The following is a 115343-nucleotide window of genomic DNA, read 5'->3' on the forward strand; positions in this document are numbered from 1 at the left end:
TAGCCGTAGAGCGGTAGAAGCTGCAACGCATGCATGCCGAAAAAATGAGCAACGCGCAGATCGCCGTAGCCTGTGCTCCAGTTCACTCCGGGAAGGCCCGGCCCGCCATCGGGTGCGCCCACGGTATGCGCTAGCCGCGAGGCCATCATCCCGCCTTCAAACGCAAAAATAACGAACAGTAGAATCCCGAATCGAATCCCCCACAGGTAAGTAGCAGGTACTCCCGTTGGCTTGGTGATAAAGAAAAGATAGCCGATGTAGCCGGTCCAGGCGGTAAACGTCGTGATGGCGATTCCCATAAACGAGAACAATACGCCGTCTACAACGGAAGTAACGTTGAAGTGAGACAGTTTTCCCTGTGCAGCCTGCCCGATAATGACGGCCAACTCAATGGTCATGACGACAACAACCATCCAGGAGTAAACCGCTACGGTTCTTGGTCGGTTCAGGAGATACAGAAAGCAGGCCATCGTCCAGCAGAAAATCCAGATCGATACGCAGAATTTGGTAGGTTTGATGAAGGCGTTGATGCCCAAAACCTGACGCGTAGTGACAAACGACAATCCGATGCATACCAATCCACCGATCAGGCAGATCAAGCCAAACCAATACAGAATGGCGTTCCGTCCTCTCAGCGTTTGCAGGAGCGTGTTCATTCGATTCCGTTGTTAGTTCAGGTCAACTTTAGCCTGTCCCAATACTCGCAGCAGATTGCCGCCCCATATTTTGGCAATGTCGGCTTCTGAATACTGACGACGCAGCAGTTCAGCCGTTAGATTCTCGATCTGGCTAACATCTTCGAGACCATTGACGCCCCCACCCCCATCGAAATCAGAGCCGATACCCACGTGATCAATTCCAACCAGTTTGACGATGTGATCGATGTGATCGGCAATGTCCGACAGGCTGGCCCGCTCCGACGCGTAGGCTTTCGAAACCGAATCGCTCTGGGCCGCAATGCGCGCTTCCAGCTCCGGCGTTGCTACTTTGCCAACCCGCGCCATACGAATCTTGGTTTTCGCGGCCCGGTGTGCATCGGACGGTTTTTTCAAATAGTCGCTCACAAAGTTGACCTGAACAACGCCCCCTTTTGCCGCAATCGCCCGAATCATGTCGTCGGTCATGTTACGGGGAAAATCGCACAGTGCGCGGCAGTTTGAGTGCGAAGCGATAACGGGCGCTTTCGACAAGGCAAGAGCATCGTAGAAAGTACTGTCCGCTACGTGCGACACATCGATCAGGATACCGAGCCGATTCATTTCGACAACCACTTTCTTACCGAAATCACTTAATCCACCGTACATCGGTCCGTCGGGATCGGTAGACGAATCCCCAATGAGGTTGTTAGCAAAGTGCGTCAGCGTAATATAGCGAGCACCTAAATCATAATACGTTTTCAGCATCGACAGATCGTTACCCACCGGGTAGCCATTCTCCATACCGATAAAAACCGCTCGTTTGCCTGCTTTCTGAATTCGGTAGGCATCAGCCGGTGTTGACGCGAGTTCGGCCAGATTTGGGTATTTTTTCAGCGCCTGGTGAATCAGATCGAACTGATTCAGCGCATTACGCTTCGCTTCCGCGTGGCCTGCGTCCGTGCGGGGCCCCTGTGAGGTGTAGACCGCGAAAAACATCGCGTCCATCCCCCCCGCTTTCATGCGTGGGAAATCGATCTGCGACTGATCTTTTTTGGTATCATGGGTCACACCCACATCGAAACCGGGCCTTTGCATGTTGATGGGCGCGTCGGCATGGGTATCGAGTGTCAGGATACGCTGGTGAATTTTACGCGCTTTTTTCGCTAGTTTATCGTCGTCGATGGGCGGATGAGTGGCGAACGAATTGGCTATCAACAAAGTTGACAAAACAAGTGGAAGCATAACAGTCAGGTTGTAGAAGAGGGCATCACGCATTCGAAAACTACGCATTCGCTGATTCAATGTCAAACTTTCGTCCGAAACCCGCTGTTATCGCACTACCTTTGCCGTTTAGTTATTCCGAATAGCCGTTCTTATGGTAAAGAGCCGTTTATTCAACTGATCGATTATGGCCGTCGTACCCTATAAAGATAAAGATACCTCCAAGCGTGAACAGGTAGCCGAGATGTTTGACAGCATTTCGCCGAAATATGACTTATTGAATCACGTTCTGAGTGGTGGCATTGACATTCTCTGGCGCAAACGAGCGATTCGCGAACTCAAGCGTTACGCGCCCAAAACGATTCTGGACATTGCCACCGGAACCGGTGATTTTGCCCTGGAAGCGCTTGCGCTGAAACCCGAAAAAATAGTTGGCGTCGACATTTCGGAGGGTATGCTGGCCGTCGGACGGGAGAAGATGAAGCAGCGCGGTGTCGACAAGATTATCGAAATGCGGTCGGGCGATTCAGAACGTTTAGCCTTTCAGGACAATGAATTCGATGCTGTCATCGTTTCGTTTGGAGTACGTAACTTTGAGAATCTGCTGAAGGGTTTGACGGACATGCACCGCGTTACCCGCCCCGGTGGCGTTTGCGTTGTGCTTGAATTCTCGAACCCGCGTCAGTTTCCGTTTAAACAACTATACGGTTTTTACTCCCGGACTATTCTACCGCTCATTGGGCGCTTAGTGAGTAAAGATGCCTCGGCTTATACTTATCTGCCCGAATCGGTGCAGGCTTTTCCCGATGGCACTGACTTTCTGCGTATTTATGAAGCGGCAGGATTCACCAATACCAAATGGATACCCCTTACGTTCGGCGTTGCTTCGATTTATATAGGTCACAAACGGTCCAATCCGGCCTAAAGCAGTCTGGTTTACCCTGGTTAGCTAGCTTACCGTTTTGCGGTAGTTTGTTCAGGCAGTCGTGCGCTCGCCTGGCTATTGTTGCGGCACTGCTGTTTGTCGTTAGCTTGCAGGCACAGGCACAGGGCTACAAATACGTCCGCAAGCACTTGGAGCGCTACGATGACAAACCTATTCACTACGGTTTTTTCTTCGCGGCTCCCGTTACCCGGTTTAGCGTTGGTCATAGCCCTTCGTTTCTTACGGCTGACTCTGCTTATCGCATCTACTCACCCAACAAACCCAGTTTTCGGGTTGGTTTCGTCGTGAACGCGTTTCTGGATAACCGTTTTGATCTTCGGCTGACACCCTCCGTATCGCTGTTCAGCCGCGAAGTTCATTACGATTATCCGGGTGGTACATCAAAAACCGAAGTCCGGGAATCGACCTGGGTTGATTTACCCTTGTTGTTAAAGTATAAATCGGAACGGCGCAACAATAGCCGAATGTATCTGCTGGCCGGTGGTGCGTTCAGCATTGAAACGAACGTGCGCCGGAAAGAACTGCAAGGAGCGAGTCGGCTCAGTACAGGTACGATGGATCTGGCGGTAGAATATGGGATTGGCTTCGAGCAATTTTTTGAGTTTTTCAAATTTGCCCCCGAATTACGATTTTCGCACGGCCTTATCAACCTGTATCGCCCTTCAACAAATGCCGCAGGAGTTGGTATCAATCGCCTGACGACACATAGCGTAACGTTGTATTTAAACTTCGAATAAATTTGGTGCTGATTTTCAAGCAACTAAAAAATATTTTAAGTTTTTTTACAGAAACGCTTGCAAATCGACTTAAAACTCTCCTATATTTGCACTCCCAAACGACGACAATCGGGCGGTAAAGAAAAGGGAGTTTAGCTCAGTTGGTTCAGAGCATCTGCCTTACAAGCAGAGGGTCGGGGGTTCGAATCCCTCAACTCCCACAACGAAAAAGCGCTTAGCATCACTGCTAGGCGCTTTTTTTATTTGATGTGATTACTATATTGTCTGTCCTCTTTCTCGTATTGGTACAGTTCTCCTCTTTGTGATTTTCTTTTAAGCGCTATCCCTGTAATAACAATTTGTGGTGCTCACGACCGCCGGCCTGGTAGAACGCTCACTATATAACGCAACGCCCGAACCTGTGAAGATCCGGGCGTTGCGCTGTTGAATTTTCTTAGATAGATGCTTTATGGCCGTACAAGCTTGATCTGCTGACGTTGCGTAGCCGTGCTCACCTCCAGCAAAAGCATGCCCTGCGCGGTGCCCAGGGGCAAACTCACCCGTTCCAACCAGCCCGCCTGCCGAATCGTTTGACCGTGCACCGGCTTGCCCTGCAAGTCAACCAGCTTCAGCTCCACCGACTGACCGCTCACTCCGCTGATCTCGACCTCCGCCGATGGACCCACCACCGGGTTGCCCAGCACCTTCACCGCTAAACCACGACCCTCATCCTGCGAGGCCACACGAGTACTGCCCGTGCCTGTCGGCTCAACACCGTAGAAAATGGTGCCGTTCTGATAAGCCGTGATGCGGGGGTTGAGCGTGTAGCTGCTGTTGTTGATATACGAGTAGTCATCAGGCTGGAAGAAGCTGCTGTAGTTCTCTTTGTAGACCTGCAACTCCAACGGTCCCGAATCGCCCATCGGTGCCAGATTGCCCGCGCCCCCACCGAAGCTGTACTCGATGTAGCCCGTGGCCCCCTGACGCGCCGGACTAATAGGCACATACCGCACAGTCAGATTGCCCTGACCGATGGCCACAAAGTTCTTCTGGAAGACAAGGCCCACGTTATCCTCGGTGGTTAGCCAGTAGCGCAAGGTGATGTTGCTATAGGCGAACGGGTCACGACCCACGTTTTGCAGGATCAGGTAGGGCTTGATGGTGTTGTTACCCAGCTGGCCGTTGTCAGGATCACGCGAAAGCACTTTGAGCGTAGGCGCTACTACCGTGACGGTCGCCGTGGCGGTTGGGCTGGTGCAGCCGTTGCGGGTGCAGGTGGCGGAGAAGGACTGGGTGCCCTGGCTGCTGGTGGAGACGGCCAGCGTGGTGGCGTTGCCCCCGTTCCAGTTGATGGTGCCACCTGTACAACCTGAGACGGTCAGGATCACATTACCTACGTTCTGGGAGATGGTCAGGTTGCTGACGCCTGCCGGGTAGGGATTACCCGCCTGGGTGACCATCACCGGAGCGGTGGGTACCTCCTTGACGGTAACGGTTTGGCTGGCGGAGTTGGTGCAGCTATTGTTGTCGGTGAAGCGATAAACCACCTGGCGATCCCCAATGGAAAGCATGATCGGATTGAAGACTGTCGCTGAGTTGCCGTCAATGGTAAAGCTGCCGCCTGCGGGTGAACCCAGCGGAGCTAGTGTGACTGTGGTAGCGTCCTGGCAGTAAGCGCTGGCCAGACCGGTGATGCTGACGGTTGGCAGTGCATTGATGGTGACATTCTGAGAAGCCGTGTTGCTACAGCCGCTGCTGTTGGTGTAAGAGTATACCACCGTGTGCTGCCCCACTAATAACACTGCCGGGTCTAATATGGCGGCCGTATTGCCATCGATGGTGAACTTGCCCCCCGAAGGATTACCCACGAGCGTAACTGCTGTCGCGTTTTTGCAATAGGCGCTGGCCAGACCCACAATCGTCGGATTAGGTACCGGGTTGATGGTCACCGCTGCCGACGCCACCGCCTTGCACCCACTGCCATCGGTCAGCGTGACCGAGTAGGTACCTGTGCTGCTAACCGTAACCATTGGACCGCTGGTGGGGCTGGTGCCTGTCCAGACGAAGCTAGGATTGACCGCATTGGTTGACGAAGCGGTCAGCGTAACCGTTCCACCGCAGACGGTGGTGGTCGAGGGGCTAATGCTGAGCACCAGAGCGGGTGGCTGGGTAATGGTAGCGATGGCCTGGGCGGTGGCACCGTAGGTATCGGTGACGATGGCGGTGTAGGAACCTGCGCTCAAGCCCGTGATCGTGGCGGTTCCATCGCCAGCGGGGTTACCCGGTTTCCAGTCGATGATGAAGGGAGCCGTGCCACCAGTGATAGATAGGGTAGCCGAGCCATTGGTACCGTTGTTACAAGTTACGTTAGTCCGGGCACTAATGCTGGCCGCTAGCGGGGCGGTGGTAGTAAACTGCTGGGTAGCGCCGTAGCTGGTACCGGCGCTGTTGATGGCGTAGGCGCGGGTGTAGTAGGTGGTACTGGTCGACAGGCCGGTGATCGTTTGCGAGAAGCTACCCGTTGCTGAGCCGATTTGAAGCTTGGTGGCGTTGGCGGTAGTGGGCGGGTTGTTGCTGGCGCTGTAGACGATACCCCGCTCGGTAACGGTAGCGCCCCCGTCGGCCGTCACGTTGCCGCCCAGGATGGCCGAGGTGCTGGCTACACTAGCCGGAGTAGCTGTGGTAACCGTAGGAGCCTGCTGTACTGGAACGTTTTGTACAGTCGCTGTAGCGTACCACAAATCACGCTGAAATTCCGAACACTGGCCACGAACATTCGTTGTGGAGTTATCGAATAACGTTATAATACGTCTGTCTTTTGTCATCAGACCCGAAAAGTAGTTGCCTCCCCGGGCAACATCATTTGGCGTGAAAGCGGTACCCACTGTCCAGTTGCTGCCTGACGTACCTGCCAGCTGATATGCGTAATTAAGCCGAGTGGGACTCCCCCGATCATCGTTATAAACCAAGAACTTATCCCCATTTTCGTTTATTTGCAGCGTGTGCTGCGTATAGGTTTCTCCTTTGGCATTTCCATTGATCTGACTGGTTACAAACGAGCCGGAAACGTTGGTGGTGTAGTAAAGATTGTTTTGGTAATCGGAGTGAACGATGTGTACCTTGTTGTTGGCATCGGTGTCAATTGTGTTGGTTTCAGCCTGCGCCTGATCGGTGTTCCCTTGCGCTAACAGCTGCGGTGATGACCAACTGCCCGTCGTATTAGTAACGTAGTAGAGGCTACCGTCCCTACCTGTTCCATTCGTTTCCCGCCGAAAAGAAAAGTGAGCTTTTGCGTCTCCGTCAACGGCCAGATCGAATTGGCCGATTTCATTTGAGACAGTTCCTCCATTGGAGCTTCCCGATTGAGCAAAGGCATCTTCCCCCACCCAATTACCCCCGATTAGCCGGAAGTACCGAAGCCGGTAGGTCCGGGGTGTGACTGTGGTATTGGACCGGAAGCCGACGTGTGGTTGATTTTGCTTATCTATTTCAATAACTGCATCGTATAGCGATTCATTCGCTGCACTCGCTGGCAGAATATCTACGGGTTGAAAGGACCAGTTGACTCCGTCAGCGCTAGTCCCGTACCAGACCCCGTCGTTGACTGTAGACAAGGCTATTCCCTTGAAAACAACGTGGAAACGACCAGTCTTGTCAATAGCCAGGGACACTTTATCCGCTGCGTCACCAAAGTCGGGTACTTTAACGGACGACGAAGTTCCATTCGCCGTTGTGAATGTGCTCAAGGTAGTCCAGCCAGGATTGTCCCAACGAATAAGCTTGTAGGTGGCACCGGCGCCAGCACCTTTTCGCCAAAAAGCGTAAACTTTATTATCGGCTGGATTAGTGGCAACAGCATTGAAGGGCCAGTTGCATTCTTGGCCCGCATCGACTTTGGCGGCAGTGAACGAGGACGTTTGCGCTGTGGCCATCTGAGCAAGAATGATGCAGACTAGCATGAACAGCCCGGTTGTTAATCGGCTACTCTTTCGTGACCGATTTGAAGAGACAGTAGAAATGAACATAAGCAAGTAAGTGGAAAATGTGGATTTTAGAAAAGAAATTAAACTAGCTAAACCTGCACAAGTAGAAATATGTAAATATTTGATAATAAGTACATTGATAGACGCTTCTACTTACGCAAAAAACTACATATGCGCTGATCAGGAAGAAATGACCTTGTTTAAAAGAATCATATAGCGCTATAGAATATGATCATCAATAGTGCCTCAAAAGTGGGCGTATTTTGCCCAAGCAACTATCGTAAATTGCCCAAAAACACTCCTAATTGTACCAGCGTTTTGAGTTAAGTAAGATTTCAGCGTTTGTTTAATAGTATTCTGCCAGCAGTGCGTCCTATTGCCGGCTTCTGGCTTGTGCTCACTCAGTGGCTATACTTATCGCAAACACAACTCTTCGGCCCTCATACGGTATCTCAACGAATCGATAGGCCCAACACAGCTCAACATAAAGGTTAATATGCAAGTTTGTAGGGAGTGCCGATTAGTGAATACTTGTTTTACTCTTTTAGACTGTAATCCAGTATACAAGCGTTGGCTACATGAACTGTACACCATTCATGACTATATGGAGATTGATTTCAACAAGGTATTTATCAATGACCTCGACTGGAGCTTAGCCACGCAGATTGTCATCCGAACCTTGATCATGTTTACCCTGATCCTGACCTTCTTGCGGCTATCAGGTAAAAAAGGTATTCGTCAGCTGTCGATATTTGAAGTAGCGATTATCATTGGCTTGGGTTCAGCGGCAGGCGATCCAATGTTTAACGAAGAGAACGCTATACTCCCGGCTCTGCTTGTTTTTGCGACTATTCTGCTGTTTTATCGCTCTATCACCTGGCTGGCTGCCCGTAGCGAACGCTTCGAGAGCGTGTTGGAGGGAGAGCCTGTTTACATCATTGAAGACGGCATGTTTGCTTTACTGGAAGCGAGCGATCAGATGTATGCCAAAGACGAATTCTTTTCGGAGATGCGTCAGCAGAACATCGAGCACGTTGGTCAGGTACAAACCGCTTTGCTGGAGACAAATGGTAACGTCAGCTTTTTTTATTATACCGACGATGACGTTAGGCCGGGATTACCGATTCTACCTAAAGTCTACCAGAAGAAAAGCTGTACACTTCCAGAAGCAGGGCTTTATGCGTGTACTACCTGCGGCCACGTAGAACGGATCACGCAGAGTGAACACCATTGCCAGCGGTGTAACAACACAGAATGGGTCAAAGCCATCAGCACCCGTAGAAGAACGTAAGCTGCGGTTGACTCAGGATGCCTATCTCGGAATACGTATTTTTTAAACCGCTTTGCAGTTGGCTAATTCATTGTGACAGTAAACTTCGACACCGAGGTGGTAGCGGGTATCGATTCGGATTTAGCCACGATCGGTTTGGCGGGTGAAGCATCGCCGTTTCCCGAAATACCATCTACTTCGCCCGGCCAGGTACTTTCCTGATAATTTACCGGTGGCACCGTAAGGAACTGCTTTACCTGTTTATAAAATAGCGTAAAAACTTTTGTTCCTGGCCAGCGATCTAAGGCGTAATAAGCACTAACCATTACTGCCAGACAACCGCTAAGCTGCCATATGTACGAATTTACAAACAGAGACATACGCTTTTAATTAAAGAAGTACTTTCTAACCCTGGCTTTTGGATGATGCCTTCACAAATAGCGGTAAGGCATGTAGCCAATAGTTACGAAATGCGTTTTGAACAGTTCTCTTTTAAGACTTTACGATCTTGTGGAGTCACATTAAAGCGTATCGATTGGGATTGAAGCCAGTCCAATCAAAGGCATTTTGCACTGCCTGACAAGCGGATACACGCCCTTAAAAATTGTAGTTACTCCACAACTAGAGCCAAGATCGTGCCGATATGGACTAAATATCCGGAAAGATCGGCATTTATGAACAATAGTTGTACGCCTGGTCAACAAAAACGCTCGGCCGCAAAAGCAACCAAGCGTTATTAATTCCTTCTCAATGTAAACATGCCTTAAATACATGCCTCGACTGTTTTATGTTAATTAAAGATCGATTAAATCTGAAGATCACAGCGTTCCGCATCAGTAGGCAGCATACAACCATTAATTTGGGTAGGCTACCTCAGCAATATACTCTCCTTTTCGTTACTTATTCTCCCTCTTCCATCGTCATTGACTGATGACTTGGCTGTATAACCCACTGTTTATTATCCAGCCAGGCTAAACTAAGCTGGTAGTTCGCCAAGGGTAATTGATCGGCACACATCCAGACGGTACTGGCTTTCCAGTTTGACACCCCCGTCTGCAAGTAGTAGGCCAGCTTCGTCTGGCTTCGGTTAACGGGCCATATAAACGTATGCGTACTTGACTTAACCAATAAGTAAACGTCTCGCGAGTCGAACATAGTACCGTCTGGCAAATCGCTATTGATGGATAAGCAATGAATACGCCGTTCGCCCATTACGAAACTACTATCCTGTACCAGTGGGCCAGCAATCGGTGGCAGCGAAATGGCTTTGCGAGGGTCTGTGTCTAATGGAGATGCCGGAAGTTTATACACTCCTTTCTGTACAGCAGCTTGTAATATGCTGCTGTAAAAATGGTCGTGTTGGTTTGTACTAACGGGCATTGAAATAAGCATCTTGTGCGCACGCCAGTTGTGCGTATCACTCAGCAATAATTGCCTTACGTTTCTTAGCTCACCTAAATTGACCCAGTAAGACAGGCAGTATATGATCAAGGCAATTGCTAATGCCACGCGGCTGGCCAGCAATCGGTATCTTGTTTTGAGCCAGAGTAAGGTAAGCAAATAACCGGTCGCCGTACCCATAGCAGCAAACCACAGAAAACGTGGCAGCAGTAAACTCGGATACCAGCCAAGACTCCGGGCAAACGAAATAGTCAGCAAGGTAAGCACGACGTACAGGTAGCAGGCCGAGAGCACGACAAAAGATCCTGTAATTGGTAGAGAGGAACGAATTTGACGAAGCCAGGCCGAGAAATGCAGAAGAGGTTTCTTAATGGTTAAATGTCGAATTACGGTTTGACTAATCAAAAAACCGACAAAAGCTATTTCACACAAGCCAATAGCCATTAACAGACCGATTGACCGGCTAAATAGCAAGCCTACCGAGCCGGCCATCAGAAAAAATCCGGCTATCACCCGTAAGGGATGTTTTAAATTACTTCCTATTTCGGGAGAGTGAGTTGTATGATGAACGTACACATACAACCCTAGACTTAATGCTGTAAAAATCAGCCAGACAAACAACCGAGTACGGCTTGCGGAAAGCAAAATTATCAGTAGACCAATAGCGAACACGATCAGTCCGTTCCCGTTAGAAAAGACCGAAAGAAAGGCGATTGGTAAACTCAGAAAAAAGGCTTTTTCTGACGAACGACTCATTAAATCAAACGCCAAAAAAGCAAAAAATAAGGCGGGTAGATGCTGCAAGGCACAAATAGCCCATGTAGTAGTGTTTTCGTAAAACTGAGGCTGAAAAAGTAGAAGAACTACCGGCAAAAAGTACATTGGTTTCAGACCACCACGCTGCGCAAGTCGGTATAAATTATACACCGAGCCAACAAACGTTAAGTTACCGACGATAAACAGCGTACGAAAATTCAGGCTTCCTTCAATGTAATAGTCAAGTAGAGCGGTTAGACGAGCGAACAAAATAATATGCTCGCCGTGTGGGTGGAAAAGACGGCTCAAGTAGTCGGTCAACGTCAGTTGCTTTATCTGCGAGTCGATACAATCCACCAGAAACGTGTAGTCATCAATGTAAGGTATATTAACCGCCAACCGGTAGACCATCCAAAGATGTACTAAAATAGGCAAGCTGATCGCTACATACCAAGTATAGTTTTGGCCAGCAACGCTAGTTTTATAAGGATCAGCCAGATGAAACCGATCAGGTACAGCAACCATGTTATAGTGGATAAAAGCGAAATCAGATTCAAAAAGTATTGCGTATTGATAGCTTCATTAATTGATAAATTGGCTTGATAAGAAGTGGCAAAAATCGACTAACTATAACTAGCTTAACAAAACGTATACTAATTGATTAACAAAAAATATATATTATCAATATGTAATCAATCACTGTGTATACAGTAAAAATTTATCTCAGCTTTTCATAACTATTGGGCGTAAATTATTAGCTGCAAAGTACTCAGATTATTAGTATAAAATCGAAAAATAAGTTTTTTAATTTTTATAAATCAGAAAAGCAAAAATATGCACCTATGTACTAATTGGTAAGTATTGAATTCTATGTATTGGTGACGACTATATTTACGTTGTACGCATCATTACAAATTAAAATTGATTGCATACAATGAATAAGAAAAATTTCTATTTCGCCGACTAAAAGGCATAAATTTACTGTATGAATCATAGATACAATAGCATTATATCCACGTATAGTCTTGTGAGAAAAAAAGCGGTGTAGGTATTAATTCAGAAATCAATTTTAAAGCATTAGCGGCAGCACCAGTTTCATAAAACAGCTAATGAAGTTATGGAATTAGGTTCGAAAACCGCAGGGGCGGCTCCGCCAACTCCACAACTTCATTAGTCTAAATGGCCGTTGTCTCAGCTTCGTTACAAACCTGCCCACGGGTCAATAAAGTAAGATCGTTTACTCAGTTGGGTTTCGAGTACCGAAATAGTGCAAGGTAAATTGCTCACCCGGCGCTACGTAAGTTTGTGTCGATTCATGGGCAATTTCAAACTGCTGAATTATTCCTTTCCAGTTTGGCTGACTGGCAAAATTGAATTTATAAGTGTGGAATTTCCCATCGTTAATAGCCTCGAAACGAATCGACTGGTTAGGGCTATTACGTATGCCGTTGGGAAAGCGAACCTTATTTTGATTTGGGAAAGCAGGATCGATACCATCAGGTGCCTGACCGTTTGTAACCCATGTCAGGCGTAGTGGTGCCCGTGCTCCTGTACCGGGAGAACCGCTGTAAGCCATGCGCAGGTACACTTCGTTAAAATCAGTGGCTTTCCAGCTCCCCCAGGGTGATATCAGTTTGGCGTTATAAGCGTTGTTTAAACTTTCTTTGCCAGTCAACGTAGCCTGCCAGTTATCCGTCTTGAATGGCTCTTTCTGATCATAGCCTCCGTCAAAAATAGCCCATCCATTACGCCCGTTGAATTTATTGAAAATAAAATCGGGCTGGTTGAAGCGTTCCTGCGCGTACACGTAATCTCGAATCTCCTGCTCCGTACCAACAATGTACGTGTACTCTTTGTACCACACGTTGTCCGAATCCAGATGCACCATCGGCACATGCGCTACGTAAGTATTTGTATTTCCACCCTCCCAACTTTCGTTTGCACTAATGTTGTCTACACTGTAATTAGCCAAGAAGTAGCCAGGTGAATATAAGCCGATAAACCGATTGACACCTATCTCAACCGCTTGCCAAGGTTCAGTCACACCAAAATGAGGCCCCCTGTATGTTACCGCAGTTACGTTCCCTTTACTCTCGATACCATCCGTAATGGCCGTAGCGTCATATGTAAACGGCTTATCACCATTGTAAAAATGAACCTTCCGCGCACCATTGATCATCATAAACGGCCACTCCTGCGATTCGGGTTCGTAAAACGTTTTATCCGGTCGCTGATGCGTCAGGCGCACTTTGACGTGCACTTTGTTGCCATCGAGACGGACCCATTGTTCGTAATAAAAAGGCAGTTTTCGGGCATCCTTGTGAGCCCATGACAAACTCTGTGATTTCGTGTAAATCCAGCCATTAATGAACCCATGAAACAGGATAGGCGCGGCATTGCCCCCGTCATCACCAGCCTGCAAGGGGTTATACCCAATATTTTTCCAGTTGGGTGAATCATCCGCGAAACTACGCGGCCCCCCGTACGTACCCATGCCTGACTCACGCCCGAGGTCTTTGAAGTTGATTAACTGCTGCTTTGTTACTTTATCGTAAATCTGAATGGCCGCCCCGTAATTTTTGCGAACTTCTAACTGCAACGAATTTGACTCCTGAACAGACGTAGCACCCACCAGCCGATCATTGATGACGGTTTCGTTATAGCCCGTCCAATCCGACTGCGTAGCGGGTACATCATACACAAAAGGTGCAGTGATTGGGGGCAACGTTGGTGCTGGTTTAACCGCTGGGGTCGGTTGTTCGTAGCCCGGTACGTTAATCGTGCAGCCACCAATGTTACTGGCTAGTAGATACGTCATCAGCACTGCCTGCAATCCTGAAAGTAAATAATTCATACGACGTGTTAGGCAGCTTTAACGCATTGCCGTGGCCTATACCCTTCTGTCAAAAAGATTTTATCAAAGCCGGTGGTTGGGTGCATACTTACTGATTGGCCAACTAATCAGGCAGTGTACCCTATTATCCCTACCAACCTCAACTACCAAAGATAAGTCTTAGAATTTAGTTATGCGTTAATAAATTAATGGAAAGAATAGGGTGGCCAGTAAGCTAATGGATAAGAGGAGCAGCCGCATGTGATCATTTTCGTAGACTTGTCGGCAAATCGAAAAAGAAAGAAAAATAATTGGAAAACCGTAGGAAATTGTACGCGTAAAATCACCAGCCATAAGCATCGTAAACGTTGTAACAGCCAGCAGCGGCAGGATCATAGCGAGCAGAATGTATTTTTTATAGTAAATAAGCGTTCCGATCATACTAACGATTAAAAGCCAGAAACTTTCGAAACCACTGTATAACCGAATCCCGAAACTCCTAATGGCCTCCCTCACGTGAAAAAACAGCGACGGGCCACCAATAGACATAGCGATGTGATAGTGCTTAGACAAGTAAACACGAACGGCCATATACACAACACCACCTGCAATAACGGCTAGTGCCTGCGGAGTTGGCTTCTTTACTCTAAACAGTATAGGCTGCTCACGATCTGGTCGGTACAAAGCCAGCCAGTGGTACAAAACTATATATGATGCATTGAAAAGAGTTCGCTCATCCACCCAGGCCGCCAGAAAAATAGCAGACGCAATAAAAAATGGGCGACGAAAAAAAAGAGCAGCGATTAAGAAGGCGTAACCAAACGCATCTCCGTAGGCATAAACGTCCAGATAATAAGCTGCCCCTGCATACAAACCGCTAAAACCTGCTGTGAAATAAAATGCCTGAAGCCGGTCTTGCGTATGTTCATAGACAAGACGTAAAATCATATACATCTGCGCAATACCCAGTGCTACCTGTAGCAGATAAATGGCCAGTATTGAATGGAAAAATGACCATAATACAGGTAAAAATAAACGGAGCCGCATATTAGCTTGGTGAACCGTATCCCAAATTTGCAGCTTTTGCATGAACCAGTCTGTCGTTTGGTATTCAACATCAGTCCAGAAATAGCAACACAGCTTGGGGTCAGGGTGACCATTGACAAGAGCAATAAAATTTTTTAAATAAACAAAGTGCTTTAAATCAAATCCAACATTAAAGAATACAGACCCGAGTAGTAATAACAATAATGCTTTTACTGTCCAGGCGGAGTCCGTTAAAAGCGTTCGTTCAAGATAGAGATGCAACGAATTAATAGGAGGCATGATAAAGTTTGTACTATAGATAAGGGCGCAAACATACTAGTTAAATAGGATCTAATGGATGAAATGATTTTATTTACTAGTGATCTTTTTATTAAAAGAGATAGACTTCTATTGAAGTACACCACGCTTTTATACTTGGTATTAGTGTTTTGTTAAAACGTCAATAACTGATTTGTACTATTTTTATACAGAATTAGCCAAAGGTGTACAGTTTTAGTTACAGATTATTTTCGCGCAAAAAGAATAATACATCAACAAAAATATACGATAAATTTCATTCGTAAATACCAGTTCATCAGAACAACAATTCGTTGATCATCGTACTTTTAGTATCAATCGATACCCTTTTCTGTTAAGTTTATAGCAGAAAGTTTTTTTACTCAATTGTTCTGAACCCTTTCTTTTTCGCTATGACCCTGGCTCCTTTTTATCGTTACGTTTGCTGTGCGCTTATTGGTGTACTGACCCTGAACTGCTCAAGCGACTTTCCGGCTACGGCTCCTTACACCCCACCATCCAATCCATCAGATCCAAACACACCACCGCCCCAATTCCCGCTTCCGCCAACCAAACGATTATATATTTCAAACGATAAAGTGAAATTAGGCATTGACCTCAACATGGGCGGAGCGATTACCTACCTCTCTGAAGCGAGCAGCTCAGAAAATATGATCAATAATTATGATCTGGGCCGTCAGTTACAAACATCACTTTACGCTGGCCCTTATCCTTATTCGGTGAATGGCAAAGATCCAGTCTACGTATGGCGAAATCTGGGATGGAACCCTGTGCAAACGGGCGATTATTTCAACCATCCGGCGCGTATCGTTAGTTATCAACAGAATCAAAACCAGCTGTACGTAAAAACGGTACCGCTTATCTGGCCGATTTTTGACGAACCAGCGGATTGCGTCATGGAGCACTGGATGGAACTGAAAGATAATACGGTTCATGTCAGGAGTCGGACAACGGTTTACCGGACAGATGCCACTCAGTATGAAGCCCGTACCCAGGAGGCTCCCTGCATAAACATGAATGCTCCGTGGTATCGGCTGGTGTCGTACGTAGGCTCGCAACCCTTTACCAACGGTGCCGTGCTGGAGAACACTACGGTTGATAACAACTACCGCTACGGTACCGAAAACTGGGTAGCCATTCTTAACCAGCAGGGACGCGGACTTGGCCTCTACAGAGCCAATGAGTTTCGTTTCGCGGTCAACGATTATTCGATCCCAACACGCGTAGGGGGCGAGTATGCTATTGAAAGCACGTATATGAATAGTAGCCCGTTTGCAGTTATTGATCACAATGGCCTTTATGAGTACGACTACACGTTGGTATTGGGATCGCTGGACGACATCCGGCAGTTTGCTTACAGCCAGCCACGTCCCGCAACGGCTCCGGCTTACCGATTTACGCAGGATCGGCAGGGCTGGTATTATTACAATGCCAAAGACAAAGGATGGCCCATCCAGAACGAACTAAACGTGTATTGGCAACGGGCTGATACGACCAAAGCTAATTTTCGGGTGAGTAGCCCCCTTGTTTTCTGGCGGGCGGGTGATCTTCCCAAAATGTACGTCCGGGCTGCTTTTACTACAAAAGCGACGGTTGCCAGATTGGTCTGGCGTAAGCCGGAGGACATTGATTTCTACGATGTTCCGGAGCGTTACATTGATTTTCCTATAAATGGCGACGGACAAGTTCACACGTACGAACTTTCATTGAGTGGACGAAGCGGCTGGGATGGCGTTATCAATCAGATATGCTTGCTTAACCCACAGAACAATCTGGAGAAAGGATCGATCATGCGGTTACTTAGCGTTACAGCCACTCCCAATCAGTGAGCTAGCCTCACAACAGCGCAGAAAGAACCACGTTAAAGTTCTCAGGAATCGTACAGGCGCTCGGTGCAGAGATGCATTTGAAGCGTCTTTCTTTTACCGTTCGCTTCGATAATATCCTACAAAATCGATCTAAAGATTGACGGCTCTCTCTAACTATGCTATCACAGTTAATTATTAACTATTTTACTAATAGGTTACAAATAGATACAACAGTGTAATTGTAATATTTACATCCATCTACAATCTAGATTATAGAATAGGAATATCATTTATGATTATCTCTTTTTGACTACATTTATAATTGTTTTAGTAAACTCAAAAACATATTTTACTATAAAAGGTAACTTATTAAAGTAATACATCAATCTAATTTTCAAACAAAAGCGTACATCAGGTCAGCAATTGTTGGCTGATGCTGCGACCATTATTGAAAGATTTGGTCGATAGTGATTCAATACCACACCACTGACTCCTTTTTGACAACCCAACGGCCTTACTAAAAGCCATTTAGATACAGGTGTTTATCCAATTAATGATTAACGAGAAGGCTAATTAAATGAAGCATCTTTACTGGGTATTAATTAGTCTCCTTACTGTTTCAGTGGCTTATGCTCAACGTTGTCCTCCGCTGGTTACACCTACCATTAAAATAACCCAGGTCGGATCGCTCAACAAACGGGCAAGCGCGTCATTTTGCCAGGGCGATCAGGTGCAGCTAAACGCAATTACGGGTACAGCCTCCGTTTCGGCGGTTGCGTACCAGTGGCAACGGGATGGTGTAGATATAAATGGCGCTACACGGCCAACGCTGGTCGTAAATCAATCGGGCGCTTACACCATAAGTCTACGGCAACAAGGTGTCTGCCCCGACACTACATTATCAGTCGCGACCACGATCAGCGCGAATCAGTGTGGCAGTGGCGGTCTGTTACCCATCATTGGTGGACAGTTAGAGGACTTCAACGGTAACGCCGAAGAACTGTCGGCGCTGTTGTTAAGAGCCGCTTATTTCACCAGCGCCAAGTCATTCGACAACTTTCCCCCGTCGATCAAAGCGTATGTGTACCGCAAAAAGGATAGTAGCTCAGTAGCAACCGTTATGATGGTTCGGGGCTCTGCCATCGACGGTCAGAACACCCCGTTACCGGCAGCCTGCAACGGCGATTCCTCGAGAATAAACAGCGTCGTATATTTCGGGTCGGTTAATTTTCTACCCTCAGTAAATGACCCGAAAGGCTATTTTGTCACCACCGAACCCGTCTGCTGTCGGGAAGTCAGCAATAACGTGAACGGCACGGGTCCCGTTGTGTACTATCTGGAGTTTGGGGACCGCAGCAAATACAACGTCTCCGCGCTTAAAAGCTCCTTTGGTGGTATTTTCAATGTGCCTTCGCGTATAGAAACCTGCGTCAATCAGCCTGTCCGGATCGACACGCGTGCGTATGCGGGTGTTAATTTCGACAAGATCACGTATTCCCTCACCACTCCTCTGACGGGCAATGCCACCACACCCAGGAAAGAAGTAAACTGGGCGAATGGCTACGGCGCTAACGCGTTTATGGAAAGCAGCAGTCCGTTGCAGGTCAATCCAAAAGGCGAGATTACCGGAACACCAACGAAGGTCGGTACGTATCGCTATGTCGTCAAAGCGGAACTCTACCAAGACTCGTTCAAAGGCTTTGAAATACGCCGTGAACTAGCGCTTCAGGTAAAGGAATGCCCAGCGGTGATAACGCCTAAAGTCATTGTTTCGGCGGTGGATAAGCCAGCGGAATTGGTTAAAAGTGTCATCTGCCAGGATGGAGCCGTTCAACTCAACGCCAAAACGCCGTTGCAGGATGTAGATTACCAATGGTATAAAGACAACGTCGCCATTGAGGGTGCGACAGACTCGGTGCTCGTCGCCCGACAGGCGGGACGGTATACGGTGACCGTTACCAAAGAGATGGCCTGCCCAAGATCGGCCACTTCAGCACCAGTTTCTGTCTCGATCAGTCCAAATCCAACCGTCAATCTAACGATAAATAATGCAGCCGGAGCGTTGTGCAACGGAAATTCGTTTACAATCACGGCTACTTCATCGGCTACCGCAACCGGCACCCTCTTCCGCTGGCAACGCGATACGTCAGTGATTGCGAGTGAAATAGGCTCTTTTTACAAGACCAACTTAGCGGGTGTTTATAGCGTTACGGTTACTGATGCGAACGGATGCACCGGTCACTCCACCCCGTTACCAGTCACGCTGAACGAGCCGCCCGAAGCGTCCATTCTTACAACTGCCACCGGTTTTTGTCCAGGAAATTCGCTTCGTTTACAAGCCAATACGGGCAATGGATTAACGTATCAATGGCAACGGAACGGGACACCCATCAGCGGGGCTACATCGGCGACCTACGAAGCGGGTACCGCTGGCCTGTACAGCGTTCTCGTTGGAAATGTAAATTCCTGTACCACCCTATCGGGACTTAAAACAATTTCAGCGTCAACAGTGCCCACGGTCAAACTTAGCGGGCCTACCCAGCTTTGTCGTGGACTGAATGTCAGGCTAACCGCCATAGCCAGCGAATCATCATTGCAATACACCTGGCTCCAGAACGAAACCGTTATAACCGGTGCTCAGGCCACCACATTGGCCGCAAAAAGCGGAGGAATTTACCAGGTTCAGGTCACAAATGCCAACGGATGCTCAGCCGTATCAGCCAACTGGTCTTTGACGGAAGTAGACAAACCAACGGTTTCGCTGGATTCAATTCTTCCTTTCTGCGGAACGGATAACGCGCCCGTACTACTAACAGGAACGCCAGCGGGGGGAATCTTCAGCGGGAACGGGGTATCGGGCAATCAGTTCTGGCCAGAACAAGCCGGAATAGGCGCGCACGAGGTAACCTACACTGTTACCGGAAATACGGCTTGCCCGGTCATAACTGCGCAACGAACGGTGCTTGTCCGGGCGTTGCCCGCTCTGGATTTACCCACCGACCTAACGATTCAGCCCGGCGCATCGGCTAGCTTACCAGGTCCGGTCAATACGAACTATCGATACAGTTGGAGTCCGTCTGCTGGATTAGATAATGCGTCCATTGCCCGCCCGACTGCTTTTCCTGCTTCCAGCACCTTATACACGCTGACCGTTCGGGATCAGTTTGGTTGTCAATCGGCAGATAGTATGATTGTCTACGTTGAATCGCGCTTGTATATCCCGGATGCATTTACACCAAACGGCGATGGTAACAATGACGTTTGGGTACTGCGCAACATAGAAAAGATCAAGAATGTAGAAGTAACGGTATTTAACCGCTGGGGAACCGTTGTTTTTCATTCAATCGATTACGAAACGCCGTTCGACGGAAAAGACTTACCCAATGGGGCCTATGCTTACGAAATCAACTACGGCGAGCCCAGAAAACGATTGACAGGAACAGTTATGATACTGCGCTAACAAGGGGCAATAATTATCTCACAGGGGCTTATCATCTAAGCAAACGCAGTCAGGTTTATAAACGTGTCTTGTTTACTTCCCCACTGTGCTAGCGTCGATTTTCGATGCCGCGGAGAAACGGCACTAGCATTGACCGTGTCACGCCATCAATTGCGTTAAACAGGATTAGGCCCTTAAATGCAGTCTTTTGCTGTGGTGTCGGTTTCTCAAAACCGACATTGATACAAGCCGCAAAGTGTCGGTTTTGAGAAACCGACACCACAACAAGACCAATATCGCCATGAACCAACTAATTGGGAGTCAGTACTCATCCGCTGTTTTTGTCGTTCAATAAATGGCTACTTATCTCAGACGATACGAGTCCTCTAATCTAACTTATTCACTAACCGTGTCAGCCTCTCCTGACCGATCCACCACGTCAATTAAGTCTCAATCGCTTCTTAGCCATAAGGCGTGTTCAACACGATATATAGCGCATTTTGTGCAGTAGATCAACTGACAATTAACGCCTGTTCCGTTTCAACTGGTCTACTCAACAACAAAAAGTGCTGATTACGGCGTAATCAGCACTTTTTAGATAAGAAAGCTACTATTCTATCGAATAAATCAGTCAGGGAACGGATCTCTATTTTCGGAGTTGATCCAATCGATTATGCAATATTCACCCGAATTGTAAGAACGACCGTCGTTGTACGCATGCGGCTTAATCGAGATCTGACTGACCACACCCTGCCAGGCAGTGTTGCCTGACAAATCAACTATCGCCGTATGCCACTGTCCGTCTGGAATTACGTCAAAAAGAACCGTTTGAATCGGAGCGTCGGCGCTTCCATTGGCAAACCGGACTTTATCCTCATCGACAAACCGGTTATTGTTTGACAAATCAAGCGGACCATCACTTTTCTGACGGTTACGTTGGAATTTCAACGACCATTTTGTCTGATTACCAGAATATTTGTAGCGAATGTAAAACTTGTTGAACTGGCTGGTCTCCCAACATACACCGGGCGACTGCATAACGGCGTGTGCTCCGTTGCTGAGGTATACCTTCCAGCCCTGACGCGACTTTCCGTTGAACGTGTCATCCCAGGTGTGGACATCGTCACCATCGCCCGAGTTTAAGCTCCATCCTTCCCGACCTGGGCGGTTGAACTTGAACTTCGGTGTACGATCAGGGCGGTAAGACTGTGCATAAACGTAAGCCCGCACTTCATCGACGGTACCAACAATCACTTTAGCCGTATGCCGCCAGATTATATTGTTGTCCAGGATTTCGGCAGGTGACGAGGTAATTGAAGCATAGGTTCCTCCCATCGATGGGTTAGCGGCATCGAAACCGCCATCACCCCAGAAACCGTAAGCGGCTTTAATGTTGTCTTTTAGCATCAGGCCGATACCAAACCCATCGGTTCCGCCAACCCATATCCAAGGTTCTGACAGATAAACGCCGTTCGGTCTGCCACCGTTTTTACCAACCCCATTGCGATTGCTCGGCCCTGTCTCAGGTGCAATTGTCGTTACGCCATCGTTGGAGTACGGACGGTCTCCATCATACCATTTGAAAACCCGCAGTCCATTGACATACAAGCAAGGATTTTCCTGCGATTTCGTAACGTGCCGCCCAGCATAACTAGTCCGGTTAAACGTAGACTGATAGTGGAGATCGAGCGCTCGGTCGTCCAGGGTACCCCACTTCTCGAAAATGACCTGGTCACCAACATACAGTCGATTCTGTCCGTAAATAGGTGGTCTCGTTTTCGTGTAGAAACCCGATGATATTCGACCAAACTTCAACAACTGACCGCTATTCATAAAATCGTCCCCAGCCTCGTTCGGATTGAAGCCAAGTCCTCCATCGTAACCCGGTGGGTTCTGACCGTCTACCGGATAGCTGCTACCAGCCGCACCGTCGAATTCGTTGGTGTAGAAAGGCTTCGGCAAAGCATAGAGACACTCGGACAAGCCTTGACCCAGGAAGATTCGTCTTGGTGGACCCGAACGATCTACAACTCTATTTTCATCGCCGTCGTACCGATTCGGGTTGTACAACAGTGTGTGCGTCGAATTATGCTGCTTGTTAAATATCTGATAAACAGCTCCTCCCATCCCTGGCTGCTGCGAATCGGTAGTTTGATTACGCAGCGCAAGTTTGACTCTAATCTTATCGTTTTCAAAAACGGGGAATGCATCATCAGTAGACGACTCACCCGGTGCTGTATAGTCAAAGTTATCGCCCCGGTACGAATACACACCTAGTTCGGGGCATCCCGTTACTCGTAACGTAACCGTATCTTTTTTGGCAACGCAGCCTAACTTCGAAGCAGTAACGGTATAAATGAAATTACCATTCGAATTCGGTACGTTAACCGTAGCCGACTGGCCGTACTGGGCCACTCCGTTACCATTCCACGAATAGTTTACACCATCACAATCAGGACCATTGCAATTAGCTGATAAATTGACGCTTGCGCCACAAGACAGATCGGTACTGCTGGCACTTGCTTTTGGGGTAAAGGCACATTTCGGCAAGTCACAGGAAGTAACATAAACCGTGTTAGACGCTGCACTGCTGCAGCCATTAGCAAAACAGGTAGCCGAGTACTCCCCCGCCGTGCTCACCACCAGACTGCTCCCCGTCACCCCCGTTGACCAGCTCACCGTACCACTACAGCCGCTGGCCGTCAGACTCACACTCGAGCCGTTGCACAGCTGGGCGCTGCCCGACACGCTCACCACCGGAGCCGAGGGCGGAGTGCAGACCGTCTCGCTGCTGGGCTTGATGCAAACCTGATCAAAACAGATGTAACCCTCCTCGGTACCACTGCTCAGACCGATGACGTGGTTGCCCGCCGTCAGCTCGAAGCTGCCCACCAGCTGGTTCTGGAAGCTGCGGCTCAGGTTGCAGTTGACCGTCTGGCTCTTGCCGTCGATGCGCACGATAGCCTTCACCGCCCGCTCAGAGGCCATGTAACGGAAGCTCAGCTGGTAGGTGCCCGCGCTGGTCACGCTGATGCTCTGGTTGCGCACCTCGTACTGGTTGCCCGAGCACACCGCCGTGAACGACACGCAGCTGCTGGTCGACACGACCGGCGTGGTAGGCGTAGTAGTAGGGGTACAAGCCGTCACCGAGACCACGTTCGAGGCTGGGCTGCTGCAGCCGTTGGCTGAGCAGGTGGCCGAGTACTCCCCCGCCGTGCTCACCACCAGACTGCTCCCCGTCACCCCTGTCGACCAGCTCACTGTACCACTACAGCCGCTGGCCGTCAGACTCACACTCGAGCCGTTGCACAGCTGGGCGCTGCCCGACACACTCACCACCGGGGCCGAAGGCGGAGTGCAGACCGTCTCGCTGCTGGGCTTGATGCAAACCTGATCAAAACAGATGTAACCCTCCTCGGTACCACTGCTCAGACCAATGACGTGGTTGCCCGCCGTCAGCTCGAAGCTGCCCACCAGCTGGTTCTGGAAGCTGCGGCTCAGGTTGCAGTTGACCGTCTGGCTCTTGCCGTCGATGCGTACGATAGCCTTCACCGCCCGTTCGGGGGCCATGTAACGAAAGCTCAGCTGGTAGGTACCCGCGCTGCTTACACTGACGCTCTGGTTGCGCACCTCATACTGGTTGCCCGAGCACACCGCCGTGAACGACACGCAACTGCTGGTCGACACAACCGGCGTGGTGGGCGTGGTAGTGGGGGTACAGGCCGTTACCGAGACCACGTTCGAGGCTGGGCTGCTGCAACCGTTGGCCGAGCAGGTGGCCGAGTACTCCCCCGCCGTGCTCACCACCAGACTGCTCCCCGTCACCCCCGTCGACCAGCTCACCGTACCACTGCAACCACTGGCCGTCAGACTCACACTCGAGCCGTTGCACAGCTGAGCGCTGCCCGACACACTCACCACCGGAGCCGAGGGCGGAGTGCAGACCGTCTCGCTGCTGGGCTTGACGCAAACCTGATCAAAACAAATATACCCTTCATCAACCCCGCTACTTAGGCCGATGACGTGACTACCCGCCTTCAGTTCAACGCTGCCCACCAGCTGGTTCTGAAAGCTACGGCTCAGGTTGCAGTTGACCGTCTGGCTCTTGCCATCAATGCGTACGATAGCCTTCACCGCCCGCTCGGGGGCCATGTAGCGGAAACTCAGCTGGTAGGTGCCCGCGCTGGTCACGCTGATGCTCTGGTTGCGCACCTCGTACTGGTTGCCCGAGCACACCGCCGTGAACGACACGCAGCTGCTGGTCGACACGACCGGCGTGGTAGGCGTAGTAGTAGGGGTACAAGCCGTCACCGAGACCACGTTCGAGGCTGGGCTGCTGCAGCCGTTGGCTGAGCAGGTGGCCGAGTACTCCCCCGCCGTGCTCACCACCAGACTGCTCCCCGTCACCCCTGTCGACCAGCTCACTGTACCACTACAGCCGCTGGCCGTCAGATTCACACTCGAGCCGTTGCACAGCTGAGCGCTGCCCGATACACTTACCACCGGGGCCGAGGGCGGAGTGCAGACCGTCTCGCTGCTGGGCTTGATGCAAACCTGATCAAAACAAATATACCCTTCATCAACCCCGCTGCTCAGGCCGATGGTGTGACTACCCGCCTTCAGTTCAACGCTGCCCACCAGCTGGTTTTGAAAATTACGGCTCAGGTTGCAGTTGACCGTCTGGCTCTTGCCATCAATACGCACGATGGCCTTCACCGCCCGCTCGGGGGCCATGTAACGGAAGCTCAGCTGGTAGGTGCCCGCGCTGGTCACGCTGATGCTCTGATTGCGCACCTCGTACTGGTTGCCTGAGCACACCGCCGTGAACGACACGCAACTGCTGGTCGACACAACCGGCGTGGTCGGTGTCGTGGGCGTAGTAGTAGGGGTGCAGGCCGTCACCGAGACCACGTTCGAAGCTGGGCTGCTGCAACCGTTGGCCGAGCAGGTGGCCGAGTACTCCCCCGCCGTGCTCACCACCAGACTGCTCCCCGTCACCCCTGTCGACCAGCTCACTGTACCGCTGCAACCGCTAGCCGTCAGATTCACACTCGAGCCGTTGCACAGCTGGGCGCTGCCCGACACACTCACCACCGGAGCCGAGGGCGGAGTGCAGACCGTCTCGCTACTGGGCTTGATGCAAACCTGATCAAAACAGATATACCCTTCATCAACCCCGCTGCTTAGGCCGATGGTGTGACTACCCGCCGTCAATTCAACGCTGCCCACCAGCTGGTTCTGGAAGTTGCGGCTAAAGCTACAGTTGACCGTCTGGCTCTTGCCGTCGATGCGTACGATAGCCTTCACCGCCCGCTCGGGGGCCATGTAGCGGAAGCTCAGCTGGTAGGTGCCCGCGCTGGCCACGCTAATGGTCTGGTTGCGCACCTCATACTGGTTACCCGAGCACACCGCCGTGAACGACACACAGCTGCTGGTAGCCCGATTGCTCGTGTCAGCAGCAGTCAGAACTGTAAGTTGCCCAGTTGAAACCGCTTCTAGCTTAACAGACTGCGTACTAGATTTCGTAGATAAATTCTGATGGTCACTCCGTAATGTTCTTACAAATCGAAAAGAGTTATCGTCAGTGGCCGAGGTGGACAGCTCTTGTCGAGCAGATGACGGCAGATGCGTATAATTCGTGGATAAGAGAATAGAAATAGTCTTCGCTGAACCAGTTATCAGCTCTATTCCGGGAGGGTTTTTTGTGATTGGAAAACTGTATAAGGGGGGAGAAACCAATAGAAGCAATAAAAGATAAGGTATAATGCGCCTAAGGATACATCCTTTTAGAATGTAGAGAGATAAAGTCATAATAAGTTGGATAAAGATACTTTATAAGTAATTAATACTTAATCAATGCTGTAATATTAGCAAATCTTATGCCTATGATTGACAATTAGTTCTATATGTTTAATAATTTGTTACCAAATATAAATAACTTATAATTAAGTATACATCATTAGATTAGGTTGAGACTGTCTTACATGAGCGGATCGGGCATGGTTAGTCCCTATCGGGGAGGGCACACCTGGAGGCAAGAGGCAGCTTGTTTGCGGGCAACGTGCCAACAGAAGGCTTGGCGGGGTCTTTTTTGCTGCATGAATCTTAACAATAATCCGCTTTACCTGAATGGAGCAGTATGTCAGGCTTGGCCAATGAACAAGAGAACGCTAATTAACCTTGAACGGCAAACTAAAAAGGCTACTAACTTCAGAGATTCTTCATCTATTGAGATAGTATGGCACTAGTTTTGTGCAGGCTTGGCTCATCTCTACATCAACAAGAATAAGCCACAGTGAGTAATCCCTGAAGTGATCTGTTTTTTGCAAGGATAGAACCTCACATTATGTTACTGAAACGACAAAAAGCGCCCAACCTCCTAAGGCTGGGCGCTAAACAGTCCCTGAATTACTGTATATTAAGTAACAATTTTCCTTCCTAGAAACTTGCTGACAGGTTAGCGAAGTAATAACCACCGTTGAAGCCGAACTGGGTTGCGGTGCGACCATATACAAAGCGACCAAAGGAAGAGTTGTCCAATGCTGCTGTACCGTACCGCTCTGGCGTTGGATAGTTAGTTACTTTCAACGGATCAGGATAAACGTCAAACAGGTTGTTAGCCCCTACCGTCAACGTCAAATTTTTCTGAATACGGTAGGAAACATTGAGATCTGTAACCATTCTCGGACTGAAGCTCTGGTCGAGAGCAGGATTGGCAGGATCGTAGGATTCAACCGTACCGAAGCGAGATACCCGAAGAACGGCCCCGAACTTACTGAGACGGTAATTGAATGTAAGCTGAATTTTACTCCGGGGCTGAGCAACCGTCAGCCGGGCACTATCCTGCCGGTTGAACAAAAAGTTACCGAATGTAGCATCCTGCGGGATATTAGCGGGCCGTTTTATATCACCCACGACTTTAGTCTGGTTAAAGTTGGCGGCCAGCGTTACATCCAGCGTACCCGTAGCCAACCGGGGATTTGTGGCGATGACAACATCCAGTCCCCGTGTTTGGGTATTTACAGCATTGGCAAAAAACTGGGCACTGTTCACGTCCGTCTGGCCGGCATTATTCAGGATAGTTGCTACGATCAAGCCTGCCCCGGATGTACCGCGCGAAAACTGGTTGCTATAAATAATTCGGTCACGGATATTGATTTGGTACACATCAACGGTTAGACTGACGTTTGAGAGAGGGCGGGATGTAATACCGACGCTAAAATTTGTTGAGCGTTCGGCACCAAGCGACGGTACACCAAACGCCTGAGCGATGGGACTATCGTTCCGGAATGTGCCCGTCTGCCGTGGTTCCAGCCCCGTTCCGGTCGAGACAAACACGGTACTGATGGCGCTAAAATAACGCTGGTGCAAACTCGGTGCCCGAAATCCATTACTAACAGATCCCCGGAGCGAGAACGCTTCGCTAAAGCGATAGCGAGCAGCCAGCTTACCGGCTACGTTTCCACCGAAATCGCTGTAGTACTCATAACGCCCAGCGGCATTTAACAACAACCGTTCGGTAACATCCGACTCCAGGTCAAGATAAGCGCCGTATACCTGCCGGTGTGCATTAATAGCGTTGGCAGGCTGATAACCTGGAAATACCTGCGCTCCACCGGCCTGACCCGATTGCGGACTGAAGTTCAGATACGAGGCCGCTTCCCCCTGTTTGATCCGGTATTGATCGTTCCGGTAGGTCACCCCAGCGGCCACGTTAAACGATGTCAGCCCCATCTGCTTACCAAAATCTTTGGCAGCACTAATGTCGGCTGTATTCTGATAAAAGCTGAGCGTTCCGGCATAAAAGGAAGTCGGGTTGTTAACCGGTCCAAGGTATGCTAATGATGCGTTATTGGAATTGGTCACGTCGAAGCGAAAGGAGTTTCCGCCGTACACATTACTGATATCCCAACGCCAGCCATTCGTTTCGCCGTTGACACCCACCAGCAATGACTGGTCGTTGATGGTCGATTGAATGTTCGGTAAGAAGCCATTGGGGTAAATAGCGGTAATAACTTGCGTCGTCTGGTATGGGTAGCGGTAAAAGCCACCGGCCAGCCCCCGGCGGTAATTCAAACCACCCGTAGCGTAAAAACTGGCGTTGGAGCCTGAGCCTTTAATTGGTACGCGGGCATTCAGGAAAAAACCGGCGTTATCGACCCGCGCGTTACCAACCTGTAAATTGTCACTCAGATTAAAATTGTTCTGGCGAATTAATGCCTGATCCTGCTGGTACAGACTCTGCCGACGGGCCACATACGCAGCCGCACTTTCACCTGATTGCTGGCCGACGTTCCAGTTGACGTAAACAGGACCCGTGTAGTCACCCGCCCGGTTGGTGGCTCCGCGATGACGAAACTCACCCGTCAGGCTTAGTATACCTTTCTGACCTAGTTTGAAGCCGTGGTTGATGCCTACCTGTGCCACCTGCCCGTCACCTTCGTATTGCTGGCCGAGCTGGGCATTAACGGTTGTGCCGGGTTGTTCTTTCAGGCGCAGGTTAATCACGCCAGCAATCGCATCAGAACCGTATTGTGAGGAAGCGCCATCGCGGAGGACTTCCACCCGCTCAATTGCCGAACTGGGAATAGCGTTGAGATCCGTACCGACCGATCCTCGCCCAATTGTGCCATTGATGTTGATCAGCGCCTGGTTGTGCCGCCGTTTACCATTGAGCAGCACCAGCACCTGGTCAGGTCCTAAACCGCGTAGTGTTGCCGGGTCAATGTGATCGGTACCGTCCGAAACGGTTTGCCGGGACGAGTTAAACGATGGAGCGACAAAATTCAACTGCTGGCTGATATCCACCTGTCCGGTAGCCACCAACTCGCGCGACTGAATAACATCAACAGGCGCTACTGTCTGCGTACTGGATCGCGCCTGCGTTGAGCGGGAGCCTATAACGACAACTTCGTTCAGACTAGCCAGACTTTCGACCAGTCGTATATCGACTGTAGCCGTGGTTCCGGTTGTAACCTGCACTGGTAGCGTCTGGGTTGTATACCCTACAAAGCTGGCTTGGAGCGTATAACTACCCGGTTCGAGCGTCAAGGTATACAACCCGTTAGCATCGGTAACGGCTCCTGTGTTGCGTCCCTGCACCAGAATAGAAACCCCTGGCAGATCAGCCCCTGTGGTCGCATCTGTAACGTGCCCCCGAACGCTTTGCGCGAACGCTGACAATAAGGCAAACAACCAAACGACACTAGTAAGTATCAGTAAGCGATAAATGTAGCAATTCTTCATAGAACGAAACTTCTGTGGTACGAAGCGTACCGACCCGTAATTCTTATTAACTCACTGGTTATATCGATTGGGTGCCGATAAGGTTTAGTTAATTAGTGAATGGTCCGGTGAGAAAGGGCTACAAAACGTCTCGCTAGCGGAGTAGACAAAGACCACCTTAGGGCGGTTGAGAACAACTTGGCAACTTTGATTGACTTACTTCCGCTTATCAACAAATCGAATCACGGGTATCTGCTTATACAGGAATAAACAATGGCCTATAGCCTTGCAATAAACTCTATCTATACCAGAATTAGTAAACCTGTAAGCTTTTGTAATGATCGAATGATTGCTCCATACAATTCCGGGTTGTGACATCTACGTATGGCAGTATTTTACTGAGTATTAACTACGGATTTCCCTAAGTAATCAGCATGATCAACAGCATATTTTATCGAAAATAAAAAACTCACCTGATCCCTAAAAAATACAATTTTAATAACTTACTAATCTGTATTAAAATTTCTCCCATATTTTTTAATGTCAATATTAAAAGCAAATTAAACAAGTTAATATATTGATTTACAACATTATAGCAATGATAACGTTAACATTATAGACAATTCACTAACAGTTTGTCTATTTTTAGACTCATTCGTAAAGTACAAAAATTGATGCGTCAGAAAAACAGTTTTACGGCAAAATTTACCAACAAACGGGAGAAAACAACTACTCATCGAATATAACCCGTTTACCGCCTGTTGAAGAGGCAACTTTGATCCATCAAACGCAACGAGATCAAAGTCATGGCAACTGTTTTTACAACCAGCATCATCCCAAACAACGCTCGGAATTCAACGTCTAAATCACCCGTTCGCATCACCCTAATCGCAGCCTTAGTTTCCTTTCTTTTCAACCTGGTAAGCTGTAGTCCCAAGACCGATGCCGTTGCGCCAGAGAAAGAAACGACTACGTTTACGGCATCAAGCCTTCGGGCTATTGCTCCTGGTGACAGCAACAACACGCTGAAGGCTGTAGCTTCATTCCCAATCGGTGCTTCCATCAATCCACAACTGCTCGCGTCGAACGCACGATATAAAGCAGTACTTCAGGAAAACTACAATAGCATAAGCACAGAGAACTGCGCTAAAATGAATCGGATTCAGCCAAAAGCAGGCCAATTTATCTGGACCGATACGGATGCACTGGTCAACTTCGCTAAACAATCAAACATGAAAGTACATGGCCATACGCTGATCTGGCACGTAGCTGTACCGGATTGGGTTACTAATTTTCAAGGTGATTCGTTAGCTTGGGAGAAGCTCATGAAAACACATATACAGACTGTTGTAGGCCGTTATAAAGGTAAAATCAAATCGTGGGATGTTGTGAACGAGGCTTTCGAGGATGACGGAACCTATCGCAAATCGGTTTGGTACCAACACTTAGGATCGGACTACGTTGCCCGTTGCTTCCAGTATGCCCATGAAGCTGATCCCGAGGCTCTCCTTTTCTACAATGAGTTTGTAAACGGAAGACCTAAAAAGCAGGCGGCAGTTCTTGCATTACTTAATGACTTAAAGAAACGCAATATACCCATCAACGGGATCGGCGTACAAATGCACATTACAATCAACACGCCTGAAGCAAGTATCTTATCGGAAATCCGTCAATATGCCAACACAGGATTGTTGGTTCACCTTTCCGAGTTAGACATTCGCATGAACCCTACGCTTTCAAAAACGTTTGTGGTGACGGATGCGCTTAAAAGTGCTCATGCATTGAAATACAAAACGGTTGCGCAAATCTATAGAAGTGTTGTAACGAGCGGACAACAGTTTGGAATAACCAACTGGAACCTTGGCGATGCTGACAGCTATCTACGCACAGCAAACACCTGCGAAGATCATCCACTTCTTTTTGACGAAACCTACAACAGAAAGTTATCTTATTATGGATTTATACAGGGCTTGAGTGAGTAACAGAATACCTTTTTGCGTTGGATATAGTTTTTAAAGGCTTTCGGTTTATTAACTGAAAGCCTTTTTTGTAAGCGATAGCCAATCAGGTCGTATTCTCATACCCGCTGAGACCTTCTCGTAAGTCAAGTTAGTATAATTGGCTGGCCAGTTGGTTTTGTCTGAAATACGTACCATGAAGCTCTGCATCTTTTTTCTCTCTCTTCTCCTGGTAAGTACTGCGCTGAAACAGGATGTCCCTCCTCGCTTACGGTTGTTTCTGCTCATTGGACAGTCGAACATGGCAGGCCGGGGTACACCGGACGTACCCGATCAACAGCCTGACAACCGCATCTGGATGCTAACAAAGGAGCAAAGCTGGGTGCCCGCCCGCGACCCCATGCATTTTGATAAACCCGCCGTGATCGGTGTTGGCCCAGGTTTCGCTTTCGCCAAACGCTTAACCGAAGCCTTTCCAAATGAGAACATTGGCTTGATCCCTTGCGCGGTTGGCGGCTCAGACATTGATGTCTGGGTACCCAGTGCCTATTACGAACCAACAAAATCCTATCCGTACGATGATGCACTACGACGAGCCCGTGTAGCACTGGCGCAGGGTAATCTGGCGGGAATTCTGTGGCACCAGGGCGAGAGTGATTCAAACCCGGAGAAGGCACCTGAATACGGTCAAAAGCTGGTTGCGCTGATCCAGCGGCTACGGCAGGATTTGAATGCACCGGCTGTCCCGGTTGTCGTGGGTACGTTAGGCGACTTTATTGTCAAGCGGAACAAAGATGCAGTAACCATCAATAAGGCATTGCAGGCGATTCCGGGTCAGGTCGCGAACACGTACTGCGTTGTCTCGGCGGGCCTAACTGACAAAGGCGATTCAACGCATTTCGATACACCCTCGGCCCGAACATTAGGACGACGCTACGCAGAGGTTTTTATTCAGAAGAAACTGTTGCCTAATCCATGAGTTGGGTATTGCGGTACGGTTAGCGCAATCTCTATTGTCAAACAAGCGGGCTGTTAATACGTTTACCGAGTTAAACCAACTCAACGTATGGCAAATCGACTCATCATCGTCACGGGTTTCGGCTCCCATAATCCCTCTAGCTGGACACGCGCTTATCTGAATATCAGCCAGGAAGAAGCCGTAAGGCGCTATAAGGAAACGTTCGAAAGCAAGGATCGTCCGCAGGTCGACATCGTTGAGTTCGAGGATGAAATTGCGCTGTCTATGGGACCTACCAATCAGGTTATCGTGACAGGCTAGGACGAGTAAGAAACGGCTGAGACTGAGAATAGGCACAAAAAAGTGGCCTACGAACGCGCAGGCCACACTTCAGTTACGATGGGCAATGCAAACCTAACTAACTTAATTACTTTCCTTCGCGGTCTTTGTGCGCTTTGTGCTGACGCCGACGCTCCAGTACTTTAGCCCGCTGTTCGGGTGTCATGGCATTCAGACGAGCCTGCATCTGTTCGCGGTGGGCCTGCCGAAACGCTTTACGCTCAGCAGGTGTCATTTGGGCAAGCTTAGCTTTCATTTCGGCTTTCTTTGCTTCCCGCTGTTCGGTTGTCAGCCGGGGCCTGGCACCGGGCGTCTCCGGCTGACTTTGGGCAAACGCACCCACCGACAGAAACAGGGCCACAACGGCCATCAACAATCTGTTTGTGTTCATTAGCTTTCTTGTTTTACCCTTTGACGAAGCTCATTGGCGAAGGTTTAATCAATAGCTTCTTATTTCTTGTTTATAACACACCTCGTTGATTGATAAGCCGCCATTCAGCGAAAAACAGTTCTGTTCATGAACAACCTAAGCCTTTATATTCAAGTCTTTGTTTACATAGCCGCGGGAATCAATCATTTCATCAGCCCCAAAATGTACTTGTCTATTATGCCGCCTTACATTCCGGCGCATAACCTGATGGTCGTATTGAGTGGCATCGCGGAGGTAATCCTCGGCGTTGGCTTGCTATTCCCGGCAACACGTTCGTTATCGGCCTGGGGATTGATCCTGCTACTCATTGCTGTTTTTCCCGCCAACCTTTACATGGCGACCTCTAGCCGGTTTCGGAAATTCCCGGCCTGGTTACGCTGGGCTCGGTTGCCCTTGCAGGGGGTTTTGATCTGGTGGGCCTACCAATACACCTGATTTATTCGAGTACCTGAATCCAGCCTTTACACTGTACTCCCGACGGTGTTGTTAGCAAGTAATAGTAAACGCCATTATCGACGTTGCTACCCCAGTTGTTCTGGTAAGGTGATGCCTCGAAGACACGTCGCCCCCATCGGTTGTAGATCACCAGTTGAGCATTGAACAGGCCACTGTTGAAAACGTCGTTTTTGCCGTCGTTGTTGGGCGTAATGACATTCGGGATGTTGTTTAGATTCTCAACGTTGATCGGCTTCGTTGTACTCAGTGAACAGCCGTTGCGGTAAGCCGTCAGCGTAACTGCGTACTGCCCGGACTGCTCGTATTGATAATTTTCGGGAATAGTCGTCCGGATGGTATCGCCATTCCCTAGTTGCCAGACGTATTGATCAGCGTTTTTCGTATTGTTCACGAACGTTAGCTGGGCCGCCTGACTGCAATTTTCGCCAATCTGAACCGAGAAATCCGGTCGGAACGAGGCATCGCTGCTTACCGTTACATTTCGGCGCGTAGTACAGCCGTACTCGTTGGTCATATCGACGGTATACGTTGTTGTTTGTTTCGGCCGGGCGATGGGGTTGGCAATGGTTGTACTGCTCAATCCATCAGCGGGCGACCAGACATACTGAATAGCGCCACTGGCACGCAGCATGGCAGCCGCATCGGGGCAGATCGTTGTATCAGGGCTAACCCGAAAATTAGCCGGATTGACCGTAATCACCTGTTGAACAGAATCGACCCGTTGGCACGTCAACGGATTATACGCCCGGATCTTGACGGTGTACTGGCCCGCTTTTGTAAAGACGTAACTGGTTTTGGCCGTATCCGTTGAAACGACTTGCCCATCAATAACCCACTGGTATTGCTTACCGCCCGTACTGGTATTCTGAAACGTGAGTGTCAGCGGAGTACAGCCCGTTACGATGCCTTTCTCGGTGCCCCGATATGTATCGAAACCCGCCCGCAACCGATCCACATCGAATTTGAAAGCCAGGTTATTGCAGTTTGAACTGTTGTTTGTTTTCGACCAGGCTTGAGCGGTTGCCGGAAAGCTGGTTCCTCCACAGGCGCAGACGGCGTGGTAGATAACACCTTGCTTGTTAAAGCGTGATGTTCCTCCATCTACGTGATCCCCCCGGCCAACGGCTTCGCTACCCACAAACGTGGCGTACAACAATGATTTGGCACCGCGTTCGAGCAACGCTACCCAGAAATTGCTTCCGTTTGTCGTACGCTTGTAGGCTCCACTCGTGACAGGCAACCCGTTTGTGCTACTGCTGACGTTGTAACCCGTTCGGGCGTTTACCGCTCCACCCCACCCCGACAGATAAATGTTGCCGCATTCGTTGATCAAAAAAGCCGTAGGAGCAATATCCGGCGTAGCTCGTTCTGATCCCACAACGGTAGAAAAAACGGTACTGGACAAGTTGGCGTCGAGTGCGTGGATAAACTGACTGCTACCCGCATTCTGATACGTACCCGTCGTGACGGGATATTTACCTTTCGTTGACCCAAACACGTACGGGTTACCATCGGTGTCAACATCCAGCAAATAAACAATATCGTCGGCTGCCGTACCTAGGTAAGTCAGTCGGGTCAACTGCTGGTTGTCAAACCGGGCTACGAAACCGTCGGCCTGCGTCGTGCTTTCGGGTTTTGATTTGATCGCATCCGCACTGGCGGGCAAGTCGCGGCTGGTGGTTACGCCCCCGACGTACAGCGTTCCGGACGAAGTCAGTTTAAGGCTATGCGCTTTATCGTAACCGCTGCCACCAATCCGCGAACTCCAGCGCAATTGCGACAAGTCAGCACTCAGCCGAAACACAACCCCATCGGCCAGATTAGTACCCGTTACAGGTAAGGCCGGAGCCGGGAAATCCGTTGATTCCGTTACGCTAGCTACGTATACATCATTGTCGGGACCGACGATCACTTCGCCCCGCAGATCGTCGCCGTAGTTGCGAAACGAAATTCCGTCGCTGTTAGGCCCTGTACTTAATCTGGATCCTACCCCATCTTTGCTGGCTCCGCCGACAAACGTACTGGCAACGAGCTGCTTGCCATCTGGACTAAGAATAGAAACAAACAGATCACTGCCGTTGGTAAACTCAATGCTGGTTGTGGTTGCAAAAGAATACGAAGCTGGCGTTCCCAACTGCGTCTTGGTCTGATAAGCGCCCGCTGTCACCGGAAAATCGGTCGAGGATGTAGAGCCCATGACCACCAGATTTCCCTGCCCGTTGACAATCAGGCTATGCGGTACTTCTGCGGCTTTTCCCCCGAGAAACGTTGCGTAGAGTAGCTTACTACCATCCGGACTGAATTTTAGGATAGCCACATCGACAACACCGCTAAACCGCGTTCGAAAGGCGCCGGTTGTAGCCGGAAAATCCGGCCCAAATACAATGCCACCGGAATAAAGATTGCCGTCTGTGTCGTAAGTAGCCGTCATACCCCAGTTGTCAGAATAAGACCCGGAGTAAGTCGAAAAAACCAGTTCGGGGTCAATGGTCAGTGTCTGGCTCTTGTCGTACCCGTTCGGAAACCGAAAACCAACTTTGCGGCTGTTACCGGCTGGACTTTGACCCGCGTCGAGCTGCCAGAACGCAGCCACCTCCGTAGCGCGACCGTTCTGACTGACATACGAATACGGGCGACTCTCGGTAATCGCTTGCAGGCTCGTTTCGACGATTAGTTGCTCCTTGTCTATGCGAAGTTGATTTGCCCCCAAATAAACCAGCTGAATGACTGACGGATCGGCACCGGGCCGCACAATGAATTCGTATTTGAGTGTCTGATAGTAAGCGTACAGCCGCAGATCGATACCCGGATAAAGATCATGGTACAGCACCTCGCTAAAGGCCGCCACGTTGCCTGTCGGATTCTTTCCCGTGAGATAATTTCGAATGGTCGGGGACGGGTGGCTCGTTTCTATTTGACTAGCGGTGTTAGCCCCTTCAAATCGTACCTCCACCGCGTGACCGGGAATCTGATCGCTAATAGGCTGACCAGCCGTTGGTGTATGGTGACTGGACAAAGCCGAGCCATCGTAAAAAACGTAATGCAGGGCGTTGTCTTTCAAGTACAGATAACCACCCGGAATCTCGGCCCGAAAACGGACTTCACTCGCCCACTGTCCACGGTTCTGCACAAAAGCAACCGGCTCAGCTTGAAGCCTGGAAGCAAGTAAACTGATAATAAAAAGTAAAGGGTAAAAACGCCACATAGAGCAAGGGTTGAGCTGTATGTGAATAACGCACTTTTACGGATAAAATGATAGGTTTTGACAGGGCTTATTCTGCCTTTCTTTTGCTTAATACACAAACTATATATGCTTTATCTGGATAGTGCACTCAGCGATTAGTAGAAAAACGAATGTGGCTTGTTTTCTAGAAAATCGACTTCTATGAATTTAAAAATTATGTATGCTGGCTTGTTATTGGCGGCTACAAGTCTTACTTCATCTCCTCTTTTCGCTCAACGTTCCAATGCTCTCGGTCAGTTTGATGGACAATCGGATGTAGGCAAGGTAAAGCGGCCCGGCGCGGCAACCTACGACCCCATAAAGCAGGAATACACCGTTGAGGGTTCAGGCACCAACATCTGGTTTGATCACGACGAGTTTCACTACGTCTGGAAGCGCATGAAGGGCGATTTCATTCTTCAGCTAAACGGCAAATTACTCGGAAAAGGCGTTGATCCACACCGCAAACTCGGCTGGATGGTTCGTTCGACGCTTGATTCAAACTCGGCGCACATCAACGCGGTCGTTCACGGCGACGGCCTTACCTCGCTGCAATTCCGCCGGACCAAAGCCACAACCACGGAAGAACAAAAATCAGCGCTTACGTCGGCGGATGTGGTACAGCTGGCCCGAAAAGGCAACACCTACACCATGTCGGTAGCCCGCAACGGACAGTTGTTCGTAACGGAGCAGGTTAGCGATTTAACGCTGGGCGATGATGTTTACGTGGGCCTGTTCGTGTGTTCGCACAATCCGGATGTTTCGGAAAAAGCCGTTTTCCACAATGTTCGCATCATTGTTCCCGCCCGCGACAATTTTGTGCCCTATCGCGAGTACATCGGCAGTGACCTGGAATTGATGGACGTGTCAACGGGATACCGGAAAGCCGTTTATCATTCACCCGAATCGATTCAGGCTCCGAACTGGTTGCCTAACAACAAAGCGTTGATCTACAACAGCAATGGAAAATTATACCGTTTCGATCTGAAGAAGAAAACCCCGACGGTGATTAATACAGATTTTGCGATCAACAATAACAACGATCACGTTCTATCGTTTGATGGAAAAATGATCGGCATCAGCAACCATGTCAAAGACGAAGGCAACAAATCCATCGTGTACACCTTACCCGTTAGTGGCGGCAAGCCCAAACGAATCACGCCCCTGGGTCATTCGTACCTGCACGGCTGGTCGCCCGATGGCAAGACGTTGATCTACACGGGCCAGCGAAACGATGAGTTCGATATTTATAAGATTTCGTCCGATGGCGGTCCGGAAACGCAGCTTACCACGGCTAAAGGGCTGGACGACGGTTCGGAATACTCGCCCGATGGCAAGTATATTTATTTTAACTCGACCCGGAGCGGTACGATGCAAATCTGGCGCATGAAGGCTGACGGCAGCGACCAGACGCAGATTACCAATGACGAATTCAATAACTGGTTTCCGCACATTTCACCGGATGGAAAATGGATGACAATTCTGTCGTTTGGCAAAGACGTATCGCCCGACGATCACCCATTCTACAAGCACGTCTATTTGCGGTTGCTACCCGTTTCGGGCGACGCCCCCGCAAAAGTCATCGCTTACGTATATGGCGGTCAGGGAACCATCAACACCCCGTCGTGGTCGCCGGACAGTAAGCAAATCGCATTTATCAGCAATTCGGATTCGGTCGATAAAGCAGCAACGGCCAACAAATAAAGAGTAGGCAAATTGGGTCCAACTCTTATTGGTGTAGTAGTAAATCAATTCCAATCTTATGAACGGTTCTCTAAAAATTTCCCGTAGCGAATTTCTTAAAACCAGCGCGCTGGCGATGGCTGCCGCTCTGGCGCCGAGCCTCGACGTACTGGCCAAGCCCGCAAAATCCGTTGGGTTACAGTTATACACCCTTCGTGACCTCTTGCCCAAAGACCTCGAAGGAACGCTGAAAAAAGTGGCCGAGATCGGCTACAAAGAAGTAGAACTGTTTGGCTACTCCGACGGTAAGTTTTTCGGAAAAACGCCGACTGAGTTTTCGGCTCTGCTAAAAAGTCTGGGTTTATCAGCGCCCAGTGGCCATTACACGACTGGCAACACCATGCCCAACGCAAAAGGTACGCTGAAAAACGACTGGAAGCGGGCCGTTGACGATGCCGCTGCACTCGGTCAGAAGTACATGGTTTGCGCGTACCTGTTTCCGCAGGAGCGCACGATGGACGACTACAAACGCCACATCGATTTATTCAACAAATCGGCGGAGGTTTGCAAAGCCAGTGGTATTCAGTTTGCCTACCACAACCACGATTTCGAATTCAAAGAAATGGACGGTCAACTGCCTTACGATATGATTCTGAAAGGCACAGATCCCAACCTGGTAAAAATGGAACTGGACCTGTACTGGGCCAGCTTCGCCGGGCAGGACCCCGTTGCGTTGTTCAAAAAGCATCCGGGCCGGTTCCCGCTCTGGCACGCCAAAGACATGGCCAAAACCAAAGAACGTGAATTTGCCGAAGTAGGCGAAGGGTCTATTAACTTCCAGCGCATTTTCGACGCTAAGAAAATCGCGGGCATGACGCATTACTTTGTGGAACAGGACGTTTGCAAACGGCCACCGCTGGAGTCGATCGCCATCAGCTATCGGAACCTGAGCAAGCTTAGCGTCTAGAACCCACAGGACCAGGTTGTCCCAAACCTACGGACGCCGACCCGTAATCAGTCGGTAATGAACGAACGATACAAGATAAACGTCTAAAGCCGGATACAGTACGGCAAAAGGTTTTTATTTTGTGTCGTTCGTTTTTGTTTTGCCCTAAAACCCGCCCCAATGGCCCGACTTCTTTTTACTTTTTTCACACTACTTTCGCTGTCCATCTCAACGGCCTGGAGCGCACCCGGCGATACGCACATTGCCATCGAAACCCGCCAGACCGCTCTGGTGATCCGGGTGGACAAAGACCAGAATCCGACGATTGTTCACCTTGGCCAACGGCTCAGCCGCCCCGACGAATATGCCAAGCTTCCAGCAAACGGCAAACGGGGCGAAGATTATACCGGTCTGTACAATTCGGCTTATACACCAGCCGGAAGCCGGAATTTGCTGGAACCTGCCATTCAGGTTACTCATGCCGATGGTAATCCGTCGCTCGATTTACGCTACGTACGTCACGAACGTAAATCCGTAGGAGATGGCGTTGTCCTCACGACGGTTTACCTAAAAGATCCGCAGTATCCGTTCGAAGTAACGCTGTTCTACAAAGCCTACGAAAACGAGGATGTCATCGAACAGTGGTCGACAATCCGGCATACCGAGAAGAAAAATGTTACACTTCACAAATATGCCTCCGCGAACCTGTACATTCCCGCTACAAATTATTACCTGACGCATTTTCACGGCGACTGGGCTAAAGAAATGAATCCGACCGAAGAGCCGCTTACCGAAGGAATCAAAATACTCGACACAAAACTCGGTACGCGGGCTGACCTGTTTCAGCCGCCTTCTTTTCTGATTGCGTTGAATCAACCCGCCGAAGAAGACAAAGGCGAGGTGATGGCCGGAACGCTGGCCTGGTCAGGGAACTACCAGATCGCTTTTGAAGTCGATCCGTTGCATAACCTGCGACTCACAGCGGGCATAAACCCGTACGCGTCGGCTTACAACTTAACGCCGGGTAAAGAATTTACGACGCCCGCTTTTTTGTTTACCTACTCGACTACCGGCAAAGGAACCGCCAGCCGGAACCTACACCGCTGGGCGCGTAAATTCCGGATTCCGCAAGGACAGGGTAATCGGCTAACGCTGCTCAACAACTGGGAAGCTACGTATTTCGATTTCAACGAAGAAAAGCTAACGGCGCTGTTCAAAGACGGGAAGAAGCTAGGCGTTAACTTATTTCTGCTCGACGATGGCTGGTTTGGCAATAAATACCCAAGAAACGACGACCATGCTGCGTTAGGCGACTGGCAGGAGAACGTTAAGAAGCTACCGCACGGTCTTGGTCATCTGGTCAAGCAAGCCGAAAGCGCTGGTATTAAGTTCGGCATCTGGCTGGAACCCGAAATGGTAAGTCCCAAAAGCGAACTTTACGAAAAACATCCGGACTGGGTGCTCAAACTCCCTAATCGACAGGAATATTACTTTAGAAATCAGCTCGTTCTGGACCTGACAAATCCCAAGGTACAAGAGTTTGTCTACAGTATCGTCGATGATATCGTGACAAAGAACCCGACGATTAACTACATCAAATGGGATTGCAACGCCGTCATCTACAACGCTTTTTCAGCCACCAACCCCAATCCGTCGCACCTGTACGTGGAATATGTACAGGGATTGTACAAAGTCATGGAACGACTGCGTACCAAGTATCCGACCTTGCCGATGATGCTTTGTTCAGGCGGTGGGGGCCGGGTTGATTACGGTGCCCTGCGTTACTTCACCGAGTTCTGGCCAAGCGATAACACGGACGGTTTGGAACGGGTATTCATCCAATGGAATTACTCGTATTTTTTTCCGTCTATTGCTACGTGCAACCACGTCACCGACTGGGGTAAACAGCCCATCAAATTCCGCACGGACGTGGCGATGATGGGTAAAATTGGTTACGACATCGTTGTTAGCAAGCTGGATGAAAAAGAACTGGAATTTAGTCAGCAAGCCTTAAAAACTTACGACCAAATTAAAAATGTGGTCTGGCAGGGCGATCAATTTCGGCTCGTGTCACCTTATACCAGCGATATAGCTTCGTTGATGTACGTAAGCGACGCAAAAGACAAAGCCGTATGGTTTTCGTATCTGACTCAGAACCGCTACAAAGCAGGCAGCGTAGCGCCTATCCGGTTGAAAGGGCTTGACCCATCCAAAAACTACTCAATCCGGGAGCTAAACGTATATCCAGGCACAAAATCTCCCATCAATGACAGTGCAACTGTTTACTCGGGTAATTACCTGATGACAATCGGCTTCAATCCAAACGTCGATGCACGACGCGCCAGTGTTGTGCTTGAGTTGACAGAAAGCAAATAGACAAACAGAAAAAACGGATACTCTTTATAGACTCAAACAGTTGTAAGTGTCGAGTTTTTATAAAGAGTATCCGTTTTCCGGATAAGTATTTAAACGTAGCTATAAAGCGTCAAACTAAAAGCATGGTATACTGAATCAAAGCACTTTACCTGGCTACGCAAAGCTATTTGGCTTCGTAATAGCCCTTATTCGCTTTCTTAGCTGATACGCGCGGTAGGTTTATGCGTATAGGAATACGATAGCGTTGCCGAACATGTTGCGTATATTCTTCGAGCATCCGGTAGAATTCGTCTTCATTACCAGATTCCGCACCATGGTTTGCTTGTGAATGTTCGGCCATGAGTTCGTAAGTCCTATGAACAGTAATTTTTGACGCAATATAGGAAAAACTAACTAGTTGTAAACGAAATCAGTAGTTAATTAAGCGGAATTTGCTTTAGGTCGAAAATCTTTTGCAGATTCTGGGGCTTCTTTCCTACTTTATTCTTCAACGTCTGGGTTTCCGACCAGTGGTGCTGTAGATGTTGTATACTGGAAACCAGTTGGATATAGCTTTGCGTCTTATCCAGATAACTGGTTGTTCCTAGTTCATAACATCGTTCAATATGATCTCTGTTATGCAGCGCCGAAAGGATAGAGATAGGTATACTCCTATACTCCTCGTTACACTTCAGGAAACGAAGGATATCAAAACCACTAAAGACAGGCATTTCGAGATCCAGAAGAATTAGATCTGGAAGCCGACCATCCAATTGATGCGTCAAATGCGTCAGCAACACACTCCCATTTTCAAATACACGTAAGTTGCACTCTTTGAAGTGTTCAGCAAATATGCATTGTAAGAGGTAGCGATCATCTTCATCATCGTCTACAGCGTAAATTAATGGATTAGAAAAGTTAGACATTAGGCTAAATAACTAGAAGTAAACTTCATGAAAAAACATACGCAATGTAACTACGATCTGTTACCATACAAAGTGATCTTTTATCATATACTTAATTAGGGAAAACTTTTACCATTTCTACTTTCCAATTATACCTAAATATACCCTACCTACCCTAATTTATTTACTGATAACCAGTAGTACAGACATATTAGTTTAGCAAATATTTTCACTCATAACATAAAATAGTTGATTACTATTTACCTTTTCTCCATTAGATCTACAGGTAATAAATTTCTCGCATAATATTATATTTATTTTTAGTTTTAAGTTACCTTTTATTGTCTTTATTTATTATGATAATCCTAAAATTGGATAACATTATCTTAAAAATTCCGTTATTAACAGTTTAATCGTATAGTAAACAAATTTACTGATGCGCTTTTGATTGGAATGACCAGTTAGACCTTGCTACGTTCTTGGCGTTGTAGAAGGTGATGGCTACCATTGTCACATTTTAATGTCACCAAAATCCGCCCTCTAGTTTCGTACTAAAGAATTTAGAGAATATATATTTACTTGCTTTCGTTTTATCTAGTACAATTTTATTTGGGCGGGCTACTATAACGCAATTATATATACTACGCTATTGGTATTACAAGATAAATTAGTTTTCGATTAATATCCAATTCGATAGTAGAATAATTAAACATTTCCCTTTGTTGTATGATAAATAGAGTATGGGTACTATAATGAAGCCAACCGTAGGCAATATAATCAGGCTGTGGTTTGGGGCAGATACCCCAATCCAACACTATAAAATCAAGTTGAATCCTGCTATATGGGCTGCCTGCCAACGCGTTAGTCAGGATTTTAAGGCACCTTCTGGCGCTTTGTCGAAAGATAAATACCGTAAGTCGGACAAGACTTCTTTTGCGAGAGCTGTGCTGGACGAACTAGATCAAACAAGAGAGCCTGAAGAATCTCTGGAGACTACCTACTAGATGCTTCAGGTGCCGTTTGATAAAACAATCGACGCGTACACTACATTCATGTACGCGTCGGGGAAGTGGTGTGCCTGTTGCGGGTGTATCAACGAGTAACTTATTGGGTTTTAATAGGCACTGCATTGCCCTCCCAAGTAGTAGCCAGCACTATCTAACACCAATTATCTATTGCCCTAGAATCAATTACGAATAAGCTTTTTATGCTCTCCTGTTACAGTACATTGTAAAGGATTAGCGTTACGTGGAGGATAAAACTGATCCCGAACGTAGGAAAGATGTACTTCACGTGCATAGCGGATAAAATTGGAATCAGCACCATCAGAAAAGAAAGGTTACTGGCCAAAAATTGCCAGTCGCTGCCGCCATAATAAAATAAGGTCAACAATAGAACCGGCGAAAGCAAGCAGCCCTGGATAATAGCGGCTGTAGCAGCCCAGCCAAATCGGTTAAACTCAGCTTTATTAACGAAATTCGTATAAGCAGACCGCCAGCGGCTATAACTATTGGTTGTATATGCGGGGGACGAATGAGTTAGTGTTGCCATGAGTATTGCGTGTTTAGATTACATTGCAAAACAACCCATCATTATGCTGTGATAATATGATTAAAATCAGCCAAACAACTGATTATTGCGGCTATTGGATTGACAATAAACAATGCTTTTTGATGGTCTGTCATCTATCAGTCCGTTGCTGATTAATCGTCGTATAGCCCAGACTGTACACATCACAAAACGGCATACACTCCCCAGAGTTACACAGGCGAGCGCATGCCGTTTCATGCTCTTATTGTCACATTTTTCCTGTTCTCTTCGCTCACTAATTACGTAAGACGCATTAATTCATTTTGAGTTTAAATGAACCGTCGGTGAGGGTAATCGTATCGGTTTTGCTTTGCCGACTGTAGCCATTTCCCTCCGGATCGATGGCTGAATCGTAACCGGTCGTTTTGGTAATTGCCTTATCTTCCATTTTGTTGATAAGCCGTCCTACTCCACCGAAAACGGTAGCCGTTGCTTTTTCTTTCCAGTACGAACCCGCCAAAGAACAGTTGAAAGTTGCTTCCAGAAAACCGTCCGCACCCATTTTGACCGTAATAGTTTCGTCGTTGTTCTGGGATTTACCTACGTGGTATTCCATGCGGGGCTCACGCGTCTCTTCCACAAATTTGACAACGGCAATACCTTTGTAAGTACCTAGCTCCTGAATCTTTTTCTTATTCTCTCTTGTGTCGGGTCTGTCTGCATCAACGATCAGATAGGTACCTGTTTCAATAATGTCTTTGTTATCATAGCTGCCCAGCCATATTCGTATCGACTTATCAGGCTTGATGCTGTTAGCCGTTACCCACCAGTAATTACCTATTCGCAGACGACGTGGCTGCGTCTGGTATTTTTTGCCGTCGACCTGCACTTCGAATGAATTACTATTAGCCAGTTGCCCAAATGATGTCGTCGTAACGACTGTCAGCATCAGTAAAGAGAAAAGTACGTTCATGGTTCTTTAGTAAGCGTTTATTAATTGTCTACCGTTTCTTGCGTCCTCCATCAACATAGCTGTTTGTCAATACGCTTTGTCGAGGTAAGTATCAGCTTTTGCTGTTGTACAAAGGTCAATTAAGCGGCCTTATTATCGAATTGGTTGTGTCACCAACCGTATATTCTGATGGATGAACCGTTGTAAACGCGCATTAAAGCGCTCCGCTTCATCCGAATTCAGAGTCCATTATCCGCTATTACCTTGCACTCCTTCTAGAAGCTTTAGCCTTTTTAATCAGGATTTTAACTGGATTAAACCTTAGTTATAATTACTTAGTCCTATATACAAATTAGTTCGCTGTAGATTTACTTTGTTTAACCATTCACCTAAACACGACGACGATGACTAATAACAATCAATCATTCGACTTAACCTGCTCTATCACCTGGCTATCCGTATTTGCCATTTCAGTACTTTATTTGATTGGACTTGTCAAGCTCCTGTTTTGAACACAGACTTGTCAGTTGCACAATAATTGCGTTAATCAATAGAAAGTAAGAAGCAGTTTGGTTTAATTGCCCATTCCTGTTAAGATATCAAAAGCAGGATGCCCTAGCTGATTCTACAATCAGTACCTACCGTAATAGAAAAGCCCGGTCGTTAGCCGGGCTTATTTATTGTACCATATGGAACAGTTGATCCACTGTTACTTCTTGTTCTCTGAAAGTTGTCTTTAGTTGGCTAATTCACTCCCACGTACCCGTCAAACAAAATAGTCCGGCATAAGCATACCGGACTATCCGCATTTTCCACATTGTAATGTTAACCTACTAACCTTTCCTAACGTCTACACTTGCAAACCTTGGATAAGCTATAGACGAGAAAACAGAAACAAGTCACTAAAAATACAAAAAATGAATACTAATCATACAAGGGCAGTTCAAGAGATTCTGAACATTACTTAGCCGATCAGCTAAAAAAACTATGATTCTACTACATGTCCTACAAAGCCTGCCCCATTGTCTAAGATTAGACCACCACGCCTGAAACCAAGGCCACAGGCTTCCCCCGCGAAAAAGACACCAGCCTGATACGTAGACCCCTCTGAATCCTGAGGAAAAGCAACGTACTCCTGATAGATCTTAGGGTAATCCCCGTATTCACCATCAACAGCGTGCCGTTCACTGCCATCGGCATTCAGAATCCGGACGTTGGCACCTTCGCGGCCAAACAACACTTTCTCAACGCACGATTTCCCCGCAAGCGGTTTAGTATCTGTTTCGAGGAGGAGAGGGTGATTGGGGTAAAGCTCCCAGAGAACTTTCAGAATGTACTTTGATTGAAACAACAACGTATAAGCCGGGTTCAGGACAATCGCCAGCCGCTTGCGAACCAACTCGGTCAGAATCGCTACCAACTCGGGTTCGTCTTCGGCGATGGCTTCCCACGGAACCAGCTTAAACCAGAAATCAAGCTTTTCAAACTGGCTGTTCTTTGGGTTCTGCCAGAAGATTCCTTCTTCGGCTGAAAAATCAACATTGTCAATAAAATCGAACTCAATCTCAAAACCCGCTTCACGAGCGGCTTCGCCGATCAGCGATACGTTGGCATCATCTTCCGGAAAATCGCGCATAGCCGATAACAGCAACGTTGGCTGCAAATCAGGATTCAGCGCCAGCAATTCCTCAAACTGACTCGTTAGCGTTTCAAAAACAGCATTGAACTGATGACTCTCATCGAGGCCATTGGCGCGTAGATGCGCATACTGTACGACGGCTGTTTCGGGCAGGCAAGTAGCGGTATCCGCGTTGAATTCGATGAGTTTAATGGGTTTTCCGTCGATGCCGCCCGCCAAGTCAAAGCGACCGTATAGATGGATGTTCCGGTCATCGTCCCAGGATAGTTTGATCAGATCGATGAGATTAGCCGGAATACCCAGTTCCACAAATCGGTTGTTATCGATGACGTGTTGCCCGGCGGCCACGAACATATCAAACAATTCGTTGGCCGCTTCGTAATACGCGTCGGCTTCAGCAGGACTCACCAGTACCACTTCATTTGTCAGGTAAGGCAGTGTATCCTGACCAAGCATCCAATCCCAGCCCAGATTCCGAAGTTGTACAGCAGGCGAAGTGGTAAGTGGTTTAAGTGAAATCATAAAGAATAAAGTAAGTTGGCCTAAAAGAATGCTTTCTACGTGCAAAAGAACGACTCTATGACCCGCCTGCACGTTATTTTTGTTGGACTGCTGTTTACGCTGACGACCGGTAAAATGCAAGCGCAATCTGCCGTAAAATCAACACCCGTACCGGTCATCTTCGACACGGATATGGGTCCTGACTACGACGATGTAGGCGCCATTGCGATTCTACACGCTCTTGCCGATAGCGGTCAGGCGCGAATTTTAGCAACCATCGCCAGTACCAACTATTCAACTGTCACATCTGTTCTGAGCGTGCTCAATACGTACTTTGGCCGACCTACCATTCCCATTGGCGTTCCCAAAGGCGAAGCGGTTAGCGACAAGGATTCACAAAACTGGTCAGATACACTGGTAGCCCGTTATCCGCATACCGTTCGCTCCAACAAAGAGGTGATGGATGCCGTTGCGCTTTACCGCCAGATTCTGGCCAAACAACCCGATCAGAGTGTAACGGTTATCACGGTTGGTTTTCTAACCAATCTGGCAAATCTGCTTAACTCAAAACCCGATCAGTATTCTAAACTTTCGGGAAAAGAACTGGTGTCAAAGAAGGTTAAAAAGGTCGTCAGTATGGCGGGCAAGTTTCCCAATGGGCGCGAATACAATGTGTACAGGGACGCCCCATCGTCAAAGATCGTGTTTGAAAACTGGCCAACGCCGATGCTGTTAAGCGGCTTCGAAATTGGCGAACAAATTCATAGCGGCTTACCCTTAACGCAAAATAGCCAGATCAGAAACAGTCCGGTAAAAGATGTATTCACGATCAGTCTGCCCAAAGCCAAAGAAGATCACGCAGGTCGCATGAGCTGGGATCAGACGGCTGTGCTCGTTGGCATCAAAGGCTACGCGCCTTATTACACGGTCGAATCGGGACGGCTAACGATGAACGCGGATGGCTCCAACGGCTGGGACAAAACCGGCAAAGGTCATCAATACCTAGTGGTAAAAATGCCAGTGGCTCAGGTGGAAAAACTTATTAACGAGTTGATGCAGCACCAGCCTTCCAGGCAATAAACGAGAACGAGTCCGTCCGGTTCAACGTTATAAAAACGCTATGACCTCTCGCTCCTCTCAACCGCTTCTGTTGTTCGACGGTGTTTGCAACCTCTGCAATGCCGCAGTCACGTTCGTACTGGATCGTGACTCAACAAACCGCTTTCAATTTGCGTCACTACAATCGCAGACGGGTCAGGAAATCCTCCGTCAGCTTGGCCGCCCGACGGATCAGTTTTCGTCATTTGTCCTGTGGGAAAATGGGCGTTTTTACGAGCAATCGACGGCGGCTTTGCGAGTAGCCTGCCATCTGTCGGGTGGCTGGCCATTGCTGTACAGCTTTATCATTGTACCTAAGGGTATACGCGACGCTGTTTACGACTTCGTTGCCCGCAACCGTTATCGTTGGTTCGGCCAGCGCGACGCCTGCATGCTGCCCACCCCCGAATTAAAAGCCCGATTTCTGACGTAATTTTTGTCAACGAATCACTTTATACGCGGGTAGCGGCTTTGCGTTCAGCCGCCAATCCCGCCTGCGCGACAAACGAACGCAGTAAAGTCTGATACGCCCGAATTTGTTCACGACAGTATTCATCGTCCCACCCTAGCTCGTCTGCCATTAACTGGGCAACCTGGGGAGTAATCTGCGCGGTTAGGGTCCAGTCCGACAGTTCGAGCCGCCAACGACGGGCCAACACATCGCGGAGGGTTACCGCCATTTCCTGCCGGATTTGGTAAATAACCTCAGCGCTGATAAATGGCCGGTGTTCGGTCAGTTTTTCCCGCAGAACAGGCCGTTCAACGGTCAAGCGGGCAACCTGTTCGGCACGGTCACCGTACGTTTGCATCAAGTGCTGGCAAATATCAGTCGGCAGATCGAAGCGCTGCTGCAAAAGCTGCCAATCCTCGAAACGATATGTTGCGCCACCCACCAGATAATGCCTTTCCGTCGTGCTTTTAGCCGAACTTCCCAATCGCTCCGCTACCCGGTCTATCGCATCCTGCGCCATGACCCGATAGGTTGTCCATTTGCCACCGAGCAGACTCAGCAAACCGGATTCCGAATCGTGCTCCACTTCATGGTCACGTAAGAGCGTTTTGGTATCGGTTCGACTACTAAGTATAAGCGGTCGAATACCGCCGAAACCGGCTTGCACCTGATTTTTATCCGGCGTTTTAGCCAGATACGGCCGTAACGTATCAAGCAAATAATCGATCTCAGCGGGCTCTAGTACGGGTTCCTGGTTCAGATCGGTATAATCGTCGTCGGTTGTACCTACGAAAACTTTATCACCGAACGGAATGGCAAAGACAACCCGACCATCCGCCGTTTTGGGAATCAGCATCGCACAATCGCTCCGCAAAATCTCGCGGGGCAACACCATATGCACCCCTTTGCTGGGACGTATGCGCCGGTCGAGGGTGGGGTTCGCCAGTAGCCGGATTTCGTCCGCGTAGGGTCCGGTACAGTTTAGAAATACCTTCGCTCGGATTGAGAACGTTTCGTCCGTCAGCTGATCCTGCACATGAGCGGTAGTGATCGACCCGTTCTCCTGCTTGAAACCCGTTACGGCTAAATAGTTGACAACGGCTGCACCCGCTTCGTCAGCGGAATGAGCTAGCGCCAGTGCATAACGAGCATCGTTGAACTGACCATCGTAGTACAGTACCGCGCTGTGCATCTGGTTGGTCAGCGTCGGCATTTTGGTCAGCGCATCCGCTTTATTCAGCCACCGTCCTTTGGGAAAGCTGTCATGACCGGCAAAAAAAGCGTAAAGATTGAGGCCAATGGACATGTACATGCCTTCGAACCAGCTAAACACCGGCGTCAGCAAGGCCAACGGATGGGCCAGATGGGGCGCGTTACGAATCACCGTTCGGCGTTCAGCCAAGCCGTGTCGTACCTGTTTGAGCTGAGCCAGATCGAGCTTTTTGATGGCTTGCTCCAGATAGCGAACACCCCCGTGAATAAGCTTCGTTGAGCGCGACGATGTTTCCCCGGAAATATCACCCCGATCAATCAAAGCGACCCGATAACCGCGCAGGGCAGCGTCAAGAGCGGCTCCGGCTCCACTGGCTCCGGCTCCAATTATACAAACATCAAATAACTCTTGCTGCAACCGCTTTCGATTATCGTTCCGATTCATAAACCAAAGATAGACAGATTTATTACGCTTACTGGTTAACAGACTGTTAAGTTACCAACGGGTACTGACAAGCCTTATTTATCGCAAAAGCGCAAAGACTACTACGTAAACAAATTCTCCGCAAGCTTCGTGCCTTCGGTTTGCCCAAAACAGCGTCAAGCTTCGGTGTAATCGAGATCTTTACCAAACGTTTCCTCCATCGTCGTCAGCGCCCAGTAGGCAAGCCCGAAACAAACAACGGCGACAACCGCACTCGCTCCAATTACGCCCAGTTGAGGTTTCATAGCCTGAAAAGCAGGAATACTTAGTAGAGTGGTCGCCCGAACATTGTTAGCGACGGAGGTCGTCGCTGTGGCGCGCAGATTCGTGCCAAAACTTTCGGCCGTAATGGTAAGAAACATGGCGATGTAGCCAATGCTAAAGCCCAGGCAGGCACAGACTGCATAAAACGTACCCGCCGAGGAGATACCGCCGAACAAATAGACAAGCACGAAAACCGCAGTTAGCCCCATCATTAACCCAATGGCTTTCTTCCGCGAACGAAGCTGTTGGCTCAACACTCCGCTGGCTAAATCGCCAACAACGGTACCGATGTACGTGAACATGACACACCGGCCCGGCTGAATGGCTTCTGCAATCCCCAGCGCTTTACCGAATTCATTGCCGAACGTGGCCAAAATACCAATGACAAGGTAGGTTGGCAGTGCGATGCCCATACACCGCAAATAGCGTAAAACACGATTTCGCTCCTGAAATAACGCCCAGAAGTTACCCCGCGAAACAGTAGTTCCCTGAACTTTCCTAAACATCCCCGACTCCAGGACGCTCACGCGCAGAGCCAGCAGCCCCAACCCTAACCCTCCGCCAACAAAATACGTCGTGCGCCAGTCGAACAGCGTGACGGTGAAATAAGCGACTACCGCGCCGAACAACCCGACACTCGCGACCATCGACGAACCATAGCCGCGTAGTTCTTTGGGAAGAATTTCGCTTACCAGGGTAATCCCAGCCCCTAGTTCACCTGCTAAGCCCAGCCCCGCGATGAACCGGAGCCACGCGTAAAGCTCAGGATTTTGCACTACGCCACAAGCCAGATTGGCTAGTGAATAGGTAATAATCGATCCAAACAGCACCGATAACCGGCCCCGCTTATCGCCCAGCACACCCCATAAGATACCGCCAAGCAACAGACCAGCCTGTTGGTAATTCAGAATTTTGCCGCCAATCAGCGAGATATCCGCTTCCGAAAGGCCAAGGTCTTTCAGACTCGGCACCCGAACAATGTTGAACAGCAGTAAATCATAGACATCCACGAAATAGCCTAGCGAAGCAACGATAACGGGTAAGCTAAATAAGGGACGGAGCGAAACAGAAGAGGAGGAAACAGGAGTCGGTTGCATGCCGGTTGAGAATAGCCACCAGCAAGTTAGGAAGTAATTAGTTTCCAACGAAAAAGGCATAGCGCAATGCACCATGCCTTTTCTATTCCTAACTTTTATAAGCCCCTACTTAGTTCATCGAGACCAGCCGCGTTGACAGCTGTTGTTCGATTGATGGTGTAGACAAATTGAATATGCGCTCTTCAACCTGATTGCCATCCGAGATCCGGAACGTGTATTTACCATCGCCAACTTGGCTTAGATCGAACTGCTGACGATAGCAGTTTTTCTTACCGACTTTTGCGGGCAAGTATTCGCGGTAGAGCACCTGCCCTTTTTCGTTGACCAGTTCGACATTGATTTTATTAGCGGCCTTATATTTCTCCAGACAAAGCCACACTTTCGATTCGGCATTAGCGGGAAAAATAGCGAGCGCAAATCCTTTTTGTTCGGGTTGATCTCCTGGATTTCGGCCGAACGATGGAGCAGAAACGCTTAAAACAAAGGCGAATACACTGGCAATGAGGTTGAATGAGGTTTTCATTGTGTTGAACGATTACGTTTAGAACCTTTAGCTGTCAACACAATGATGCAGTTCCGAACCGCTACCGCTCCGCTTCGTGAGCAACGGCTTATTCGAATGATAAACGGTCAGCAAGCCGTTTTAGAAGCCCTAACCAGGTACTCAAAGCACGAAGTGGGGAGATTTTGAAAACGATACACAGGACGAATAGACTATTCTACAAAATCCAGGTCTTTACCAAACGTTTCTTCCATCTGGCTTAGTGACCAGAAAGTCAGGCCGTACACAACGATCCCTACCAGAGCAGCGGCTGCCACCGCCCCAAAGGAAGGTTTTAGGGACTGAAAAATTAGCGTCATCGGGATAAGCGTTCCACGCACGACACTGGGTACCGAAGTCGTGGCCGTATTGCGGATGTTAGTGCCGTACAGCTCGGCTACCATCGTTAAAAACATAGCAATATACCCCGTGAAAAAACCTGCCAGCAAACAGATGGTGTATATACCTCCGGCGGTCTTGATACCACCAAACAAATAAATACCGCTTAGCAGCGCACTGAAGATAATCAGCCCTGTAATGGCTTTCAGTCTGGATCGTAACCACTGGCTGACTGGCCCGCATATCAAATCACCCGCAGCGAAGCCAACGTAAATAAGCATCACGCAGCGGCCAGGCTTCACCCCCTCGGCAATATCCAGTGCTTGCCCGAGTTCGTTGGCAAACGTGGCCAGAATACCCACCACAAACCAGGTCGGCATCCCCACAGCTACGCAGCGTAAATATTTAATTGTCTGTCGCCAACTACTGAAGAAATAAAGAAAATTACCCCGGCTAACGTTCTTATGCTCAACGTTCAGCCGGCTGAACAAACCCGACTCGAATACACTGACCCGCATCAGCAGCAAAACGAGTCCCATGCCGCCACCAACCCAGAACGCGGATCGCCAGTTAAAATACTCGACGGTCAAGTAAGCCGCTCCGGCACCTAAATAGCCGATGCCGGCCACCAGTGATGACCCGTAACTCCTAATTTCTTTGGGCAGAATCTCCGCTACCAGCACCATAGCCGCGCCGATCTCCCCCGACAAACCAATACCAGCCACGAACCGCAGCAACGCGTAGGTATTTACGTCGTTCACAAAGCCACAGGCAATGTTGGTTAGCGAATAGGTAAGTATGCTACCGAACAGTACCGACATCCGCCCCCGTTTATCACCGAGCACGCCCCACAGAAAACCACCAATCACCAGCCCCGCTTGCTGACAATTCAGGACAAACGTTCCCGCTTTCGACACATCGGCCTCTGACAAGCCGAGCGATTGCAAACTGGGTACGCGAACGATACTGAATATAACCATATCGTACACATCTACGAAGAAGCCAAGTGCCGACACAATCACGGGCAAGGCAAACAACGGACGCAATGATACGCGGGAAGGCGTGGTTGAGAGGGTTTGCATAAGTTCGTGGCAGAGCGGAAGCTATAGAAATAGAGGAACTGAGCTGATTTCCATTTAGTGGTGATGGTGAATGCTTAATCCCGTATGACCGCAACGCTTGCCGGTTTTATGGTTGCTTTTTTGGTGTCAGGCTCTTAAACCTGACACCAAAAAAGCAACCGACAGCACTCCGGTTTTCATTCAGCGGATGACAACCCACGGTTGATCAGCAAGCCCTAGTTATCACAGTGCACAAATTATTCTTCCAGATAATCCAGATCTTTACCGTGGGTTTCGGGTATGGTCAGGATGGCGTAAAATCCGATGATAAAGCTAATTAACCCTACAACCGCTCCGGCGTTGATTACATCAAGCGACGGTTTGAGCGCCTGATACGTCAGCGTCATCGGAATAACCAGACCACGCACCATATTCGGCACGGTCGTAGCCGCCGTAGCCCGCAGATTAGTTCCAAACTGCTCAGCTCCGATGGTCACAAACATCGCCCAGTAGCCAATGCCAAAGCCCATTGCCAGGCAAAGCGCATACAGCACCGTTGCACTCTTGATGCCAAGAAACAAGTAAACGAGTCCAAAAATCAGTGCAATGGCCATCAGGAAAGAAACCGCTTTTTTACGTGATGCCAACTCCTGACTGATGAATCCACTCGCCAGATCACCAACGGCCAGCCCAACGTAACACCACATAATGGCCAGTCCCGGCTGAATTTCTTCGGTTATGCCCATTGCTCTACCAAACTCGTTGCTAAACGTAGCCAGAATACCAATCACAAACCAGGTTGGTAAGCCGATTCCAATGCATCGGAGGTAGCGCCCTAACCGGTTGGCATTGGTAAAAAAGGAAAAAAAGTCGCCCCGGCTGATGTCTTTTTGTTCGGACACGTCTTTGAACATTCCCGATTCGACTACACCAACGCGCAACAACAGCAAACCAATACCGAGTCCGCCACCGACGAAGAACGCCATCTGCCAGTCGAAATATTTCACCGTAAAATACGCGACCACGGCTCCCGAAAGGCCAATACCTGCGACGAGCGACGTACCGATAGCTCGCTTTTCCTTGGGCAAAATCTCACTCACGAGCGTAATGCCCGCTCCCAATTCCCCGGCAAGACCAATCCCGGCGACGAAGCGCATCAACGCATAATACGTGACCGGGTCCATAAACGTAACGTTCTTGATAAAACCGCAGGCAATGTTGGCAATTGAGTACGTAATGATCGATCCGAATAGCACCGATAATCGTCCCCGTTTATCGCCTAATACGCCCCAGAGAATTCCCCCCAGTAGCAGTCCGCCCATTTGCCAGTTAAGAATGCTGGCTCCAACGGTTGAGATCTGATCGGGCGTAAGGCCCAGGTCTTGCAAGCTCGGCACGCGAACGATGCCAAAGAGCAGCAAATCATAAATATCGACGAAATAGCCCAGAGCGGCTACGATAACCGGCAGGCTAAACAATCCGGCTTCGGTAGACTTAACGGGATCACCGGACGATTTTGGAGACAGAGTAGGAACAGCCATACGGCAGAATAGACGAGTGAAATCAGAACAATTCTGCAATAATACGAAATGACCAAAGAAGATTAGGAATAGGGTCGTCTTTATTGGCTTCTTAGCATTCAAAATAGTCTGAACGGCAGTAGTCAGGGCAGAACCTACCTATTCGTCTCTTTTCAGATCCTTATCCAAGCTCCCTGGTCCGTCAACGGGCGGCTGGATATCCCCGTTAGAAAACGGAATAGGTACCGACTCATAAGTGGGCGAAACCGACGGCACGGTATATTGTGGTTTATGTAGCTTTTCGTACAGGGCATACGCCGTTCCCAGCGACCACACTTTTAGAACAACACGGCCAAAAACTAAAGCTTGCTGCACCATAAACATAAGCAGAATCGTTAGCCATCCGCTCATGGTGACGGCATCGTCGATCAGGAAGTAAACGCCAAACAGCCCCGCTCCGATCAGGATAAATACCCAGTACGGCCCAAACGTTTTACCCACATTGCGAAGAACGAACCGCCCCGCCCGCCGACAGGTCCGAAAAACCCGCTGCTCGTCCTCCCGAAACAGCATGACTTTCGCGTAATCGCCGATGCACAGCGCCAGCGTAGCGGTTAATGCGAACAGAATAAAAAACGTCAGACCAACCCAGAATAATCCCCGCTCGGTAAGCGTATCTTCCAGCGCGATGTGCATAAGCGTTCCGAGAACGAGCCAGATACCGCCCCCAACAATAACAGACAATAAAGTAACGCCAAACAGCCGCAAAAAACGCCCAACATACTTACTACAACCTTGCCAAAATGTGCCGACATCGAACCGCTCCCCTACCTGCGCGAATCGAAGTAAAATTCCACCGGCGACAAACACGCTCAGAAAGATATACAGCGCGCCCAGCCAGCGACCAACGCTGAACAACGGACTGATTACCCGACCACTACGGTGCATAAAGTCCGAGTAAACCGTATAATCGAATCCATTGAGCAGATCTAGAAACGCCAGCGAGTTTTGATCTTCAACCTTCAGCGTGTTGTAGAACGGCAAAGCTACCAGCAGGCCAAGCACCAGCGTGATTCCATAAAGAAGCCACAGGAGTCGCTGCGAGCCCAGCGTTTGACGAAGCGTAACAGCCAGCGTGTTCATCGTTATGAACGGGTTGAAAGATCGTCAAAATGCGTTGGTTCCTGCACTTGCAAAGTAGCCGGTTGCTGAGCAGAATCGTTTTTCCCAAGCAGCGGGTGTTCGGTTCTGATTTTTTCCTGCAATTTTAAAAAGCCGTCGATCAGTGCTTCCGGACGGGGCGGGCAACCGGGTACGTACACATCTACCGGGATGATCCGATCTACGCCCTTTACGACGTGGTAACCATGTTGCCAGTAAGGCCCACCGCAGTTGGAACACGATCCCATCGAAATGACGTAGCGTGGTTCGGGCATCTGCTCGTACAGTCGCCGGATGCGGTCGGCCATTTTATACGTCACCGTTCCCGACACAATCATAATGTCGGACTGGCGGGGGGAAGGGCGCGGAAAAATGCCAAAACGGTCGAGATCGTAATTGGCGGCAAAAGCCTGCATCATTTCGATGGCGCAGCAGGCCAGACCAAAGCTCATGGGCCAGAGCGATTTCTCCCGCGACCAGTTAAGCAGGTCCTCCGAATGCATCATAATGACACTCGCTTCGCCCGATTTATTTGATTGTGAAGTAGCTGACATTGTCTTACGTCAATTCTTTGATCAGTCGTTCGGCAAGTAAACGCTTACTCACCGAGTTACTTGTTGACTCTACCGGGCAACGGATTTAGCGCGTTCTGCTGATAATGAATACTGAATGGTTCCAGCTGCCGCTGTAAGTTAATCGCGGGATTCGAGGAATCAAGCGGTCGGATCACGCGTCTCGACAAATTAACGAGGACACCGCTTAGAATCAAACCTGTGGTAGCCCCTCCTACCGAAGCCATCGTAAGCGTGACAATGTAGGTGATGGGGTTGCCGGTCCGCTTTCTCTGCAATGACTCATTAGCCACCAAACCCGCTACCGCAGAACCCATGATAGCGCCCGTAATCCGCCAGGCTGCTTTGTTGGTCCGCCGGACAACTACTTTACGAATCGCCGTCAGTGGAATCCACTCATCTTGTTGATAATACCTTGAGCTTGTGTACGCGATACGAAGATGGGTGTCCGTCACTTCGTCCAGGATGCCACGAAGGCGAATACCCTCTTTGGTGACAACTCGAACGCGGTATTCCTTAACAGCCGGTTTCTGGGCCACCGCCGGGAACGCCAGCGTTAGGCCTGTAATCAGGATCAGATAACGGAGCCGGAGTAGCGTCAACGTTTATAACGATCATTTACTTTCTGATACAAATTGGCGGGCACTTTCGTTTCGATTGTCGGAATTTTAGGCTGTGGTTTCACCCAGTCCAGGTACCCTTTGGCCCACACATACGCCAATCCAAGGGCGAGAATAACGACAAACAAGGTAGCCTCAGCCAGTGCAAACCACCCCCAAAGTCCGCCGGTAGCTTTGATCAGTGACGCCTGACCGAAAACAGTAGACCAAGGAAACAGGAATACCAACTCTACATCGAACAGCACGAATATCAAGGCTACGACGTAGAACCGGATATTAAACTGAACATTGGCGTTGCCAACCGGCTCTTCTCCCGACTCGTAGGTACTGTTTTTCTCAACATTCGGACGATTCGGGCGCAACAGGCTCGCACCAAACAGGACGATGCCGATGAAAGCGAACGCAGCCAGAATAAACAACAACAGGACACCGAAGTCGGAGAGCATAGCGTGCTGGTAGTTTTCGGTTTACAGATTACAACGTACCGTCCTCGAACGGCTTAGACCGCCGTAAACGACGAACTTACTTCTTCTTTTTCTTTGGATACAGGTTGTAGACCAGCGACGCCTGAAACACCCGGTTCTGATAGGTTGCCGTTGCTTCGGGCGACACGTTCGTCACACCGTAGATATAGCGAACATGGAGACTAAACTTGTCAAGCATGTCCAGAAAATCGTAGTGCGCTCCCAGAACCACGCCAAGATCGTTGTTTCTTCCTGGCCCATTTGCTGAACCGGAGTTAAGTGCATAGCTAAATTCAGGACCCGCCTGTATAGTCAGCCCTTCCGTCGGAATGTAGCCAAACAGCAACGGTACACTTACGTACGTGTATGTGTTGTTGATAGTTTGTCGTGTTCCGTCTGCCTGCACGGCCTGAAATGCGCCCCCTTTGATATTAAGCAGGGCTTCAGGCTGCAAAACAAGCCGGTGATACCGGTAGCGATACATGACGCCGATGTGCGGGTCCAGATTCTGCTTGGGTATGTTAGCACTGGTACCCGAAAGGCGTAAACGCGTCAGGCTACCACCTACTTTTAGCCCAAAATGGCCACCAACGGGGTTATTACTTTGCGCCCGTACCAAGAAAGACGAGCTAATTAAAAACGTAAGAAGTATTAGTCGGGAAACCTGCATACAAACTGAAGGAAGTGGACCTTCCCATAACGGCTGATTATCCGAAAACGTCGGACCGCCGACAAAATTGGCAAAAAAAGTTAAGATATCCCCCTAATTGCCAGCGTGGACTTTAATTCAGACGCGGATCAACCGGATAATGCGCAATGGATTTGAATTCGCCCCCCATCCGCTTGAGCACTCCCCGCCAAAACTGATCAGCAGGCGTTTCGAACAGGAAGGTAGCATCGGCCCGAGTTACGATCCACGCTTTCTGATCCATTTCGCTCGCCAGTTGCCCGGCATCCCAGCCCGAGTAGCCGATAAAAAACCGAATATCGCGTTCGGTAAGCGTACCGACATTGACGGCTTGTTTAACCTGATCAAAATCCCCGCTCCAGAATAATCCGTTGGTTACACGGATGGAGCCATCAATCAAATCCGGGCGACGATGGATAAAGTGAAGCGTATTTTGCTGCACAGGCCCCCCAATAAATAATCCCGACGAAGAATACACATCGTCAATGACATCGCTTAGCTGTAAATCCGTCGTCTGATTTAAAATTAAACCAAACGTACCAGCTGGACTATGTTCACAGACCAGCACGACGCTACGGTCAAAGTTCGTGTCGCCCATAAACGGTTCGGCAATCAATAAGCTGCCATTTGTGACGGGTAGCGTATTGGTATTCATGTTTTTCAAAACGTTAAAGAGTGGTAGGTTAAAAACGTTATAGACTAGACGATGTTACCAAAATGATGCCGAAAATTAGCTTTCTGACCTGCAAGTATTTTTTTTACGGATAGGAAATATACATGAACATACGAATTATACTCATGATTGAAAAGTCAGCCGCACCTTTCGTCCCGAAATTCGCTCCAACAACGGCTTAAGTATCCGGTCTGCATTTTGGCGCGTCTGATCTAAAATTCCTCCGCTCAGCGCCGACTGGCGAATCTGCCGCTCGGCTTCTTTGTAGGCGTCACTGACCAGCTGCGATTGGTCGAGAAACGAAAAGCGTGTATCGTACACCCGCGAGCGGTCGTGATTAATTTTCCAACTGCACAGTTCGGGTTTAGGCAATTGTATGATAATGGAATCACCCGCTGTCTGAATATCCTCCGCTTTGATTCTAGTCAGATCAACGCAGCCCGTAGCCTGCCCTTCAACGATCAACACAGCATTGGCATTTGGGAGAAACGTGTTGACCTGCTCGTGTTCAACGATATCCTTAAAGGTGTAGCTCACTAATTCCAGCTTGCCCAGCGCCGTTACCTCTTTCAGAACAGCCCGCTGGGTCGTCACATCGCCCCGCCGAAAACGACTCATCATATCACTTCCCCGAATCTGTTCCCAGATAGCGATCAGGCCAGCGACCAGAATGGCAATGAGAAATAACCGAAGCAACGTATTCAACAATCGAGACATAGATCAGAGCGTAAAAGCGCGTGCCGTACGAGCAACTCGCATCAATTTACCTGCCAGTATGCCGCCTAAGAACAGCAAAACTCCCAAATCAATAACGATTTGGGAGTTTTATCAGTATTCGTGGGGTCGATCAATGTTTGTACTCGTCCACGGATTGTTTTTCCAGATCGAACAAATCGTTCAGCACATCAATCAACGTTTCGGCTTCTCCCCGCTTGCAGGCAGCCTTGAGTTGAAGAACAGGCAGCTTAATGATTTTTTGCATGATACCCCGCGTGATCTTGTCTACTTTTTCGGACTCGTCGGGCGTCAGATGCTTCAAGTGCCGGGCGATTTCGTCTTTGCGAATCTGCTCCAGCGCATTTTTCAATTTATTGATGGTTGGCGACACAACCATTTCCTTTGTCCAGTCCCCAAATTCGGCAACGGCCTGCCCGATAATGGCTTCGACCTGCGGAATTGCCGCCAACCGCTGATTCAGCGCTTCGTCGGCCCGGTTCCGGATGTGGTCAATGTTATAAGCCAGTACACCCGGAATCTGCTCGACAGCAGCGTCTACGCTACGGGGTACGGATAGATCAATGAAATACTTGTACGTTAAAACGTTCAGCCCTTGTAAAAATGCTGGCGTAATAAGCGGCTCATCGCGCATAACGGACGAGATAATGACATCAGCCCGGCTAATTTCGTCCATCAGGTTCGCAAAATCCGCCACTCGGAACCCGTATTTCTGGGCCAGCGCTTCGGCTTTCGCCTGAGTCCGGTTGCAAAGAGTGATGTTCTTCATGTTTCTGGATTCCAGATTCATACAAACATCAGCACCGATTTCACCTAACCCGATGACTAACACGTTAGGGTTCTGGTTTTCGCCGACCAGTTCGTCAATCAAATCAACGGCTGCGTAGGAAACCGAAGCGGCTCCATCGCGAAAAGCCGTCTCCTGAGCAACCCGCTTGTTGGTGAAGAAGATGGTATGCATCAGACGGTGCAGGAACGGCCCTGCCATGTCAAGATCAGCCGACCATTGGTACGATTGCTTTACCTGATTTGGAATCTGCATATCGCCAACTACCTGCGAGTGCAGCCCTACGCATACCTCAAACAAATGCAGAACGGCATCCGAATGCGCAGCGTAAAACTGGAAATAAGGCAAATACTGATCCGTATCCGTTAAGCCTTTCTCAATCAGCAACAGCCGGGCGATTTCAGCGTTAAGATCCTGCTCAAACGCGTAATACACTTCCGTACGGTTGCAAGTCGAGACAACAAGCAAATCGGATAATCCGAAAAAATCGCGCAGCCGAAGCATTAGCCGCTTTGCTTCTTCTTCGTTAAGTGCAATTAGCTCCCGCACCCATAAAGGAGCCGTTTTGTGGGATAAACTAATTGATTTGAAAGTATCTAACATTGTCGCGAATCACACTAATGGCGTTAGCCAGCACAAAATTACAGTACAATTACCGGACATGGAAATAGACTGTACAATCGGTCACTCTATTTAGAATACGTCCAAATAGCAGACGATTTTCTTTGCTGAATCCTATTCTCTTCTAACAAGTATCGGCGTTCAGACGTTCGCATTTACACCATTAAACTGCTTTTAACGTTTACAATTGGACGCCCTGCTTAATTAATCAATCGATACGAACAAATAAGTTGGATGGTTGCTTACTGATCATGTATTCGTGCGGTGTACTGGTGATTGCTTTTCAGGTAGCTTTGACATTATAATCCGACTGGCGGGATAAAAACATGCTGAAATCATTCGATATCTATAATCAGAATAATATTCTTAAAATTATCGTCGCTCTCAACCTCCTGTTGGTTGGGACGGGGTCGCTGTTGTATACCAATCGGCTTATTACCAAGCTGGAAAATCGCGAAGAACATTACATCCAGCTCTACGCAAAGACAATTGCCTACCTGGTCGATCCCAAGCACTTTGATTCGGGTGACCTCACGTTTGTAACAAGTGAAATCCTGGAGGCAAATAACACGGTCCCGGCCATTTACGTTGACCCCAATAACCAGATAGCAAAACCACTAAATATCACCTTCCCCGACGGTTTGTCGGACAATGAGAAGGAGCAGTTTTTAAGGGACAAGATCGCGGACATGCGCAAACGCCACACGCCTTTGGTCGTCGATATTGGTAACGGTGTGCGGGGATTGGTTTATTACGATAATTCGAAGCTGCTTCGACAACTGACTTACTTTCCGTATGCCTTGCTGACGATCTTAACGGCGCTGGGCTTTTTAGCTTACTTAGCTTTTAGTTCGTCACGTCGAGCGGAGCAAAACCGCGTCTGGGTAGGCTTGGCGAAAGAAACGGCTCACCAGCTGGGCACGCCTATGTCGTCGCTGATGGCCTGGGTTGAGTATATGCGGTCGGACCCGGATCAATACGACGAATCGGTTACGGATGAGATTGAAAAAGATGTTCGGCGGCTCGAAACCATTACGTCGCGTTTTTCCAGCATCGGTTCGATCCCGACATTAAAAGAAGAAAACATTACGGATGTAGTCGAGCAGTTTACGGACTATCTGTCGAAGCGTATTTCAACGAAGGTCAAAATGAGTTTGACCAACCAGCTCCCTGCTGGACAAACTGTGGACATCAACAAGCTACTCTTCGAGTGGGTCATCGAAAATATCTGCAAAAACGCCGTCGATGCCATGAAAGGAGTAGGTGAACTCCGGTTGAATATGCTGTCGCTGCCCCATCAGCAAATAGCGATTGATATTACCGATACGGGTAAAGGTATTCCTAAAGCCAGCATGCAGAAAGTTTTCACGCCCGGTTTCAGCACTAAAAAACGGGGCTGGGGCTTGGGTCTTACCCTGGCGAAACGAATTGTAGAGGAATATCACAACGGACGGCTTTTTGTCAAAAGTTCGGAAGTGGGCAAGGGCACAACATTCCGAATTGTTCTGAACGCCGATAAACAACAGAAGGCCGTGGAACCACAGCCTTCGGCTAAAGAAGCATAACCGGAAACCGGTTTCTAGTCCGGATACGGTAGGCTGATGGTGTCGGTTTCAATGACATTACTTGCATTTAAGCTCCGGTCACGGATTCGGATCTGAAACTTGGTTGGGTACATTCGATTGACATTACCGTACGGAAATAGCTGGCTGAAATCGAGCGTACCTTCAATGGCTCCTTTAGGCTTTCCTTTCGTCAGATCAGGAAAAAACAAAAAGTTGTTTACCGGTGTACGAGCCTCTACGTATTGCCGATTGACCAGCCGGAATGTGCGAATTTCGTAGTTACCCCAACCGCCGTTCTGCGCGTAATTGAGCGAATCGGCTTTAGCTAGCGGTATGTCATTACCCATGTTACCATCGCCGTCTTTAAAACCGATTGTGATCACCACCGAGTCACGTCTGGGTTGACCAACTCCCTGACCAGCTGCTACCGGGTATCTGAAAACACCTTTGAAGTCAATCGAAGGGGCATCAGGATAATCTGGCTCGTTGAAACACGACGACAGGGTCAGGACGATTGTCAGCACCAGAAGACAGGGTTGAATTAGTTGCCGTTGCATACTGTTGTACTCGTAATATCAATAATCGTTTTCGTTTTGTCTTTTTTATCAATGCTTTCGCCCGAGGCTGTTTCGGCACGGCAAGCGCTTCGCCAACAGCTTTTATCGACCGACTTACGCCCGTCGGATCAACATCAGTTCGAGCAACTCGCTCTGGCCGTCTTTCGGTACCAGGCTGTGCACAACCCTATTTATCGGAATTACTTAGCGCACCTCGCCGTTCGTCCTGATCAGATTTTCGAACTGCGTCGGGTGCCGTTCATGCCTATTGGTTTTTTCAAAAAGCACACGATCCTCAGCGGTTTTCCAGCGAATGCTCAACCACTGTCAGATACGCTAACCTTTGCCAGCAGCGGAACAACGGGCGAGCAAACCAGTCGTCATTATGTGCCGGACCCGGATCTGTACAATGCTGTCAGCACCCGCATTTTTGAGCAAACGTACGGACCGCTCAGTAACTTTCACATAGTGGCATTACTGCCATCCTACCTTGAACGAAATAACTCGTCGCTGGTGTATATGGTTCAGCGATTTATCGCGCAAACGGGTTCCGAAAAATCCGGTTTTTTCCTGCACAACCACGACGAATTGACCGAACAGCTCCGGCAACTTACGCAAGAACCGGATCAGAAAAAAATTCTGCTGATCGGCGTTACGTTTGGTTTGCTCGATTGGGCTGAGTCGGGTGAGGATTTGTCGTTTCTGGGAGGCAACCCAAACCTGATTGTTATGGAAACGGGCGGTATGAAAGGGCGTCGTCAGGAGTTGCTGCGTGAAGAAGTCCACACTATACTAACCGACCAGCTCGGAATTCAGCGCGTTCACTCCGAATACGGCATGACCGAACTGCTATCACAGGCTTACTCGTCGGGAAGCGGAGTATTCGAACCAAGCCCTACCCTACGCATACTGCTACGCGACATCAACGATCCCTTCTTGATCTATCCCGATGATTACAAACGGACCGGCGGCATTAACGTTATTGATCTGGCTAATCTGGACTCCTGCGCATTCATCGAGACACAGGACTTAGGGCAGTACGTGGGAAGCGAGAGGAATTTCCAGGTAATTGGCCGATTCGACAATTCGGATGTGCGGGGCTGCAACCTGATGGTTCTATAACGGGGCCACCGGACTGGTAGCCCCGTCACTATTAAGCGTATGCTTTTACGTCTTCCTGCGTAATTTCATCACCGCACATGATCACCAGCCGCTCAATGACGTTGCGCAACTCGCGAACGTTACCCGTCCAGGGCAGCGACTCCAGATAAGTCATGGCATCGGGCGTAAGCTCTTTGGGGGCAGAGCCGTATTCCGTGGCAATGTCGTGCAGAAACTTATCCGTTAGTAAAGGAACATCAGAACGACGTTCGGCCAGTGGCGGTACGTGAATAACGATCACACTCAACCGGTGAAATAAGTCTTCGCGGAAGTTACCATTGGCAATCTCCTGCCGAAGATCTTTGTTGGTAGCTGCCATTACGCGTACATTGACTTTGATTTCTTTGTCTCCGCCAACGCGCGTGATTTTGTTTTCCTGCAACGCCCGCAGCACCTTCGCCTGCGCCGACAGGCTCATATCGCCGATCTCATCGAGGAAAAGCGTTCCCCCGTCGGCCTGCTCGAACTTACCGATTCGCCGGGCAGTCGCTCCGGTAAAAGCACCTTTTTCGTGTCCGAAGAGTTCGGTTTCGATCAGTTCACCGGGAATTGCTGCGCAGTTCACTTCGACGAGTGGCTGAGCCGAACGGCTTCCTTTTTCGTGAATTTGCTTGGCAACCATCTCTTTACCCGATCCATTCGGCCCGGTAATAAGTACGCGGGCTTCGGTTGCCGCTACCCGATTGATTGTTTCCTTGACGCGCCGGATGGGTGCCGAGTCACCAACAATTTCATTGAGTTTGTAAATTCGTTTTTTAAGCGTTTTTGTCTCCTGTACCAATTTAGACCGTTCGATGGCATTACGAACCGTAATGAGTAAACGGTTGAGATCGGGTGGTTTGGTAATGAAGTCAAACGCCCCCCGCTTGGTTGCTTCAACCGCATTTTCTACGTTTCCGTAGGCCGAAATCATGATGAACTGAGTGCCTTTACTGGCTTCGTGGGCTTTCATAAGTAATTCCAGCCCGTCCATTTTAGGCATACGAATATCGCACAACGCTACATCATAGTTCGTACGTGTAATCATATCCAAGCCCTCTTCGCCGTCTTTGGCTTCGTCTACTTCGTAGCCTTCGTATTCTAAAATATCGCGCAAAGCAGCCCGAATGCTCTTCTCGTCATCGACGATAATCAACTTAGCCATCCGTATGGGTATAGTTTGTGTTGTGCCGGAGCACGAAAACGAAAATAGCAATTTTGTCTTAACAACTACAAAGCTACGTAATAAAGGATTTGTAGTACATGGTTACAAAGTATCTAAGGACTAAGTAATTACTCACCGGGTTTGTATATCGTTATCCAATTTATTCAAGGGTGCACCAAACGATTAACGAATTGTTGAGCAATCACGCATCCAACGCCGTAGGGTAGTTTCAACGCGGTAATGGCAGGCCAATTACCTGAGCCACATTGGTACGCGCATCAACCGGACGCATTCGAAACGAATAGGTATAGGTCTTGTTTGCCGGCAACTGGTATTCCGAATGAACGCGTGGACTCCAACTATCGTCTCCCCCCAAACCCATCTGTGCCATATCCACATTGACTACCGTTACATTACCCCGCTCTACTTCCTGCGTTTCGGGCTGTTTTGCTTTCAGTAACGCCTGATCGGTGTAGTCCCGCGCATTGATGTTCAGCAACGCAGGGGTCGTTAGATCACTCATGATCAGCAAACCAACGCCCGAGCCGTCTGTCAGTTCGGCCCAGCGAACGTCGGTCTTATTGCCGTTCTCCTGCGCCATGGTATACGGAAAAAACTGGTCAGCTACTTTACTTTCGTATAATCCAACTTTGGCAGCATCTTTCCGGTCGGCATAACTCTCGAAAGGTCCACGTCCGTACCATTTGAGGTTATTCAGGGTTGCCGGCAACTGAAACTGCATGCCTATCCGGGCCAAGGGCGGAAGCGTTCCCGAAGGTTTGTAGCTGGTTGTGATCTGCACGTCGCCCGTTCCGTAAACAAGGTACTCGGTCTCCTGCGTTAGAGTACCGTCTTTAGCCGTCAATTCATTTGTGCAGCTAACGCGCACCAGCTGTGGCCGGATTTCTACCTTGACATCAACCGAGTGTGCTTTGATCGTGTCCAGACCTGCCTGACGCCAGCGGGCCGCGAACGAACGGTCTCCACCTCCTTCATCGTTATCGGTCGGTACCCGCCATAAGCTTGGCTGAGGTTCTTTTGTGATCAGGTTCTTGTTTCTGAACAGCCACTGGGTCAACGCACCACTCGTTTTGTCGAACACCACGGTAAAGTCTTTTCCCCGAACGGTTACGGCCTTCGGCGACTGTACCACCTTGAGCGCCGGAATCCGGTTCATCCCTACAACTGGCTGTACCGCAGGCTTGGCTATTATCGGAAACTGAGCCGACGCCACCTCATGGCCCGCCGGAGCCCAACTGGTTGCTTGCTTAAGCCGGATAGTTACGTTCAGGAAGTATTCGCTCACCAGCGATGCGCCAGGAGCAGGAACAGCACGGGCATTGCCAGTGACCTGCCGCATATCGACAACTTCGCTGATGTGTACCGGCAACGTTATTACCTGTGTCTGACCGGGCTTAGCGACAAGATTATTTTCACCACCCCGCTGAATAACCTCGCCATTCCGAATAACTTCCCACTCTAATCGGAACGGTTCGAGCGACTGAAAATCGTAGGTATTGCGCACGTTTACTTTAACGGAACCATCGGTCTGAATTTGACTGACCGACAAAGCCGCTGGCGTCGTTAGTTTCACGTATTGGTAGACGAGCTTTACTTCGTTGATCTCCGGTTGCGGCTGGCGGTCAGGGTTGACCAACCCATCTCCGGCATTGGCTCCGTCGATGTAATTGATGTGATCCGTAAATTCCTTTCCCGCTTTGTTTTTTAGCCGCAACCCCTGATCAACCCAATCCCAGATAAACCCACCCTGCATCCGGGGATACTTGTCAATGGCCGCCCAGTACTCTTTCAAATTACCGACGCTGTTGCCCATCGCGTGCGCGTATTCGCAGACAATAACAGGTCGCGACGGATCTTTTTCCATCAATTTAACCATATCCTCCACAGTCGGATACATCGTCGAAATGATGTCGAAGCTGGTCAGCGATGTGCCCGTGTAGGGTTTACGACCTTCGTAATGAATAGGTCGCGTTGGGTCGATCAGCCGGATAATATCGGCCATGTCGCGAAAGTTTTGCCCCATGTCGCTTTCGTTACCCAACGACCAGATGACGATGGATGGGTGATTTTTGTCGCGCTCGACCATGGCCCGCCCCCGTGCTACGAACGCATCACGCCATTCGGGTTTGTCAGCAGGGGATTGCCCTTTTGACCATAAATCGTGGCTTTCGATGTTCGCTTCATCAATAACGTACAAACCATACTCGTCGCAGAGGTCATACCAGTCCGTTACGTTCGGATAATGTGATGCGCGTACAGCATTGATGTTGTGCTGTTTCATAAGCTTGATATCCTGAATCATGGACTCACGGCCAATCACCCGCCCGGTGGTGGGGTCGAACTCGTGCCGGTTAACGCCTTTGTACGTAACGGGTTTACCGTTTACCAGCAACTGCCCGCCGGTCAAGGTCATTTCCCGGAAGCCAACGCGCTGACTAATGGCTTCCACGGCTTTTCCATCCGATCCCATTAGCTGAACCGTCAATGTGTACAGCGTTGGTGATTCGGCGCTCCAGAGCGCGGGCGCTTTTATTTCTTTACTCAGCCGAACCATCGACTCCTGCCCGGTATTCGTTGCACTCTCTGAATTGAGGGTTTCCGAAAAAACAAGAGCTCGCTTGGGATCGTACAGCGTAACTTTCAATTGGTAAGGCACTTGCGTTGTCGAAAACGAGCGCACGTTAGCCGTTATTTTCAGAGTGGCATCACGATACTGGTTGTCCAGATCCGTTGTTACGGCTAGGTCGCGCAGGTAGGTCGTGGGCGTTGCGTACAGGAATACATCGCGGAAAATCCCTGAAATTCGCCAGAAATCCTGATCTTCCAGATAACTCCCATCCGACCAGTTGATCACTTCTACGGCCAGCAGATTTTCTCCCGTTTTGAGCTTATCGGTAACCAGAAATTCGGCCGGTGTCATGCTATCTTCGTGGTAGCCGACCGGCTGTCCATTCAGAAAAACCCGACAGGTCGATTGAACGCCCGCAAAATGCAGAAACACAGCCCGATCCTGAAAAGTAGCCGGGACGGTAAACCGCAGGCGATACAAACCAACGGCGTTCGTATCCGATGTTATACGCGGTGGCGTAACGGGAAACGGGTGTTTGATATTCGTAAAAATGGGACGGTCGTAGGGTCTACCTTCGCGCGCACCCACTACTTGCCAGTTGGAAGGAACCGGCAGATTATCCCAACTTTTGTCGTCCGTACTGGGTTGGTAAAAATCACCGGGAACCTGATTGGGATGCTTCAACCAGCGAAACTTCCAGGTGCCATTGAGCAACTTGACGTACGGTGACGTACGCCAGTCGGTTGAGGTTAACGCTTGCTGCTCGGTAGCGAAGGGTACCAGGGTCGCGTGGGGTTTCTCGGTATTTTGACTGATTACCGCTGGGTTCTCCCAATCAGGAAGCGTCTGGGCGTAAGTCGAAGCGGTTAAGTTGACTAAAAAAAGAGAGACTAGTAAGCGTTTATGCATACGCAGCACGTTTAAGAGAAAGGATATTTGCAGAAAAGACGCTAGAATAACCCGCAGGTTTCTACGACCGACAAAATTCTCCACAAATTAACTGCCTTACCACCTGAAACTTATGATTTTTCGCCGTTTACTGCTTTGTTTTCTGTTCACTCTTCCGTTTATCGCATCGGCTCAGTCGCGCCGACGCGCTCAATTAACCAATCCGCAGGCAAACGGTCCTGTTCCGGTTGTACCCGCTCCGCAGACGCGCCTGCTGGAAGGGATGGTTCTGAACAGTTCGATCCTGAACCGGGGCGTTAAGTTCTCTATTTATCTTCCCCCCGATTATTACACATCGAACCGACGCTATCCGGTCGTCTACCTGTTGCACGGCTACGGCGATGACGAAACTGGCTGGATACAATTTGGTGAAGCCGACCGTATCGTCGATGCGGGTATCCGGTCGGGCGAACTACCGGCCATGATTATCGTGATGCCCGACGCAGGCGCTACTTTTTACGTGAACGATTACCAGAACAAGGTTCGCTACGAGGATATGTTTGTGCAGGAGTTTATTCCGCACATCGACTCCATGTTTCGGACCCGTACCCAGCGCGAATTTCGGGCCATCTCCGGCTTATCGATGGGTGGTTTCGGGTCGCTAACCTTGTCCATGCACCATCCCGAGCTGTTCAGTGCCTGTGCCGCGATGAGCGCCGGAATTCGCACTGACGAAAGCTTTGTCGCCATTCCTGACGAACGGTACAACACGGTTTTTGCACCCATATTCAGTGGTCCAGCCAAAGGCGAAGATCGGCTAACGGTCACCTGGAAGCGCAACAGCCCGATCAATCTGGCGAAATCAGCACCGGAAGGGGACCTAACCAAAGTGCGCTGGTACATTGATTGTGGCGACGACGATGCCCTGACGGTTGGGAACGCCATGTTGCACCTTGCCTTGCTGGATCGCAAAATTCCGCATGAATACCGCGTCCGCGATGGTGCGCATACGTGGAGTTATTGGCGCTCTGGTCTGCCAGATGCCTTAAAATTCGTTGGCGCAGGTTTTCACCGGTAGACAACGTTACTGCTTCTGAATAGGGACGACGGCTTCGGTTTCGTCCCAGACCAACTGCATAGTTGCGCCATCCGGTTTTTTCATAAAATCGATGTAAAACTGCTCAGCTGTTGGCTTGTGAGATTGTGCGTCAATGGGTACCCGCAACACGTCTTTCGTTTGATCGTAGTTGGTGCCCCATTGGCCTGTTTCGCTATTAAAAATAGCGGTCCACTTTTCTTGTTCAGGAATGGTCCATAACGAATAGCTTCCGGCTTTCAACGGTTTTCCGGCAATCACCACATCCTGATCAAACCGAATCACGGTGGCTTCATTGGCACCGGTACGCCATACTTTCCCGTACGGTACGAGTCCACCAAAAATTACCCGGCCTTTCTTGTAAGGTCGGCAATAGTTTACAGTGATTGTAAGGCCGTCGTTGTTGAATTGAGCTACGGCTTCGGGACTGCTCGATTTTGTTAAGGTTCGTAGTACAAAAAAGCCGATAAGCAGGATAGCCGCAATACTGGCAAGAATAATAAGAACGCGTCGCATGACTGTGTGGGATAAAATACTGGGAGCCTGCAAGATACAAAGTTCTTGCAGGCTCCCAGCCATCATATAACTATATTACTTGCTGTTGCACGGATTGACCAGCGGGATTCAACCGGCCACTAACCCAATGCTATTCGGACTATTAAGCCATTTCTTTCTTTAGCTTGTCGCGTAACTGAAACAACTCATCACGCAGACGGGCCGCTTCCAGGAAGTCGAGATCTTTGGCGGCACGTTCCATCTTGGCCTGGGTTTCGTTGATCACTTTTTCCAGGTCGCCCTTGCCCATGTACTGCACCACAGGATCGGCAGCAATCCGAATTTCTTCCGGCTCGACGTAGAAATGTTTCGCTTTCGAATCGGCCACTTTAGTTTGTCCCATGATTGCCTCGCGGGATTTCAGCACCGTCGTCGGCGTAATGCCGTTATCCGCGTTGTACTCCATCTGAATCGCCCGACGACGGGTAGTTTCGTCAATGGCTTTCTGCATGGAGCCGGTGATGGTGTCGGCATACATGATCACTTTGCCGTTTGCGTTTCGGGCCGCCCGTCCTATAGTCTGAATCAGCGACCGGATGTCACGCAGGAAACCTTCTTTGTCGGCATCCATAATCGCTACCAGCGACACTTCCGGCAAATCGAGCCCTTCGCGCAGCAGGTTTACCCCAACCAGTACGTCGAAATTACCCAACCGCAAATCCCGCAGAATCTCGACCCGGTCCAGCGTTTTCACCTCCGAGTGAATGTACCGCGTTTTGATACCGACCCGATCCAGGTATTTGGTCAGCTCTTCGGCCATGCGCTTGGTCAAAGTCGTCACCAGAACACGTTCACCGTTTTTGATCCGGCCATCGATGGATTCGAGCAGATCATCAATTTGGTTAAGGCTAGGCCGCACTTCGATTTCCGGATCGAGTAGCCCCGTTGGCCGGATGAGCTGTTCGACAACCACACCCTCGCTCTTCCGCAATTCGTAATCGGAAGGCGTAGCCGACACGTAAATCGTCTGTCCCGACAAATCTTCAAACTCCTGGAACGTGAGCGGTCGGTTATCCATCGCCGAGGGCAGCCGGAATCCGTAATCGACCAGCGCCGTTTTCCGCGAACGGTCACCCCCCCACATAGCCCGAATCTGAGGGATTGTGACGTGACTTTCGTCAACAACCAGCAGGTAATCGTCCGGGAAATAATCGAGCAGACAGAACGGGCGCTGACCCGGTTGCCGCCGGTCAAAATACCGCGAGTAGTTTTCAATACCCGAACAGTAGCCCAGCTCCCGCATCATTTCCAGATCGAACTCGGTGCGCTCTTTGATGCGCGTCGCTTCCTGCTCCCGAAAATCGGACTCGAAATAACGAATCTGCGACACCAGATCGTCCTGAATCTCATACATGGCGCTGTTCAGCGTATCACGACCCGTCACGAATAGATTAGCCGGAAAGATCGTTACGATGCGTTCTTCCGAGATTTTCTTACCCGTCGAAGGGTCGATCCGCTGAATGGTTTCGATTTCGTCACCGAAGAAAATAACCCGGTAGGCAAAATCGGCGTAGGCAACGAACAGGTCGACCGTGTCGCCTTTTACGCGGAAATTCCCCCGCTGAAAATCACCTTCGGTCCGGCTGTAAAGAATGCCGACAAGCTGGTGCAAAAACTGGTTGCGGCTCATCTGCTCACCCACGCCAATGCGCACCACATTCCGTTTGAACTCTTCGGGGTTACCCATGCCGTAAATACACGACACCGACGCGACCACGATCACATCGCGCCGACCGCTCATCAGGGCCGACGTTGCCGCCAGCCGTAGCTTGTCGATCTCTTCGTTGATCGCCAAGTCTTTTTCGATGTACGTGTTGGTCGTAGCGATATAGGCTTCCGGTTGATAATAATCGTAGTAGCTGATAAAATATTCGACGGCGTTTTCGGGAAAAAACTGTTTGAACTCACCGTAGAGCTGGGCGGCCAGCGTTTTATTATGGCTAAGAATCAGCGTTGGGCGGTTGGTCTGCGCGATCAGATTGGCGACCGTAAACGTCTTTCCGGAACCCGTTACCCCAAGCAACACCTGCGACGCTTCACCTTCTCTTACACCCTTGACCAATTGTTCGATGGCCTTCGGCTGATCGCCAGTGGGTTGAAATTCTGAGGTTAGTTTAAAGTTCATTAGTCGAGCTGATAATCTGGCTAAGATACAAAATTCAGGACTGGATTACAAGGAGGCTCTTCAAACAACGGCTTTACGATAGATACGATTCAGCGGTAGTGAGCGGTTACGAATCCTCCCCTCACGAATTCCTTTTCTATAACACAATTTTGGCCACTCTTGTCCCGTCCAACAGACGCCAGATTAGCGCGCAAAGCAATAAAACTCACTAAAATAGAAGCAGTTTGGCGAGCCCGTCACGCAAAAACAGCCCTCGACTGGGGACGATTTGGCTCGGCACGGGTTGATAGAATGTGGTAGCATGAATTGAAACGCTTTTCTGACTGCCATTCCGTTCCGGCCAAACGTATTACTCTAGTTCTACAGTAAATTGTCTCTATCTGTTTTGACGAACCAACCGCAACTTCCATCCCCTGATCAACTTTTCGGTGATCTGTTTCACGACGTACAGTTGAAACCCGTTTTTATCGATTCCAAAACGTTTGTCGATAGCGTTCCCAAGTTTCCTCCCGCCGACATTCTGTCCTGGTACGAGACGGAAAAAGTAAAGTCCGGTTTTGACTTGGAAGCTTTCGTGCGCGCCAACTTTCTTGTTCCCGACCAAACAGCCAGCAATTACGTTAGCGATACGACGCTATCTACCGCCGAACACATCAATCGCTTGTGGGAACGACTCACTCGACCTGCCGATACCGCCGTGGAAGGTAGTTCCCGTGTTCCTCTACCGCATCCTTACATTGTACCGGGTGGCCGCTTCCGGGAGATTTTTTATTGGGACACATACTTCACAATGCTGGGTTTGCAGGAGGCTGGACGCGCGGAGTTGATCCGAGGAATGATCGATAATTTCGCGTTTCTGATCGACACATTCGGCTATATTCCCAATGGCAACCGGACGTATTTTTTGAGTCGCTCGCAGCCGCCTTTTTTTGCGCTGATGGTACAATTACTCGCCGAGATTGACGGGGAAGACGCGCTACGTCGCTACCGACCACAACTTCAGCAGGAGTACAACTTCTGGATGACGGGTCGGGCAGAACTCACCGCTGACCAATCCGTTCATCAGCGGGTAGTCAGAATCGATGATCAAACGGTCCTCAACCGTTACTGGGACACCCTAACGACACCTCGTCCCGAAGCCTACCGGGTAGAGTTTGAATTGGGGAACGAAGCCCGGCGGCTTGGCGTCGATGCCGAGGCTATGCATCAGCACGTCCGGGCCGCCTGTGAGTCGGGCTGGGACTTTACAAGCCGGTGGTTAGCCGATGGAAAAACGATGCCTTCCATTCATACTACCGACATTATACCTGTCGATTTAAACTGCCTGCTTTATTTTCTGGAAACCGTATTGCACGATAACAGCGCCCAAAGCAGCACCTCGGAGCCTTTCAATGGAGAACTAGCTCAACAGCGGCAACAGGCCATTCAGCGCTTGTTCTGGAATGAAGAGACAGGTTTTTTTCATGATTACGACATTGTTGCTCAGCAGCAAACCCCATCTATCACTTTGGCGGGTGTATTTCCTCTCTTTTTTAAACTAGCTACTCCCGAACAGGCCCGCCGGATTCATGACCGCCTGAAAGCCGATTTTCTGCAAGCGGGCGGCTGGGTAACAACGTTGAATCAGACCGGCCAGCAGTGGGATTGGCCGAATGGTTGGGCACCCTTGCAGTGGATCGTCTACCAGAGTTTACTGAATTATGGCTTCGTCGAAACAGCCCAGGAAGGCCGTAACCGCTGGCTGGCTTTGAACGATAAAGTGTTTAAAGCGACTGGTAAGATGACCGAGAAATACAACGTCGTGGATGCCTCGTTGACAACGGGCGGGGGAAAATATCCGAACCAGGATGGCTTCGGCTGGACGAATGGCGTATACCTTGCATTAGCGAAAGACGTCCATACCCGTTCGTGATCGTCCGCCCTTACAACCGCTGATTGACATTCTCAACGGTTCGTACCAAACTATTTGCAACCCTGTTCAGCGTCTGCTAGTTTAGGGTACACAAACGTTATTAATCTATGACCCCGCTTCGTAAACACACCGTTCTTAAACGCGTTAAAGACATTACACTCAGCGCAACACTTAGCCTGGCCCTGCTCAACGGTTCGGCTTTACTGCAAAGCTGCGGTAACAATCGGAGCGATGAGAATGAAACCGAACAAACCGAAACGAGCTTCCGACGCGGTGTCCGAACATACATTACGGAAACAGCGCCGGGCAATTTCAAGATCACGGACGAAGAGCAGGCTGACCCAGACAAGGCTGGCGCGATTGTCAACTACTACGATGGTCACCGCGATACGCTAAGCGTCGAAGCGGCTAAACGCTTGGTTGAATCCGATCAGTCGACCCGTACCTACCTCCAAAATCCTGGTGCCTATAGTGCTCACCACAGCAACGGTCTGGCCAATGCCTTGCTTTGGGGAGGATTGGGCTATATGCTGGGCCGTTCGACCGCTCCGCAGTACCGGGCCGACGAACGGCGCTACGGGTCCGGATTTTATACGACTCCGGGTCAGTACGAACGCTCCCAACAGATTCGGGAGAATGTACGAACCTCACGCGTGGTGCGTACGACACGACCATCGGGAGGGCGGAGCGGTTTCTTCGGTGGGCGCAGTCGCGGCTTCTCGTCCTAACTCGGTAGCTGTCAAACCAGTTGCTCAAATGTTCCTTGTTCGCTGGCCTTTCTCCGTACAGAGGATGTACAAGCAAGGCGACTTTTTGCCTATATTTACGGCCGAACCGAATTAGTTACTATGTCGGCTACCAATCCTTCTGCCGTCTATTTTCGTGGTTTTAACGGAGTTCGTTTTCTGGCAGCCTCGTCGGTGGTGTTCCATCATATCGAGCAATTTAAAACGATCTTCGGCTATACCGATACATTTACCAAGACTGACGAACACCCGGTTGTTTACCAGGCCGGGCGTTTGGGTGTTGCTTTGTTTTTCGTGCTAAGCGGCTTTCTGATCACGTATTTATTACTGGCAGAAAAGCAGTCATCGGGCCGGATTCATATCAAAAACTTCTATATCCGACGTGTACTGCGGATATGGCCGCTTTATTTCTGGGTTATCGGATTAAGCTTTTTTGTCTTTCCGCATATTCCCGCGCTGCATATCCCCGGTATCTCCGAATATGCCTACGACCATTTCTGGCCTAAACTGGCCCTCTTTAGTATCGTCATGCCCAACATTGCCCTGACGCTGTACCACGAAATGCCGCTTTGCTCGCATACCTGGTCCATCGGGGTCGAAGAACAGTTTTACCTCATCTGGCCGTGGCTGATCGGTAGTCTGCGTCCGCGCCGGACCTTGTTGGTTTTGGCCAGTGTCGCTCTTGTTCTGGCAGGTGGCTTTTTCTGGTTGCGGTACGGTCCCGGCTCGACGGCTCCACAGGCGGGTACAACGATGTTGCTGATTTCCGATTTTCTGGCTCACTTCCGCATCGGCACGATGGCTATCGGTGGTATTGGTGCGTATCTGGTTTTCAAGAAACATCCGATTCTGAATTTCCTGTATCAGAAACCCGTCCAGTGGCTGGTGTATGCGGTGCTGGCAACCATGCTGGCGATGGGCGTTCGGATTCCCGGATTAAACTACGAAGGTTACGCGCTGTTCTTTGTGTTTCTGCTGATGAACCTGGCCGCAAACCCAAATTCGGTGATCAACCTCGAAAACCGGCTTTGCAACTTTATGGGTAAGATTTCGTACGGGCTGTACATGTACCATCCTATCGCGATTGTCCTGTGCCTGTACGTTATCCGGCAGTTTATGCCGTACAGCTTCGGTTTCTCCGTCCTACTTTACGTGACCAGCTACGCCTTGACAACGTTGGTAGCCTGGCTCTCGTACGAGTATTTCGAGAAACAGTTCCTAAAGCTGAAAGACCGTTTTGCTCCCGGTGACAAACCCGTTGTCAAGCCACAAACGGCACGCGTTTAGCCCCTATCGTCACTTGTTAGTTCGATCAAATCATAGCGGTATAGCATAGCCCCGGTTGTGGTGGTGTCGGTTTTGAGAAACCGACACCACAGTATGTGGGTGAGCCCCCACCGACTTCAACTCGATCCACAGTATTCTCTTAAATCGCGGGGCGTTTGTTGAACCAAGGTCGGGCTTGCTCCAACTGACCCGCTAATCGAAACAACGTTGCTTCGTCGCCGAGTTTGGCGGCAAACATGACGCCGATGGGCAGACCGTCGGGCGACCAGTGTAACGGTATAGACATAGATGGTTGACCGGTCATGTTCGTGATTACCGTAAAGGAAATGTACCCTAATGACCGCTCGGCCAGATCCTCCACGGTTTTGCTCCCGTTCAGGTATTTCAACGCACCCAGCGAATCGACTAGTTTGAGCAATCGTTGCTCCGAAGCCGTGTTCTGAAACGTGCCGATCGTAATGGGTGGTCGTGGCAGCGTTGGCGTCAGGAACAAATCATAGGTTTCGTGCAGCTTACCCATGTTTCTATTAAGCGAATTCCAGCGCCGTTTCTGAAAAGCAACATCAGCCGCTGAGAACCCTTCGGCTAGCCGGGCCTGTGCCCACGTGTTCAACTCGACATCGTCGCGCCGGACAGGACGACCCAGAAAATGACCCAGTTCGCGCAAAGTAGCCGCCGTTTCGCTCAATACGTTGACAAAAAAAGCTTCGGTCACGATTGTTTTCTCGTAGGGCAACGGCACCTCCTCTACCGTGTGGCCCAGACTTTCCAGCAGCCGAGCCGTTTCCCGGACCGCTTTTACACATTCGGGATCAACGGGCTGCGACTCGATAAGGGTTTGCGTTGAAAAGGCAATACGGAGCTTGCCCGGTTCCCGGCCTACTTCTTCCGTAAAGGGGCGTTCGGGCGGAGCAATACCGTACGGGTCACCGGCGAGTGGTCCGGCAACCACATCCAGCAGTCCGGCGCTATCCCGGACGCTACGGGTCACGGCATGACCTGCTACTGCGCCATTCCACAACTCCCCGAAGCGAGGTCCAAGCGTGACCCGCCCCCGCGAAGGTTTCAGCCCAAACAAACCACAGCATGCAGCCGGAATCCGAATCGAGCCCCCCCCGTCCGAAGCCGTAGCCGCCGGTACAATGCCAGCGGCTACGGCTGCCGCCGAACCACCACTCGACCCACCCGGCGAATGCGTCAGCTTCCACGGATTTTTTGCCGGACCGTACAGTTTTGATTCGGTGTAGGGCGTCAGGCCAAACTCGGGTGTATTTGTCTTTCCGAAAAAGACCAGCCCTGATGCTTTCAGGCGTCGAACCGCTTCGCTGTCGATCGCCGAAACATAAGTCTGGTACCCCCGACAGCCCATTTTCATGGGTGTTCCGGCCCAGTCGAACTCTAAGTCTTTCAACAAAAAAGGTACACCTCGAAAAGGACCGGACTTAGGTAAGTGGGAAGCCATTTCACGCCCTTTCTCGTACAAAGGCGTTACGATAGCGTTGAGTTGCGGGTTCACGGCTTCAGCGCGGGCAATGGCCGTTTGAAGCAATTCGGTGGGTGTGACATCGCCGTTTCGAACGAGTTCGGCCAAAGCCGTTGCATCACGTTGAACGTACTCGTCAAAGGAAAGCGCCTGCGTCGATGAGGTCTGCATGGTCCGGTTGATTACGCTTGTTTCGCAATAACATCGTCACCCGCCCCTTCTGATAGCATATCCCCCGACGATGGCGCGGTCAACCAACCATTGAACCAGCGGTCGCGCTGCTGTCGGGCCGTTGCGTCGTTGAGTTCCAGCAAACGAATTCCCCCGACGGTATCGGGCGTTGATTCTTCATACAGGACCGTTAAGCCAACCCAGGCCAGGTATTCGTTTAGTTTTGTTTCAAGCGGCTGATTGCCGAAAATACACAAGTCGTAGTACCAATCCAGTGATTCGCCCACGACGGTTTCGGTAATGGTTCGGTAATCATCCAGCGTATAGCCGACGAACGGCTTGCCGAACTGCTGCCACATCATCCGCATCACATCGTCCAGCGAACGGGCATGATCGGTCCGCTGGCGAATGTGCAGATCCAGAATCAAAGCCGCAATGGCTCCTTTGTGATAAACCGACACTTTACGGTCCGGTACGCCTTTGTCGTAGCCATCCAGCCACAAATCCCACGAGGACTCGACCAATGACTGAAACGCCCGTCCGTTCGCTTCGAAGTGGCGTTTGAACAGAACCTGCAATTCTTTGAGGTACGCTTCATCGTTGAAAACGCCCGACTGCCGGAGCATCAGATCGCCGTAGTAAGTCGTGACCCCTTCGGCCACAAAGCAGGTGGGAAAGTAATTTTCTTTCGTAAAATCGTAGGGTAACAGCTCGGTAGGCCGAATCCGAATGATGTTCCAGGCATGAAACAACTCGTGCGAAGATACCCCCAGCAGATCAACGTACAAGCCTTCGCCTTCGTCGTTCGGGCCGAGCACCAATACCGTTGAATTGCGGTGTTCAACACCATGATAATAGGGCACCGGCAATACCAGCGTCAGGAAATGGTACTCCTGTTCGGGAAATTCACCGTACAGCGCCAATTGCTTTTCCGAGAAGCGGCTGAAATCGTCTATAATCCGTTCGGCATCGAACGTGTAGTCGCCATCGCTCCGCCGACCGCCCTGAATCCAGACATGAAACGAAACGCCACTGACTTCGTACTGAACGTGCTGTATAACAGGGGCAGCGATTAGGGGACAGTCTACCAATTCGTAAAAATCCGCTGCACGAAGCGTCTTTTCGTCGACCTGCGCTAGTCCACAAGCAATTGTCCAGCCGTCAGGAATCGCCAGTTCGAGCGTACAAGGCTCATCAATGCGCCCCTCCGCGTACAAACAAAGATTGACGGGGTTGACGTACAGCAGCGAATCGCTTATAAAACTGCTGCCCGCGTTGAGCAAGTTAGGTGTCGATAACAGCGAATAGTAGTTGTACCGTATGGTCAGTTCTGTAGCTCCATTTGTATGGACCAGCCAGCGGTCTTTGGTCGTTTTCCGAAACGGTAACGGCTGCCCGGTCTTATCAACAATCTCAAACCGCTGAATATTTTTGGCAAATTGCTGCAATTCGTATCGTCCGGGTCGCCAGGCAGGCAGTTGCAACTCCACTTCAGACTGGTTCTGGATTCCGGTTAGATGAGCGTCAACGGCAATATAATGAGGCAAAATTGGATCAGCAGAAAAACGATAATGCATAGGCACGAGCAGAAAGGGTGACTGAGTAACTAACTCGCTTAAAGATAAAACGTTTTTCAGAAAAGGGGCTTGGTAAACTGCGTCTATTCTCCTATCTTTGCGGACTCATTTGGAAAACAAGGGTTTTAGGAAGATATATCATGAAAAGAACGTACCAACCATCGAACCGGAAGCGGAAAAACAAGCACGGCTTCCGCGAGCGGATGTCAACCGCTAATGGCCGCAAAGTGTTGGCCGCACGCCGGGCCAAAGGCCGTCACAAACTGACCGTTTCGGACGAGAAAAAAGGCGAACGCTTTAAGATCTAATCGTTTTACTTAGCTGTTATTTGGTTTTCGGTCCGTAGTGCGACAACCGCTCGGATTTCTGAAAACTACGAACGTTTTATGCAGCAAACCTTTACCAAATCGGAGCGGCTTTGCAGCAAAAAAATATTGGGTGAACTGTTTAAGAAAGGTAGTGCGACCAGCGCCCAGACGGCGCGGACGTTCTACCTTTTTCCGTTTCGGATGCTTTATCTGCCGCACCCCGAACCCCATAACCAGGACGGGCCTCTCCTGCCCGCCATTGTCATTACGGTAAGCAAACGAAACTTCAAACGCGCTGTTGACCGCAACCTCATCCGTCGGCGCGTTCGCGAAGCGTACCGCCTGAACAAGCACCTTATTCCCCCTGGTCAGTCCTCTCCTGCCTACATTGCGTTTCTTTATACCGCCAAACAGATTATTTCGTTTGAAGAAATAGAAAAAGGTATGAAATTAGCTCTGAAAAAAATGTAATTTCGGTAGTTACTCCGTTGTAGTACGTACGCGGGCACTTTGTCCAAATCAGACTCACCTATTCCTTTACCTATTAGGTACTTATTTTTCAGACTCACGGCTTGAACCGGTTCTGTATTGCCAACTAGTTATGAAAAAACACTGGAAAACCCTTGCTCTGGCCGGTGCGCTGGCCGGAAGTGTGTCGCTGGTAGCGATGAAAACCGACGACCGGTTCTTTGAGATCGCCCGCAACCTCGACATCTACGCAACCTTGTTCAAAGAACTGAACATGTATTACGTTGATGAAATAAATCCGAATCGCATGGTGAAAACCAGCATCGACGGTATGCTGAAAGCCCTCGATCCGTACACCAACTTTTTTGCCGAAGACGAAATCGAGGATTACATGACCATGACCACCGGCCGGTACAATGGCATTGGCGCTCTGATTGGTCAGCGGCAGAATAAAAGCATTGTCCTGATGGTGTACGAAGGCACCCCCGCCGAAAAAGCGGGTCTTCAAATCGGCGACGAGATTCTAAAAATTGACGGCATCAGCATCGCCAATCGCAAAGACGCCGATCCGGGCAAACTGCTCAAAGGACAGAACAACACCAGCGTCAAACTAACGATTCAGCGTTACGGTCAGAAATCGCCACAAGACCTGACCGTTAACCGCGACGTGGTAAAAATGACGAACGTGCCTTACTACGGCATGATCTCGGAAGACGTTGGCTACATCGACCTGAAGGATTTTACGGCTACGGCTTCGCGTGAAGTCCGGACGGCGTTTCAGGAATTGAAAGGCAAAGGCATGAAAAAGCTCGTGCTCGACGTACGCGAGAATCCGGGCGGGTTACTGAATATGGCGATCGACATCTGCAATATTTTCATTCCGAAAGATTCAGAGGTGGTAACGACCAAAGGAAAAGTAACGGAGTGGAACAAGACGTATACCGCGCTCAACCCACCGCTCGACCTTGAGGTTCCGATCATTGTACTGACCAACAGCCGCAGTGCATCAGCCGCTGAAATTGTATCGGGTGTCATTCAGGACTACGACCGGGGCGTATTGGTTGGTCAGCGCACTTATGGTAAAGGCTTGGTGCAGACCACCCGCGAGTTGTCGTTCAACACCAAACTCAAGATCACGACCGCCAAATATTATATTCCGAGTGGTCGCTGCATCCAGGCCATCGATTACAGCCATCGCAACCCCGACGGCAGCGTTGGTAAAATTCCGGATTCGCTCAAAACTGCGTTCAAAACCAAAGCTGGACGTGTGGTGTACGATGGCGGGGGTGTCTTACCCGATGTCGTAGTCGAAGCGCAGACGCCGACGCCCATCGCGCTTAGTTTGACCAACAAAGGGCTGATCTTCGATTATGCCGTTAAATACCGGCACGAGCATCCGAGCATCAAACCCGCCCGCGAGTTTCACCTGACCGACGCCGAGTACGCAGACTTTGTGAAGTGGGCTAGCGACAAAGAGTACGATTACACCACGCAGGTTGAGAAAGACCTTGGTACGCTCGAAGCATCGGCCAAAAAAGAAAAATATTTCGATCAGATTCAGGACCAGCTGAAAGCGTTGAAAACAAAGGTGTCGCACAGCAAAGATGCAGATATGATGACGTTCAAAACCGAACTCCGGACGTTGCTGGAGCAGGAAATTGCGGGTCATTACTACCTTCAGAAAGGGCTGAAAGAAGCGTCGTTTGCTACCGATCCTGAACTAAAGGCCGCCCTTGCGCTCTTTAAAGATATGAGTCGTTACACGGCAACGCTGAAAGGAACCAAATAACCGTATCCGGATTACCGGCGTGATGCTAGTTGACAATTGATTCTGGTCAGTTGTCAGCTAGCATTCATCATTTATCATTCTATGCTTATTTTATCGCTTGATACATCGACAGCAGCCTGTAGCGTTGCTTTGCACAAAGACGGCACGTTGCTAGGGTGTTACGAACTATTCACCGAACGTACGTCGGCGGCCATGCTGACAACGCTGATCGACAATGTGGTAGCACAGGCCGGGTTTAGTTTATCGCAGCTCGACGCGGTGGCCGTGGCGAAAGGTCCTGGTTCCTACACTGGGTTACGCATTGGAGTCTCAACCGCCAAAGGACTTTGCTTCGCACTCGACAAACCTCTGTTGGCAATTAACACGTTAGCGGGCATGGCCGAACAGTTGCGTGCGTACTATTCAAGTGATTACCTACTTTGCCCGATGATTGATGCGCGTCGGATGGAAGTGTATTGCGCACTGTTTTCGACCTCAGGGCAGGAAGTAGCACCAACCTCGGCGCACATCATTGATGAACAGTCGTTTCAGGATTGGCTAACCAAAAGTCCGGTTGTCTTTTTTGGCGACGGGGCCGCTAAATGCCAAGCACTGCTCGGTCAAAATTCGAATGCCTTATTTCCCGAAGAACTTGTTGTTCCGTCGGCCCGAACAATCGGGAAATTAGCCACAGAAGCGTTTGCAGCTGGAGCATTCGAAGATATCAATACGTTCGAACCTTTCTACCTGAAAGACTTCATGACAACGCAGCCCAAAAAAGCGGTTCTTTAAGCGTATGGTTTTTCAGATTACAGCAAGGTTGATTCTATTCGAAGCAACCTTGCTGTAATCTGAGGTTTTTCTCCTTATTTCGCCCCGACAACCGTCCCTTTTCCGCTCTCGTGCAGATTATCGTTGACATTGGCAATACCGACGCTGTCTTCGGACTTTATAACCAAACACATTGGCAACACATCTGGCGAACTCCCGCCCGGCACGACGAGTCAGCGGAATCGTATGAGGCTCGGCTGCGGCTGTGGTTGCTCGAAGCCAATGTTCCATTGAGTAGCGTCCAGCTTACGGTTCTTAGTAGCGTTGTACCTACGCTGACGCCCACGATGCGATCAATGCTAGGCGAGCTGTTTGGCTTCGAACCGATTGTGGTGGGCCCGGGCATCTACCCGTTGCTCCCCCTCGAAATTCTGAGGCCGCACGAAATTGGTGCCGATCTGGTAGCGAATGCCCTGGCGGCTTACACACGTTACCAACGAAATTGCGTTGTCGTTGACTTTGGTACAGCGCTGACCTTCACAACCGTTTCAGGCGAAGGAAAAATTATTGGGGTTGCTATTGCGCCGGGGCTCAAGACAGCCATTCGTTCGTTATTTGCCAATACGGCACAGCTACCGGAAGTTCCCATCGAAGTACCCGAATCGGCGCTGGGTACGAGTACGACCCATGCTATCCAGGCAGGTGTTGTATTGGGTTACGAGGGTCTCGTTCGTTCGCTTTTGGACCGGATTCGTGCAGAGTTGGATGGTGACTGCCTGGCGGTTGCCACGGGGGGGCTATCGGGTCGAATTCCTTCCCTGCGAGATGCCTTTACCGATATTGTGCCGTCATTAACCCTCGATGGCGTTCGTCTAATTGGTGAAACGGTGACCGAATCTACTAAGTAGTATTATAACCATCATAAGGAAACCAACGAGGCAGCGGTCACAATCGATGCCTTGTTGGTTTTTGGCTTTCAAATGCAAAAAACCCCCACACCGCTTCCAATTTTTTTTGTTACGTCGCAGATTTTCAAATTCTGACAAATAACCACATATCCTTCTGATTTATAGACGTTAATCTATATAAAATTCAACAATAGTTCAGAGAGTTAAAATATCTTATACATACAAATATTCAATTTAATAACAAATAAGTACCATTACATAAGTACTATCAGTAAACCACCGCCCACACATGCATTTTCAGGTTCACTAGCCATTAGGTAAGCACACATAATCCGGATCTGAAAGCAGTGAACATGAAAAAATATGTCCTCCTGGCGATCGTTTGGCTCATTGCTGTTGAGACCCAAGCTATCGCTAAAAATACGTGGAATCGTGGTGAGCTATCGCTCATCAATGGTACGGTTTTAACAGGCGATCTAAGCTATAACTGGCGCGCCGAGATTGTGCAGTATCGGGACGGAAATACCATAAAGGCATTCTCTGCTTTACAGGTACGCGAATTCAAATATTTTGACGTTGACCAGAACACGCTACGCAAATTCATTGTGGCCGATCAACCTGATAAGTCAAGTCGTCATCGCTTATTTCTGGAAGAGTTTGGTGTTGGGTCGATGATGATTTACCGGCAGCTCCGTCATGCCCGCGATCCAATCCACATTGGCAATCCGATGAATACCTCCATCGATGACAAATCGCCCAAAAGCCTTGATCGCTACGTTTATTACATTTACGAAGGCGATCAAATGACTAGTTTGACTGATTTTAACACCGAGCTATGGCCACGCATGAAGGCAGAGTTTGACGATGAACTTACTCATTACTCGGCAACGATACAGGCCAATTTTTCCAGCACTTTAACCCGCTTACTACTCATTGCTCAGTATAATCAATTGAAGGCCCGCGCTAACCAGTTGACTATCTCCCATTCTGATTTGCAGCCAACTAGCCTCGACTAATTTTTCGACATATAGTACAAAAAAAGCACCTATCTGTAAGGTGCTTTTTTTGTACTATTTTAAGCTTAAGAAGCCCGGCTAAAAAAATACGGGGCCACACGATAAATGGCTAGCCCTGAATCGATTTAAGCAAAAAACTAAATAATCCAATAAGGTCCTTTTTTTCGTCTGTCAATTCTATTCTGTCTACGCATAGTGTAAAAGGCAGGAATAGGACAATTTTAGCGCTGACAACTAGATACTTACCGCTTGGTTAACTTACCAGAAGAGTTCACCCGTTTCCGGCTTAAAAATAAGCGTGAGAACCGACAACTCTTTTGTTCAATTAGCCAACAGCGGTTATGAAAAACGTATACTCATTTGCAGTAATAGTACTTATTAGCTTTTTCTCTTCAGGGACTGTTGTCTCAGCTCGACCAGATGCTGTTTGGCGTAAAGGACAATTAACACTTATCAGTAAAGTCGTGCTTGATGGCGATTTGTCCTACAACTGGTCTACCGAAGTAGTTTCCTTACGTCAGGTCGATGGCCGCGTTCGGGCGTTTTCGGCGCATCAGGTTCAAAAGTTTAGCTGGTTTGATTACGACGAGCATAAACAGCGTACTTTCCTTGCCTTGTCAGCAGCACTCAGCAATCAACCCGAACCCGCTTTTTTTGAAGTTTGTACGGATGGTGCCTTGTCGGTAGTTCGTCGGCTGCGTCGCCCGCATGGTCTGTTTAAGCATGCATTTAGCCATCCGGCTTATTATCACGATCAACCCACCCTCGCCCAGAATTTCGACCATTTTGATTACTTTGTGTACGATGCTGGCCGTCTGCGGGAGTTCAGTAAATTTTATATAGACATCTACGAGCCACTTATGACCACATACCAGCAGGAATTACGGACTTACACAACGACTCGCAACATCAATGAACGTTCCCTGCTTGGTCGGCTGGTACTCGTAGATCGTTACAACTATTTGGTACAGCAAGATCCCAAAACAGCCTCAGCCAGAGAAAGACAGTACGTAGAGGAATAAGCTGCGTTAGTTATCCGTAGACGCTTCGGGCTCGTCTTTAGTACTATCTTTCGACCGTTTTTTTCGTTTCCGAAGCGCATCATTTAGCAGGAATTCAATCTGTCCATTCACGCTCCGGAATTCCTCCTGGGCCCAGCCCTCCAGCTCCTTCAGGGTTTCGGGATGAATTCGCAACACGAAAGCTTTTTTTTCTACAGCCATAAAAGCAAGCGGTTCAGCAGCGGAAGCCAATCAGAGACTGGCTTCCGCTGCTGACTATTTTTTCTCATCTAGGCGTATAACGTCCCTGCGTTTACCACGGGGCTTACTGATTTTTCACCGCACAACACAACGAGCAGGTTGCTCACCATGGCGGCTTTACGCTCTTCATCCAGCTCAACTACCCCTTTTTCTGCCAACCGGGTCAACGCCATTTCGACCATACCAACCGCTCCTTCGACAATCTGCTTCCGGGCGGAGACGACCGCTGTAGCCTGCTGCCGTTGAAGCATGGCGCCCGCAATTTCGGGCGCATAAGCGAGGTGACTGATGCGCGCTTCCATTACCCGCACCCCCGCCTGATTCAGTCGCTCATCCAACTCCTGTTCCAGAAATTTATTGATCTGACCGGTATTGTCGCGCAGCGTCACCGTCTCGTGCTCGTCTTCAATGTTGTCGTAGGCGTGTGAACTAGCCAAAAACCGGACAGCCGCTTCGGATTGAACCTGAACAAAATTCACGTAATTATCAACGTCAAACAAAGCTCTGGCTGTATCGGACACCTGCCAGACGACTACAGCCGCAATTTCGATAGGGTTCCCCATCTTATCGTTTACTTTCAGGGTTTGTCCGTTCAGGTTGCGCGCTCGTAAACTGATCTTGCGTTTACTGTATAGTGGATTCACCCATTGCAAACCTGTTTTCTTGATTGTCCCGACATAATCGCCGAAGAAAGTAGCCGCCAGCCCTTCGTTCGGATAAATGATGATAATTCCTTTCAGAATAAAAAAGCCAACGATTACCAGCACAATCGACGGAAGGGGGCCATACTCCCTTCCCACCAGGTAAAGCAGAAGTCCAGCCAGGGCCAGACATAACAAACCGATTAACAAAAACAGATAACCAGACGCAGACGTAAGCTTTTTCTCTTGCATAATTGTAAGCAATAAGGTCAGGAAGTGATATCATTTTGATAACACAATAGTAGCACCTCTGTTCTTAACGACCAGTAGTTTTTGTACGAACGGCTGGGATCAAGGATAAGCTTCTCTTAATGACATACAACTAAAGAGTCCGGTTAGAAGCATACAGGCTATGCTTCTAACCGGACTTTCACCGTTTTTTCGGAATGTATGCTTTTTAATTCTGTACGTCCAGCACCTGAAGCGTTTCGCGCGTAACCCCAATCCGATACACGGGGGTTTCCTTGTAGCGAGAGGCAATAATAAACTGGGTGTCTAGCATATGCGGAGCAAACAGATCGTGTAACAACTGCGGGTTGTTGTTATCTTTCGACAAATGCGCCATCAAGACATGGCTCATAAAAGCGGGCTTGTGCGCTTTAAAAAGATCCAGCGCCTGTTGATTCGATAAATGGCCTTTGTCGCCCCGCACCCGATGCTTGAGGTAGTACGGATAACTGCCCCGCTCCAGCAAGTCATCGTCGTAGTTCGCTTCTAGGAACGCAGCGTGGCATTGGCTAAAATGACGAATAACGTGTTCGCAGGGCGCGCCGATATCGGTAAATACCCCAACCTTGGTGTCCTGGTAGGCAATCAAAAAGCTGTGCGGGTCCGAAGCGTCATGCTGCTTGGGAAAGGCCGTAATACAGAGTTCGCCAATCCAGACGGGTTCGTATCCGCGCAAGGGCTTGACCGGAAACGACTGTACGGGTAACCGTGCGCTGGTTAATGTACCGGGTGTAATAAAAACGGGTAGCTGGTATTTCTTAGCCAGCTGGGCAATGCCGCGAATATGATCCGAATGCTCATGGGAGACAAAAATAGCTTTTACCGTTTCCATCGACAGACCCAATCGCTCCATCCGGCGTTCGGTCTCCCGGCACGAGATGCCAGCGTCAATCAAAACAGCCTCCTGCTCGTTGCCAACGTAGTAGCAGTTGCCGTTGCTACCTGAATTTAAGGAGGTAATAAACAATTCCATATGAATGCAAGGTAACGACTTTTCAGGAATTGATTTCCGTACAATAGCCGTTGCGTAAAGCTTATTGAACAGCCGGTTTAATCAGGCGCGCAACGCCATTAATGAACCAGCCCTTTCTCATTCCAGACTAACAGTCGATGGCTAATGACTAGTTCGTTTTGGGCCGGTCGAAATACTGTCGCATAAACAGCAGCTGGTACTGAACGGCGTTGTTCCAATAGGGCCAGTTGTGACCACCAGGCCGGGCAATGTAATCGTGAGGAATATTCCGTTCAAGTAGCTTATCGTGCAGGTTGTTGTTGACCCGGAAAAAGAAATCTTCGGTGCCACAGTCGATTATCAGCGCTAGTGCATTGGGTGTCAGCAAATGAAGCAGGTTGATAACCGTATTTTGCTCCCAGCGCTCCGGAAACTGGGCGTACGTTCCCAGCCGCTTCGCCATGTCCCAGTTATTCGGAAAAGGCCGGATGTCTACGCCACCACTCATGCTGCCCGCAGCGCCAAAAACATCCTGATGCCGAAAGGCGAGATAAAGCGCTCCGTGCCCCCCCATACTCAAGCCCGTAATGGCCCGCCCCGACCGATTCCGAATCGTTTTATAGTGACTATCCACCCACTTCACCAATTCATCGGCGACGTAGGTTTCGTATTTGAACGAAGGATCAGCTGGGCTGTCGAGGTACCAGCTGCCGAAATTGCCGTCGGGACACACGATAATCACATGGTGCAGGTCAGCCGCATTTTGCATGGCGGGCGCTTTTTTGGCCCAGTCGCTGTAATTTCCGCTGTAGCCATGCAACAAGTACACCACCGGCAATTCTTTATCACTGGCGTAGGTATTGGGCGTCATGACAACCGCCTTGATCGATTTCTTCATCGAAGCGCTGTACGTCTCCACCGTATCTATTTTGGCCGCGCAAGCCAGCTGTTTTCCTACTACTAAAAATCCGAAGGTCAATAAAATACGCAGGTAAAGCATTCAAGTAAGGTTTATAAACGAGGAGCTAAGTTAGGTCAGCGCGCATTATAGTTCATATCTGTAAGGCTTTAAAAGTTCGACAAGTGCTTACCGTTATTTTAAGAAAGGAATTGAAATAAGGGCAAAAGCTACTATTCGATCTTATGTCTGTAAACGCCAATCCTTTTCACTATTTTTGCGCCCTAAAATACTGGTTCGTTCATTAAATTGACCGACCGACTCATTGATAATCATGCTACTGAGCGAACAAGAGATAAACCGCCGACAAAAACGCGAAGAACTGATGCGGATGGGCATCGACCCCTATCCCGCTGAACTATTCGACGTAACAGCGACCATTGCTGATATTCGGTCCGCTTTCCAGACCGGTCCTGAAACCGAAGTAACCCCCGAAATGGACCTCTCCGGCGACGAACGCTGGGGAAATGTCCAACTGGCTGGACGATTGATGGGCTTCCGTATTATGGGTAGCGCATCCTTTGCCGAGATTCAGGACTCGACCGGACGGCTTCAATTCTATTTCCGGCGCGACGACCTTTGCCCGGACGACGATAAAACGCTGTACAACACGGTATTTAAAAAACTGCTCGACATCGGCGACATCGTCGGCGTACGGGGGCACGTTTTCTCGACCAAAACCGGTGAGTTGTCCGTATACGTGAAGGAGTTTAAGGTACTCAACAAAGCGCTGAGACCTTTGCCGGTTGTCAAGGAAGTGGTGAACGAGAAAGGCGAAAAGGAAGTCTACGATGCCTTTACCGACCCCGAACAACGGTATCGCCAGCGGTACGTAGACCTGATCGTGAATCCGCAAGTGCGCGATGTTTTCGTGAAGCGCACGAAACTGGTCAATTCCATCCGTCAGTTTCTAAGCCAGCGGGGCTATCTGGAAGTCGAAACCCCTATTCTTCAGCCAATTCACGGTGGCGCAACGGCCCGCCCGTTCCGTACGCATCACAACACGCTCGACATGACGCTGTACATGCGGATTGCTAACGAGTTGTACCTGAAACGGCTCATCGTTGGTGGCTACGACGGTGTTTTCGAGTTTGCGAAAGATTTCCGGAACGAAGGTATGGACCGTACCCACAATCCGGAATTTACGCAGGTTGAATTCTACGTCGCCTACAAAGATTACCTGTGGATGATGGATACCATCGAAGAGATGGTCGAAAAAGTAGCACTGGACGTTGCTGGTACGACGAAAGTAACGGTGGGCGAAAACGTTATCGATTTCAAACGTCCCTGGAAACGCCTGACCATGTTCGAAGCCATTCAGGAATACACCGGCGTCGATGTGTCGGCAATGGAAGAGGATGAACTTCGGCAAGTAGCCGAAAGTCGCGGCATCAAAGTGGACAGCACGATGGGTAAATCGAAGCTGATCGACGAGTTGTTCGGTGAAGCCTGCGAGCCAAACATGATCCAGCCGACGTTCATTACCGACTATCCGGTCGAAATGTCTCCGCTTACCAAAAAGCACCGCAGCAAACCGGGTCTGGTAGAGCGTTTCGAAGCCATCTGTAATGGTAAAGAGATTGCAAATGCGTATTCGGAGCTAAACGACCCGCTCGATCAACGCGAGCGTTTTGAAGAACAGCTCCGGCTGGCCGAACGTGGTGATGAGGAAGCGATGGCACTGGACGAAGATTTTCTGCGCGCCCTTGAATATGGTATGCCACCAACGGCGGGCGTCGGTTTGGGTATCGACCGTCTGACGATGATCATGACCAACCAGCCTTCTATTCAGGATGTGCTGTTTTTCCCGCAGATGCGCCCCGAGAAAAAACTTGAACAATCCGACGAAAGCGAATTTGTAGCAGCCGGGGTTCCGGCGGAGTGGGTTCCAGCCGTTCAAAAGCTTGGCTTCCTTACAGTTGAGCAACTCCGTACGGCCAATACAAACAAACTTTTCAACGACCTGGGTGGCGTACGCAAAAAGCTTAAGATGGAAGTACCGATGCCCGCCATCGCTGACGTACGCAGCTGGACGGGCCAATAGACGGCCGGATCAACCAATTGAAAAACCCCACTTGGACGTCAAGTGGGGTTTGTTATTTCGTGGTCAGACGTAGCGATTTAGTACTCTGACTCTAATTTCTTCACTTTCACAGCGTTGAGGCCTTTTTTGCCATCAACAACTTCAAATTGAACCCGATCCTTTTCACGGATGGTGATACCGTTCAGACCAGTGATGTGGACGAAGATGTCCCGATTGGAATCGTCCTCAACGATAAACCCGTAACCTTTGCTTTCGTTGAAAAACTTTACTACACCTGTTTGCATAAAACTAACAAAAATTAAACTAATTAAACATACAAAGGGAAAAAGTAACAAAGGACGCGAAACAGGTACCAAAGCATACATCAGGCAGAACACTTGGCTGAAACTCAACGGTCTTTGTTGACAATAACGGGACATTAGTTAAAAGATAACTACTGCCCCCGCTACAACACAAAGTAAATAAATTTGTTCCAAATCCAATGCAAATGCGCGCTTTTTTTAGGTAGTTCTACGATCTTTATTGCGCTTTTCTGTGTAAACGGCAAACATTGTATAGCTTTTGTTTGTTAGCTTTGTTCGATCAGTGATACGGGAAAATCGTAACAAGGCACATACGTTACTAGAAGAAGTATGGATAAGCTCAGGTATTTCGTCGAAAAGCAGGCGTTTGGCGTTTGCACGTTACTGGGAGAGAAGATGAACATCTCGGCCAGCAGCATCCGGCTGTACTTTATCTACACCTCATTTCTGACCCTGGGGTCACCCGTCGTTTTGTATCTTATCCTGGCGTTCTGGATGGAGATGAGCAAGCACCTGCGCCGACACGCTCACCCGACCATCTGGGAGTTATAAGTCACGCAGTTCTCTAAACGTCTTCTTCCCTTTTACGAAGTATTGCCAGACAATACTATACGGGTACAACGCAACAGCCTGTTTCTGTTGTTGTCGTAAGGCTTTACGCTGGCGTCGTAGATAAGGCAAGTGACCGTAAAAGGCAAAATGCGCCCGTATGATGGCCTGCACGTCGCGCCACTGACCAACTTTCAGAAAAAGCAAGGACGATACGCCGTCCAGCACCAGCCGCAACAGGATTTTACCCCACAACCAGCCATCGGCGGGCCAGTTCTTGTACAGCATAAACAAGCTGTTCCGGTAGTTAAGATACGTTTTGTGCGGATTCGACTTGGGTAGTGTCCCCCCTCCAACGTGGTAGACCGTCGATTGCCCGCAGGCCCACACCTCGTACTCCAGCCGTTGCAGCCGCCAGCACAGATCAATTTCTTCCATGTGGGCGAAAAAGGTAGTATCGAAGCCACCAGCCTGGTGAAACAAGTCGGCCCGAACAAACAGACATGCCCCCGTTGCCCAAAACACTTGTTGATTATCGTTGTACTGCCCTTGGTCGGTTTCAAACGTGGCAAAGACACGCCCCCGGCAAAAGACATAGCCAAGCTTGTCAACGAATCCACCCGCTGCGCCCGCATGCTCGAACGTATCCCGCTGGCTGTACGACAGGATTTTGGGTTGACAGGCGGCAATCTTCGGGTTGGATTCTAGCAACGATAACACCGGCGCAATCCAGCCGGGCGTCACTTCAATATCAGAGTTGGGTAGAACGTAGTAGCGAGCCCCGCCGTGATGGGTTCGGATGTATTCCAGCGCCATGTTATACCCACCGGCATAGCCACCGTTGTGGGCTAACTTAATGAGCCGAACAGCAGGAAAATTGTCCTGAACGAATGCGACGGAACCGTCTGTCGAAGCACTGTCGGCCACGTAAACCGGATGACCTTCGGCGTATGCGAGCACCGTCGGCAGAAACTTGGCGAGGAACGATTGACCGTTATAATTTAAAATAACAATTGCGAGGGTATCCACGGAACTCGTTTGTGGTTTGTCGTTCGTAGCTGCGTGATAAACCAACTACGAACGACAAATTTACAAACACTTTCCTACATTAAGCCGTCCAAATTGAGGCCCGGAATATTTGGCAACAACCCTTCGGTAGCCTGACGCAGGTGCTCCCGCGCTTTGGTTTCTATATTACTCATCGCTTTATTGGTGGCGGCAACGATCAGATCCTGCAACATTTCCCGATCTTCCGGTTTGATCAGATCAGGATCAATGTCAATTGTCAGAATATGTTTCAGACCATTAACCGTCACTTTAACCAGGCCCGCTCCCGACTCGCCGGTTTCCGTAACGTTACTAAGCGTCTGTTGCGCGTCCTGCATCCGGGATTGAACTTCCTTCATTTTCCCGAACATGTCCATCATGTTCATACTGTATCTTTTTATTTCTTTTGATCGGCTGTAAAGCTAGCGTTTAAACGACTCTGGCAAAAATAGGCTATCAGGCCTATCTCCTATTACCGCAATCGGGTCGTGTTTGTTTTCGTAGCACGCCGATCTCACCAAATCCAGGGCAAAAAGCGTTAAAACACGGACGGCCATCCTTACCTGCTCACCTACTCTGAATATTGTTTACGACTTATAGCCAGGACAGTATCGTTCCGTATAGCGGTAGCGAAGTAGCTTTCGATGGTTACCGAAATGGCAATATGATTAATACCTACTGTGTGGCCTAATATCTTGGAAGACAGTCACATACCCTATCTAAAAAGCCGTTCGTGCAATCACGGTTGTTCGTATGGCTAGCATGGATTTGGGCAAATTACAGATATCCCGTTATCTTCGATGGCGAATAGTCTCTACAAATGAAAGTAAGAAAAGCAGTTATCACCGCAGCAGCGCGCGGAGAACGGTTATATCCGGTAGCCGATACGATACAGAAGGCCATGCTCCCCGTTATCGATATCGATGGTTTGCACAAGCCAGTCATTCAAGCCATTGCCGAAGAGGCTTTTCTAAGCGGCATTGAAGAAATTTGCGTCGTCTGCGCCCCCGGCGATGGAGAACGCTACATCAATGCCTTCACGTCGTTGCGCGACAATCTGGTTAAGTCATTCAAGAACGTAGACTGGGCTCGTGAGGAAGCCGAAAAAATCGATAACCTCATCAGTCGTACACAGTTCATCGAACAGCAGGAACCGCTGGGCTACGGCCATGCCGTTCATTGTGCTAAAGACTTTGTGAACAACGAGCCATTCCTGTTGCTGTTAGGTGACTATCTGTACATTTCTAACCTCACCAGCAAACGGTGCGCTTCCCAACTGATCGAGTTGGCTACGCAGGAAAACTGTTCGGTGTCTGCCGTCAATCCTACAATCGAACACCTGATTGGTCGGTACGGCACGCTAACGGGCAAGCACGTTCCCAACATGCCCGGCGTTTATCAGATCGAAAAAATTATTGAAAAGCCGTCCCTGAGCGTGGCCGAACTGGAACTGCAAACACCCGGTCTGCGCGTGGGTTATTACCTCTGCTTCTTCGGGATGCACGTCTTTACGCCGACGGTTTTCGATATTCTTCAGAAACAGATCGCGCAGGGAAGCACCAATGTTCTGCTTACGCCTACGTTACAGGAACTGGCCGAAACCGAAAAATACCTGGCGCTTGAAGTACAGGGTAACCGCTATGATCTGAGCGGACGCCAGGGTCTGCTACGGGCGCAAATGGCTTTAGGACTGGCGGGTGTCGCTCACGACGAAACACTAACGTCGATGGTAGAGCTTCTGGCCGAAACCAATACGCGTAAGGCAAAACTGGTTCAGTAGCCGTTGACCGCCAATTTCCATCTCCAACAAGCCAAGGCGTCTACCCGCTTATAAAAGAAGGCCACATGAATGTTTTCATCGAAACAATAACCTCCACTGATCCCACTACACGAAACCGATCCTTTTTTGAGTTAAGCCGCAATTTATCCGCCAATAATCTACTAAACGCCCTGCGTGAACTGGACGACTTTCGAAAGTCCACGCCGAACTTATACGATAAAGTTAGAGCGATTCTCTTTTTATACGCTGGTTTCCGCTTTTTCCTGATGGAAGCCAAAGAGACGCCCAGTATTGGCAAAATCCCCTACGCGGGTTTCGAGGATTTATTGGCTCGCCGGTTTGAGCAGGCAATTGCGACATTCTTGCAGGATCTGGATCGGCAAGGTCCCAGCGCTCCATTGTTCAGTGCGCTGGCGGATAGCTACCATCATCTGTCTTTCCAGATTCTAGCCGATCAGGTTCGGAAAAGCGTTCGCTCGAGCAAAGGCAATCAGTGGATGTTCCGCGTTGGCCATCAGGACGAACACCCCATCCGTATTCATCCCAAGTTGCTCCAACGGGCGGAAAATTCTCTTTTCTATCCTGTTCTGCACGAGCAAACCTCCGTTCGGATGGATTTGACGCACAGCGGCTGGTCGGATATTTTCTTTCTGGGAATGGATTACCCCGAAGGGGCTCGAGTCATCAATATTTCCATTGACCTCGGCGTATTCGGGCGCGACAAAGATATTCGTCCGCCCCTGCATTGCTACGTCCGGGTTATTTCGGAGCCGGTTCTGCGCCTGACCAGCGTTGACCTGAACACAACGAAAGACGTTCACGATCTGGCCGACCTGTTCAACTTCGGAAACGATTACCTCAGTCTGGTGAAAGCCGGGGTTATCGCGTCGGGTCTGATTCCGCCCTCGTTCGAAGGAACAAATCAGTCGCTGGCTGCTATTCTGGCCCGGATTGTCGCTCCCGGTATGGGGATCGAACTCGTCACGAAAGTCAACGACATTCCGAAAGGATCACGGTTTGCGGTTTCGACCAATTTGTTGGGTTCCATCATTAGTTTGCTGATGCGGGCGACCGGACAAACCCGCAATCTGGAAGGTGGTCTGGAAGAAAGTGAACGCCGACTGGTCGCATCACGCGCCATTCTAGGCGAGTGGATTGGTGGTTCGGGGGGCGGCTGGCAGGACTCCGGCGGTGTTTGGCCAGGCATCAAAGCCATTCAGGGTACGTTCGCGCAGGAAGGCGATCCCGAATTTGGTATCAGCCGGGGTACGTTGCTCCCTCGTCACCGCGTCTTGCAGGGCGACGATGTGCATCCCGACATTGAGCAAAAAATTATGAACTCGCTGGTGCTGATGCACGGCGGTATGGCGTCCAACGTCGGCCCGATTCTAGAAATGGTTTCCGAGAAATACCTGCTCCGGGGCGATAAAGAATGGGCCGCCCGTCAGCAAACAAACCAGATTTTCGATAACATCCTGGGTGCTATCAAGGAAGGCGACATTAAGAAGCTAGGTGCCAACACCGCCCGCAATTGGGAGTATCCCATCAAGACGATTATTCCCTGGGCGTCTACGTACTTTACCGAGCAGCTCATCGCCAAAGCCAAAAAGCAATTCGGCGATGACTATTATGGCTTCCTGATGCTTGGCGGTATGTCGGGTGGTGGTATGGGGATGTTTGTTAATCCCGATCACTACGAAGACTACAAAATGCGGGTGCTGGACATTCTTCGGACAACCAAGAATGAACTCTCCGATTCGCTACCTTTTGCGGTGGAGCCCGTGGTTTACAACTGGACGATCAACAAAAAAGGCACCTGGTCTACCCTGCATGAAGGTAATGATGCCCTGATGCCGGAACAGTATTACGGTATTCACGTGTCGGAACTGGTGCGCAAAGATCCTAGCTCAATTCCGTACGTCCGCCGGGCCGAAATCGATTATTTTACGACCTACTGCGAGCAGAATAATCAGGCGTATCCGCTGTTGCGTACCATCGTCAGTAATCTGTTTAAGGTTTCGGACCCTACCTCACAGGGTAATCGTAGCGCCGAAAACGAGAAAGCTGACCGGATTAAGAAAGAAAACGGTTTCGACTTCATTCAGCACGAAGAGATTCGGGAGGAATTGCAAAAAGGCCGAATTGGATTGGCGCGGAACCGCCTGCCCGTTGAAACCTTAATTGAGGATGTTCTCCCCGAAGAAATTGCCCAGCTTGATGCGTTAACGGCTTCGGCCAGCGCGGGTGAAGAAGCCATCCGATCCGGGAAGGTAGCCGTACTGAGCCTAGGGGCGGGCATAGGAAGCCGCTGGACAAAAGGAGCCGGTGTGATTAAAACCATCAATCCGTTTGTCGAGATTGAGGGGGTACACCGAAGCTTTCTGGAAATTCACATGGCCAAATCGCGGAAAGTGGCCGAGCGGTATGGCGCTACGATTCCTCATGTCGTGGCAACCAGCTATCTGACCCACGAACCGATTCGAAAAAAACTGGAACAGACCCGTAACTTCGGTTATCCGGGTCCTACCTTCCTGTCGCCGGGACGTTCCATCGGCCAACGGTTTGTACCGACCGAGCGCGATCTGCGGTTTATGTGGGAAGAGATGCCCCAGGAAACGCTCGATGAGAACAAGCAAAAAGTGCGGGACGCGGTGCGGCAAGCGATGATCGGCTGGGCTAAGTCGAAAGGCGAAGGCTCCGATTACGTCGATAACATCGCTGGCCAACGGTTTTCTCCGCTGGGTCACTGGTATGAGCTGTCGAACCTATTGCGGAATGGTACGCTGGCGAAGCTCCTTGCCGACCACCCGCAGGTAGAAACGCTGATGCTTCATAATATTGATACACTCGGTGCGGACGTTGATCCGGTGGCGCTGGGGTATCACCTCGAATCAGGCAACGTACTCTCGTTTGAGGTTGTCCCGCGTCGGATCGAAGACCGTGGGGGTGGACTGGCTCGGGTCAATGGCCATATCCGCCTACTCGAAGGCTTGGCTCAGCCCCGCGAAGAAGACGAGTTGAATCTGAGCTACTACAATTCAAATACGACCTGGATTCAGATTGATCCGCTGCTTCAACTGTTTGGATTGACACGCGAGGATCTACAGGCAGGCGATGAAGCGCAACTTGCCAAAGCGGTACGTAGCGTTGCGCACCGCATTCCTACGTATGTCACCATCAAGGATGTGAAATACCGCTGGGGACACGGGCAGGAAGACATTTATCCCGTGGCGCAGATCGAAAAACTGTGGAGCGACATGTCGGCACTGACCGATGTTAAGTGTGGCTATATTGTAGTGCCCAGATTCCGGGGACAGCAGTTAAAAGATCCCGCTCAATTGGATTCGTGGGTTACTGACGGTAGTAAAGACTACGTTAGCTCCCTGTGTACGTTCACCGAAGTTCAGTCGTAACAGTCAAAAGTTTCGATAGGGCGTAACCCGTATAAGCGGCTTTGAACAGAAGTCACGCATACGGGTTATGCCCGCTTTATTTTCCTCAGGCGTTTCTAGCCTGCAATGTGCCTTTGTTTTTCTGGGCAAAGCAATTATCCAAGTACCGGGCCTGCACCACAGAGCCGTTTAAAGCCATCACTTTTCACGTTCTTTGCAGCTTACCAACGTACATTGCGCGTGAAGGAACGTGTATCCCGGCATTTTCGTCTCTTTTTCAAATCCGAATCATCAAGTGGCAGTGTCCTTTTTGGCTGTGTTATCGCGTCGTTAGCACTGGCCAATTCGCCGTTGGGTAGTGCATTTGAGAGGATTCTGGCGCAGGAAATTGGCTTTACTACAACGCACCTGGCGCTTAGGCACCCCATTCTGCTCTGGATCAACGACGGTCTGATGGCTGTTTTCTTTTTGATGGTCGGCCTCGAAATCAAGCGGGAAGTAGTACAGGGCGAACTGGCTTCGTTCAGAAAAGCCGCCTTGCCCGTTTTAGCTGCGCTAGGCGGGGTTACTGTTCCGGCTATGATTTATCTATTAATCAATTCCGGCACTACTACAGCGGGCGGCTGGGGTATTCCCATGGCTACCGATATTGCTTTTGCCTTGGCTATTATCCGATTGCTGGGCAACAAAGTCCCGGCTTCGTTAAAAATCTTTCTGTCGGCGCTGGCTATTGCCGACGACCTGGCGGCTATTCTGGTAATCGCTATTTTTTATTCTGCCGATGTCCATGGTTTGTACCTGGTCTATGCAGGAGGTATTCTGTTGCTATTGCTGACGTTTAATCGTCTGGGTTTAACAAATCTTGCCTTTTATCTGCTACCGGGCATGGTGATGTGGTACTTCATTCATCATTCGGGTATTCACGCTACGATCGCTGGCGTAGCTACGGCTTTTACCATACCAATTACACAGCAAGCAGCCAAATCTCCCCTGGAAAAGCTGGAACGTGCGCTGCTAAGACCAGTCAACTTTTTTATTATTCCTCTCTTCGCGCTGGCAAATACCACTATTCGTTTCGAACAGGGTATGATCGAGGGCCTTACGACACCGTTGGGAATAGGCGTTGTACTGGGTTTACTGATCGGAAAACCGTTGGGCATTTTTTTATTCTCCTTTCTATCGGTGAGAACAAACCTGTGCGAACTACCCACAGGAGCGCATTGGAAACACCTTGCAGGAGTAGGAATCCTGGGTGGTATTGGATTTACTATGTCGATTTTTATAACGTTTCTGTCCTTCGCCGACCAGCCTCAATTGCAGACAGCCGCCAAATTTGCCGTGCTTACTGGCTCCGTTTTATCGGGCGGCATAGGCTATTTTTCCTTGCTGGTGATATCAAAAAAATAAACTTGCTGAGCATAATCCTTAGTTTATTATACTCACCGGTCAACAACTTTTTTCTTGATAATTAGTTACTTACACCAGAAGTGAATTCTTAACAAATCTTAAAAATAGCTCTTCGTTTAGCGGCAACAAACCAAAATTCGATTTCTTACGTTAGGCTTTTAATAGGTTTTTAATCCCGTTTTAATGTTAACACTTTTGTAAGTATGGCGGTTAGTACACACCTACAGCCCCCACCAACGCCCCTCCAGCGTTTGTACAGGCTATTAGGAACCGAACGAAAAGATATTGTCTACACTCTTTTGTTTGCAATCATTACCGGCCTCATCGGCCTTACCTTACCTCTTGGCATTCAAGCTGTCTTCAATCTGGCGTCAAGTGGTATGTTATTCAGCTCCATTTATGTCCTGATTGGTTTAGTAATCGTAGGCGTGCTGGCCGGAGGAATCCTTACCATCGTTCAGCTAACACTGGTCGAAATTATTCAACAGCGTATATTCGTCAAAGCGGCTTTTGAGGTTACCTACCGTTTACCCCGTATCAAACCGGAGGCTATGGATGATTACTACCCGCCCGAGCTAATGAACCGCTTTTTCGACGTTGTGACTCTCCAGAAAGGTATGTCGAAGGTATTGATCGATATGCCAGCGGCTGCGGTGCAGATTCTGTTCGGGATTCTTCTGCTTTCGTTTTACCATCCCGTTTTTATTGGTTTTGGCTTCGTTACCATCCTGATTTTGTACGCCGTCATCCGGTTGTTTGGGCCAGAAGGTACGCGAACCAGCATCAAAGAATCGAGTGATAAATACAAGGTAGTGGACTGGCTGGAGAAGTATTCGCTACACCTGGCCGAACATGGCGAATTCAACAACGAGGAAAAACCCATCGATCAGATCGACAAGCGACTCGCTAATTACATTCACCACCGTAATGATCATTTCCGCGTATTAAAGCGCTTTTATTATAGCTCTGTCGCCTTCCGGACCCTTGTTACGGGCGGTTTGCTGATCCTGGGTACATCGTTGGTTGTTAGCCGCCAGATGTCTTTGGGACAGTTTGTGGCGTCCGAGTTAGTTATTGTCCTTGTTACCGGAGCCGTTGACAAGCTGACGTCCAGCATTGATACGGTATTTGACATGCTGGCGGGTGTTGAAAAAATTGGTATGATTACCGACTTACCTTTAGAAACTGACGCAACAACACATGCTTAACATATCTAATCAGCAGATAGATGAGCAGATGTTTGCTGAGCATCCGCTCAAAACCTTACAGGATTTACCAAAGCCTAAAGGTGGCCGCAGACTAGGCCGCTGGATGTTGTTCTTTTTATTTATCACGTTTATCGTTCTGCTGCTACCCTGGCGTCAGAATGTCGACGGTACAGGAACCGTTACGGCGTTGACACCACAGGACCGACCCCAATCGTTACAAAACGCCATTGCTGGCCGGATCGAACGATGGAAGGCTCAGGAGGGCCAGTACGTCAAAAAAGGTGATACCATTCTGGTTATTTCGGAGATAAAAGACGAGTATTTCGATCCGAATCTTCCGCAGCGGCTACGGGAACAATTAGCGGCTAAACAAGGCTCCCGCATTGCTACCGATGCCAAGATCGACGCACTCGACGGGCAGATGCGGGCACTAGGAGTTGGGGTAAAGGCCGATCTGGCCGCTGCTCGCAACAAGGTACGGCAAAGCCAGTTACAGGTTCGCATTGATAGTGCTGACTTAGTAGCAATCCAGCGCAATTACCAAATTGCCGTTTCCCGGCTTGAACGCTACGAAAAAGGCTATCAGGATGGTTTATTTTCGCTTACCGATCTGGAATCACGACGGATTACCCTTCAGCAGGATTACGCCAAAGTGATCATGCAGGAAAATAAGCTCAACGTAACCCGCCAGTCGCTGACCAACGCTCGAATCAACCTGGATCTGATTCAGGCGAAATACGAGCAGGAGATCGCCAAAACTATGTCGGATCGTAGTTCAGCCGTTTCGAGTCAGGCCAGCGCTAACAACGAGATCGCCGTTATGCGGAATAAGATCAGTAACGTGGCCGTTCGCCGTGGTTTGTACATCATTCGGGCTCCTCAAAACGGCTACATCGTGCGGGCGCTCAAAGCGGGTATCGGCGAAACAATCAAAGAAGGCGAATCGATTGCTACACTACAGCCAGATAAGCCAACCATTGCGGTCGAATTGTACGTGCGGGCAATGGATGTTCCACTTATTCAGCGGGGTCGTATGGTCCGGCTACAATTTGACGGATGGCCCGCTATTCAGTTTTCGGGCTGGCCGGCAGTAGCAGTCGGTACGTTCGGCGGTAAAGTGGTTGTTATCGACGCAGTCAGCAGTAACAACGGCAAGTACCGATTGCTGGTCAGACCGGAGCAGTTACCCAACGACCAGCCCTGGCCTTCGCAGCTCCGCGTTGGTTCGGGTGTTATTGGCTGGGTGATGCTCGATAACGTACCAGTATGGTATGAGATCTGGCGTCAGCTCAACGGCTTTCCGCCAAACCTGAAGCAAGAACCAGAAAAGACCGAAAAACTATGAGATCACTCATTTTGCTTTTCGGGTTCTGGGGGCTACTCCTCTGGACAGGACCGGTGTTTGGGCAAACGCCCGCGCCGGTCTCTCCCATTACTCGTGAGCCTGTAATTCCGGTATCGTCCAACGCTTTGTCCAGAACGGCAATCAGCGCGTCGGGTTCGACATCGTTAGCAGCAGCTACCACCCCTGACTCGCTGATTGTTTTTACAGCCGATGAGTTTTACCAGGCGGTTTTGCAGCATAACCCTATCGTTAAACAGGCAGCATTGCTGGGTCTGGAAGCACAGGCGCAGGTTCAACAGGCGCGTGGCGCTTTCGACCCAAGAATTTTTTCGGATTATAGCCGTAAGCATTTTGGCAATACCCTCTACTACGACAAATGGCAGTCGGGTTTACTGGTTCCGGTGTTGCCGGGCGGTCTTGACCTCAAATTGGGCTACGACCGAAACACCGGCGACTATCTAAACCCGGAAAACGTGGTGCCACCCACGGGTCTGCTGGCCCTGGGCGTAAAGGTCCCGGTTTCGCAGGGTCTGTTTATCGACGCCCGCCGGAATGCACTTCGGCAGGCTCGGCTAGCGGTCAACCTTGCCGAAGCGGATCGTATTTCACTGATCAACAAAACATTGCTGGATGCAGCCAAAGCGTACTGGGACTGGTATCTAGCCTATCAGCAGTTTCGTTGGGTTGAGCGAGGATACCAATTGGCCCAAACACGCTTTGTAGCCGTTCGGCAACGGGCGTTGATTGGTGATGCCGCAGCCATTGATACGACCGAAGCCCTAATTACAGCCCAGGACAGACAGGTTCAGCTGCAACAGGCCGGTGTCGATTTACAAAACAGCCGGTTAATGCTGAGTACGTTTTTGTGGAGTAGTCGGGATAGTGCGGTGCCCCAACCCGTTGATCTACCGCTTGCCGTTATTCCGCAGGCCGCTCCGCCCGATCAGGCGAGTCAGCTACAGATTCAGGATTTGCTTAGCCGGGCCGCTCAGCAGCATCCGGATTTGATCAAGCTAGCGAACAAGCAGCAGCAGTTGACAATTGAAGAGCGATACCGTCGGGCATTGCTATTGCCCAAGGTAAGTCTGGAAGCTAGTCTTCTTAGCCGTGGTCCTCTTCCGGAAGGCAATGGCGACGGCTCTACGTACTACGGCGTTCAACCGAGCAACCATAAAATTGGCGTCGATCTGGCGTTTCCGTTGTTCCTGCGCGCTGAACGGGGTAAACTCCGGCAGGTACAGCTTAAGAACCAGCAAACGGGACTTGAACGGCAGCAGACAGGACGGGATATTGTAAACGAAGTACAGAGCTACTGGAATGACCTCGTCACACTGGAACAGCAGATTGCTACGCAGCAGCAGACAATGAGGAATCAGCAAGTTCTGGTCCGCGCCGAAGTCGAAAAATTTCAGATGGGCGAGAGTTCTTTGTTTCTGGTCAACAGCCGGGAATCAAAGCTTATTGATCTGCAAATAAAGCTGGAAGAACTACGCTCCAAACACCAGAAAGCCCTCGCGAACCTATGGTACGCAGCAGGCTCCAATGTTGGGGTCCGGTAAACGCTTTATGTAGGGGCGGTACAGTTGATTATCTTCTTTTCCCGTTGGCTAGACAACTTTACAGTCAGCCAACGGGATTTTTTTGTTGTTTATGAGATCAAGCCAAAACTAACTGATCAGTCAGCGAGTATCCTCACCTAAAGAACTACCACCAGTCTATCGAATTCCTAAACTAATTGATTACACTGTCGTTATAAGCCTTGTTCTGTTCGCCTGTTTGACACTGCCTTATCTGACAGATAACTCGTTCGATTAACCAAATCAGGGCATACCCGAGCGAGAATCCATCTAGAAAAGCAAGTAGGTTGACGGGCCAAACCAAATCAATGACAGCAAATTCATGAATACCATCAAAACAAAAGCGTACGGGGCGAAAGCATCGCTCATTGATCGAATGAGCACCTTGTCGCGCATGGACATCGAGCGCGTGGCACCCCAATCGGACGAGGTACTGATTGATGTTTTATACTGTGGCGTCTGCCACTCTGACTTGCACCAGGTGCGCAACGATTGGAGCAACACGGTTTATCCCTGCATTCCAGGTCATGAGGTCGTTGGTCGGGTGACGGAAGCGGGTAGCGGGGTTACCAAATTCAAAGTAGGCGATATAGTGGGCGTCGGCTGTATGATCGACTCCTGCGGAAAATGCTCTTCCTGCACCGAAGGCGAAGAACAATATTGCGAAGGACCAGTAAGCTGGACGGCCACCTACAACGGTTATATGAAACCCGATGGCAGTGGATACAATACGTTCGGTGGCTACTCAACCGACATTGTCGTCAAAGAGTCATTTGTACTTAGTATTCCTGATTCGCTCGATGTCAAAGCCGTGGCTCCAATCATGTGCGCGGGTGTAACGACTTACTCTCCCCTGCGGCATTGGCAGGTGAAAGAGGGTAGTAAAGTAGGTGTAGCGGGTTTGGGCGGCCTGGGACACATGGCGGTTAAGCTGGCGAAAGCTATGGGTGCGGAAGTAACAGTATTGACCACCGACAAAGATAAACGCGAGGCTGCCGAAGCGCTGGGCGCTCACCAGGTTATTCTTTCTGACGATAAAGAAGCAATGACCGCAAATGAGTTATCGCTCGACTTGATCCTGATCACGATCCCCGACAAGTTCGACGTTAATCCATACGTAAGCTTGCTCAAGCGGGACGGCAGCATCGTAACCGTTGGGCTGTTAGGACCGTACAAAAGCCCGACCAACAACATGGAGATCGCTATGCACCGTCGGTCGGTATCGGGTTCGTTGATTGGTAGTATCAAAGAAACTCAGGAGGTACTCGATTTCTGCGCCGAGCATTCAATTCTGCCCGATGTCGAGATGATCCCGATGCAGGATATCAACAAAGCATACGAACGGATGATGGACGAAGAAGTCCGTTTCCGGTACGTTATCGATATGGACTCCTTGAAGAACGAAAACTAATCCGATCACTGTTCGCATCGTCAGTCACTGACTGCTGACACGATGCTCAACACTTACTCAACGAATTAAAACGTATGGCTACTTCTTTTTTGCGGTCCTTCCAGATTGGCCTGATTGCCGGGATGCGCGCTATGTCGGCTCCGGCCTTATTGAGTCACAAGCTTGAACGGACAATACCAACCAAACAACCCCAAAAACCGATTCATTATCTGGCCCAACCGCCGGTATCGCTGACGCTGAAAGTACTGGCGGGCGCAGAAATCATGGGGGATAAAATTCCGCATGGCCCGAACCGAACATCACCCCCTCAGTTTATCGCCCGCGTTGCCTCGGGAGCCACCTGTGGCGCTTTCGTCAGCGAAGTTGAAGGGGAATCGGCTCCGCTGGGGGCTGTGGCCGGCGGATTGGGAGCCGTAGTAAGCACGTTGCTGTTTTTCCAGATGCGCCGGTGGCTCGACCACGACCTGGGCTTACCCGACGCCGTTGGGGCAGTTGCTGAAGATGCGTTGGCGGTAGGGCTTGGCTGGCAAGTTGTCAATGGCATTCAACCCAAAATGAAACCGACCACCTAGCAGACTTGTGGCTTTTTATAAAAACGAGCGTGGACGATACAGAGCGTCCACGCTCGTTTCGTTTATAAAAGCGCTGGCCTATTCCGCAAAGTCGCCTAACTTGCCTGCATGATACGCACACTTAAGCAATGTAGTCTTGCCGGACTTTCTCTGATCTGGCTTATGAGCAGTTGTCAGTCCGCCGATGGCCCCTGCGATGCCACGGCGGTTACCATCAGCGCTCCGCAAAGCGAAACGACTGCCCTTAAACAATATATCGATTCAAACCATATCAAGGCTACTGCGGATAAGCGAGGTTTTTACTATACCATCCAGTCGCCGGGGAGCGGAGCCAAGCCAACCGTATGCGACAACGTAACAGTCAACTACAAAGGCCAGCTTACCAACGGTAGTACGTTCGACAGTGGTGATGACGTTAGTTTTGGCTTGAATCAACTGATTGTCGGCTGGCAGGAAGGGATTCCCTTGGTAGCACCCGGTGGCAGCCTTACCCTGTATCTACCTCCCAGTTTAGCCTATGGCTCTCAGGAGCAATCGGGTATTCCAGCGAATTCAATCCTGATCTTCAAAATTGACCTAATCAAAATTAACTAAGGACGGGCGCTGTCGGTTATGGCTAGCCGACAGCCTAAAGACATTGTTCCTGGTCAACCCATTCCAAGTCGCTGTACGCGTTACCGGGCAGCCGACCAAACAAATCGTCGCTCTTGGGTGGGGTCCCAGTTGTTCAGGCTCACGCCAAGTCGGTTGACCAATGCGGCTTCGAGTAACAAGCTAAACGCTACGTGATACGTAGTCAGTGCATCACCACTATTTTTGGCAATTACCTGAATAACGATCTGACCGTTGGGATTATAGCAGAAGGCTTTTAGCAAAAAATAGAAATCATCATTGGGTTTGTCTTCGCCTAGTTCGAAAACGGCGTAATCGTAGAAGTGCCGGGGAAAATCGATCAGCTGCCGACCGAATTCCTTGAAGCCGTCAATGGCGTATAAAGGCACGGTAACCTTACAGCTACCGCTATCGATTGACAGCTCGAAGTAATCGCACTCTGCTTCGTCATTACTGAAGTTTGACACAATAAATTCGGCTGCCATCACTTCCGGTCCTTTAGCGAATCAAAAGCAGCGCGCCTGTCTTGAGCGTTTTATGATCGGTATCGTCAATAACTTCGACCTGATACATGTATTGCCCCGCAGCGGCTTGCTGCCCATTGATGGTTCCATCCCAACCCTTTGTCCGATCCGTTGTGCTGTAAATGACCTCGCCCCATCGACTATAAATCGTTAGCCGGAATCGGTCGAAATAAAGCCCTTTCACCATGAACGTGTCGTTGTTTCCATCGCCGTTGGGAGTAAAGGCGTCGGGTACAAAAATCTTAGGATCGCGCCGTAACGTGAAGAAATTAGAATAGCTGGGCACTCCACCACTGGATAGCGCAATGACCCGGTACCGTTGCGTTTGTATAGACGGATCGTTGGGGTCAGGCTCGTAGTGTGCATTGCCGCCCATGACGATTTCTTTTTTGGTATTGTTAACCGAATCGACAATCTCAAGCGTATAGCTGTACACATCGCCGGGCGCAAACGGCGATGCCGTTGTCCAGTCTACACCCGTTGCTGACTTTGACGACAAAAAGACCGTACAAACAGGAGCCGACGGGGGTGATGTCTGCCCGCACTTGTTTTGATAAGTAAGTTGATAGCAATATGACCCCGCCGATGCATCAGCCGAAACATCTTTGAACGTATTTTTATCGGTTGTTCCAACCACCTGGAATGGACCCGATGGGCTACTAGCTCGCCCAACTGTCATGGTGTAATTAGCAGTTGGCGTAAAATATGGGCTCTGCGCGATTATAAAGGGGTGATTATCCTCAACCGAAACAATAACGGTTTCAAATTTGTCTAACGCTTCTTCATTAATACCATTAACACAAGACTGCGCTGACGTGATAATCGTTGGGCCAACGGTGGTTTCAAGCCGGTAACAGTATTGAACCCCACACTCGATTTGACTCTTATCGGAATAGGTTGTTGTGTTTTGGTTTACCACATTACCGGCTGGCGAATTATTCCGTAAAATTCGGTAGAACTTAAAAGAGTTCGACGCGGAGGTAGAACCGGAGTAAGGTTGCCAGCTCAGGTCGTTTTGTTTGCTGGCGGCTTTTGTATTGAGCACCAGGCTACAGACCTGCTCGGAGGGAGCACTCGTCGAGTTACTACAGGCATCCTGATAAATCAGTTGAAAACACTGAACCTGCTTCGTATCCGCTTGTACAGTAAAGGCTCCGGCTGTCCCACTCTGGGGCGTGGTCACAAATACGCCGGAAGCATCTTTCTGCTGAAGCAGAATGTTTACGCCGGGAGTCGCCTGATACTTCAGTGATATAGTATTGTCATTGACGGTTGTCAGCGCCGTAATAACTGGCTGCGTTGTAGCAGAAAGCGGAGTAACGGGAAAGCTTGTTAATGGTGATCCACATGTGACCGGGGGATTGTAAAGCCCCTGTACGGTTACTGTATAGGTTACGTTATTATTATACGTATGCGTTGGCTTCGCAACGAGTTCAGCACGAGTTTTCCGCTCTCGTACGCCGTCACCCCAATATACTTCGTACCGGTCGTACTGACCTAAGGTTGTTTCATCAGGGACTAGCGTGGCTTTCCGTCCTAAGCAAGGAATAACTGTAAACTTAACCGGCTCAACAGGCAACACCGTTACTTCTTGGCAGTAAACGGTTGCTGTACCTGCTCCTCCTCCACTACCGACCTGTAAAATGGTGTATGAACCAGGCTTTCCGTACGTAGATGTTGGAAGTGTTGTAGACACATTACTACCATTACCCTTGTAGTCATATTCATAGCCTACAGTCGAAGGCAATACATTAGGACTTATACTAACGATTCTGACAAGTTCGCCAGCACAAATTTTTGTTCTTTCTAATGTGAATCCACCCTCGGCTGCTCCACGTCTGTCAAGACAGTAGTTCTGCCCACTGGCGGTCCAAGCGATAATTAGAAAGAGGCTGGTCCAAAACGTAGCCAGCCAATCGGCTTTTCCCCTAACTCCAATCGGCCACATTCGTAAAACTCGCACAAGGGTAAAGATTTTTGTCAATGATATCTGCAAAATGGTTTCTAACGCTAGTAACGTTATAATGTACATTTTCGCGTCTGGCGAAACGTATCTTTCTCAAAAACAGTTTGGATGTTAAAAGTACATAGTTTTTAGCATTTGACCCGTCGAAAGCGCTAAACTTGTCATCCAAATGCTAGTTCCGACTACACGCATCGACCAAACCAATGAGCAATAATAATACCAACGTCACCACAAACGAATCGCTGGACCAGCCCCAATCGGATGCCATTCGACTGGATCGTATCGAAGATGCTATCGCTGACATCAAAGCGGGTAAAATTGTACTGGTGGTAGACGACGAAGACCGTGAAAACGAAGGCGATATGATCTGCGCGGCTGAGATGATCACGCCCGAAATGGTCAACTTCATGATTCGCGAAGCACGCGGCCTCATGTGTGCTCCACTGACTCAGGAGCGTTGCGAAGAGCTTGGCCTGGAAATGATGGTGACCAGTAACACGTCTGTTCACACGACGCCGTTTACCGTATCCGTTGATTTGCTGGGTAGTGGGTGTACGACCGGTATTTCGGCCTCCGACCGCGCCAAAACCATCCGGGCGCTGGTTGATCCGGATACCAAACCGGATGATCTGGGACGACCGGGGCATATTTTCCCGTTGCGTTCGGTGGAAGGCGGAGTTATTCGCCGGGCTGGTCATACCGAAGCTGCCGTTGATCTGGCGCGCCTGGCCGGACTGTCGCCGGTAGGTGTCCTCATTGAAGTTCTCAACGAAGATGGTACGATGGCTCGCCTGCCGCAACTGCGCGTAATGGCCGACCGATTCGGCATGAAACTGATTAGCATCCAGGATCTGATCGAGTATCGGTTACGGACCGAAACACTGATTCGTCGCGAGATCGGCGTAGACTTACCGACCGAGTGGGGTCATTTTGATCTGATCGCTTACAAGCAAAGCAACACTGGCGACACACACTTGGCGCTGGTAAAAGGTAGCTGGGAACCCAACGAACCGGTATTGGTGCGCGTTCACTCATCCTGCGTTACGGGTGATATTTTTGGCTCCTGCCGTTGTGACTGTGGTCCGCAACTCCACGCGGCTATGAAAATGGTCGAAGCCGAAGGCAAAGGCATCGTTGTGTACATGTTTCAGGAAGGCCGGGGTATCGGATTGCTTAATAAGCTGAAAGCATATAAGCTTCAGGAAATGGGGCGCGACACCGTTGAAGCCAATCTGGATCTGGGTCTGCCAATGGATTCCCGCGACTACGGCATCGGCGCACAGATCTTACGCGATTTGGGCGTTCGGAAGCTACGGCTAATCTCGAATAACCCCAAAAAACGGGCGGGTTTGATGGGCTACGGCCTGGAAATTATGGACACCGTACCGATCGAGATTCCGGCAAATCCTCATAACGAGCGCTACCTACGTACCAAACGGGATAAAATGGGTCATACAATCATGAATGAACCCGTGAACGAAGAGCAGCCTTTGTAGTTTTAATTCGGGTCTATTATCGCTAACAAATTACCAGCGGTGATAGACCCGAATCGCTTACCGGCCATAGAACCCTCCATTGTCGTAGAAGCTCCGGCGACGGCTCAATTTCAGCTCCTGAAGTATCGAAGAGCGTACGCGCAAGTCGAACGAATAGTTGCCCGACCGAATGTTACTACCCGAATAAGGTGTCCAGTTAAACGCCATTTCCCAGCAGTGAAGATCGCGGTTAATACCGATGGTCGTTAGCGTTGGGCTGTTAAACTGGAAATCATATCCCGTATTGAACGTAATCTTCCACTTAGGCGTCAGGCTCAAATCACCCGTCAGCGTCAGCGCCTGAACAATCTGTGAAATCTCAGGGGTTAGCTTCGTTAATCCAAAGGTGTAGCTAACATTAAGCGACCAGGGAATTGTAAAATCGACGTACAGATCCGGGTTATTGTTGATTGCCTTCATTGTCGCGTCAGTCGCATTAGGACTGGATTTCTTTTTGTCCGCCTGTTTGGGAGCCAGCCGCGTACTGATGTACGCTTGCAGATTCGTTAGGCGCGCCAGTCCCTGCCCCGCCTGAAATGCGTACAATTTCGGCACCCGCTCGTATTGCTGATTGTCATAGCCAAGCGTCCGTAGCAGAAGTTGCGAATACGTATTCCCCGGAATGGCAGAGGCCCCTGAGGTAGCCGCGAGCAGCGCATAGTAAGCCGCTCCACCGTAGGGCCGGGTTGCGTATGGATCGAATGAAGAAGAAAAGTTAAAGCTAACGTTCTTGAAAATCTGCGTATTGGCACTAACCGTAATCGGTGACAAGTTATAATCGGGAGCCAGCAGGTTGTAGCTCCCGTTAACGCTGATATTATCAAAAATCGGAATCTTCTTGAAATCCTGTCCGGTGGAGTCGCCACGGGTACGCACTTTCATTTCGAGCTGGTTCACAACCCCAAACGTTATAAACGCTGACTGCGTACTGGCACTGGAACCACTACCACCAAGACCCCGGAACACCGATAACGTCCGGCGGTATTCGGCCAAAGTGGTCAAGCTTCCCTGAGCAGGTAGTGTCTGAAATAAACCAAACGCGGGATTGGTAAAATCAGGAACGTAGCTGAACGAAATCGACGGAGCGACGGTATGCCGAATGGCTTCAATCCGTTTTCCACGAATGAAATACGTCCCGTAGAAGCGGGTGTTCATACTGACGTTGGCCGAGAAATTGTAGGACGGGAAAATACCGCGTAATGTGTCGATCCGAACCTTATTCCGATCTGATAAGTATAGACCGGTGGTCGGGTCTATAGCTAGGGTATTGTCATACCCTAGGTACGTGTAATTAAGCTTCTTCGTATAAATACTTCCCTGCAACGAAAAGCCCGGTGTAAGGTTGATATAGCGCAGCAGTTTGAAGTTCGGCAACGAAATCGGAATACTATAATTGGCCTGTATGGTCCGATTTTCCCAGATTCGGTTCAGGTTAGCCATGTTGAACGCAATCAGGTTTGGGTCAGTAACCACCTCTCCGTTACGAATAGCGGTTGCCCGCGCAATACTATCCAGCACCCGCTGAACGGTACTGATCGCCGTTAGGTTGGTAAGAACCGGAAAGCCTAATCCACTCGTGTCAACCTGCGTCCGGATCGTGTTGCTAATGCCGATTGAGCCGCTAACGTCCAATCCTACCCGGAAGCTCTCGTACCAGCGGCCCGTTCCTCCTTTAAGCGCAAACGGTGCAATCTGGTTAATACCAAAGTTAAAGTCGGACGATATATCCGTTTTACCGTTTTCTTTTACGTTAGTTACTCGGTTGAGCTGACCGAACTGCTGGTTTACCCGGATGTTGGCCCCCGCCCGCGCGTATTGCCCAAATTGGCGGCTGTACTGAATAGACGATCCGGCTACGTTAGAAATGTAGGCATTCGTACCGGTGCTGGAGTTGAACTGATTAAAGCTGTTACTACTGACGTTAACATTCGCCGAGAAACTGCCCCGCCCACGCGGTACGGGCGAATGCGACCAGCTAAACGCAAAGTCATTACGGGGTGCTTGCTGTGACAAGTCCACGCGGTCGCCAGAGCGGTTTCGGTTGAATTGAATGTTCAGCCCACCACTATACCGATAGCGTTTGTTGTAAGCAGATGATAAACCCACCCCCCAGCTACCGCGTGAATAAATCTGTCCTTTGAATTGCAGACCCAGGTTTTCGTTCACGGCCCAGTAATAACCGCCATCGCGCAGGTAGTAGCCTCGTCCGTTAGGTTCCTCACCGTACTGCGGCACAATGATCCCCGACACGCCAATGTCTTTTTTCTTCGGGAATGGGAAGAAACCAAACGGAAGCCCAATCGGCAACGGTACCTGACTGATAGCCAGATTGAAAGGTCCCGCCACAACCTGCTTATTGTGTACAACTTTCAGTTTACTGGCATTGATGTGGAAGTGCGGAGTCGCCAGATTACAGGTCGTGTAAATCGCTTTACCGATGTACAAGTTATCCTCGGCATCTTTCTTCACGTTCTGCCCACGGATATTCCCTTCCCCCTGCTGGGTAATAACCCCCTGGATTTTTCCTTTTTTGGACTTAAAATTATAGCGGATCTCTTTGGTATCGTATTTACCCTCCCCATCCTGAAAAACAGGGCGACCAATCCATTTCTGAGACGTTGAATCGTACCGGCCTTTGGCGTACACTTCATTGGTCAGGTAGTTCAGGCGAATGTAATCCGCTTTCAGTGAGATCTCCCCATACACGACGCTGGCATCACCAAACAATTCGACCGTCTGCCCGTCTGCCGCATAAATAGTGGAGTCTTTCGACTGGTATTTAACCGTCGTCGCGAACGAGTCGGCGTTCTGAAGCGAGTCAGTTCGGGCGGTATCGTTGCTGGCAACTCGTGCAGAGTCTGAACCAACCACTGTCCGGCTTTCGGGACGAACGGTGTTGGGCGATACGATACCCGGCACCAGCTTCCCTCTGCCAGCCGGAGCCGTCTGCGAACGCGGAGTGGTTGTAACGGCGGTTGCTGTTCTTGACGCGGGCGTAGTCGTTGCGCTGGTTGGCGTTCCCGCAGCTGGATTGTTGGCCCGCGATGCCGGGGTGTTACCCGACGGTGTTCCCGATGGCGAATCCGCTACCCGTTGCGCCGGAACGTCGGAGGTTGGCATACCGCCTTTGCCCGGCTGTTGGGGCAGCGGCTTTGCCTGAACGGCTGGCGCTGTTTTTGCAGACGATGGCCGTAGGGTATCTTTTCGGGCAGCTACGCGACTTTGCTGACGGATTTTTAACGAATCTTGTTTTGTTTTGGCCGTTCGAGCAGCGCGCGGACTCGTCTTGGGCGATGCCGTACTCGAACGCGGTTTCGTAGTCTGCGTAGAAATAGGTGTCGACGGATCGGGGCCGAGCCGGTTAGGAACCGAATAGGGATCATTAAGCTCCCGTTCCAGATCGCTCATCGGCTGAGCGGTCTTGGTTGCCGTGCCTGTCGAAGGGCGCGTCGATTTAACCGCCGGGGCGGCTATGGTTTGTCCGTTGGGCGTGCTAACGCTGGGTACAGAATCCTTGGCCGAACGCGAACGTGTCGGCTGGCTCTGCCCCAGGACGTTGATTGTCAGAAACGTCCCAATCAGACAGATTATGACTCGTATAAGCGGGGACCGTAAAATAAAGTGTGCTTTTTTGAGTTTTATCAAAAAAATTATATTTGCCATAATGGTGCTAAACCCATGGCTTACAAAGGTATTCACGAACAGTTATCCCGCTATTGCCTTGAAACGTTTTTGGCCGTTAAAAATTATTAAATCAACACGTGTTCGGTTCACTCGTCCGACTCCCGGAAAAGTGACAACACTTCTGTTGGGAACATTACCGCTACTGGCACTAACCGTACTTCCCGCTCCCGATGCTGTTTTTCAGGACCAGAAGCAAGATACCGTTCGCCGGAACGACGCACAAGAACCCGACGTTACTAACGACGCACCGAACCAGCTTCGTACAGTGGTGCTGGATGCTGGACACGGCGGTAAAGATCCCGGCTGTCTTGGACGAAAAACGCGTGAGTCACGCGTTGTATTGAAGCT

The 115343-nt window shown here is 49.6% G+C and carries 86 protein-coding genes and 1 tRNA gene (2 of these 87 running past the window's edge); 41 read left to right on the forward strand and 46 right to left on the reverse strand.

Annotation, left to right across the window (positions count from 1 at the left end):
- Together M0L20_RS05515 and M0L20_RS05520 are read right to left on the reverse strand one after the other, a co-directional pair.
- Positions 1–656, reverse strand: partial view of a hypothetical protein gene (locus M0L20_RS05515; RefSeq protein ID WP_248476026.1) — the 5' portion only. 121 nt of this gene lie to the left of the window's left edge; the window shows 656 of its 777 coding nt (coding positions 1–656); it begins with the start codon at positions 654–656; its stop codon lies beyond the left edge, outside the window.
- Between the two features lie 12 nt (positions 657–668).
- Positions 669–1880, reverse strand: a complete 1212-nt coding sequence (locus tag M0L20_RS05520; protein WP_232562887.1) for a dipeptidase — start codon at positions 1878–1880, stop codon at positions 669–671.
- Positions 1881–2046: 166 nt separating this feature from the next.
- Between M0L20_RS05520 and ubiE the strand changes: the two genes are divergently transcribed.
- From ubiE to M0L20_RS05535, 3 genes are all read left to right on the forward strand, one after another.
- The gene (ubiE, locus tag M0L20_RS05525) at positions 2047–2784 is read left to right on the forward strand and encodes a bifunctional demethylmenaquinone methyltransferase/2-methoxy-6-polyprenyl-1,4-benzoquinol methylase UbiE (RefSeq protein WP_232559857.1); all 738 of its coding nucleotides are present in this window, start codon (positions 2047–2049) and stop codon (positions 2782–2784) included.
- Positions 2718–3542, forward strand: a complete 825-nt coding sequence (porT, locus tag M0L20_RS05530) for a type IX secretion/gliding motility protein PorT/SprT (protein WP_248476027.1) — start codon at positions 2718–2720, stop codon at positions 3540–3542. The genes ubiE and porT overlap by 67 nt, the downstream gene beginning before the upstream one ends.
- 125 nt (positions 3543–3667) lie before the next feature.
- Positions 3668–3742 (forward strand) — tRNA-Val (locus tag M0L20_RS05535).
- A gap of 246 nt (positions 3743–3988) precedes the next feature.
- Here the strand turns inward: M0L20_RS05535 and M0L20_RS05540 are convergent.
- Positions 3989–7480, reverse strand: coding sequence for a cellulose binding domain-containing protein (locus tag M0L20_RS05540; protein ID WP_248476028.1), 3492 nt, complete (start codon positions 7478–7480; stop codon positions 3989–3991).
- Between the two features lie 628 nt (positions 7481–8108).
- Here M0L20_RS05540 and M0L20_RS05545 point away from each other — a divergent pair.
- A complete protein-coding gene (locus M0L20_RS05545; RefSeq protein WP_248476029.1) occupies positions 8109–8795 on the forward strand; it encodes a DUF421 domain-containing protein in 687 nt (228 codons plus the stop codon).
- 62 nt (positions 8796–8857) lie between these two features.
- On the opposite strand, the gene M0L20_RS05550 is transcribed toward M0L20_RS05545, so the two are convergent.
- The 4 genes from M0L20_RS05550 to M0L20_RS05565 form a co-directional block, all read right to left on the reverse strand.
- The gene (locus M0L20_RS05550; protein ID WP_248476030.1) at positions 8858–9154 is read right to left on the reverse strand and encodes a hypothetical protein; all 297 of its coding nucleotides are present in this window, start codon (positions 9152–9154) and stop codon (positions 8858–8860) included.
- Between the two features lie 520 nt (positions 9155–9674).
- Positions 9675–11342, reverse strand: coding sequence for a hypothetical protein (locus M0L20_RS05555; protein ID WP_248476031.1), 1668 nt, complete (start codon positions 11340–11342; stop codon positions 9675–9677).
- Positions 11343–12168: 826 nt separating this feature from the next.
- Positions 12169–13785: a hypothetical protein gene (locus tag M0L20_RS05560; RefSeq protein ID WP_248476032.1), complete on the reverse strand. Its 1617-nt coding sequence runs from the start codon at positions 13783–13785 to the stop codon at positions 12169–12171.
- Between the two features lie 177 nt (positions 13786–13962).
- On the reverse strand, positions 13963–14853 hold the full coding sequence (locus M0L20_RS05565) for a hypothetical protein (protein WP_248476033.1): 891 nt from the start codon (positions 14851–14853) through the stop codon (positions 13963–13965).
- A gap of 647 nt (positions 14854–15500) precedes the next feature.
- On the opposite strand from M0L20_RS05565, the gene M0L20_RS05570 reads away from it, so the two are divergent.
- Both M0L20_RS05570 and M0L20_RS05575 read left to right on the forward strand, forming a co-directional pair.
- A complete protein-coding gene (locus M0L20_RS05570; protein WP_248476034.1) occupies positions 15501–16937 on the forward strand; it encodes a hypothetical protein in 1437 nt (478 codons plus the stop codon).
- A gap of 556 nt (positions 16938–17493) precedes the next feature.
- Positions 17494–20376 (forward strand): T9SS type B sorting domain-containing protein, encoded by a 2883-nt coding sequence (locus M0L20_RS05575; RefSeq protein ID WP_248476035.1) that lies wholly within the window; start codon positions 17494–17496, stop codon positions 20374–20376.
- A 606-nt stretch (positions 20377–20982) separates the two neighbouring features.
- On the opposite strand, the gene M0L20_RS05580 is transcribed toward M0L20_RS05575, so the two are convergent.
- Positions 20983–25779, reverse strand: a complete 4797-nt coding sequence (locus M0L20_RS05580) for a carbohydrate-binding protein (protein WP_248476036.1) — start codon at positions 25777–25779, stop codon at positions 20983–20985.
- A 1014-nt stretch (positions 25780–26793) separates the two neighbouring features.
- Complete coding sequence (locus tag M0L20_RS05585) at positions 26794–29601, reverse strand: TonB-dependent receptor (protein ID WP_248476037.1); 2808 nt, start codon at positions 29599–29601, stop codon at positions 26794–26796.
- 785 nt (positions 29602–30386) lie between these two features.
- Here M0L20_RS05585 and M0L20_RS05590 point away from each other — a divergent pair.
- From M0L20_RS05590 to M0L20_RS05600, 3 genes are all read left to right on the forward strand, one after another.
- Positions 30387–31562, forward strand: a complete 1176-nt coding sequence (locus M0L20_RS05590) for an endo-1,4-beta-xylanase (RefSeq protein ID WP_248476038.1) — start codon at positions 30387–30389, stop codon at positions 31560–31562.
- Positions 31563–31734: 172 nt separating this feature from the next.
- On the forward strand, positions 31735–32517 hold the full coding sequence (locus M0L20_RS05595) for a sialate O-acetylesterase (protein WP_248476039.1): 783 nt from the start codon (positions 31735–31737) through the stop codon (positions 32515–32517).
- Positions 32518–32604: 87 nt separating this feature from the next.
- Positions 32605–32817 (forward strand): hypothetical protein, encoded by a 213-nt coding sequence (locus M0L20_RS05600; RefSeq protein ID WP_248476040.1) that lies wholly within the window; start codon positions 32605–32607, stop codon positions 32815–32817.
- Between the two features lie 106 nt (positions 32818–32923).
- Here M0L20_RS05600 and M0L20_RS05605 read toward each other — a convergent pair whose 3' ends face one another.
- Complete coding sequence (locus M0L20_RS05605; protein WP_232559873.1) at positions 32924–33226, reverse strand: hypothetical protein; 303 nt, start codon at positions 33224–33226, stop codon at positions 32924–32926.
- Positions 33227–33352: 126 nt separating this feature from the next.
- Between M0L20_RS05605 and M0L20_RS05610 the strand changes: the two genes are divergently transcribed.
- Entirely contained in the window at positions 33353–33700 is a 348-nt protein-coding gene (locus M0L20_RS05610) for a DoxX family protein (protein WP_248476041.1), read from the forward strand.
- Between the two features lies 1 nt (position 33701).
- On the opposite strand, the gene M0L20_RS05615 is transcribed toward M0L20_RS05610, so the two are convergent.
- Positions 33702–36926 carry a DUF7948 domain-containing protein gene (locus M0L20_RS05615; protein WP_248476042.1) on the reverse strand — a complete coding sequence of 1075 codons (3225 nt, stop codon included), beginning with the start codon at positions 36924–36926 and terminating at the stop codon, positions 33702–33704.
- Positions 36927–37106: 180 nt separating this feature from the next.
- Here M0L20_RS05615 and M0L20_RS05620 point away from each other — a divergent pair, with 180 nt between their 5' ends.
- The 3 genes from M0L20_RS05620 to M0L20_RS05630 all read left to right on the forward strand — a co-directional run bounded on the left by M0L20_RS05620 (position 37107) and on the right by M0L20_RS05630 (position 41949).
- Entirely contained in the window at positions 37107–38648 is a 1542-nt protein-coding gene (locus M0L20_RS05620) for a TolB family protein (RefSeq protein WP_248476043.1), read from the forward strand.
- A 58-nt stretch (positions 38649–38706) separates the two neighbouring features.
- On the forward strand, positions 38707–39594 hold the full coding sequence (locus M0L20_RS05625) for a sugar phosphate isomerase/epimerase family protein (protein WP_248476044.1): 888 nt from the start codon (positions 38707–38709) through the stop codon (positions 39592–39594).
- Between the two features lie 159 nt (positions 39595–39753).
- Positions 39754–41949 carry an alpha-galactosidase gene (locus M0L20_RS05630; RefSeq protein WP_248476045.1) on the forward strand — a complete coding sequence of 732 codons (2196 nt, stop codon included), beginning with the start codon at positions 39754–39756 and terminating at the stop codon, positions 41947–41949.
- A gap of 163 nt (positions 41950–42112) precedes the next feature.
- Here the strand turns inward: M0L20_RS05630 and M0L20_RS05635 are convergent, their stop codons facing one another.
- The 5 genes from M0L20_RS05635 to M0L20_RS05655 all read right to left on the reverse strand — a co-directional run bounded on the left by M0L20_RS05635 (position 42113) and on the right by M0L20_RS05655 (position 47476).
- The gene (locus tag M0L20_RS05635) at positions 42113–42289 is read right to left on the reverse strand and encodes a hypothetical protein (RefSeq protein WP_232559879.1); all 177 of its coding nucleotides are present in this window, start codon (positions 42287–42289) and stop codon (positions 42113–42115) included.
- A gap of 76 nt (positions 42290–42365) precedes the next feature.
- Positions 42366–42854, reverse strand: a complete 489-nt coding sequence (locus M0L20_RS05640) for a response regulator (RefSeq protein ID WP_232559880.1) — start codon at positions 42852–42854, stop codon at positions 42366–42368.
- 1197 nt (positions 42855–44051) lie between these two features.
- The gene (locus tag M0L20_RS05645; RefSeq protein WP_248476046.1) at positions 44052–44384 is read right to left on the reverse strand and encodes a hypothetical protein; all 333 of its coding nucleotides are present in this window, start codon (positions 44382–44384) and stop codon (positions 44052–44054) included.
- 292 nt (positions 44385–44676) lie between these two features.
- Entirely contained in the window at positions 44677–45336 is a 660-nt protein-coding gene (locus M0L20_RS05650) for a hypothetical protein (protein ID WP_232559882.1), read from the reverse strand.
- Positions 45337–46300: 964 nt separating this feature from the next.
- On the reverse strand, positions 46301–47476 hold the full coding sequence (locus M0L20_RS05655; protein ID WP_248476047.1) for a glutathionylspermidine synthase family protein: 1176 nt from the start codon (positions 47474–47476) through the stop codon (positions 46301–46303).
- Between the two features lie 57 nt (positions 47477–47533).
- On the opposite strand from M0L20_RS05655, the gene M0L20_RS05660 reads away from it, so the two are divergent.
- Positions 47534–48535, forward strand: a complete 1002-nt coding sequence (locus M0L20_RS05660; RefSeq protein ID WP_248476048.1) for a nucleoside hydrolase — start codon at positions 47534–47536, stop codon at positions 48533–48535.
- A 40-nt stretch (positions 48536–48575) separates the two neighbouring features.
- A complete protein-coding gene (locus M0L20_RS05665) occupies positions 48576–48986 on the forward strand; it encodes a thiol-disulfide oxidoreductase DCC family protein (RefSeq protein WP_248476049.1) in 411 nt (136 codons plus the stop codon).
- A 19-nt stretch (positions 48987–49005) separates the two neighbouring features.
- Here the strand turns inward: M0L20_RS05665 and M0L20_RS05670 are convergent, their stop codons facing one another.
- The 13 genes from M0L20_RS05670 to hemA form a co-directional block, all read right to left on the reverse strand.
- Positions 49006–50661 carry a glycerol-3-phosphate dehydrogenase/oxidase gene (locus M0L20_RS05670; protein WP_248476050.1) on the reverse strand — a complete coding sequence of 552 codons (1656 nt, stop codon included), beginning with the start codon at positions 50659–50661 and terminating at the stop codon, positions 49006–49008.
- Positions 50662–50816: 155 nt separating this feature from the next.
- The gene (locus tag M0L20_RS05675) at positions 50817–52061 is read right to left on the reverse strand and encodes an MFS transporter (protein WP_248476051.1); all 1245 of its coding nucleotides are present in this window, start codon (positions 52059–52061) and stop codon (positions 50817–50819) included.
- Positions 52062–52170: 109 nt separating this feature from the next.
- A complete protein-coding gene (locus tag M0L20_RS05680; RefSeq protein WP_248476052.1) occupies positions 52171–52584 on the reverse strand; it encodes a T9SS type A sorting domain-containing protein in 414 nt (137 codons plus the stop codon).
- A 191-nt stretch (positions 52585–52775) separates the two neighbouring features.
- A complete protein-coding gene (locus M0L20_RS05685; protein ID WP_248476053.1) occupies positions 52776–54023 on the reverse strand; it encodes an MFS transporter in 1248 nt (415 codons plus the stop codon).
- A 236-nt stretch (positions 54024–54259) separates the two neighbouring features.
- Positions 54260–55543: an MFS transporter gene (locus M0L20_RS05690; protein WP_232559890.1), complete on the reverse strand. Its 1284-nt coding sequence runs from the start codon at positions 55541–55543 to the stop codon at positions 54260–54262.
- 138 nt (positions 55544–55681) lie between these two features.
- The gene (locus M0L20_RS05695; RefSeq protein WP_248476054.1) at positions 55682–56665 is read right to left on the reverse strand and encodes a hypothetical protein; all 984 of its coding nucleotides are present in this window, start codon (positions 56663–56665) and stop codon (positions 55682–55684) included.
- 2 nt (positions 56666–56667) lie between these two features.
- Entirely contained in the window at positions 56668–57237 is a 570-nt protein-coding gene (locus M0L20_RS05700) for an NADH-quinone oxidoreductase subunit B (RefSeq protein ID WP_262923852.1), read from the reverse strand.
- Between the two features lie 56 nt (positions 57238–57293).
- A complete protein-coding gene (locus M0L20_RS05705) occupies positions 57294–57857 on the reverse strand; it encodes a hypothetical protein (RefSeq protein ID WP_248476055.1) in 564 nt (187 codons plus the stop codon).
- Entirely contained in the window at positions 57854–58321 is a 468-nt protein-coding gene (locus M0L20_RS05710) for an NADH-quinone oxidoreductase subunit A (RefSeq protein WP_248476056.1), read from the reverse strand. The genes M0L20_RS05705 and M0L20_RS05710 overlap by 4 nt, the downstream gene beginning before the upstream one ends.
- 76 nt (positions 58322–58397) lie before the next feature.
- A complete protein-coding gene (locus M0L20_RS05715; RefSeq protein ID WP_232559894.1) occupies positions 58398–59009 on the reverse strand; it encodes a porin family protein in 612 nt (203 codons plus the stop codon).
- A 112-nt stretch (positions 59010–59121) separates the two neighbouring features.
- Positions 59122–59682: a YqgE/AlgH family protein gene (locus M0L20_RS05720; protein WP_232559895.1), complete on the reverse strand. Its 561-nt coding sequence runs from the start codon at positions 59680–59682 to the stop codon at positions 59122–59124.
- 141 nt (positions 59683–59823) lie between these two features.
- Positions 59824–60417 carry a DUF4230 domain-containing protein gene (locus M0L20_RS05725; protein WP_232559896.1) on the reverse strand — a complete coding sequence of 198 codons (594 nt, stop codon included), beginning with the start codon at positions 60415–60417 and terminating at the stop codon, positions 59824–59826.
- A 130-nt stretch (positions 60418–60547) separates the two neighbouring features.
- Positions 60548–61825 (reverse strand): glutamyl-tRNA reductase, encoded by a 1278-nt coding sequence (hemA, locus tag M0L20_RS05730; protein WP_232559897.1) that lies wholly within the window; start codon positions 61823–61825, stop codon positions 60548–60550.
- 344 nt (positions 61826–62169) lie between these two features.
- Here hemA and M0L20_RS05735 point away from each other — a divergent pair, with 344 nt between their 5' ends.
- Positions 62170–63408, forward strand: a complete 1239-nt coding sequence (locus tag M0L20_RS05735) for a sensor histidine kinase (RefSeq protein ID WP_232559898.1) — start codon at positions 62170–62172, stop codon at positions 63406–63408.
- A gap of 14 nt (positions 63409–63422) precedes the next feature.
- Here the strand turns inward: M0L20_RS05735 and M0L20_RS05740 are convergent, their stop codons facing one another.
- Positions 63423–63965, reverse strand: a complete 543-nt coding sequence (locus tag M0L20_RS05740) for a hypothetical protein (RefSeq protein WP_248476057.1) — start codon at positions 63963–63965, stop codon at positions 63423–63425.
- 51 nt (positions 63966–64016) lie between these two features.
- On the opposite strand from M0L20_RS05740, the gene M0L20_RS05745 reads away from it, so the two are divergent.
- Positions 64017–65087 (forward strand): LuxE/PaaK family acyltransferase, encoded by a 1071-nt coding sequence (locus M0L20_RS05745; RefSeq protein WP_248476058.1) that lies wholly within the window; start codon positions 64017–64019, stop codon positions 65085–65087.
- 31 nt (positions 65088–65118) lie between these two features.
- Here M0L20_RS05745 and M0L20_RS05750 read toward each other — a convergent pair whose 3' ends face one another.
- Complete coding sequence (locus tag M0L20_RS05750; protein ID WP_232559901.1) at positions 65119–66270, reverse strand: sigma-54-dependent transcriptional regulator; 1152 nt, start codon at positions 66268–66270, stop codon at positions 65119–65121.
- A 229-nt stretch (positions 66271–66499) separates the two neighbouring features.
- The gene (lacZ, locus tag M0L20_RS05755; RefSeq protein WP_248476059.1) at positions 66500–69769 is read right to left on the reverse strand and encodes a beta-galactosidase, LacZ type; all 3270 of its coding nucleotides are present in this window, start codon (positions 69767–69769) and stop codon (positions 66500–66502) included.
- A 112-nt stretch (positions 69770–69881) separates the two neighbouring features.
- Between lacZ and M0L20_RS05760 the strand changes: the two genes are divergently transcribed.
- On the forward strand, positions 69882–70826 hold the full coding sequence (locus M0L20_RS05760) for an alpha/beta hydrolase (protein ID WP_248476060.1): 945 nt from the start codon (positions 69882–69884) through the stop codon (positions 70824–70826).
- 6 nt (positions 70827–70832) lie between these two features.
- On the opposite strand, the gene M0L20_RS05765 is transcribed toward M0L20_RS05760, so the two are convergent.
- Entirely contained in the window at positions 70833–71360 is a 528-nt protein-coding gene (locus M0L20_RS05765) for a DUF2911 domain-containing protein (protein WP_248476061.1), read from the reverse strand.
- A gap of 142 nt (positions 71361–71502) precedes the next feature.
- Positions 71503–73524, reverse strand: a complete 2022-nt coding sequence (gene uvrB, locus M0L20_RS05770) for an excinuclease ABC subunit UvrB (protein WP_232559905.1) — start codon at positions 73522–73524, stop codon at positions 71503–71505.
- Positions 73525–73909: 385 nt separating this feature from the next.
- Between uvrB and treF the strand changes: the two genes are divergently transcribed.
- The 3 genes from treF to M0L20_RS05785 all read left to right on the forward strand — a co-directional run bounded on the left by treF (position 73910) and on the right by M0L20_RS05785 (position 77469).
- Positions 73910–75436 carry an alpha,alpha-trehalase TreF gene (gene treF, locus M0L20_RS05775; RefSeq protein WP_248476062.1) on the forward strand — a complete coding sequence of 509 codons (1527 nt, stop codon included), beginning with the start codon at positions 73910–73912 and terminating at the stop codon, positions 75434–75436.
- A 107-nt stretch (positions 75437–75543) separates the two neighbouring features.
- A complete protein-coding gene (locus M0L20_RS05780; RefSeq protein ID WP_232559907.1) occupies positions 75544–76164 on the forward strand; it encodes a Cj0371 family chemotaxis-regulating polar lipoprotein in 621 nt (206 codons plus the stop codon).
- Between the two features lie 120 nt (positions 76165–76284).
- A complete protein-coding gene (locus tag M0L20_RS05785) occupies positions 76285–77469 on the forward strand; it encodes an acyltransferase family protein (protein WP_248476063.1) in 1185 nt (394 codons plus the stop codon).
- A gap of 139 nt (positions 77470–77608) precedes the next feature.
- On the opposite strand, the gene M0L20_RS05790 is transcribed toward M0L20_RS05785, so the two are convergent.
- Both M0L20_RS05790 and M0L20_RS05795 read right to left on the reverse strand, forming a co-directional pair.
- Positions 77609–79123, reverse strand: coding sequence for an amidase (locus tag M0L20_RS05790; protein WP_248476064.1), 1515 nt, complete (start codon positions 79121–79123; stop codon positions 77609–77611).
- A gap of 11 nt (positions 79124–79134) precedes the next feature.
- On the reverse strand, positions 79135–80700 hold the full coding sequence (locus M0L20_RS05795; RefSeq protein WP_248476065.1) for a M61 family metallopeptidase: 1566 nt from the start codon (positions 80698–80700) through the stop codon (positions 79135–79137).
- A gap of 140 nt (positions 80701–80840) precedes the next feature.
- Here M0L20_RS05795 and rpmH point away from each other — a divergent pair, with 140 nt between their 5' ends.
- From rpmH to M0L20_RS05830, 7 genes are all read left to right on the forward strand, one after another.
- Positions 80841–81008: a 50S ribosomal protein L34 gene (rpmH, locus tag M0L20_RS05800; protein WP_162385660.1), complete on the forward strand. Its 168-nt coding sequence runs from the start codon at positions 80841–80843 to the stop codon at positions 81006–81008.
- A gap of 78 nt (positions 81009–81086) precedes the next feature.
- The gene (gene rnpA, locus M0L20_RS05805; RefSeq protein ID WP_248476067.1) at positions 81087–81479 is read left to right on the forward strand and encodes a ribonuclease P protein component; all 393 of its coding nucleotides are present in this window, start codon (positions 81087–81089) and stop codon (positions 81477–81479) included.
- 130 nt (positions 81480–81609) lie between these two features.
- Positions 81610–83265 (forward strand): S41 family peptidase, encoded by a 1656-nt coding sequence (locus M0L20_RS05810; protein ID WP_248476068.1) that lies wholly within the window; start codon positions 81610–81612, stop codon positions 83263–83265.
- 81 nt (positions 83266–83346) lie between these two features.
- Complete coding sequence (tsaB, locus tag M0L20_RS05815; protein WP_248476069.1) at positions 83347–84036, forward strand: tRNA (adenosine(37)-N6)-threonylcarbamoyltransferase complex dimerization subunit type 1 TsaB; 690 nt, start codon at positions 83347–83349, stop codon at positions 84034–84036.
- Positions 84037–84146: 110 nt separating this feature from the next.
- Positions 84147–84923 carry a type III pantothenate kinase gene (locus M0L20_RS05820; protein ID WP_248476070.1) on the forward strand — a complete coding sequence of 259 codons (777 nt, stop codon included), beginning with the start codon at positions 84147–84149 and terminating at the stop codon, positions 84921–84923.
- 353 nt (positions 84924–85276) lie between these two features.
- Entirely contained in the window at positions 85277–85939 is a 663-nt protein-coding gene (locus M0L20_RS05825) for a hypothetical protein (RefSeq protein WP_248476071.1), read from the forward strand.
- Positions 85940–86403: 464 nt separating this feature from the next.
- Positions 86404–86961, forward strand: coding sequence for a hypothetical protein (locus M0L20_RS05830; RefSeq protein WP_248476072.1), 558 nt, complete (start codon positions 86404–86406; stop codon positions 86959–86961).
- A 6-nt stretch (positions 86962–86967) separates the two neighbouring features.
- Here the strand turns inward: M0L20_RS05830 and M0L20_RS05835 are convergent, their stop codons facing one another.
- From M0L20_RS05835 to M0L20_RS05850, 4 genes are all read right to left on the reverse strand, one after another.
- Positions 86968–87162: a type II toxin-antitoxin system antitoxin gene (locus M0L20_RS05835; protein ID WP_232559917.1), complete on the reverse strand. Its 195-nt coding sequence runs from the start codon at positions 87160–87162 to the stop codon at positions 86968–86970.
- A gap of 68 nt (positions 87163–87230) precedes the next feature.
- The gene (locus M0L20_RS05840; protein ID WP_248476073.1) at positions 87231–88094 is read right to left on the reverse strand and encodes an SPFH domain-containing protein; all 864 of its coding nucleotides are present in this window, start codon (positions 88092–88094) and stop codon (positions 87231–87233) included.
- A gap of 205 nt (positions 88095–88299) precedes the next feature.
- Positions 88300–89103: an MBL fold metallo-hydrolase gene (locus tag M0L20_RS05845; protein WP_248476074.1), complete on the reverse strand. Its 804-nt coding sequence runs from the start codon at positions 89101–89103 to the stop codon at positions 88300–88302.
- 148 nt (positions 89104–89251) lie between these two features.
- Positions 89252–90082 (reverse strand): alpha/beta hydrolase, encoded by an 831-nt coding sequence (locus M0L20_RS05850; RefSeq protein WP_232559920.1) that lies wholly within the window; start codon positions 90080–90082, stop codon positions 89252–89254.
- A 232-nt stretch (positions 90083–90314) separates the two neighbouring features.
- Between M0L20_RS05850 and lysS the strand changes: the two genes are divergently transcribed.
- The gene (gene lysS, locus M0L20_RS05855) at positions 90315–92084 is read left to right on the forward strand and encodes a lysine--tRNA ligase (RefSeq protein ID WP_248476075.1); all 1770 of its coding nucleotides are present in this window, start codon (positions 90315–90317) and stop codon (positions 92082–92084) included.
- A 77-nt stretch (positions 92085–92161) separates the two neighbouring features.
- Here the strand turns inward: lysS and M0L20_RS05860 are convergent, their stop codons facing one another.
- Positions 92162–92368 carry a cold-shock protein gene (locus M0L20_RS05860; protein ID WP_232559922.1) on the reverse strand — a complete coding sequence of 69 codons (207 nt, stop codon included), beginning with the start codon at positions 92366–92368 and terminating at the stop codon, positions 92162–92164.
- Between the two features lie 348 nt (positions 92369–92716).
- Here M0L20_RS05860 and M0L20_RS05865 point away from each other — a divergent pair, with 348 nt between their 5' ends.
- Positions 92717–92938, forward strand: a complete 222-nt coding sequence (locus M0L20_RS05865; protein WP_232559923.1) for a PspC domain-containing protein — start codon at positions 92717–92719, stop codon at positions 92936–92938.
- Here M0L20_RS05865 and M0L20_RS05870 read toward each other — a convergent pair.
- Positions 92933–93964: a glycosyltransferase family 2 protein gene (locus tag M0L20_RS05870; RefSeq protein ID WP_248476077.1), complete on the reverse strand. Its 1032-nt coding sequence runs from the start codon at positions 93962–93964 to the stop codon at positions 92933–92935. The genes M0L20_RS05865 and M0L20_RS05870 overlap by 6 nt on opposite strands.
- A 74-nt stretch (positions 93965–94038) precedes the next feature.
- Positions 94039–94368 carry a YbaB/EbfC family nucleoid-associated protein gene (locus M0L20_RS05875; RefSeq protein ID WP_232559925.1) on the reverse strand — a complete coding sequence of 110 codons (330 nt, stop codon included), beginning with the start codon at positions 94366–94368 and terminating at the stop codon, positions 94039–94041.
- A 434-nt stretch (positions 94369–94802) separates the two neighbouring features.
- Between M0L20_RS05875 and M0L20_RS05880 the strand changes: the two genes are divergently transcribed.
- The 9 genes from M0L20_RS05880 to M0L20_RS05920 all read left to right on the forward strand — a co-directional run bounded on the left by M0L20_RS05880 (position 94803) and on the right by M0L20_RS05920 (position 107268).
- Positions 94803–95762, forward strand: coding sequence for a UTP--glucose-1-phosphate uridylyltransferase (locus M0L20_RS05880; protein WP_248476078.1), 960 nt, complete (start codon positions 94803–94805; stop codon positions 95760–95762).
- Between the two features lie 65 nt (positions 95763–95827).
- A complete protein-coding gene (locus M0L20_RS05885; RefSeq protein WP_248476079.1) occupies positions 95828–99175 on the forward strand; it encodes a UTP--glucose-1-phosphate uridylyltransferase in 3348 nt (1115 codons plus the stop codon).
- A gap of 219 nt (positions 99176–99394) precedes the next feature.
- Positions 99395–100561, forward strand: coding sequence for a Na+/H+ antiporter NhaA (nhaA, locus tag M0L20_RS05890; RefSeq protein ID WP_248476080.1), 1167 nt, complete (start codon positions 99395–99397; stop codon positions 100559–100561).
- A 203-nt stretch (positions 100562–100764) separates the two neighbouring features.
- Positions 100765–101769, forward strand: a complete 1005-nt coding sequence (locus M0L20_RS05895; RefSeq protein ID WP_248476081.1) for an ABC transporter transmembrane domain-containing protein — start codon at positions 100765–100767, stop codon at positions 101767–101769.
- Positions 101762–103114, forward strand: coding sequence for an HlyD family secretion protein (locus M0L20_RS05900; RefSeq protein ID WP_248476082.1), 1353 nt, complete (start codon positions 101762–101764; stop codon positions 103112–103114). The genes M0L20_RS05895 and M0L20_RS05900 overlap by 8 nt, the downstream gene beginning before the upstream one ends.
- Positions 103111–104673 (forward strand): TolC family protein, encoded by a 1563-nt coding sequence (locus M0L20_RS05905; RefSeq protein WP_232559931.1) that lies wholly within the window; start codon positions 103111–103113, stop codon positions 104671–104673. The genes M0L20_RS05900 and M0L20_RS05905 overlap by 4 nt, the downstream gene beginning before the upstream one ends.
- Before the next feature lie 340 nt (positions 104674–105013).
- Positions 105014–106102 (forward strand): NAD(P)-dependent alcohol dehydrogenase, encoded by a 1089-nt coding sequence (locus M0L20_RS05910; protein WP_290428919.1) that lies wholly within the window; start codon positions 105014–105016, stop codon positions 106100–106102.
- Between the two features lie 74 nt (positions 106103–106176).
- On the forward strand, positions 106177–106674 hold the full coding sequence (locus M0L20_RS05915; protein ID WP_248476083.1) for a DUF4126 family protein: 498 nt from the start codon (positions 106177–106179) through the stop codon (positions 106672–106674).
- A gap of 108 nt (positions 106675–106782) precedes the next feature.
- Positions 106783–107268 (forward strand): FKBP-type peptidyl-prolyl cis-trans isomerase, encoded by a 486-nt coding sequence (locus M0L20_RS05920; RefSeq protein WP_248476084.1) that lies wholly within the window; start codon positions 106783–106785, stop codon positions 107266–107268.
- Between the two features lie 80 nt (positions 107269–107348).
- On the opposite strand, the gene M0L20_RS05925 is transcribed toward M0L20_RS05920, so the two are convergent.
- Both M0L20_RS05925 and M0L20_RS05930 read right to left on the reverse strand, forming a co-directional pair.
- Positions 107349–107771 (reverse strand): hypothetical protein, encoded by a 423-nt coding sequence (locus M0L20_RS05925; RefSeq protein WP_248476085.1) that lies wholly within the window; start codon positions 107769–107771, stop codon positions 107349–107351.
- Between the two features lie 13 nt (positions 107772–107784).
- Positions 107785–109506, reverse strand: coding sequence for a T9SS type B sorting domain-containing protein (locus tag M0L20_RS05930; RefSeq protein WP_248476086.1), 1722 nt, complete (start codon positions 109504–109506; stop codon positions 107785–107787).
- A 473-nt stretch (positions 109507–109979) separates the two neighbouring features.
- Here M0L20_RS05930 and M0L20_RS05935 point away from each other — a divergent pair, with 473 nt between their 5' ends.
- Positions 109980–111272 (forward strand): bifunctional 3,4-dihydroxy-2-butanone-4-phosphate synthase/GTP cyclohydrolase II, encoded by a 1293-nt coding sequence (locus tag M0L20_RS05935; protein ID WP_248476087.1) that lies wholly within the window; start codon positions 109980–109982, stop codon positions 111270–111272.
- A 57-nt stretch (positions 111273–111329) separates the two neighbouring features.
- Here M0L20_RS05935 and M0L20_RS05940 read toward each other — a convergent pair whose 3' ends face one another.
- A complete protein-coding gene (locus tag M0L20_RS05940) occupies positions 111330–114974 on the reverse strand; it encodes a putative LPS assembly protein LptD (protein WP_248476088.1) in 3645 nt (1214 codons plus the stop codon).
- Between the two features lie 130 nt (positions 114975–115104).
- Here M0L20_RS05940 and M0L20_RS05945 point away from each other — a divergent pair, with 130 nt between their 5' ends.
- Positions 115105–115343: the start of an N-acetylmuramoyl-L-alanine amidase family protein gene (locus M0L20_RS05945; RefSeq protein WP_248476089.1), read on the forward strand. 610 nt of this gene lie beyond the right edge of the window; the window shows 239 of its 849 coding nt (coding positions 1–239); its start codon is at positions 115105–115107; its stop codon lies off the right edge, out of view.

The organism is Spirosoma liriopis (assembly GCF_023196085.1).
Taxonomy (GTDB): Bacteria; Bacteroidota; Bacteroidia; order Cytophagales; family Spirosomataceae; genus Spirosoma; species Spirosoma oryzicola.

Excerpts from the sequence above, each read along its gene's own strand:
- M0L20_RS05520 (WP_232562887.1), bottom strand. The coding sequence starts at position 1,880 with ATGCTTCCACTTGTTTTGTCAACTTTGTTGATAGCCAATTCGTTCGCC.
- ubiE (WP_232559857.1), top strand. The coding sequence starts at position 2,047 with ATGGCCGTCGTACCCTATAAAGATAAAGATACCTCCAAGCGTGAACAG.
- porT (WP_248476027.1), top strand. The coding sequence starts at position 2,718 with ATGGATACCCCTTACGTTCGGCGTTGCTTCGATTTATATAGGTCACAA.
- M0L20_RS05540 (WP_248476028.1), bottom strand. The coding sequence starts at position 7,480 with ATGCTAGTCTGCATCATTCTTGCTCAGATGGCCACAGCGCAAACGTCC.
- M0L20_RS05545 (WP_248476029.1), top strand. The coding sequence starts at position 8,109 with ATGGAGATTGATTTCAACAAGGTATTTATCAATGACCTCGACTGGAGC.
- M0L20_RS05550 (WP_248476030.1), bottom strand. The coding sequence starts at position 9,154 with ATGTCTCTGTTTGTAAATTCGTACATATGGCAGCTTAGCGGTTGTCTG.
- M0L20_RS05555 (WP_248476031.1), bottom strand. The coding sequence starts at position 11,342 with ATGGTCTACCGGTTGGCGGTTAATATACCTTACATTGATGACTACACG.
- M0L20_RS05560 (WP_248476032.1), bottom strand. The coding sequence starts at position 13,785 with ATGAATTATTTACTTTCAGGATTGCAGGCAGTGCTGATGACGTATCTA.
- M0L20_RS05565 (WP_248476033.1), bottom strand. The coding sequence starts at position 14,853 with ATGCAAAAGCTGCAAATTTGGGATACGGTTCACCAAGCTAATATGCGG.
- M0L20_RS05570 (WP_248476034.1), top strand. The coding sequence starts at position 15,501 with ATGACCCTGGCTCCTTTTTATCGTTACGTTTGCTGTGCGCTTATTGGT.
- M0L20_RS05575 (WP_248476035.1), top strand. The coding sequence starts at position 17,494 with ATGAAGCATCTTTACTGGGTATTAATTAGTCTCCTTACTGTTTCAGTG.
- M0L20_RS05585 (WP_248476037.1), bottom strand. The coding sequence starts at position 29,601 with ATGAAGAATTGCTACATTTATCGCTTACTGATACTTACTAGTGTCGTT.
- M0L20_RS05590 (WP_248476038.1), top strand. The coding sequence starts at position 30,387 with ATGGCAACTGTTTTTACAACCAGCATCATCCCAAACAACGCTCGGAAT.
- M0L20_RS05595 (WP_248476039.1), top strand. The coding sequence starts at position 31,735 with ATGAAGCTCTGCATCTTTTTTCTCTCTCTTCTCCTGGTAAGTACTGCG.
- M0L20_RS05600 (WP_248476040.1), top strand. The coding sequence starts at position 32,605 with ATGGCAAATCGACTCATCATCGTCACGGGTTTCGGCTCCCATAATCCC.
- M0L20_RS05605 (WP_232559873.1), bottom strand. The coding sequence starts at position 33,226 with ATGAACACAAACAGATTGTTGATGGCCGTTGTGGCCCTGTTTCTGTCG.
- M0L20_RS05610 (WP_248476041.1), top strand. The coding sequence starts at position 33,353 with ATGAACAACCTAAGCCTTTATATTCAAGTCTTTGTTTACATAGCCGCG.
- M0L20_RS05615 (WP_248476042.1), bottom strand. The coding sequence starts at position 36,926 with ATGTGGCGTTTTTACCCTTTACTTTTTATTATCAGTTTACTTGCTTCC.
- M0L20_RS05620 (WP_248476043.1), top strand. The coding sequence starts at position 37,107 with ATGAATTTAAAAATTATGTATGCTGGCTTGTTATTGGCGGCTACAAGT.
- M0L20_RS05625 (WP_248476044.1), top strand. The coding sequence starts at position 38,707 with ATGAACGGTTCTCTAAAAATTTCCCGTAGCGAATTTCTTAAAACCAGC.
- M0L20_RS05630 (WP_248476045.1), top strand. The coding sequence starts at position 39,754 with ATGGCCCGACTTCTTTTTACTTTTTTCACACTACTTTCGCTGTCCATC.
- M0L20_RS05635 (WP_232559879.1), bottom strand. The coding sequence starts at position 42,289 with ATGGCCGAACATTCACAAGCAAACCATGGTGCGGAATCTGGTAATGAA.
- M0L20_RS05640 (WP_232559880.1), bottom strand. The coding sequence starts at position 42,854 with ATGTCTAACTTTTCTAATCCATTAATTTACGCTGTAGACGATGATGAA.
- M0L20_RS05645 (WP_248476046.1), bottom strand. The coding sequence starts at position 44,384 with ATGGCAACACTAACTCATTCGTCCCCCGCATATACAACCAATAGTTAT.
- M0L20_RS05650 (WP_232559882.1), bottom strand. The coding sequence starts at position 45,336 with ATGAACGTACTTTTCTCTTTACTGATGCTGACAGTCGTTACGACGACA.
- M0L20_RS05655 (WP_248476047.1), bottom strand. The coding sequence starts at position 47,476 with ATGATTTCACTTAAACCACTTACCACTTCGCCTGCTGTACAACTTCGG.
- M0L20_RS05660 (WP_248476048.1), top strand. The coding sequence starts at position 47,534 with ATGACCCGCCTGCACGTTATTTTTGTTGGACTGCTGTTTACGCTGACG.
- M0L20_RS05665 (WP_248476049.1), top strand. The coding sequence starts at position 48,576 with ATGACCTCTCGCTCCTCTCAACCGCTTCTGTTGTTCGACGGTGTTTGC.
- M0L20_RS05670 (WP_248476050.1), bottom strand. The coding sequence starts at position 50,661 with ATGAATCGGAACGATAATCGAAAGCGGTTGCAGCAAGAGTTATTTGAT.
- M0L20_RS05675 (WP_248476051.1), bottom strand. The coding sequence starts at position 52,061 with ATGCAACCGACTCCTGTTTCCTCCTCTTCTGTTTCGCTCCGTCCCTTA.
- M0L20_RS05680 (WP_248476052.1), bottom strand. The coding sequence starts at position 52,584 with ATGAAAACCTCATTCAACCTCATTGCCAGTGTATTCGCCTTTGTTTTA.
- M0L20_RS05685 (WP_248476053.1), bottom strand. The coding sequence starts at position 54,023 with ATGCAAACCCTCTCAACCACGCCTTCCCGCGTATCATTGCGTCCGTTG.
- M0L20_RS05690 (WP_232559890.1), bottom strand. The coding sequence starts at position 55,543 with ATGGCTGTTCCTACTCTGTCTCCAAAATCGTCCGGTGATCCCGTTAAG.
- M0L20_RS05695 (WP_248476054.1), bottom strand. The coding sequence starts at position 56,665 with ATGAACACGCTGGCTGTTACGCTTCGTCAAACGCTGGGCTCGCAGCGA.
- M0L20_RS05700 (WP_262923852.1), bottom strand. The coding sequence starts at position 57,237 with ATGTCAGCTACTTCACAATCAAATAAATCGGGCGAAGCGAGTGTCATT.
- M0L20_RS05710 (WP_248476056.1), bottom strand. The coding sequence starts at position 58,321 with ATGCTCTCCGACTTCGGTGTCCTGTTGTTGTTTATTCTGGCTGCGTTC.
- M0L20_RS05715 (WP_232559894.1), bottom strand. The coding sequence starts at position 59,009 with ATGCAGGTTTCCCGACTAATACTTCTTACGTTTTTAATTAGCTCGTCT.
- M0L20_RS05720 (WP_232559895.1), bottom strand. The coding sequence starts at position 59,682 with ATGAATACCAATACGCTACCCGTCACAAATGGCAGCTTATTGATTGCC.
- M0L20_RS05725 (WP_232559896.1), bottom strand. The coding sequence starts at position 60,417 with ATGTCTCGATTGTTGAATACGTTGCTTCGGTTATTTCTCATTGCCATT.
- hemA (WP_232559897.1), bottom strand. The coding sequence starts at position 61,825 with ATGTTAGATACTTTCAAATCAATTAGTTTATCCCACAAAACGGCTCCT.
- M0L20_RS05735 (WP_232559898.1), top strand. The coding sequence starts at position 62,170 with ATGCTGAAATCATTCGATATCTATAATCAGAATAATATTCTTAAAATT.
- M0L20_RS05740 (WP_248476057.1), bottom strand. The coding sequence starts at position 63,965 with ATGCAACGGCAACTAATTCAACCCTGTCTTCTGGTGCTGACAATCGTC.
- M0L20_RS05745 (WP_248476058.1), top strand. The coding sequence starts at position 64,017 with ATGCTTTCGCCCGAGGCTGTTTCGGCACGGCAAGCGCTTCGCCAACAG.
- M0L20_RS05750 (WP_232559901.1), bottom strand. The coding sequence starts at position 66,270 with ATGGCTAAGTTGATTATCGTCGATGACGAGAAGAGCATTCGGGCTGCT.
- lacZ (WP_248476059.1), bottom strand. The coding sequence starts at position 69,769 with ATGCATAAACGCTTACTAGTCTCTCTTTTTTTAGTCAACTTAACCGCT.
- M0L20_RS05760 (WP_248476060.1), top strand. The coding sequence starts at position 69,882 with ATGATTTTTCGCCGTTTACTGCTTTGTTTTCTGTTCACTCTTCCGTTT.
- M0L20_RS05765 (WP_248476061.1), bottom strand. The coding sequence starts at position 71,360 with ATGCGACGCGTTCTTATTATTCTTGCCAGTATTGCGGCTATCCTGCTT.
- uvrB (WP_232559905.1), bottom strand. The coding sequence starts at position 73,524 with ATGAACTTTAAACTAACCTCAGAATTTCAACCCACTGGCGATCAGCCG.
- M0L20_RS05780 (WP_232559907.1), top strand. The coding sequence starts at position 75,544 with ATGACCCCGCTTCGTAAACACACCGTTCTTAAACGCGTTAAAGACATT.
- M0L20_RS05785 (WP_248476063.1), top strand. The coding sequence starts at position 76,285 with ATGTCGGCTACCAATCCTTCTGCCGTCTATTTTCGTGGTTTTAACGGA.
- M0L20_RS05790 (WP_248476064.1), bottom strand. The coding sequence starts at position 79,123 with ATGCAGACCTCATCGACGCAGGCGCTTTCCTTTGACGAGTACGTTCAA.
- M0L20_RS05795 (WP_248476065.1), bottom strand. The coding sequence starts at position 80,700 with ATGCATTATCGTTTTTCTGCTGATCCAATTTTGCCTCATTATATTGCC.
- rpmH (WP_162385660.1), top strand. The coding sequence starts at position 80,841 with ATGAAAAGAACGTACCAACCATCGAACCGGAAGCGGAAAAACAAGCAC.
- rnpA (WP_248476067.1), top strand. The coding sequence starts at position 81,087 with ATGCAGCAAACCTTTACCAAATCGGAGCGGCTTTGCAGCAAAAAAATA.
- M0L20_RS05810 (WP_248476068.1), top strand. The coding sequence starts at position 81,610 with ATGAAAAAACACTGGAAAACCCTTGCTCTGGCCGGTGCGCTGGCCGGA.
- tsaB (WP_248476069.1), top strand. The coding sequence starts at position 83,347 with ATGCTTATTTTATCGCTTGATACATCGACAGCAGCCTGTAGCGTTGCT.
- M0L20_RS05825 (WP_248476071.1), top strand. The coding sequence starts at position 85,277 with ATGAAAAAATATGTCCTCCTGGCGATCGTTTGGCTCATTGCTGTTGAG.
- M0L20_RS05835 (WP_232559917.1), bottom strand. The coding sequence starts at position 87,162 with ATGGCTGTAGAAAAAAAAGCTTTCGTGTTGCGAATTCATCCCGAAACC.
- M0L20_RS05840 (WP_248476073.1), bottom strand. The coding sequence starts at position 88,094 with ATGCAAGAGAAAAAGCTTACGTCTGCGTCTGGTTATCTGTTTTTGTTA.
- M0L20_RS05845 (WP_248476074.1), bottom strand. The coding sequence starts at position 89,103 with ATGGAATTGTTTATTACCTCCTTAAATTCAGGTAGCAACGGCAACTGC.
- M0L20_RS05850 (WP_232559920.1), bottom strand. The coding sequence starts at position 90,082 with ATGCTTTACCTGCGTATTTTATTGACCTTCGGATTTTTAGTAGTAGGA.
- lysS (WP_248476075.1), top strand. The coding sequence starts at position 90,315 with ATGCTACTGAGCGAACAAGAGATAAACCGCCGACAAAAACGCGAAGAA.
- M0L20_RS05860 (WP_232559922.1), bottom strand. The coding sequence starts at position 92,368 with ATGCAAACAGGTGTAGTAAAGTTTTTCAACGAAAGCAAAGGTTACGGG.
- M0L20_RS05865 (WP_232559923.1), top strand. The coding sequence starts at position 92,717 with ATGGATAAGCTCAGGTATTTCGTCGAAAAGCAGGCGTTTGGCGTTTGC.
- M0L20_RS05875 (WP_232559925.1), bottom strand. The coding sequence starts at position 94,368 with ATGAACATGATGGACATGTTCGGGAAAATGAAGGAAGTTCAATCCCGG.
- M0L20_RS05880 (WP_248476078.1), top strand. The coding sequence starts at position 94,803 with ATGAAAGTAAGAAAAGCAGTTATCACCGCAGCAGCGCGCGGAGAACGG.
- M0L20_RS05885 (WP_248476079.1), top strand. The coding sequence starts at position 95,828 with ATGAATGTTTTCATCGAAACAATAACCTCCACTGATCCCACTACACGA.
- M0L20_RS05895 (WP_248476081.1), top strand. The coding sequence starts at position 100,765 with ATGGCGGTTAGTACACACCTACAGCCCCCACCAACGCCCCTCCAGCGT.
- M0L20_RS05900 (WP_248476082.1), top strand. The coding sequence starts at position 101,762 with ATGCTTAACATATCTAATCAGCAGATAGATGAGCAGATGTTTGCTGAG.
- M0L20_RS05905 (WP_232559931.1), top strand. The coding sequence starts at position 103,111 with ATGAGATCACTCATTTTGCTTTTCGGGTTCTGGGGGCTACTCCTCTGG.
- M0L20_RS05910 (WP_290428919.1), top strand. The coding sequence starts at position 105,014 with ATGAATACCATCAAAACAAAAGCGTACGGGGCGAAAGCATCGCTCATT.
- M0L20_RS05915 (WP_248476083.1), top strand. The coding sequence starts at position 106,177 with ATGGCTACTTCTTTTTTGCGGTCCTTCCAGATTGGCCTGATTGCCGGG.
- M0L20_RS05920 (WP_248476084.1), top strand. The coding sequence starts at position 106,783 with ATGATACGCACACTTAAGCAATGTAGTCTTGCCGGACTTTCTCTGATC.
- M0L20_RS05925 (WP_248476085.1), bottom strand. The coding sequence starts at position 107,771 with ATGGCAGCCGAATTTATTGTGTCAAACTTCAGTAATGACGAAGCAGAG.
- M0L20_RS05935 (WP_248476087.1), top strand. The coding sequence starts at position 109,980 with ATGAGCAATAATAATACCAACGTCACCACAAACGAATCGCTGGACCAG.
- M0L20_RS05940 (WP_248476088.1), bottom strand. The coding sequence starts at position 114,974 with ATGGCAAATATAATTTTTTTGATAAAACTCAAAAAAGCACACTTTATT.